This is a genomic window from Amycolatopsis sp. A133, from assembly GCF_031082405.1.
Lineage (GTDB): Bacteria > Actinomycetota > Actinomycetes > Mycobacteriales > Pseudonocardiaceae > Amycolatopsis.
The window spans coordinates 333,913-449,255 of sequence record NZ_JAVHJU010000025.1 but is presented as its reverse complement, the minus strand read 5'-3'; the positions used below and the strand labels follow the sequence as shown (position 1 = coordinate 449,255).

102 protein-coding genes and 1 riboswitch (2 of these 103 only partly in view) are annotated in these 115,343 nt (G+C 71.9%); of the genes, 60 read left to right on the top strand and 42 right to left on the bottom strand.

All coding sequences use genetic code 11. The features are described from left to right. On the bottom strand, positions 1-1,018 hold the 5' portion of the coding sequence (locus Q5425_RS20900; protein WP_308673923.1) for an amino acid permease. It extends 200 nt beyond the left edge of the window; only the first 1,018 of its 1,218 coding nucleotides appear in the window; its start codon is at positions 1,016-1,018; the stop codon falls past the left edge of the window. An 80-nt stretch (positions 1,019-1,098) separates the two neighbouring features. On the opposite strand from Q5425_RS20900, the gene Q5425_RS20895 reads away from it, so the two are divergent. From Q5425_RS20895 to Q5425_RS20880, 4 genes are all read left to right on the top strand, one after another. Further along, a complete protein-coding gene (locus Q5425_RS20895) occupies positions 1,099-1,875 on the top strand; it encodes a GntR family transcriptional regulator (protein WP_308673922.1) in 777 nt (258 codons plus the stop codon). A 47-nt stretch (positions 1,876-1,922) separates the two neighbouring features. Beyond that, positions 1,923-2,429: a hypothetical protein gene (locus tag Q5425_RS20890; protein ID WP_308673921.1), complete on the top strand. Its 507-nt coding sequence runs from the start codon at positions 1,923-1,925 to the stop codon at positions 2,427-2,429. A 117-nt stretch (positions 2,430-2,546) separates the two neighbouring features. Next, a complete protein-coding gene (locus Q5425_RS20885) occupies positions 2,547-3,038 on the top strand; it encodes a hypothetical protein (protein ID WP_396135203.1) in 492 nt (163 codons plus the stop codon). Between the two features lie 167 nt (positions 3,039-3,205). Next, complete coding sequence (locus tag Q5425_RS20880) at positions 3,206-3,865, top strand: hypothetical protein (RefSeq protein WP_308673918.1); 660 nt, start codon at positions 3,206-3,208, stop codon at positions 3,863-3,865. A 50-nt stretch (positions 3,866-3,915) separates the two neighbouring features. Here the strand turns inward: Q5425_RS20880 and Q5425_RS20875 are convergent, their stop codons facing one another. The 4 genes from Q5425_RS20875 to Q5425_RS20860 form a co-directional block, all read right to left on the bottom strand. Then, the gene (locus tag Q5425_RS20875; RefSeq protein ID WP_308673917.1) at positions 3,916-5,568 is read right to left on the bottom strand and encodes a fumarate hydratase; all 1,653 of its coding nucleotides are present in this window, start codon (positions 5,566-5,568) and stop codon (positions 3,916-3,918) included. An 804-nt stretch (positions 5,569-6,372) separates the two neighbouring features. Continuing rightward, the gene (locus Q5425_RS20870; RefSeq protein WP_308673916.1) at positions 6,373-7,404 is read right to left on the bottom strand and encodes a sigma-70 family RNA polymerase sigma factor; all 1,032 of its coding nucleotides are present in this window, start codon (positions 7,402-7,404) and stop codon (positions 6,373-6,375) included. Between the two features lie 287 nt (positions 7,405-7,691). Then, positions 7,692-8,117, bottom strand: a complete 426-nt coding sequence (dtd, locus tag Q5425_RS20865; protein ID WP_308673915.1) for a D-aminoacyl-tRNA deacylase — start codon at positions 8,115-8,117, stop codon at positions 7,692-7,694. Next, positions 8,114-9,616 carry a methyltransferase gene (locus Q5425_RS20860; protein ID WP_308673914.1) on the bottom strand — a complete coding sequence of 501 codons (1,503 nt, stop codon included), beginning with the start codon at positions 9,614-9,616 and terminating at the stop codon, positions 8,114-8,116. Before Q5425_RS20860 ends, dtd begins: the two co-directional genes overlap by 4 nt. Before the next feature lie 28 nt (positions 9,617-9,644). On the opposite strand from Q5425_RS20860, the gene Q5425_RS20855 reads away from it, so the two are divergent. Then, on the top strand, positions 9,645-10,919 hold the full coding sequence (locus tag Q5425_RS20855; protein ID WP_308673913.1) for an amidohydrolase: 1,275 nt from the start codon (positions 9,645-9,647) through the stop codon (positions 10,917-10,919). Positions 10,920-10,957: 38 nt separating this feature from the next. After that, positions 10,958-11,272, top strand: a complete 315-nt coding sequence (locus tag Q5425_RS20850; RefSeq protein ID WP_308673912.1) for a DUF3099 domain-containing protein — start codon at positions 10,958-10,960, stop codon at positions 11,270-11,272. Between the two features lie 64 nt (positions 11,273-11,336). Here Q5425_RS20850 and Q5425_RS20845 read toward each other — a convergent pair whose 3' ends face one another. The 4 genes from Q5425_RS20845 to Q5425_RS20830 are packed head-to-tail and all read right to left on the bottom strand — an operon-like array spanning position 11,337 to position 14,556. Next, positions 11,337-12,239, bottom strand: coding sequence for a carbohydrate kinase family protein (locus tag Q5425_RS20845; RefSeq protein ID WP_308673911.1), 903 nt, complete (start codon positions 12,237-12,239; stop codon positions 11,337-11,339). Then, positions 12,236-13,141, bottom strand: coding sequence for a pseudouridine-5'-phosphate glycosidase (locus Q5425_RS20840; protein ID WP_308673910.1), 906 nt, complete (start codon positions 13,139-13,141; stop codon positions 12,236-12,238). The genes Q5425_RS20845 and Q5425_RS20840 overlap by 4 nt, the downstream gene beginning before the upstream one ends. A 9-nt stretch (positions 13,142-13,150) precedes the next feature. After that, the gene (locus tag Q5425_RS20835; protein ID WP_308673909.1) at positions 13,151-13,768 is read right to left on the bottom strand and encodes a hypothetical protein; all 618 of its coding nucleotides are present in this window, start codon (positions 13,766-13,768) and stop codon (positions 13,151-13,153) included. A gap of 2 nt (positions 13,769-13,770) precedes the next feature. Further along, on the bottom strand, positions 13,771-14,556 hold the full coding sequence (locus Q5425_RS20830) for a sporulation protein (RefSeq protein WP_308673908.1): 786 nt from the start codon (positions 14,554-14,556) through the stop codon (positions 13,771-13,773). Between the two features lie 68 nt (positions 14,557-14,624). Between Q5425_RS20830 and Q5425_RS20825 the strand changes: the two genes are divergently transcribed. Next, on the top strand, positions 14,625-14,867 hold the full coding sequence (locus tag Q5425_RS20825) for a DUF3039 domain-containing protein (RefSeq protein WP_034284335.1): 243 nt from the start codon (positions 14,625-14,627) through the stop codon (positions 14,865-14,867). Between the two features lie 162 nt (positions 14,868-15,029). Further along, complete coding sequence (locus Q5425_RS20820; protein ID WP_308673907.1) at positions 15,030-15,866, top strand: hypothetical protein; 837 nt, start codon at positions 15,030-15,032, stop codon at positions 15,864-15,866. A gap of 91 nt (positions 15,867-15,957) precedes the next feature. Here Q5425_RS20820 and Q5425_RS20815 read toward each other — a convergent pair whose 3' ends face one another. Beyond that, the gene (locus tag Q5425_RS20815) at positions 15,958-19,095 is read right to left on the bottom strand and encodes an efflux RND transporter permease subunit (protein WP_308673906.1); all 3,138 of its coding nucleotides are present in this window, start codon (positions 19,093-19,095) and stop codon (positions 15,958-15,960) included. An 87-nt stretch (positions 19,096-19,182) separates the two neighbouring features. After that, positions 19,183-20,346 (bottom strand): YihY/virulence factor BrkB family protein, encoded by a 1,164-nt coding sequence (locus Q5425_RS20810; protein ID WP_308673905.1) that lies wholly within the window; start codon positions 20,344-20,346, stop codon positions 19,183-19,185. A 226-nt stretch (positions 20,347-20,572) separates the two neighbouring features. Here Q5425_RS20810 and Q5425_RS20805 point away from each other — a divergent pair, with 226 nt between their 5' ends. The 5 genes from Q5425_RS20805 to Q5425_RS20785 all read left to right on the top strand — a co-directional run bounded on the left by Q5425_RS20805 (position 20,573) and on the right by Q5425_RS20785 (position 27,550). After that, positions 20,573-22,306: a DEAD/DEAH box helicase gene (locus Q5425_RS20805; protein WP_308673904.1), complete on the top strand. Its 1,734-nt coding sequence runs from the start codon at positions 20,573-20,575 to the stop codon at positions 22,304-22,306. A 563-nt stretch (positions 22,307-22,869) separates the two neighbouring features. Continuing rightward, positions 22,870-24,009, top strand: a complete 1,140-nt coding sequence (locus Q5425_RS20800; RefSeq protein ID WP_308673903.1) for a substrate-binding domain-containing protein — start codon at positions 22,870-22,872, stop codon at positions 24,007-24,009. Positions 24,010-24,099: 90 nt separating this feature from the next. After that, positions 24,100-24,873: an ATP-binding cassette domain-containing protein gene (locus tag Q5425_RS20795; protein WP_308673902.1), complete on the top strand. Its 774-nt coding sequence runs from the start codon at positions 24,100-24,102 to the stop codon at positions 24,871-24,873. 20 nt (positions 24,874-24,893) lie between these two features. Continuing rightward, positions 24,894-26,357, top strand: a complete 1,464-nt coding sequence (locus tag Q5425_RS20790; protein WP_308673901.1) for an ABC transporter permease subunit — start codon at positions 24,894-24,896, stop codon at positions 26,355-26,357. An 11-nt stretch (positions 26,358-26,368) separates the two neighbouring features. Continuing rightward, positions 26,369-27,550 (top strand): ROK family protein, encoded by a 1,182-nt coding sequence (locus Q5425_RS20785; RefSeq protein WP_308673900.1) that lies wholly within the window; start codon positions 26,369-26,371, stop codon positions 27,548-27,550. Positions 27,551-27,679: 129 nt separating this feature from the next. On the opposite strand, the gene Q5425_RS20780 is transcribed toward Q5425_RS20785, so the two are convergent. Further along, entirely contained in the window at positions 27,680-27,856 is a 177-nt protein-coding gene (locus Q5425_RS20780) for a hypothetical protein (protein ID WP_284745229.1), read from the bottom strand. 341 nt (positions 27,857-28,197) lie between these two features. On the opposite strand from Q5425_RS20780, the gene Q5425_RS20775 reads away from it, so the two are divergent. From Q5425_RS20775 to Q5425_RS20765, 3 genes are all read left to right on the top strand, one after another. Continuing rightward, the gene (locus Q5425_RS20775) at positions 28,198-29,001 is read left to right on the top strand and encodes an EamA family transporter (protein WP_308673899.1); all 804 of its coding nucleotides are present in this window, start codon (positions 28,198-28,200) and stop codon (positions 28,999-29,001) included. Positions 29,002-29,827: 826 nt separating this feature from the next. Next, complete coding sequence (locus Q5425_RS20770) at positions 29,828-31,180, top strand: glutamine synthetase (protein WP_308673898.1); 1,353 nt, start codon at positions 29,828-29,830, stop codon at positions 31,178-31,180. An 8-nt stretch (positions 31,181-31,188) separates the two neighbouring features. Then, positions 31,189-31,971: a DUF6885 family protein gene (locus Q5425_RS20765; protein WP_308673897.1), complete on the top strand. Its 783-nt coding sequence runs from the start codon at positions 31,189-31,191 to the stop codon at positions 31,969-31,971. On the opposite strand, the gene Q5425_RS20760 is transcribed toward Q5425_RS20765, so the two are convergent. The 3 genes from Q5425_RS20760 to Q5425_RS20750 are packed head-to-tail and all read right to left on the bottom strand — an operon-like array spanning position 31,949 to position 35,319. Next, a complete protein-coding gene (locus Q5425_RS20760; RefSeq protein WP_308673896.1) occupies positions 31,949-33,406 on the bottom strand; it encodes an amino acid permease in 1,458 nt (485 codons plus the stop codon). The two genes, Q5425_RS20765 and Q5425_RS20760, sit on opposite strands and share 23 nt — an antisense overlap. Before the next feature lie 18 nt (positions 33,407-33,424). After that, positions 33,425-34,156 (bottom strand): response regulator transcription factor, encoded by a 732-nt coding sequence (locus Q5425_RS20755; protein ID WP_308673895.1) that lies wholly within the window; start codon positions 34,154-34,156, stop codon positions 33,425-33,427. After that, positions 34,153-35,319, bottom strand: coding sequence for a histidine kinase (locus Q5425_RS20750; protein ID WP_308673894.1), 1,167 nt, complete (start codon positions 35,317-35,319; stop codon positions 34,153-34,155). The genes Q5425_RS20755 and Q5425_RS20750 overlap by 4 nt, the downstream gene beginning before the upstream one ends. A 109-nt stretch (positions 35,320-35,428) precedes the next feature. Here Q5425_RS20750 and Q5425_RS20745 point away from each other — a divergent pair, with 109 nt between their 5' ends. From Q5425_RS20745 to Q5425_RS20690, 12 genes are all read left to right on the top strand, one after another. Further along, entirely contained in the window at positions 35,429-36,001 is a 573-nt protein-coding gene (locus tag Q5425_RS20745; RefSeq protein ID WP_308673893.1) for a hypothetical protein, read from the top strand. 25 nt (positions 36,002-36,026) lie between these two features. Continuing rightward, the gene (locus Q5425_RS20740) at positions 36,027-36,182 is read left to right on the top strand and encodes a hypothetical protein (RefSeq protein ID WP_308673892.1); all 156 of its coding nucleotides are present in this window, start codon (positions 36,027-36,029) and stop codon (positions 36,180-36,182) included. 39 nt (positions 36,183-36,221) lie between these two features. Next, positions 36,222-38,180 (top strand): 4-alpha-glucanotransferase, encoded by a 1,959-nt coding sequence (gene malQ / locus Q5425_RS20735; RefSeq protein ID WP_308673891.1) that lies wholly within the window; start codon positions 36,222-36,224, stop codon positions 38,178-38,180. 81 nt (positions 38,181-38,261) lie between these two features. Beyond that, positions 38,262-40,388, top strand: a complete 2,127-nt coding sequence (glgX, locus tag Q5425_RS20730) for a glycogen debranching protein GlgX (protein ID WP_308673890.1) — start codon at positions 38,262-38,264, stop codon at positions 40,386-40,388. After that, a complete protein-coding gene (gene treY, locus Q5425_RS20725; protein ID WP_308673889.1) occupies positions 40,385-42,661 on the top strand; it encodes a malto-oligosyltrehalose synthase in 2,277 nt (758 codons plus the stop codon). Before glgX (Q5425_RS20730) ends, treY begins: the two co-directional genes overlap by 4 nt. Next, positions 42,658-44,373 (top strand): malto-oligosyltrehalose trehalohydrolase, encoded by a 1,716-nt coding sequence (treZ, locus tag Q5425_RS20720; RefSeq protein ID WP_308673888.1) that lies wholly within the window; start codon positions 42,658-42,660, stop codon positions 44,371-44,373. The genes treY and treZ overlap by 4 nt, the downstream gene beginning before the upstream one ends. Before the next feature lie 71 nt (positions 44,374-44,444). Then, a complete protein-coding gene (gene glgX, locus Q5425_RS20715) occupies positions 44,445-46,592 on the top strand; it encodes a glycogen debranching protein GlgX (RefSeq protein WP_308673887.1) in 2,148 nt (715 codons plus the stop codon). A gap of 269 nt (positions 46,593-46,861) precedes the next feature. Beyond that, positions 46,862-48,844, top strand: coding sequence for an alpha-1,4-glucan--maltose-1-phosphate maltosyltransferase (locus Q5425_RS20710; protein ID WP_308673886.1), 1,983 nt, complete (start codon positions 46,862-46,864; stop codon positions 48,842-48,844). Positions 48,845-48,882: 38 nt separating this feature from the next. Further along, on the top strand, positions 48,883-50,691 hold the full coding sequence (gene treS, locus Q5425_RS20705; RefSeq protein WP_308673885.1) for a maltose alpha-D-glucosyltransferase: 1,809 nt from the start codon (positions 48,883-48,885) through the stop codon (positions 50,689-50,691). A gap of 5 nt (positions 50,692-50,696) precedes the next feature. Beyond that, positions 50,697-52,076 (top strand): maltokinase N-terminal cap-like domain-containing protein, encoded by a 1,380-nt coding sequence (locus Q5425_RS20700; protein WP_308673884.1) that lies wholly within the window; start codon positions 50,697-50,699, stop codon positions 52,074-52,076. Beyond that, positions 52,073-54,280 (top strand): 1,4-alpha-glucan branching protein GlgB, encoded by a 2,208-nt coding sequence (gene glgB, locus Q5425_RS20695; RefSeq protein WP_308673883.1) that lies wholly within the window; start codon positions 52,073-52,075, stop codon positions 54,278-54,280. Before Q5425_RS20700 ends, glgB begins: the two co-directional genes overlap by 4 nt. A gap of 167 nt (positions 54,281-54,447) precedes the next feature. Continuing rightward, positions 54,448-54,840, top strand: coding sequence for a hypothetical protein (locus tag Q5425_RS20690; RefSeq protein ID WP_308673882.1), 393 nt, complete (start codon positions 54,448-54,450; stop codon positions 54,838-54,840). A 134-nt stretch (positions 54,841-54,974) separates the two neighbouring features. Here Q5425_RS20690 and Q5425_RS20685 read toward each other — a convergent pair whose 3' ends face one another. After that, a complete protein-coding gene (locus tag Q5425_RS20685; RefSeq protein ID WP_308673881.1) occupies positions 54,975-56,375 on the bottom strand; it encodes an RNA polymerase sigma factor in 1,401 nt (466 codons plus the stop codon). A gap of 172 nt (positions 56,376-56,547) precedes the next feature. Next, positions 56,548-57,315, bottom strand: coding sequence for a polyphosphate--glucose phosphotransferase (ppgK, locus tag Q5425_RS20680; RefSeq protein ID WP_396135202.1), 768 nt, complete (start codon positions 57,313-57,315; stop codon positions 56,548-56,550). Positions 57,316-57,379: 64 nt separating this feature from the next. On the opposite strand from ppgK, the gene Q5425_RS20675 reads away from it, so the two are divergent. Continuing rightward, positions 57,380-58,198: an inositol monophosphatase family protein gene (locus tag Q5425_RS20675; RefSeq protein WP_308673880.1), complete on the top strand. Its 819-nt coding sequence runs from the start codon at positions 57,380-57,382 to the stop codon at positions 58,196-58,198. A 97-nt stretch (positions 58,199-58,295) separates the two neighbouring features. On the opposite strand, the gene cei is transcribed toward Q5425_RS20675, so the two are convergent. Beyond that, positions 58,296-58,979, bottom strand: a complete 684-nt coding sequence (gene cei / locus Q5425_RS20670) for an envelope integrity protein Cei (protein WP_308673879.1) — start codon at positions 58,977-58,979, stop codon at positions 58,296-58,298. A 479-nt stretch (positions 58,980-59,458) separates the two neighbouring features. Here cei and Q5425_RS20665 point away from each other — a divergent pair, with 479 nt between their 5' ends. Continuing rightward, complete coding sequence (locus tag Q5425_RS20665; protein ID WP_257922628.1) at positions 59,459-59,767, top strand: DUF4193 domain-containing protein; 309 nt, start codon at positions 59,459-59,461, stop codon at positions 59,765-59,767. Between the two features lie 131 nt (positions 59,768-59,898). On the opposite strand, the gene Q5425_RS20660 is transcribed toward Q5425_RS20665, so the two are convergent. Continuing rightward, entirely contained in the window at positions 59,899-60,381 is a 483-nt protein-coding gene (locus tag Q5425_RS20660; protein WP_308673878.1) for a DUF3093 domain-containing protein, read from the bottom strand. Positions 60,382-60,405: 24 nt separating this feature from the next. On the opposite strand from Q5425_RS20660, the gene dut reads away from it, so the two are divergent. Continuing rightward, positions 60,406-60,909 (top strand): dUTP diphosphatase, encoded by a 504-nt coding sequence (gene dut / locus Q5425_RS20655; RefSeq protein ID WP_308673877.1) that lies wholly within the window; start codon positions 60,406-60,408, stop codon positions 60,907-60,909. Beyond that, complete coding sequence (locus Q5425_RS20650) at positions 60,909-61,571, top strand: DUF3710 domain-containing protein (protein ID WP_308673876.1); 663 nt, start codon at positions 60,909-60,911, stop codon at positions 61,569-61,571. The genes dut and Q5425_RS20650 overlap by 1 nt, the downstream gene beginning before the upstream one ends. A 49-nt stretch (positions 61,572-61,620) precedes the next feature. On the opposite strand, the gene Q5425_RS20645 is transcribed toward Q5425_RS20650, so the two are convergent. Beyond that, positions 61,621-62,316 carry an alpha/beta hydrolase gene (locus tag Q5425_RS20645; RefSeq protein WP_308673974.1) on the bottom strand — a complete coding sequence of 232 codons (696 nt, stop codon included), beginning with the start codon at positions 62,314-62,316 and terminating at the stop codon, positions 61,621-61,623. 139 nt (positions 62,317-62,455) lie between these two features. Between Q5425_RS20645 and Q5425_RS20640 the strand changes: the two genes are divergently transcribed. Together Q5425_RS20640 and Q5425_RS20635 are read left to right on the top strand one after the other, a co-directional pair. Then, the gene (locus Q5425_RS20640) at positions 62,456-62,836 is read left to right on the top strand and encodes an OB-fold nucleic acid binding domain-containing protein (protein WP_003074944.1); all 381 of its coding nucleotides are present in this window, start codon (positions 62,456-62,458) and stop codon (positions 62,834-62,836) included. A 9-nt stretch (positions 62,837-62,845) separates the two neighbouring features. After that, entirely contained in the window at positions 62,846-63,565 is a 720-nt protein-coding gene (locus Q5425_RS20635) for a DUF3159 domain-containing protein (protein WP_308673875.1), read from the top strand. Between the two features lie 508 nt (positions 63,566-64,073). On the opposite strand, the gene Q5425_RS20630 is transcribed toward Q5425_RS20635, so the two are convergent. Together Q5425_RS20630 and Q5425_RS20625 are read right to left on the bottom strand one after the other, a co-directional pair. Continuing rightward, positions 64,074-64,730, bottom strand: a complete 657-nt coding sequence (locus Q5425_RS20630; RefSeq protein ID WP_308673874.1) for a TrkA family potassium uptake protein — start codon at positions 64,728-64,730, stop codon at positions 64,074-64,076. Beyond that, entirely contained in the window at positions 64,727-65,392 is a 666-nt protein-coding gene (locus tag Q5425_RS20625) for a potassium channel family protein (RefSeq protein WP_396135199.1), read from the bottom strand. The genes Q5425_RS20630 and Q5425_RS20625 overlap by 4 nt, the downstream gene beginning before the upstream one ends. Before the next feature lie 91 nt (positions 65,393-65,483). Between Q5425_RS20625 and Q5425_RS20620 the strand changes: the two genes are divergently transcribed. Then, a complete protein-coding gene (locus Q5425_RS20620; protein WP_308673873.1) occupies positions 65,484-67,517 on the top strand; it encodes an APC family permease in 2,034 nt (677 codons plus the stop codon). After that, on the top strand, positions 67,514-68,701 hold the full coding sequence (locus Q5425_RS20615; protein ID WP_308673872.1) for a TRAM domain-containing protein: 1,188 nt from the start codon (positions 67,514-67,516) through the stop codon (positions 68,699-68,701). The genes Q5425_RS20620 and Q5425_RS20615 overlap by 4 nt, the downstream gene beginning before the upstream one ends. A gap of 59 nt (positions 68,702-68,760) precedes the next feature. On the opposite strand, the gene Q5425_RS20610 is transcribed toward Q5425_RS20615, so the two are convergent. Continuing rightward, on the bottom strand, positions 68,761-70,230 hold the full coding sequence (locus tag Q5425_RS20610) for an aldehyde dehydrogenase family protein (RefSeq protein ID WP_308673871.1): 1,470 nt from the start codon (positions 70,228-70,230) through the stop codon (positions 68,761-68,763). A gap of 174 nt (positions 70,231-70,404) precedes the next feature. Between Q5425_RS20610 and dxs the strand changes: the two genes are divergently transcribed. Continuing rightward, entirely contained in the window at positions 70,405-72,312 is a 1,908-nt protein-coding gene (gene dxs, locus Q5425_RS20605) for a 1-deoxy-D-xylulose-5-phosphate synthase (protein ID WP_308673870.1), read from the top strand. A gap of 67 nt (positions 72,313-72,379) precedes the next feature. Here the strand turns inward: dxs and Q5425_RS20600 are convergent, their stop codons facing one another. The 4 genes from Q5425_RS20600 to Q5425_RS20585 are packed head-to-tail and all read right to left on the bottom strand — an operon-like array spanning position 72,380 to position 77,815. Next, positions 72,380-73,738 (bottom strand): aminobutyraldehyde dehydrogenase, encoded by a 1,359-nt coding sequence (locus Q5425_RS20600; protein ID WP_308673869.1) that lies wholly within the window; start codon positions 73,736-73,738, stop codon positions 72,380-72,382. After that, positions 73,735-75,378, bottom strand: a complete 1,644-nt coding sequence (locus tag Q5425_RS20595) for a thiamine pyrophosphate-binding protein (protein ID WP_308673868.1) — start codon at positions 75,376-75,378, stop codon at positions 73,735-73,737. The genes Q5425_RS20600 and Q5425_RS20595 overlap by 4 nt, the downstream gene beginning before the upstream one ends. Beyond that, positions 75,375-76,319 (bottom strand): agmatinase, encoded by a 945-nt coding sequence (speB, locus tag Q5425_RS20590; RefSeq protein ID WP_308673867.1) that lies wholly within the window; start codon positions 76,317-76,319, stop codon positions 75,375-75,377. The genes Q5425_RS20595 and speB overlap by 4 nt, the downstream gene beginning before the upstream one ends. 5 nt (positions 76,320-76,324) lie before the next feature. Next, the gene (locus Q5425_RS20585) at positions 76,325-77,815 is read right to left on the bottom strand and encodes a sodium:solute symporter (RefSeq protein WP_308673866.1); all 1,491 of its coding nucleotides are present in this window, start codon (positions 77,813-77,815) and stop codon (positions 76,325-76,327) included. A 97-nt stretch (positions 77,816-77,912) separates the two neighbouring features. Here Q5425_RS20585 and Q5425_RS20580 point away from each other — a divergent pair, with 97 nt between their 5' ends. From Q5425_RS20580 to Q5425_RS20570, 3 genes are read left to right on the top strand one after another with little or no spacing between them, the layout of a single operon-like run. Continuing rightward, positions 77,913-79,415 (top strand): PucR family transcriptional regulator, encoded by a 1,503-nt coding sequence (locus Q5425_RS20580; protein ID WP_308673865.1) that lies wholly within the window; start codon positions 77,913-77,915, stop codon positions 79,413-79,415. Between the two features lie 35 nt (positions 79,416-79,450). Continuing rightward, on the top strand, positions 79,451-80,128 hold the full coding sequence (locus Q5425_RS20575) for a response regulator transcription factor (RefSeq protein WP_033261892.1): 678 nt from the start codon (positions 79,451-79,453) through the stop codon (positions 80,126-80,128). Then, the gene (locus tag Q5425_RS20570; RefSeq protein WP_308673864.1) at positions 80,125-81,249 is read left to right on the top strand and encodes a HAMP domain-containing sensor histidine kinase; all 1,125 of its coding nucleotides are present in this window, start codon (positions 80,125-80,127) and stop codon (positions 81,247-81,249) included. The genes Q5425_RS20575 and Q5425_RS20570 overlap by 4 nt, the downstream gene beginning before the upstream one ends. A 56-nt stretch (positions 81,250-81,305) precedes the next feature. On the opposite strand, the gene Q5425_RS20565 is transcribed toward Q5425_RS20570, so the two are convergent. From Q5425_RS20565 to Q5425_RS20555, 3 genes are all read right to left on the bottom strand, one after another. Next, positions 81,306-82,319: an ABC transporter ATP-binding protein gene (locus Q5425_RS20565; protein WP_308673863.1), complete on the bottom strand. Its 1,014-nt coding sequence runs from the start codon at positions 82,317-82,319 to the stop codon at positions 81,306-81,308. After that, positions 82,319-83,875, bottom strand: coding sequence for an ABC transporter permease subunit (locus Q5425_RS20560; protein ID WP_308673973.1), 1,557 nt, complete (start codon positions 83,873-83,875; stop codon positions 82,319-82,321). The genes Q5425_RS20565 and Q5425_RS20560 overlap by 1 nt, the downstream gene beginning before the upstream one ends. Before the next feature lie 77 nt (positions 83,876-83,952). Beyond that, on the bottom strand, positions 83,953-85,002 hold the full coding sequence (locus Q5425_RS20555) for a thiamine ABC transporter substrate-binding protein (RefSeq protein WP_308673862.1): 1,050 nt from the start codon (positions 85,000-85,002) through the stop codon (positions 83,953-83,955). 22 nt (positions 85,003-85,024) lie between these two features. Continuing rightward, a riboswitch (TPP riboswitch) is annotated at positions 85,025-85,130 on the bottom strand. A 32-nt stretch (positions 85,131-85,162) separates the two neighbouring features. On the opposite strand from Q5425_RS20555, the gene Q5425_RS20550 reads away from it, so the two are divergent. After that, positions 85,163-85,447 (top strand): 4a-hydroxytetrahydrobiopterin dehydratase, encoded by a 285-nt coding sequence (locus Q5425_RS20550; RefSeq protein WP_308673861.1) that lies wholly within the window; start codon positions 85,163-85,165, stop codon positions 85,445-85,447. A gap of 368 nt (positions 85,448-85,815) precedes the next feature. Here the strand turns inward: Q5425_RS20550 and Q5425_RS20545 are convergent, their stop codons facing one another. The 3 genes from Q5425_RS20545 to ychF form a co-directional block, all read right to left on the bottom strand. Beyond that, a complete protein-coding gene (locus Q5425_RS20545) occupies positions 85,816-86,283 on the bottom strand; it encodes a hypothetical protein (protein WP_308673860.1) in 468 nt (155 codons plus the stop codon). Further along, the gene (locus tag Q5425_RS20540; RefSeq protein WP_308673859.1) at positions 86,280-86,870 is read right to left on the bottom strand and encodes an ArsR family transcriptional regulator; all 591 of its coding nucleotides are present in this window, start codon (positions 86,868-86,870) and stop codon (positions 86,280-86,282) included. The genes Q5425_RS20545 and Q5425_RS20540 overlap by 4 nt, the downstream gene beginning before the upstream one ends. A gap of 62 nt (positions 86,871-86,932) precedes the next feature. Beyond that, positions 86,933-88,015 carry a redox-regulated ATPase YchF gene (gene ychF / locus Q5425_RS20535; protein ID WP_308673858.1) on the bottom strand — a complete coding sequence of 361 codons (1,083 nt, stop codon included), beginning with the start codon at positions 88,013-88,015 and terminating at the stop codon, positions 86,933-86,935. Positions 88,016-88,117: 102 nt separating this feature from the next. Here ychF and Q5425_RS20530 point away from each other — a divergent pair, with 102 nt between their 5' ends. Then, the gene (locus Q5425_RS20530) at positions 88,118-89,503 is read left to right on the top strand and encodes an AlkA N-terminal domain-containing protein (protein ID WP_308673857.1); all 1,386 of its coding nucleotides are present in this window, start codon (positions 88,118-88,120) and stop codon (positions 89,501-89,503) included. Between the two features lie 12 nt (positions 89,504-89,515). Here Q5425_RS20530 and Q5425_RS20525 read toward each other — a convergent pair whose 3' ends face one another. From Q5425_RS20525 to Q5425_RS20515, 3 genes are read right to left on the bottom strand one after another with little or no spacing between them, the layout of a single operon-like run. Next, complete coding sequence (locus Q5425_RS20525) at positions 89,516-89,707, bottom strand: DUF1737 domain-containing protein (RefSeq protein WP_308673855.1); 192 nt, start codon at positions 89,705-89,707, stop codon at positions 89,516-89,518. A 21-nt stretch (positions 89,708-89,728) separates the two neighbouring features. Next, entirely contained in the window at positions 89,729-92,680 is a 2,952-nt protein-coding gene (locus Q5425_RS20520) for an SMC family ATPase (protein ID WP_308673854.1), read from the bottom strand. Next, positions 92,677-93,828, bottom strand: coding sequence for an exonuclease SbcCD subunit D (locus Q5425_RS20515; RefSeq protein ID WP_308673853.1), 1,152 nt, complete (start codon positions 93,826-93,828; stop codon positions 92,677-92,679). The genes Q5425_RS20520 and Q5425_RS20515 overlap by 4 nt, the downstream gene beginning before the upstream one ends. A 218-nt stretch (positions 93,829-94,046) precedes the next feature. Between Q5425_RS20515 and Q5425_RS20510 the strand changes: the two genes are divergently transcribed. Together Q5425_RS20510 and Q5425_RS20505 are read left to right on the top strand one after the other, a co-directional pair. Beyond that, entirely contained in the window at positions 94,047-94,961 is a 915-nt protein-coding gene (locus Q5425_RS20510) for a DNA recombination protein RmuC (protein ID WP_308673852.1), read from the top strand. A gap of 416 nt (positions 94,962-95,377) precedes the next feature. Further along, the gene (locus Q5425_RS20505) at positions 95,378-96,289 is read left to right on the top strand and encodes a DUF6542 domain-containing protein (protein ID WP_308673851.1); all 912 of its coding nucleotides are present in this window, start codon (positions 95,378-95,380) and stop codon (positions 96,287-96,289) included. A gap of 185 nt (positions 96,290-96,474) precedes the next feature. On the opposite strand, the gene Q5425_RS20500 is transcribed toward Q5425_RS20505, so the two are convergent. Further along, on the bottom strand, positions 96,475-97,470 hold the full coding sequence (locus Q5425_RS20500; RefSeq protein ID WP_308673850.1) for a 4-hydroxy-3-methylbut-2-enyl diphosphate reductase: 996 nt from the start codon (positions 97,468-97,470) through the stop codon (positions 96,475-96,477). A gap of 152 nt (positions 97,471-97,622) precedes the next feature. Between Q5425_RS20500 and Q5425_RS20495 the strand changes: the two genes are divergently transcribed. The 6 genes from Q5425_RS20495 (at position 97,623) to Q5425_RS20470 (ending at position 102,137) form a co-directional block, all read left to right on the top strand. After that, complete coding sequence (locus tag Q5425_RS20495; RefSeq protein WP_308673849.1) at positions 97,623-98,378, top strand: lipid droplet-associated protein; 756 nt, start codon at positions 97,623-97,625, stop codon at positions 98,376-98,378. Then, a complete protein-coding gene (gene xseA, locus Q5425_RS20490) occupies positions 98,375-99,622 on the top strand; it encodes an exodeoxyribonuclease VII large subunit (RefSeq protein WP_308673848.1) in 1,248 nt (415 codons plus the stop codon). The genes Q5425_RS20495 and xseA overlap by 4 nt, the downstream gene beginning before the upstream one ends. Beyond that, positions 99,619-100,023 carry a hypothetical protein gene (locus tag Q5425_RS20485; RefSeq protein ID WP_308673847.1) on the top strand — a complete coding sequence of 135 codons (405 nt, stop codon included), beginning with the start codon at positions 99,619-99,621 and terminating at the stop codon, positions 100,021-100,023. Before xseA ends, Q5425_RS20485 begins: the two co-directional genes overlap by 4 nt. Next, on the top strand, positions 100,020-100,241 hold the full coding sequence (locus tag Q5425_RS20480) for an exodeoxyribonuclease VII small subunit (RefSeq protein WP_308673846.1): 222 nt from the start codon (positions 100,020-100,022) through the stop codon (positions 100,239-100,241). Before Q5425_RS20485 ends, Q5425_RS20480 begins: the two co-directional genes overlap by 4 nt. Before the next feature lie 85 nt (positions 100,242-100,326). Continuing rightward, the gene (gene glpX / locus Q5425_RS20475) at positions 100,327-101,376 is read left to right on the top strand and encodes a class II fructose-bisphosphatase (protein ID WP_308673845.1); all 1,050 of its coding nucleotides are present in this window, start codon (positions 100,327-100,329) and stop codon (positions 101,374-101,376) included. Positions 101,377-101,384: 8 nt separating this feature from the next. Further along, a complete protein-coding gene (locus Q5425_RS20470) occupies positions 101,385-102,137 on the top strand; it encodes a S1 family peptidase (protein ID WP_396135197.1) in 753 nt (250 codons plus the stop codon). Between the two features lies 1 nt (position 102,138). Here the strand turns inward: Q5425_RS20470 and Q5425_RS20465 are convergent, their stop codons facing one another. Beyond that, entirely contained in the window at positions 102,139-103,128 is a 990-nt protein-coding gene (locus Q5425_RS20465) for an NAD(P)/FAD-dependent oxidoreductase (protein WP_308673844.1), read from the bottom strand. A 121-nt stretch (positions 103,129-103,249) separates the two neighbouring features. Between Q5425_RS20465 and Q5425_RS20460 the strand changes: the two genes are divergently transcribed. The 5 genes from Q5425_RS20460 to Q5425_RS20440 all read left to right on the top strand — a co-directional run bounded on the left by Q5425_RS20460 (position 103,250) and on the right by Q5425_RS20440 (position 108,359). Continuing rightward, the gene (locus tag Q5425_RS20460; protein ID WP_308673843.1) at positions 103,250-104,647 is read left to right on the top strand and encodes a class II fumarate hydratase; all 1,398 of its coding nucleotides are present in this window, start codon (positions 103,250-103,252) and stop codon (positions 104,645-104,647) included. Beyond that, positions 104,647-105,522 carry a helix-turn-helix transcriptional regulator gene (locus Q5425_RS20455; RefSeq protein WP_308673842.1) on the top strand — a complete coding sequence of 292 codons (876 nt, stop codon included), beginning with the start codon at positions 104,647-104,649 and terminating at the stop codon, positions 105,520-105,522. Before Q5425_RS20460 ends, Q5425_RS20455 begins: the two co-directional genes overlap by 1 nt. 7 nt (positions 105,523-105,529) lie before the next feature. Continuing rightward, positions 105,530-107,062 (top strand): ATP-dependent DNA ligase, encoded by a 1,533-nt coding sequence (locus Q5425_RS20450; RefSeq protein ID WP_308673841.1) that lies wholly within the window; start codon positions 105,530-105,532, stop codon positions 107,060-107,062. Between the two features lie 127 nt (positions 107,063-107,189). Beyond that, complete coding sequence (locus Q5425_RS20445; RefSeq protein ID WP_308673840.1) at positions 107,190-107,630, top strand: hypothetical protein; 441 nt, start codon at positions 107,190-107,192, stop codon at positions 107,628-107,630. Between the two features lie 93 nt (positions 107,631-107,723). Further along, positions 107,724-108,359 carry a Pr6Pr family membrane protein gene (locus Q5425_RS20440; RefSeq protein WP_308673839.1) on the top strand — a complete coding sequence of 212 codons (636 nt, stop codon included), beginning with the start codon at positions 107,724-107,726 and terminating at the stop codon, positions 108,357-108,359. 89 nt (positions 108,360-108,448) lie between these two features. Here the strand turns inward: Q5425_RS20440 and Q5425_RS20435 are convergent, their stop codons facing one another. Beyond that, positions 108,449-109,663, bottom strand: coding sequence for an NADH:flavin oxidoreductase/NADH oxidase family protein (locus tag Q5425_RS20435; protein WP_308673838.1), 1,215 nt, complete (start codon positions 109,661-109,663; stop codon positions 108,449-108,451). Between the two features lie 97 nt (positions 109,664-109,760). Here Q5425_RS20435 and Q5425_RS20430 point away from each other — a divergent pair, with 97 nt between their 5' ends. After that, positions 109,761-110,384, top strand: coding sequence for an MBL fold metallo-hydrolase (locus tag Q5425_RS20430; protein ID WP_308673837.1), 624 nt, complete (start codon positions 109,761-109,763; stop codon positions 110,382-110,384). 31 nt (positions 110,385-110,415) lie between these two features. Here the strand turns inward: Q5425_RS20430 and Q5425_RS20425 are convergent, their stop codons facing one another. Both Q5425_RS20425 and Q5425_RS20420 read right to left on the bottom strand, forming a co-directional pair. Beyond that, on the bottom strand, positions 110,416-110,931 hold the full coding sequence (locus Q5425_RS20425; protein ID WP_308673836.1) for a hypothetical protein: 516 nt from the start codon (positions 110,929-110,931) through the stop codon (positions 110,416-110,418). Next, a complete protein-coding gene (locus tag Q5425_RS20420) occupies positions 110,925-111,392 on the bottom strand; it encodes a DUF309 domain-containing protein (protein WP_308673835.1) in 468 nt (155 codons plus the stop codon). The genes Q5425_RS20425 and Q5425_RS20420 overlap by 7 nt, the downstream gene beginning before the upstream one ends. A gap of 44 nt (positions 111,393-111,436) precedes the next feature. Between Q5425_RS20420 and Q5425_RS20415 the strand changes: the two genes are divergently transcribed. The 3 genes from Q5425_RS20415 to Q5425_RS20405 all read left to right on the top strand — a co-directional run bounded on the left by Q5425_RS20415 (position 111,437) and on the right by Q5425_RS20405 (position 114,690). Beyond that, entirely contained in the window at positions 111,437-112,876 is a 1,440-nt protein-coding gene (locus Q5425_RS20415; RefSeq protein WP_308673834.1) for a GuaB1 family IMP dehydrogenase-related protein, read from the top strand. 78 nt (positions 112,877-112,954) lie between these two features. Next, a complete protein-coding gene (locus Q5425_RS20410; protein WP_308673833.1) occupies positions 112,955-113,356 on the top strand; it encodes a PaaI family thioesterase in 402 nt (133 codons plus the stop codon). A 71-nt stretch (positions 113,357-113,427) separates the two neighbouring features. Further along, positions 113,428-114,690: a peptidase C39 family protein gene (locus Q5425_RS20405; protein WP_308673832.1), complete on the top strand. Its 1,263-nt coding sequence runs from the start codon at positions 113,428-113,430 to the stop codon at positions 114,688-114,690. 40 nt (positions 114,691-114,730) lie between these two features. Here the strand turns inward: Q5425_RS20405 and Q5425_RS20400 are convergent, their stop codons facing one another. Continuing rightward, on the bottom strand, positions 114,731-115,180 hold the full coding sequence (locus Q5425_RS20400) for a carboxymuconolactone decarboxylase family protein (RefSeq protein ID WP_308673831.1): 450 nt from the start codon (positions 115,178-115,180) through the stop codon (positions 114,731-114,733). A 78-nt stretch (positions 115,181-115,258) separates the two neighbouring features. On the opposite strand from Q5425_RS20400, the gene Q5425_RS20395 reads away from it, so the two are divergent. Then, positions 115,259-115,343 carry the beginning of a sigma-70 family RNA polymerase sigma factor gene (locus tag Q5425_RS20395; RefSeq protein WP_308673830.1) on the top strand. Its footprint extends 776 nt past the window's final position, so 85 of the gene's 861 nt are visible here — the first part of the coding sequence; the start codon lies at positions 115,259-115,261; its stop codon lies beyond the right edge, outside the window.

Here is a 115,343-nt window from a genome sequence, read left to right as displayed (position 1 = left end):
ACGAGAAGCCGATCGCGGCCCGCAGGTCGATCGACGCGGCGAGCACGGCGACGACCAGCCCGACGGCGAGCTCGGCCCGGTGCGGCACGTTGTAGCGCGGGTGCACCGCGGCGAGGGACCGGGGGAGGTGGCCGTCGCGGCTCATTGCCAGTGTCGTGCGCGAGACGCCGAGGATGAGCGCGAGCAGCGAGCCGAGTGCCGCGATCGCCGCGCCCGCCCGCACGACCGGGGCGAGCCACGCCGGGACGGCCGCGGCGATCGGGTCGGGGCTCGCGGCGAGCGCGGCCGGGCCGAGCCGGACGAGCAGCAGCACCGCCAGCGCCGCGTAGACGACGAGGGTGATGCCGAGGGCGAGCGGGATGGCCCGGGGAATGGTGCGGGCCGGGTCGCGGACCTCCTCGCCGAGCGTCGCGAGCCGCGCGTACCCGGCGAAGGCGAAGAAGAGCAATCCGGCCGCTTCGAGGACGCCCCCGCCGCCGGGCCAGGCGACGAGCGGACCACCGGCGTGCGGGCCGGCGGCCATCGCGACGGCCGCGGCGGTGAGCACCAGCAGGGTGCACGACACGATCACCCGGGTCGCCAGCGCGGACCGGTGCACGCCGAAGTAGTTGACGGCGGTCAGCGCGGCCACCACCGCGACGGCGAACAGGCCGCGCCACGGCTGCCCGAGCCCGGGCGCGGCGTAGGCGACGACGGTCAGCGTCATCGCGGCGCAGCTGGCCGTCTTCCCGGTGACGAATCCCCAGCCGGCCAGGTATCCCCAGAATTCACCGAGCCTTTCCCGGCCGTAAACGTAGGTGCCGCCGGATTCGGGGTGAATCGCGGCCAATCGCGCCGAAGACATCGCATTGCAGTAAGCGATGACGGCCGCGAGGACCAGTGCGATGAGCAAGCCGGCCCCCGCGGCCCGCGCCGCCGGGGCGAACGCGGCGAACACGCCGGCCCCGATCATCGAGCCCAGGCCCAGGAAAACGGCGTCGGGCAGGCCCAGGCGCCGGGCCAGTGGTGCGGAGCGCATCCGGGTGATCCTCCAGGTAACGGCCGTGTTGCTGGCCACAGCGAACCACGGCGGACGGGGAACCGAATAGGGTCGATTCCGTGCCCGCCCCTTCACACCATTCCCGCCTGTCCGCCGACGGTCCCGTGCTCGACGGGATTCCCGAACACGGCCGCGTCCCGCGGTACTACGCCGTCAAAGTCGAACTGCTGGCGGTGATCGCGGAACTCGGCGAAGGCTCGGGGTTGCCCACGGAGCGGGAATTGTGCGAAAGGTTCGAAGTGTCGAGGGCGACCGTACGGCAAGCGGTCGGGGAGCTGGTGCTCGAGGGCAGGCTCGCCCGCCGCCAGGGGAGCGGCACGTACGTCGCCGCCCCGAAGCTCGTCCAGCCGCTGGCCCTGGTGAGTTACACGGAAGGGCTGCGGCGCCCGTGCATCCGGGCGGGCCGCACGGTGATCACCCTTGAGCGGCGCGTGGCCGGCAGCGCGCTCGCCGCCGACCTCCGGGTGACGTCGGACGCCGAGGTGTTCCACCTCGAGCGGGTCCTGCTGGCCGACGAGGAGCGCGTCGGCCTCGAGTCGACATATCTCCTGGCTTCGCGGTTCCCGAACCTGCTCGAGGTGTTCAACCCGGAGCAGTCGCTGCACGCGTGCCTGAGCGAGCGGCTGGGCGCGGTGTTCGACGGCGCCGAGGAGCGGGTCGAGACCGTGCTGGCCACCCCGCGTGAGGCGTTGCTGATCGGGACGAACCCGGCGTTGCCGATGCTGCTGACGCACCGCGTTTCGTGGGGCCCGGACGGGGCGCCGTTCGAACGCGTGCGGTCGCTGTACCGCGGCGACCGGCTGAGTTTCACCACTCGCCTGAGCCGCGCCGACTGAGCCGGGCTCCGATGCAACCCGGCGCGGGTCCGCTCCGTCTGGCAGGTATGCGTACCACGGTGAAACTGCTGGGCGCGGGCCTGCTGCTGCTCACGGCGACGGCCTGCGCCGCGAACTCCGGCGCCGGTGGCCCCGCGGGCGGCAGCCCAGGGCCCGAGACGCCCACGACCTCGGCGAGCGTGCCCGGGACCGTGACACCCACGCTCGGCCCGCCGCCGTCCCCGACGGTCGGGCGGCCGACGCAGGGCATCGCGCCGGGCGACGACGTCGTCGCCGAGACGCAGGTCGACGCCCGCGGGCTGCCCGAGGGCTACCCGCGCAGCCTCACCCGCAGCCTCGACGGCCAGACCCTGATCCTGCAGGCCGAGGAGGGTGGCTGCCGCCGCATCTCGGCGCGCGTCGGCGAGCAGGCCGCGCAGCAGGTGCTCGTGCTGGTCACCGTGCTGCCGGCACCCAAGGGTCAGCTGTGCCCGGATTACATCAGGGAGATCAAGATCCCCCTCGCCCTCGCCGAGCCGCTCGGGACGCGCACCGTCGTCCTCCGCCAGGGCTGACCACCACCGACGCTGGGAGGGCCGCCCCGGGATGCCCGGGGCGGCCCTTTCAGACCACTCCGGTGCAACCTCCCGGCGCCCCCGTTCCGTCCTGACAGCATGAGGTACTCAGCGAAGGTGGTCGGGACAGGCGCGCTCCTGCTGATGGTGGCGGCCTGTGCCGGCCCGACCGTGTCCACCGACCAGCCCGCGGCACCGACCGGCAGCGTGGCGACGCCGGCGTCGCCGTCGCCGAGCGGATCGGTGCTGCCGGCGCCGCCGGAGGCCAACCCGCCGGGCAAGCCCCGGCTGACCGTGCCCGAGGGCAGCATGCCGGTGCCCGCGGACAAGATCGACGCGACCGCGCTGCCCGCCGGGTTCCCGCGCGAGGTGTGGACGGCCAACGGCGGCACCGTGCTCAACATCCGTGCCCAGGAAGGCGGCTGCGGGCACGCGCTCGGCGAAGCGATCGAGCAGGCGGGCGACCACGTCGTCGTCAACCTGAGTGAGACCCAGGCCCAGACCAACCAGATGTGCACGATGGACATCCGGTACCCGGTGCTCTCGGTCGCCCTGACCGCGCCGCTGGACCAGCGCACGGTGGTGCTTAAGACCACGCCGCCGAAGTAGCCCGCGGGCTGTCCGCAGTGGACGGTCGCCGTCCGGTGGTCCGGACCACGGGGTGCCCGTGGTCCGCACCGCCGTCGAAGTTGTCGAAAATTGTCAGGGCTCCCGCTGAACCGCCGTCGTGACCGGGCCGTGTCCCGGGTGAGGTGGCGATCAGAGAGGAGGGGCCCATGCCCCGGTTGAGCAGTGGCCGGCACCGCAAGCAGGCGACCGTCGGACTGGCCGCGTTGCTGGGTGTTTCCGCCGTCACCGCGGCCGCCATCGCGCTGAGCAGTCCCGCGGGCAACGCGGCCGAAGCGCCGAAGGAGAACTGCGGCGGGCTCGACACCGCCCTGCAGAACAACCTGAACTTCATCGCGGGCCAGCAGGCGAGCCCGGACGCGCAGTCGGCCGCGCGGATCGCCAACCGGCAGGCGGTGGTGGACCTGATCCAGCAGCGGCGGCAGGTCGCGGGCTGCACGGCGAACGTGGCGGCGAACAACGGTCAGGCCGCGGCGGCGCCGGGGAATTCCGGCAACGCGCCGGGCCAGGCGCAGGCGCCCGGGCCGCAGAAGCAGCCGGAACAAGCGGGTGCCGCGGTGGGCGAGGTCGTGTGCCCCGGTTCGACCGTGACGCTCTCCGGTGAGGCCGGCGCGCCGGCCGCGTCCAGCAACCGGTTCCCGGCCGGGACGAAGCTGAAGGTGACCAACCTGGACAACTCGAAGTCCACCACGGTGACGGTGACGTCGGTGTCGGGCAGCTGCACGCTGCTCAACAACGCGGCCTTCGAAGAGGTCCGGGAGCCGGGGAAGTTCCTCATCCGGCGCGCGCGGATCGAGCGCGTCGGCTGACGGGAGCAGGGGACACCGGCGGCGGGCCGGTGTCCCCTTTCCCTTGTGTGCTACCGGAAGCTGATCTGCAGCACCGGCTCGCCGGTGCTGGCGAAGAAGTCGTTGCCCTTGTCGTCGATGACGATGAACGCCGGGAAGTCCTCGACCTCGATCTTCCAGACGGCTTCCATGCCGAGCTCGGCGTACTCGAGGACGTCGACCTTCTTGATGCAGTCCTGCGCGAGCCGGGCCGCCGGGCCGCCGATGGAGCCGAGGTAGAACCCGCCGTGCGCCTGGCACGCCGCGGTCACCTGCTTCGAGCGGTTTCCCTTGGCCAGCATGACGAGTGAGCCGCCGGCGGCCTGGAACTGCTCGACGTAGGAGTCCATCCGCCCGGCCGTGGTGGGCCCGAACGAACCGGACGCGTAGCCCTCCGGCGTCTTCGCCGGGCCGGCGTAGTAGACGGGGTGGTCCTTCAGGTAGCCCGGCATCTCCTCGCCGGCGTCGAGGCGCTCGGCGATCTTGGCGTGCGCGATGTCGCGGGCGACGACCAGCGGCCCGGTGAGCGAAAGCCGCGTCTTGACCGGCAGCTGCGAAAGCTGGGCGCGGACTTCGGCCATCGGCCGGTTGAGGTCGACGGCGACGACGTCGTCGGAGAGGTCCTCTTCGGTGACGTCGGGCAGGAAGCGGGCCGGATCGCGCTCGAGCTGCTCGATGAAGACGCCGTCGGCGGTGATCTTCGCCTTGGCCTGCCGGTCGGCGGAGCAGGAGACGGCGATGCCGACGGGGCAGCTCGCGCCGTGGCGGGGCAGCCGGATGACGCGGACGTCGTGGCAGAAGTACTTGCCGCCGAACTGCGCGCCGATGCCGAACTGCCGGGTCATTTCGAGGACCTGCTGCTCGAGGTCCGGGTCGCGGAAGGCGTGCCCGAGTGCGGAGCCCTCCTGCGGCAGGTTGTCGAGGTACCGCGCGGAGGCGAGCTTCGCGACCTTGAGGTTGAACTCCGCGGACATGCCGCCGACGACGATCGCGAGGTGGTAGGGCGGGCAGGCGGCGGTGCCGAGGCTGCGCAGCTTTTCGTCGAGGAACCGGGCGAGCCGCTTCGGGTTCAGGACGGCCTTGGTTTCCTGGTAGAGGAACGTCTTGTTGGCGCTGCCGCCGCCCTTGGCCATGAAGAGGAACTCGTAGGTCGGGTCCCCCTCTTTGTGGTAGAGCTCGATCTGGGCGGGCAGGTTGGTGCCGGTGTTGCGCTCCTCCCAGAAGTTCACCGGCGCCATCTGCGAGTAGCGCAGGTTCAGCTGCTGGTAGGCGTCGAAGATGCCCTGGGAGAGGGCGCGCTCGTCGTCCCCGCCGGTGAGGACGCCTTCGCCGCGCTTGCCGATGACGATGGCGGTGCCGGTGTCCTGGCACATGGGCAGCACACCGCCGGCCGAGATGGCGGCGTTGCGCAGCAGGTCCATGGCGACGAACCGGTCGTTCCCGGAGGCTTCGGGATCGTCGACGATGGCGCGCAGCTGCTGCAGGTGTGACGTGCGCAACAGGTGCTGGATGTCGGTGATGGCGGTGCGCGCGAGGGTGGTGAGCGCCTCGGGATCGACCTTCAGGAACGTCCGCCCGGCGGCTTCGACGGTCTCGACGCCTTCGGCGGTGACCAGCCGGTATTCGGTGGTGGTGTCCTTGCCCAGCGGGAGGACTTCGGTGTGCTGAAACGTGGTGGACGGCACTGCCAGGCTCCTTTGCCAGCTCCGGGATCCGCCCACCCTACGCAAGCTGGAGGAGCACCGGACAGAAGCACCCGGTCACTGTGGGCCACCCCACCCAGTCCATTCCACGCAGTCCACCTCGGTCGCCCTGGGCAAGCAGCGCCACTGCGCCTTGACCGACGAGCCGCTCGGTGAACCCACCACCCCGAAGCCGGATTGTGACGACGGACGGTAGCGCCGCGTCAAGGCGGGAAAGCGTGCCTTGACCCGGCGCCACCGTCCGCGTGCGGGCTTCGGATCGGGGTGGTGGGGGAGGGCTGGGTGAGTGCCGGCGATGCCGCCGCGGGCCGTTGCCGCCCGTTCGGCATCCAGGGACCCGAACCGACTGCCTGGTTACGTGAGCCGACCATGCGCGTGCGCGAGCCGACCGTTGGGTGCGTGAGCCGACCGTTGGGTGCGTGAGCCGGCCGTCTGGATGCGCGAGCCGACCGTCCAGGTACGTGACTTGGCCTGCGGGTGTGCTGCTGCGGAAGCTGGTCGGGAGGCCGGGTCCACCCCGACGGACCCGACCTCCCGGGGAAAGCTCCCGGGTGCGTGCACACCCGGTCGCGAGGCCTGCGCGAGCACTTCGAGGCTGTCGTGACGCAGGTCATAAGTCAACGCCGCCGAACGGGTGCTGGCGGAGGGTTGCTACCCAGGCCCCGAAAGAGTGAAACCCGGTTTTCGTGGAAGATTTTCGCGTCCGGCCGAATGCCTGGTCACCGGCGTGCGGAAATGACCGAGGGCGGGTTGCACGGTGTGCAACCCGCCCTCGGCCGAGAACGATCAGCTGGCGTAGGCGCGGAGCCGGTCCGCGCGCTCGCCCTGACGCAGCTTCGACATGACCTCACGCTCGATCTGGCGGACGCGCTCGCGGGACAGCCCGAAGTGCTTGCCGATCTGGTCGAGCGTGCGCGGCTGGCCGTCGTCGAGGCCGTAGCGCAGGCGGATCACGTGCTGCTCGCGGTCGTCCAGCGTCGCCAGCACGCGGCGCAGGTCGTCCTGGAGCAGGCCCGAGATGACGGCGCTCTCGGCGTCGGTCGCCTCGGAGTCCTCGATGAAGTCGCCCAACGGGGCGTCCTCCTCGGCGCCGACCGGCATGTCCAGGCTTACCGGGTCACGCGAGTGGTCGAGCAGGTCCGAGATCTTGTGGGCCGGGATGCCCGACTCGGCCGCCAGCTCCTCGTGCGTCGCGTCGCGGCCGAGCTGCTGGTGCAGGTCGCGCTTGATGCGGGCCAGCTTGTTGACCTGTTCCACTAGGTGGACGGGCAGCCGTATGGTGCGGCCCTGGTCGGCCATGCCCCGGGTGATGGCCTGCCGGATCCACCAGGTGGCGTAGGTCGAGAACTTGAACCCCTTGGAGTAGTCGAACTTCTCCACCGCGCGGATCAGACCCAGGTTCCCCTCCTGGATCAGGTCGAGCAGCGGCATCCCCCGGCCGGTGTAGCGCTTGGCGAGCGAGACCACCAGGCGGAGGTTGGCCTCCAGCAGGTGGTTCTTCGCCACGTGACCGTCGCGGATCAGCGCGGCCAGCTCGGTGCGGCGCTTGGTCGTGAGGTTCTCGGCGGTGTCGAGCATGTGCTGGGCGAACACGCCGGCTTCGATGCGCTTCGCCAGCTCGACCTCGTCGGCCGCGCTGAGCAGGGCCGTCTTGCCGATGCCGTTGAGGTAGACGCGGACGAGGTCGGCGGCGGGGCTCTGGGCGTCGAGGTCGGCGTCGGTGAGCGTCCCCACGCTCAGCGGCTGCTCCTCGGTCGTCTGAGCCGGGATGCGCTCGCGAATCCCGCGCGCCTCGCGTTCGAGAGTCTGGACTGACATTCTGCCTCCCCGGTCACGGGCTGAACGTGCTGCTGCGGTCGTCCACCGGGTGCGTACCCGCGGACCGGGGCCTGTGGAACCCGGTACGCCGGTCCGGCCGGCTTGGCTGGACATCTGGCACAACGCTCCGGGTATCCAAAACGTTCCCGGCTCGTCATGGAAGAAGACGGCTGCCGGCGCGATCCGGTTGCTCAACCATTGCTGAGCTTTTGCTGAGAACGTTCCGTGACGGGGAACCTGAGAATCTGATGTGAATCACGTCAAGAAGTGAACCGCCTCGATGTGGTCTAGACCTCTACGAGAATCGTGAACGGACCGTCGTTGACGCTCGAGACCGCCATCATGGCCCCGAAACGGCCCGTCGCGACGGTGGCGCCGCGGCCGCGCAGCTCGGCCACGACGGCGTCCACCAACGGTTCGGCGACCTCCGGGCGGGCCGCCTGCGTCCACGACGGCCGCCGCCCTTTCTTCGTGTCGCCGTAGAGCGTGAACTGGCTCACCACGAGCAGCGGCGCATTAGCCGTGGCGCATGATTCTTCGTCGCGCAGCACCCGCAGTTCGTGCAGTTTGCGCGCCATCGTGCCGGCCTTCGCGGCATCGTCGCCGACGTGGATTCCCAGCAGCACAAGCAAACCCGGCTCGTCGATCGCGCCGACGACCTCGCCGCCGACGGTGACGTCCGCCCGCGTGACGCGGGCCGCGACCGCCCTCACCGGTCCGCCGGGACGAGCATGCCGTGCCGGACGAGCTCGCGGACGACGGGCAGCGCGGCGGCCGCCAGTTCCTCCGACGACAGACCCTGCGCGGCCGCGAGGAGCTCGATCAGGTCTTCCAAGGGCAACGCGCCGCGACAGCCCGCCAGCAGCCGTGTGGCCAGCTCGTCGACCTCGTGCTGCCAGCCCGGCCCGTCGGTGCGGTGCAGCCGCCGGACGGTCGTCGCCCAGCCTTCGTCGCCCGGTTCTTCGACGCTTTCGAGCAGAACCGTCTCGGGCACCACAAATCGGACATCCAGCAAGGAATCACCCGATTCGCGCAGCCATTCCACGCGGTCCAGCCAGGCCGCCGCTTCCGGGCCCAGCGGGTCGTCGTAGGCCTGCCGGAGGTCCTCGCACACGACCGTGGGGGTCCGCCCGGCCGCGCGCCGCAGCGTGACAAACCCGAAGCCGATGCCCCGGACGTCGTTCGCCGCGAACCAGTCGAGCCACGCCGCCGCCTTCGCCCGGCCTTCGGGCGAACGCGGGTCGAGGCCCGCGTCCCGCAGCCACGTCCCGACGTAGAGCGCCGGATCGGCGACGTCGCGCTGCACGAACCAGGCGTCGGTCTCGGCGGGCAGCCAGCGGCTCACCCGGTCGGCCCAATCCTCTTTCCCCGTGTGCAGCCACGAAGCGAGCAAGTGGCCGACGCCGCCGTCGTTCAGGAACCCGGGCAGCTGCCGCACGACGAGCGCGCTCGCGTCGTCGCCGGCCAGCCCGGAGTCGCGGTAGGTGTAGTCGACCCGCGCCGGGCCGACCACGAACGGCGGATTGCAGACGACCTGGTCGAACTTCCGCCGCGCGACCGGCGCGAACCACTCGCCGCGGAGGAGTTCGACGTCCAGCTCGTTGAGCCGGAAGGTCGCCGCGGCCAGTGCGAGGGCCCGCGCGGAGACGTCGGTGGCCGTGACGCGCTCGGCGTGCCGGGTCGCGTGCAGCGCCTGCACGCCGTTGCCGGTGCCCAGGTCGAGCAGGGAACCCACCGGGCGGCGGCCGGTCGCGCGGATCAGCGACAGCGAAGCGTGGCCGACGCCGAGCACGTGGTCCTCCGGCACGGTGGTGCCGAGCACGTCGGCGTCGAGGTCGGAGACCACCCACCACGAGCCCTCTTCGTCGCCGTGCGGCCGGATGTCCAGCGCGGCCCGGTAGCCGTCGCCGGCCTCGCGCAGGACCCCGGCGGCCGCGGCTTCGGAAGGCGAGAGCGGCGCGAAGGCGGCCTTGACCGCGGTCTCCGGCTCGGTGCCGCCCAGCAGGAACAGCCGGATCAGCGTGCCGAGGTCGCCCGCGTCCCGGCTCGCGCGCTCGGCCGGCACCGGCTCACCGCGGCCCAGCGCCGCGTGCGCGGCCCCGCCGAGGGCGGCCACCACGCCGTCGGCGTCGTAGGAGGTGCGCCGGAAGGCTTCGCGCAGCCGCGCGCAGACGTCGTCGGACAGGTCGGGCAGTGCCGTTCGCGTGCTCACGGTGGGTAATGCTGCCACGATGACTCCCATGGCCTCCGCGACCCTCGAACACGTCCTCGCGCCGCTCGACGCGGCGCTGCCCGGACTCGAAGCGCTGTACATCGACCTCCACCGGCACCCGGAGCTGTCCTTCGCCGAGACGCGGACGGCGGCCGAGCTGGCCCGGCGGCTGGAGGACGACGGCTACGAGGTGCACACCGGCATCGCCGGCACCGGCGTGCTCGGCGTGCTGCGCAACGGCGAGGGACCGGTGGTGCAGCTGCGGGCCGACATCGACGCGCTGCCGGTCGAGGAGAAGACCGGGCTGTCGTACGCCAGCACCGCCCGCGGCACCGACGAGCACGGCACCGACGTCCCCGTCATGCACGCTTGCGGGCACGACATGCACGCCACCTGGCTCTCCGGGGCCGCCGCGCTGCTCGCGAAGGGCCGCGACAGCTGGTCCGGCACGCTGCTGGTGGTGTTCCAGCCGGGGGAGGAGGGCGCGGGCGGCGCCGCGGCAATGGTCCGCGACGGCCTGTTCGACATCGCCGGGCCGCCCGACGTCGTGTTCGGGCAGCACCTGGTGCCCGGCCCGGCGGGTTGGGTGCTCACCCGGCCCGGCGTGATCATGGCCGCCACCGACACGCTGCGCGTCACCCTGCACGGCCGCGGCGGCCACGGCTCGCGCCCGGAGACCACCGTCGACCCGGCCGTGCTGGCCGCGTCCGTGGTGCTCAAGCTGCAGACGATCGTGTCGCGGGAGATCGCCGCCACCGACTCCGCCGTGGTCACGGTCGGTTCGCTGCACGTGGGCACCGCGAGCAACGTGATCGCCGACGACGCCGTGCTCGAGGTCAACGTCCGGTCGTTCGACCAGGCCGTGCGCGAGCGGGTGCTGGCGGCGGTCGAGCGGATCGTGCACGGCGAGTCCGCCACGGCCGGCGCGCCGAAGCCGCCGGAGATCGAGCGGTCCGGCTCCTACCCGGTCACCGAGAACGACGAAGCCGCCAACGACGCGCTCACCGAGGTCTTCCGCGCCCGCTTCGGGACCGACGTCGTGCTGCCCGCGCCGCTGATCACCGGCAGCGAGGACTTCAGCGAGTTCGGCCGCGCGGCCGGCGCGCCGTCGGTGTTCTGGCTGGTCGGCGGCTTCGACCCGCAGACGGTCATCACCGCGATGACCGAGGGCCGGTTCGAACGCGACATCCCGTCCAACCACTCGCCGCGGTTCGCCCCGGTGCTGCACCCGACGCTGCGCACGGGCATCGAAACCCTCGTCGTCGCCGCGTTGAGCAAGATGCGTCACCCCGGTGTCGGATGAACCGCGCAAGTGGGACGATAGACGGTGGAGGTGGTGCAGTGACCATGCCCGCCAACGACTCGGACCCGGTGCTGATCACCGGGGCGGCCCCGTCGTACGAAGAGCAGTTCGCGGCACGCAAGCGCAAGTACGTCATCATGATGGCCTGCCGCATCCCGTGCCTGATCCTCGCCGGGCTGACCTACCACACGTGGTGGCTGGCCCTGGGGTTCCTGGCGATCTCCGTACCGCTGCCTTGGATCGCGGTGCTGATCGCCAACGACCGCCCGCCCCGCAAGTCCGAGAAGGTCTCGACCTACCAGCGCGAAGCCACGGCGATCGAGAGCACCAGCCACCGCGTCATCGACGGCTGAGAAAGCGGAGCTTTCACGTGAAAGCTCCGCCTGCAGGTCGCAGCTTTCACGTGAAAGCTCGGGCTCAGGCGGGCTGGGGGCCGACCTTGCCGACGGCCAGTGCGCCCAGGCGGGTTCCGTGGCGGAGGATGTCCACAGTGGACTCCCCGGCCAGCCAGCCGGTGAGGACGCCGGCGTCGAAGGCGTCGCCCGCGCCGGTGGAGTCGATGCACTCCGCCTCGACCGCGGGGACGCTCGTGACGCCGTTCGCGTCGACCCAGCTGGCGCCCTCGAGCCCGGCGGTGACGACCACCGCGCCGACCGCGCCGAGCAGCTCCTTCGCCGACGCCGGATCCGCCGAACCGGTCAGCGCGACCAGCTCTTCGGTGTTGGGCATCAGCAGGTCGACCCCGCGGACGTCGGCCAGGAACGCGGCCGGGTCGGTGATGTGCGCGGCGGCCTGGGGGTCGACCGACGTGGTCAACCCCGCCTCGCGAGCGGCCGCCAGCGCCGCGAGACCGGCCGCGCGCGACGGCGGGTCCAGCAGCACGTACCCGGACAGGTGCAGGTGGCTCGCCCCGGCCAGTGCCTCGGGCGTGACGTCCCCGGGGGCGAAGCGCTGGTTCGCGCCGCGGTCGGCCAGCATGCTGCGCTGCCCGGACCCGTCGACCATGACGACGACGCAGCAGGTCGGGGCCTCGGGGTCGACGGCGAACGCGCACCGCACGCCCGCCGCCTCCAGCTCGGCCCGGATGAGCCGGCCGCCCGGGTCGTCGCCGATCCGCGCGAGCAGCGTGGTCTCCGCGCCGAGGTGCCGCAGCCACAGCGCCGTGTTGGCGCCCGAGCCGCCGCCGGTGAACCGGATCTTCGCGCGCGCGTCGCCGCCGTGCGGCAGCGGCTTGTCGTGCCGGGCGATCACGTCGAGGGCCGCGTCGCCGACCACCACGATCCGCGCAGTGCCGGACGATTCACTCGCAAGCTCGCTCATGCCAGCGCCACCGCGACCTCGGTGGCCAGCTTGGCGTTGTTCAGCACCAGCGCTTCGTTCGCGTCGATGCTCACGCCTTCGCTGGCGGTGTGGAAGTGCTCCAGCAGCACCGGCGTGACGTCGGCGCCGTGCACGCCCCGCTCTTCGACGAGCGCGAGGCCCTCGGCGAGCAGCCGGTCGTGCAGCTCTCTGTCCATTTCGGACGCTTCGGGGATCGGGTTCGCCAGCAGGACACCCGAACCCGCGTACGCGCGGTGCGCGTCGATCACGGCGGCGGCCTGCTTCGGGTCCTCGACCCGCCAGCCGACCCGGTGGCCCGACTCGCGCAGGTAGAACGCCGGGAAGTCGTCGGTGCGGTAGCCCAGCACCGGCACCGAGTTCGTCTCCAGCACCTCGAGGGTGGCCGGGATGTCGAGCACCGACTTCACGCCGGAGCAGACGACCACGGTCGGCACCTTCGCCAGCACGCCGAGGTCCGCCGAGACGTCCCAGGTCTGCGCGGCGCCGACGTGCACCCCGCCGAGCCCGCCGGTGGCGAACACCCCGATCCCGGCCGCGGCGGCCAGCGCCGACGTGCTCGCCACGGTCGTCGCGCCGGAGCGGCCGAGCCCGACGGCCGGGCCGAGGTCGCGCAGCGACAGCTTGTCCAGGCCGGCGTCCGGCGCGCAGACGCGCTCGAGCTCGGCGGGGGAGAGGCCGACGACGACCCGCCCGTCGAGCACCGCGATCGTGGCCGGGACGGCGCCGCCGTCGCGGACCACGCCTTCGAGGCGGCGGGCGACGTCGAGGTTGCGGCCCGGGGGCAGGCCGTGGGACAGGATGGTGCTCTCCAGCGCGACGACGGGGTGCCCGTCACGCAGCGCCGAGGCGACCTCTTCGTGCAGCGAGAGTGCGGTAGTCACGAGGGACCATCATCGGTGATCGCCCCGGGCCCGGCGCCAGTGGGTCAGCTCGGCCGTCAGGTTCTTTTCCGCAGTGCTCGCCCAGCGTGTCCGCGCGGCTTCGCTGCGGTAGAGCGGCCGGGACAGCATGCGCTCGAGGACGGCGATGCGCCCATCGCGCCAGACGTCGTCGGGGTACTTCGCGTACTCCTCGCGCACTCCGCGGGCGTACGCCGTGTACTGCTCTTCGGGCGCCCCGAGGACGGCGAGGTCGGCGTCGAGAAGAGCGGTGGCCAGGAGATCGTCCGGCGGTGCGTCGTGCCCGACCGTGGCGAGGATCAGGCCTTCGACGCGTTCGACGTGCGCTTCGGCCACGCCTTCCAGGGCTTCGCGGGCCCAGGCGGCGCTGGCGCGTTCGTCTTCGCCGGGCTTCGCGTCGTACACGACGTCGTGCGCCCAGGCCGCTACGGCGACGACCGCGCGGTCGGTGGCGCTCAGGCCTTCGGCCAGCCACGCGGAATCGCGCGCGACGGCGGCCGCGTGAGCCAGCGTGTGATACCGGCGGTGTGGCTCGGCGTAGCGCGCTTCGAGCCGCGGCCAGGCGTCGGGTCGGCCACCGAGCTGGGTGATCGCTTCGGGCCACCGCATGTCTAGTCGAAGATCCCGCGCGGCCGCGCGACCTGGTCGAGCCAGTCCTCGAGCTGCTGTTCCCAATTCACGTCCGGCTTCATGGTGAACATCCCGAGGAAGTCCTGGCCGCGGCCGCCGAACCCGCCGGTCTTGCTCACGCGGACCCGCTTGGTGACCTCGAGCACGACGTCGGTGCGCTCGGACGACGTCAGAAAGGTGACCGCCACCTGCGAAAACACGCTCGCGAAGCGCGGCGAAGGCGTGAAACGGATCTCCTGGAAGAACGGCAGCTCCTGGCGGGCGCCGTCGACCCGGCCCGGTTCGAGGACCGCCTCGCGGAAGGTGAAGCCGAGCCGGCTCAGCGCGTCGAGGACCCGCTTCTGCGCCGGGAGCGGCTCGATCGCGACGGCGTCGGCGTCGAACGGGTCGCTGACCGCGGCGGCCAGGTCCAGCTCGGCCCGGACGCCGACCGCCACGCCGGGCAGCGGCTTGGCGTGGATGCTGGTCACCGGCGTTTCCCAGGGCAGCGGGACCTCGAACGGCACCCGGATCTGCTGCCCGGCCCGGATGACCTCGTTCCCCACCAGGTGCCGGCTGCCGAACGGGAGGTCTTCGGTCGTGCCGCCGGGCAGCCGGACGCGGGCGAGCAGCGTCACCGCGAGGCCCTTGATCTCCTGGTCGACCTCGCCGCCGAGCAGCAGGACCTCGCCGTGCAGCGGGCGGCCCGGGGCGGCGGTCCGGTCCAGCAGGCGGGCGTCGATCTTCGCCCCGCCCGACCCGAACGTCGCGAGCACCTTCTGGAACATGCCGGGGATCCTGCCAGGCGGAGGGGCCGATCGGCGGCGGTTCGGCGGGACCCGTGCACAATGGTCGGGTGAGCACCGAGACGCTGACGAAGCCGGAAACCACGCCCGAGGGCACGGACACCACCGACGACGACACCCCGAAGATGTTCCACTACGTGAAGAAGAACAAGATCGCCGAGAGCGCGGTCATGGGCACTCACGTGGTGGCGCTGTGCGGCGAGGTCTTCCCGGTGACGAAGTCGCCGAAGCCCGGGTCGCCGGTCTGCCCGGCCTGCAAGGAGATTTACGACAGTCTCCGTCCGGGCAAGTAACCCGGTTCGAACCCCGGCGGGTGTCCCCGCCGGGGCTTCGCGCTGTCCGGAATCGGACAGATCGGCGAACAAACGTGAAAAACCTTCATTCGGCGGGTGTGCCGGGTGCGGGAGTCCTGGTAGATCCTCCGTGCCAGGTTCCCTCACCCACCGGAGTCGCACATGCGCAGAACCGGGATCGTGCTCACCCTCGCCGCCCTGCTCGCCGTGGTCTCGCCCGCGCTGGCGCAGGCCGTCACGGGCTGGACGGAGATCGGGTCCGACAACGCCAGGGCCCTCGACGAAAGCCAGGGGCTCGCGACGATCGTGCGCCCGTCGGGCACCACGATCCGCTACACCGGGATCGGCACGATCCCGGCCGACCTGAACTCCCAGGGCTGGAACCACGTCGGCGACCCGGGTTCGGCCCAGGGCTGGTACGTCGAGCCCTACCAGCGTGACGACCGCGGCGCGAAGCTCTTCCGCGTCCAGGCCCCGGACGGCTCGTGGGCGAACTACAAGCACAACCTCGAGTCGTGGGAAGCGAACAACAACTCCTTCGCCGCGGTGTCGCCCGACGCGCGCTGGCTGGTGGCGGGGGAGTGGGGCACGATGGACCGGCTCCTGGTGCACCCGATGCCCGGCGTGGTGGCCACGAACCCGGCGCAGAACCTGCCTCTGGCCGGCACGATCCGCCTGGACCACGCGGTCCGCGACGTCCAGGGCTGCGACTTCCGGACGGCGACCCGCCTGCTCTGCGCGTCCGACGACCCGGACGGCAGCCTCTTCGGCACGACGAAGCCCCTGCTCCAGGTGGACCTGGCCGGCCCGCTGTCCGGTTCGGACGTCACCGGCCACGTCACCTCGCTGGGCCAGCTCCCGCTCCGCAGCGGCTGCGGCGGGAACTTCGAGGTCGAAGGCATCGACTTCGACGAACGGGACGCCACGCTCCGCGTGATCGTGATGTCCCCGAGCATCTGCATCCTGTTCGACAGCAAGACCTACCGCTTCCGCCAGTAGCCGCGACGCCGAACCCGGCACTTTCGTAGGGAAAGTGCCGGGTTCGGGGTCTCAAAGCGTCACTTTCCCTATGAAAGTGACGCCTTGGGGATCACGCGAGTTCCGGGTTCAGGGACTCCGATTCGGGGGCCTGGGCCGGGGTTCGGCGGGCTTCGCGGCGGGCGCGACGGCGTTCCTTGCGGGTCTCGACCATCGTGTAGAGGGTCGGGACCAGGACCAGGGTCAGCAGGGTCGAGCTGACCAGGCCGCCGATCACCACGATCGCCAGGGGCTGGCCGATGAACCCGCCCTGGCCGGTGATGCCCAGCGCCATCGGGACCAGCGCGAACACGGTCGCCGCCGCGGTCATCAGGATCGGCCGCAGCCGGCGACGGCCGCCTTCGGTGACGGCGTCGGCGACGCTCATCCCGTCGGCGCGGTACTGGTTGATCAGGTCGATCAGCACGATCGCGTTGGTCACCACGATGCCGACCAGCATCAGCATGCCGATCAGCGCCGGCAGGCCGAGCGCGGTGCCGGTGGCCAGCAGCAGCCCGATCGCGCCGGTCGCCGCGAACGGGATCGACACGAGCAGGATCAGCGGCTGGATCAAGCTCCGGAACGTCGCGACCATGATCAGGAACACGATCGCGATGGCCGCGAGCAGCGCCAGGAACAGGTTCGAGAACGCCTCCTGCTGGTCCTGGCTCACCCCGCCGAGCGAGTACGCCGCCCCGCCGGTGAACGTCAGACCGTCCAGTTTGGACTTGATGTCCGCGGTGGTCTTGCTCAGGTCGTCGCCGGTGTTCTTCGCGGTCACCGTGGTGCTCAGGTCCCCGCCGGTGCGGTGCACCGACGCCGGACCGTCCACAGTGGACACCTTGGCCACCTCGTCGAGCCGGACGACGCCGCCCGGTCCCGGGATCGGCAGCCCGCGAACCTGGTCGACCGTCACCGGAGCCGTGCCGGCGCGCAGGACGATGTCGGTGCGCTGCCCGTCGACCGGCAGCTGCGTCACCGTGCGCCCGGCGATCGCCTGGTTGGCGACCTGACCGATGGTGCTCGCCGACAGCCCGCGCGCGGCGGCCGCGGCGTCGTCCACCTCGACCTGCACCCGCGGCGAGCCGACGCTCAGGTCGCTCGAAACCTCGGTCAGCCCGGCCACCCCGCGCAGCGCCTGCACCACCTGGTCGGACGCCGGCTTCAGCGCGGCCCCCGACGGCGCGGTCACCGTCACCGACACCTGGTCGGAGTTGAACCCGGAGGCGTCCGCGCCGATCTTGACCTCGCCCAGCTCGGGCCGCGACGTCAGCTTCGCGCGCAGGCGGTCCGACAACGCGTCGAGATCGGTGTCCTTGGCGACGGTGACGGAGATGCTCGTGTTGGTCCCGCCGCCGAAGCCGAACGCGCCGCCCCCGCCGACGCTGACCTGGTACGTCCGCACCGCGGGCTCGGCGGCGAGGGCCTGCTCGACCGCCGTGGCCGCCTTCTCCTTCGCCTCGACGCTGCTGCCGGCGGGCAGCTTCTGCGTCATGTTCAGCGTGGTGCCGCCGGACTGGTCGAGGAAGTTCGTGTTCAGCCGCGTCGCGAGCCCGACCGTGCCGGCGAAGATCAGCAGCGCCAGCAGGACGACGGTCAGCCGCCGCCGGGTCGCGAACCGGATCACCGGCAGGTAGGCGCGCTGCAGGATGCTGCGGCGTTCCTTCTCGACGGCCGCTTCGCGCGCCCGCTCGGCCTCGATCGCGTCCGCCGGGACCGCGGGCCGCTTCAGGAACCAGTACGCCAGCACGGGAACCACGGTCAGCGACACGAGCAGCGACGCCAGCAGCGCCACCGTCACCGTGATCGCGAAGGGCGAGAACAGCTCGCCGACGAACCCGCCGACGAACGCGATCGGCAGGAACACCGCGACGGTCGTCAGCGTGGACGAAGTGACCGCGCCGGCCACCTCGCGGACGCCGTCGAGGACCGCGCGGTCCTTCTCCTCGCCGTACGCCAGATGTCGTTTGATGTTCTCCAGCACGACGATCGAGTCGTCGACCACCCGGCCGATCGCGATGGTCAGCGCGCCGAGGGTGAGCAGGTTGAGCGACAGGTCGCCGGTCCACAGCGCCAGCAGCGCGACGACGACCGACAGCGGGATCGACACCGCGGTCACCAGCGTCGAGCGCACGGACAGCAGGAAGAGCAGGATGACGACGACGGCGAACGCCAGCCCCAGCAGCCCCTCGGTGGTCAGGCCGCTGATCGCGTCCTTCACCGGGGTGCCCTGGTCGAACACGACGCTCATCTCGGCGCCGGTCTTCTTCGCCAGGTCCGGCAGCTTGTCGCGAACCGCGTCGGAGATGGCGACGGCGTTCCCGTTGTCCACCATGGTGACCGAGAGGCCGAGGCTGGGCTTGCCGTTGGTGCGCGTGATCGACGTCGGCGGCGCGAAGCCGGCCTGGACGTCGGCGACGTCACCCAGCTTCACCGGACCCCGCGCCGGGGCACCCGTCCGCGCCCCGGCGCCCGGCGTCAGGTACAGGTTGCGCAGACTGTCCACAGTGGTCTGTGCGCCGCCGACCTGCACCGACAGCGTCTTGCCGTTCTCGGTCAGCGTCCCGGCCGGCACCGCGGCGCCCGCCGTCTGCAGCGTGGTCGCGATCGACGCCGGGTCGACCCCGGCCGCCGCGAGCTTCGCGTAGTCGAGGGTGATCGTGACGCGCGGCTGCCGCACGCCGGTGACCGTCACCGTGCGGACGCCCTCGATCTTCCGCAGCTCCGGCGCGACCTGGTCGGTCAGCGCGGGCGCGAGCGCCTGCGGGTCCCCGGTGGTGCCCGCGGCGACCAGCACGACCGGCAGGTCGTCGGTGCTGCCGGCGGACACGGCGGGCTCGGTGTTCTGCGGCAGCCGCGGCCGGACCTGGTTGACCACCTGCTGGATCTGCGAGACGGCGGCGTCGATGTCCGTGCCGAACTCGAACTGCGCGACGAGCCGCGAGACGCCGTCCGACGACGTCGAAGTGATCTGCTCGAGGCCCTTCAGTCCCTGGAGGCCGCCTTCCAGCGGCTCGGCGACCTGCCGGTCGACCGCGTCCGGCGACGCACCCGGGTACGCGGTGACGATCTGCGCCTGCGGGAACTGCAGTGACGGGAACAGCTGCTGCTTGAGCTGCGGCAGCGCGAAGGCGCCGAAACCGACGACGACCAGCGCGAGCAGGCCGATCAGGCTCCGGTTGCGCAGGCTCAATCTGGCCAGCACGGACATGGTGTGGAAACCCCCTCGGAAACAACGCGGCGACCGGTGCCGCGTCGGTGACCGGCAGAGCCTTTCACGGCGTTGCTGAGGAGCGACTCAGCCTGGGGGTGGATTCCGGGTCGTCCCTTCGGTGGACCTTCGCCCCTGAGCTGCGCTGGGTGCCGGTTCCGGCGCGCTCGGTGACGAGGTGTCCTCTTCGGACGGCTCGGAAGGCCCGGACGGCTCGTCACCGTTGGGGGAGACGTCGTCGGCGCGCGGGCGCCGCAGCGGCGTGGTCGAGCGGTCCCACAGCTTGCGGCCTTCTTCCGAGCGCAGCCGCTCCGCGGCGCGTTCCATCTCCAGCCGCCGCCACTTGCGCCGCTGCCGCCGGGTCGCCTTCGCCGGCCACAGCTCCTGGATCGCGCTGTTGAAGTACGCGCCGCCGACCACGGCCAGCCCGATGAAGAACATCAGCAGCAGGAACGCGATCGGCGCGGCCAGCGCGCCGTAGGTGTAGCCGGTCTTGGTGATCCAGTTCAGGTAGACGCGCAGGCCGACCGAGGACAGCAGGAACACGACCATGGCGAGCACCGCGCCGGGCAGCCCGCGGTGCCACGGCAGCTTCCGCGGCAGCGCGAGCTTGTACAGCGTGGTCAGCGCGAGGGTGATCATCGCGCCGAGCGCGGGGAAGTACAGCGCGCTCACCCACGACGTCACGGTCGGGCGCCACTCGGCCGGGAAGAACTCCGGCAGCAGGTCCGGGCCGATCGCCAGCAGCGGCAGCCCGACCACCAGGATGACCAGGCCGCACAGGTACAGCAGGAGCGCGAAGATCCGCTGCCAGACGTCGTTGCGGACGCCGTACTGGTCGTGCGCGACGGTGATCGCGTCCACGAACGACGACATCGCCGACGAACCCGCCCACAGCGAGATGAGGAAGCCGATCGAGACGATCTCGCCCTTGCCGACGGTGAGGATGCTGTTCACGGTCGGTTCGATGATGTCCTGGACGGCGTTCGAGCTGAACACCGTCCGGCAGAAGCCGATGATGCGGTCGTGCACGGCCGTGACGACGCCGCTGCCGAACCACTCGCCGACGAAACCCAGCGAGCCCAGCAGGCCGAGCAGCAGCGGCGGCAGCGACAGCGTCTGCCAGAACGCCGCTTCGGCGGCCTCGGAGAAGATGTTGCCGCCCCACGCCTTGCCGAGCGTGCGCGTGAGCAGGCGCCACGGCCCCTTGCGGGCCACCTTCGTCGCTGCGGACGGCTGCACCTCACCCATGACGTGTCCAGCATGGTCCATCCGTGCTGATTTGGCTCGTCAAACCCCCTGCGGCCGGGCGTGTCGGGGGACATCACCCGTGCCGGTGCGGGGAACTGTCGGACCCGGCCGGTAGACTCGCTCCAGTGCCCTCACCGCAAGTCGCCGGCAGCTCAATGCAGCAGCAGCCGGTACCACAGTGAGGGTTTTCGCACGTCAAAGGCATGAGTGAGGGGGAGGACCGGCGATGACGGGGACGCAGCTCGGGGCACCTCCCGCGGAGAAGGACTCGACCGCGCGCCCGCTGCGGGCGTGGCAGCGCCGGGCGCTCACGAAGTACCTGACGACGAAGCCGAAGGACTTCCTCGCGGTGGCGACGCCGGGGGCCGGCAAGACGGTGTTCGGCCTGCGGATCGCCGCGGAGCTGCTGTCCGACCGCACGATCGAGGCGGTCACCATCGTCACCCCGACCGAGCACCTCAAGCACCAGTGGGCTGCGTCGGCGGCGGCGGCCGGGATCCAGATCGACTCGAACTTCCGCAACACCACCGGCGTCACGTCTTCGGACTACAACGGCGTCGCCCTGACGTACGCGCAGGTCGCGGCGCACCCGACGTTGCACCGGGTCCGCACCGAGAACCGCAAGACGCTGGTGATCCTCGACGAGATCCACCACGGCGGCGACGCGAAGTCCTGGGGTGACGCGATCCGCGAGGCCTTCACCCCGGCCGTGCGGCGCCTGTCGCTGACCGGGACGCCGTTCCGGTCCGACGACTCGGCCATCCCGTTCGTGACCTACGAGCCGGACGCCGGCGGCTTCCAGCGCAGCAAGGCCGACCACTCGTACGGCTACGCGGACGCGCTGGCCGACGGCGTGGTCCGGCCGGTCGTCTTCCTCGCCTATTCGGGCGAGGCCTCCTGGCGCACGAGCGCGGGCGAGGAGTTCACCGCGCGCCTCGGCGAGCCGCTGACCGCGGAGCAGAACGCCCGGGCGTGGCGCACGGCGCTCGACCCGGCGGGCGAGTGGATCCCGGCGGTGCTGCAGGCCGCCGACACGCGGCTGTCGCAGGTCCGCCAGAGCGTGCCGGACGCGGGCGGCCTGGTCATCGCCACCGACCAGGAGACGGCCCGGGCGTACGCGAAGATCCTGGAACGCCTCTCGGGCGAGATGCCGACGCTGGTGCTCTCGGACGACCCGAAGGCCTCGGGCCGGATCAAGGAGTTCTCCGAGACGAACGAGCGCTGGATCGTCGCGGTCCGGATGGTCTCGGAGGGCGTCGACGTCCCGCGCCTGGCGGTGGGCGTGTACGCGACGAGCGCGTCGACCCCGCTGTTCTTCGCCCAGGCGATCGGCCGCTACGTGCGGGCGCGCAAGAAGGGCGAGACGGCGAGCGTGTTCCTGCCGTCGGTGCCGGTGCTGCTGGAGCTGGCCAGCGAGCTGGAGGCGCAGCGCGACCACGTGCTCGGCAAGCCGCACCGGGAGAAGGAAGGCTGGGAGGACGAGCTCCTCGCCCAGGCCAACCGCACCGAGGACGAGCCGGGCGAGGAGGAGAAGGCGTTCACGTCGCTGGGCGCCTCGGCCGAGCTCGACCAGGTCATCTACGACGGCAACTCCTTCGGCACGGCGGTGTTCTCGGGGTCCGACGAGGAGCAGGAGTACCTGGGCCTGCCGGGGCTCCTGGAGCCCGACCAGGTCCGCGCGCTGCTGCGGAAGCGGCAGGAAGAGCAGGTCGCGGACGAGAAGCGCCGCAAGCCCGCGAAAGAGGCAGCGCCCCCGCCGGCGCGCCCGGCGTCGGTGAGTGAGCGCCTCGGTGCGCTGCGCAAGGAGCTGAACGCGCTGGTGGGGATGTACCACCACCGGACCAAGAAGCCGCACGGCGCGATCCACAACGAGCTGCGGCGGGTCTGCGGCGGGCCGCCGACCGCGATGGCGACCGTCGAACAGCTCGAAGAGCGGATCGTCACCCTGCGGTCCTGGTAGGCCGGGCGGTCTCCGCGCAGCCCGGTCCGAGGCGCCTCGGTGTCGCCCAGCAGGCTGAACTCGGCCATCACTGTCCGTTTCCGCCGGGCCGACCCCGACGTTCCACATCCTCGTGACGGTCCGTGCCGGACATGTAGCCCGCCGGCTGCCCCTCCGACCCCCGCCGAAGGGCCTTCCGGGCACGTCGGCCGCCGGACTTCGCCAGCCGGCGACCAATCGCGGGACCGGGCCGTGGGTTCGCCACGGGTTGCGCTGGGTGCACACGACCGGAGTAGTGTCACGGCCTCATGAAACCTGGATGTAACAGACCGTGAGTGCTGGCGATCACATCGTCAGCGGATCTACTCTTTCCGGGCGAGGTTCAGCCCGTGTTGCCGAACCGTGTCCAATTGGTGTCATTTAATCGATCCAGCTATCTTCCCCGCAGCCGCTCAGCGGCATATGTTGTCGCCCACAACATATGCGCGACGGTGCGCCGGGCCTCCCCGGATCGCCGCCGCGCTGGCCCGAGGCACACGCCGACGGCCGCTCGTCACCAATGCTTGGATCCGGAAGGAACGAGGATGCGCAGCAGAACCCTTACCCTCCTCGCCGCGACGGTGAGCGCCGGCCTGGCGCTGACCGCCTGTGGTACCAACAGTTCGAACAGCGGGGGCACGGGGAGCAACTCCGCTTCCTCGTCCGCCCCGGCCGCCGGTGGCGGCGCCAGCGGCAAGGTCGGCGTCATCCTGCCGGAGACCGCCAGCTCCGCCCGCTGGGAAGCCTTCGACAAGCCGATGCTGCAGGCCGCGCTCGCGGCCCAGGGCTTCGACGCCGACGTCCAGAACGCCCAGGGCGATGCCCAGAAGTTCTCCACGCTGGCCGACGGCTTCATCAGCTCCGGCGTCAAGGTCCTGATCATCGCCCCGTCCGACCCGGCCGTCGGTGCCGCGGTCGAGGCCAAGGCGAAGACCGCGGGCATCCCGGTCATCAACTACGACCGCCCGAGCCTCGGCGGCAGCGCCGAGTACTACGTCTCGTTCGACAACGAGAAGGTCGGCCAGCTTCAGGGCCAGGCCATGGCGGACGCGCTGAAGGACAAGCAGGGTGCCGGCTTCGTCCAGATCGAGGGCGCCCCGACCGACAACAACGCGACCCTGTTCACCAAGGGCCAGGACTCCGTGCTCGAGCCGCTGGTCACGGCGGGCACGCTGAAGCGGATCCAGAAGCAGCCGATCAACGACTGGGACAACCAGCTCGGCGGCACGACGTTCGAGCAGATCTTCCAGGCCAACGGCGGCAAGGTCGACGGCGTCGTCGCGGCGAACGACGGCCTGGCTGGCGCGGTCATCACCATCCTCAAGAAGAACGGCCTGAACGGCAAGATCCCGGTCACCGGCCAGGACGCCACCGCCGACGGCCTGATGGCGGTCATGCGCGGCGAGCAGTACATGACCGTCTTCAAGCCGATCAAGGAAGAGGCCGAGGCGAGCGCCAAGCTGGCGGCCGCGCTGGCCAAGGGTGACAAGGCCGCGGCCGACGCCATCGCGACCGGCAAGCTGCACGACCCGAAGAACAACCGCGACATCAAGTCGGTGCTGCTCACGCCGACGACGATCCTGGCGAAGGACATCAAGACCGTCGTGACCCAGGGCTACGTGAAGGCGGCCGAGATCTGCGGTGGCGACCTCGCCGCCAAGTGCACCTCGCTCGGCATCTCCTGAGCCCCCGCACCACCCCATGAACAGCCGGGCCGGGACGCGCACCCCGACGGCGCGTCCCGGCCCGGTCCCCACCCAGGAGAAATGTCAGCCATGAGTGAGCCCATCCTCGAGATCAAGGGCCTGAACAAGAGTTTCGGCCCCGTCCACGTCCTCCACGACGTGGACTTCGACGTGCGTGCGGGCGAAGTGACCGCGCTGGTCGGCGACAACGGCGCCGGCAAGTCGACGCTCGTCAAGTGCATCGCCGGCATTCACCCGTACGACTCGGGGGCCGTGCGGTTCAACGGGCAGGACGCCCACATCCGCGGCCCGAAGGACGCCGCCGAGCTCGGCATCGAGGTCGTCTACCAGGACCTCGCGCTCGCCGACAACCTCGACATCGTCCAGAACATGTTCCTCGGCCGCGAGCGCGGCAGTTCGTGGAAGCTGGACGAAGCCAGCATGGAAAAGGCCGCGCGCGAGACGCTGGCCTCCCTGTCGGTCCGGACCGTGAAGTCGGTCCGCACACCGGTCTCCTCGCTGTCCGGTGGCCAGCGGCAGACCGTCGCCATCGCGAAGTCGGTGCTGTGGAACAGCAAGGTCGTCGTGCTCGACGAGCCGACCGCGGCCCTCGGCGTCGCGCAGACCCGGCAGGTGCTCGACCTGGTCCGCCGGCTGGCCGAGCAGGGCCTCGGGGTCGTGCTGATCAGCCACAACATGGCCGACGTGTTCGAGGTCGCCGACCGCATCGCCGTGCTCTACCTCGGCCGGCTCGTCGCCGAAGTGCACACGAAGGACGTCTCCCACGGCCAGGTCGTGGAGCTGATCACCGCGGGTCGCTCCGGTGACCTCGGCCTGGCCCGGCCCGAAGCCGTGGTCCTGTGAGCGGGAAGAAAGAACCGGAAATGACTGAAACTCCTGCCAAGCACGAGGTCGGCACTCCCGCCGACGCGCTCGCGCAGACCCAGAACCCCACCGGGGCGATCTCCGACTTCGGCATCGACACGACATCGATGTCAACCGGCGAAGCGGTCCGCGACTACTTCGCCCGCCTGCGGGCCGGTGAACTCGGCGCGCTGCCGTCGCTGTTCGGCCTGCTCGTGCTGGTCATCCTGTTCAGCGCGCTGTCGGACAACTTCTTCACCCTCGCCAACATCGCCAACGTGTTTCCGCAGGGTGCGGGCGTCATCATCATCGCGATGGGCATCGTGTTCGTGCTGCTGCTCGGCGAGATCGACCTGGCGGCCGGCGTGGCCTCCGGTGTCGCCGCGTCCGTGATGGCACTGCACTACGTGCACGCCGGCAACTTGCTGGGCAGCCTGGGGACCGGCGTGTTCATCACGTTCATCGGCGTCCTCGCCGTGGCCATGCTGCTGTCGGCCTACCAGCGGATCTGGGCCGGCGCCGGGCTTTCGCTGGTCGGCCTGCTGATCGTCGCGGTCGGCGTGCCCGCCAACCCCTGGCTCGAGATCCTGCTGGCCATCTGCGTCGGCACCGCGATCGGCTGCATCACCGGCTTCCTCGTGTCGAAGATCGGCATGCCGTCCTTCGTCGTGACGCTGGCGCTGTTCATCGTGTGGCAGGGCGTCCTGCTGCAGTTCATCGGTGAGGGCGGCACGATCGGCATCAGCAACTCGGACGTCCTGTACAAGATCGCCAACGGCAACCTGAACATCCTGGGCAGCTGGATCTTCTTCCTCATCGCCGCCGGCGGGTTCGCGGTGATCACCCTGACCAGCCACTTCAAGCGGCTGCAGCGCGGCCTGGTCGTCCAGCCGACGGCGCTGGTGATGGTCAAGGTCGGTGTGCTCGTCGTGCTGTCGGCGGTGGGCACGTGGCTGCTGACGATCAACCGCTCGCCGAACAAGGCGGTCGTCACGATCGAGGGTATCCCGTACGTCATCCCGATCATGCTGGTGCTGCTCGTGGCCGGGACCTACGTGCTCAACCGCACCCGGTACGGCCGGTACGTCTACGCGGTCGGCGGCAACAAGGAAGCCGCCCGCCGCGCCGGTATCGACGTGCCGAAGATCCGGGCGAGCGTGTTCGTCATCGGCTCGGCGGTCGCGGCCATCGGCGGCATCGTCGCCGCGTCGAAGGTCGGCTCGGTCAGCCCGCAGTCCGGTGGCCTGAACACGCTGCTGTTCGCGGTGGGCTCGGCCGTCATCGGCGGCACGTCGCTGTTCGGCGGCAAGGGCCGGGTGTCCGACGCCGTGGTCGGCGGGCTCGTGATCGCCGTCGTGATCAACGGCCTCGGCCTGCTCAAGCAGCCGGCCGCGGTGGTCAACATCATCACCGGCCTGGTCCTGCTGCTCGCCGCCACGGTCGACGCGCTGTCCCGGCGCCGCGCGGCTGCGTCGTCGCGCTGAACCAGCATGGAATGATAAAGCCCGTGACCAGCACACCCGTTGCTCGACCGGACGAGGTGCGCCGGCACAACCGCACGACCCTGCTCCGCCTGCTGCACGTCGGCGGGCCGAGCACCCGGGCGACCCTGGCCGCCGAGCTGGGGCTCAACCGGAGCACGATCAAAACCCTCGTCGACGGGCTCGCCGAAGCCGGCGTCGTCGAGGAGAAGGTGCCGAGGCCGGGACGAGGGGCGGGCCGCCCCTCGCTCCTGGTCCTGCCCCAGCCCCACGCGGCGGTCGTGCTCGCGGTCGACCTGCAGGTCGAGCACGTCGCGATCGCCCTGGTCGGGCTCGGCGGGCAGATCCTGGGCCGCAACAGCTGGAACCTGCGCGGCCGGATGGGGCAGCCCGGCGAGGTCATCACCCACGTCATCGAGTCGACGGCCATCCTGGCCGGCGACCTCGGCGTGACCCCGGTGGCGGCCGGGGTGTCGGTGCCCGGCGTCGTCCGGCGGGCGGACGGGTACGTGCACGAGGCCCCCAACCTGCGCTGGACCGACGTCGCGCTCGGCGACCGGCTCGGCGGGGTGCTGCAGATCCCGATCCTGGTCGGCAACGACGCCGAGTTCGGCGCGGTCGCCGAGCACCTGCGCGGGGCGGCCCGCGGGGCGTCCGACGTGGTGTACATCTCGGCGGACGTCGGCGTCGGCGGCGGCGTCATCGCCGAAGGTTCGGCGCTGCGCGGCGGCTCCGGGTACGTCGGCGAGATCGGGCACATGGTGATCCGGCCGGACGGGCGGCCCTGCTACTGCGGCAGCAGCGGCTGCTGGGAGACCGAGGTCGGCGAGGCGGCGCTGTGCCGGGCGCTCGGGCTGGCCGAGGACACCCCGCGCGGGGCGATCCTGTTCGAGCTGCGCGAGCTGAGCCGGAACCCGGAGGCGGCGCTGACGCGGCTCGCGGAATTCGCCGAGTGGCTGACGCTGGGGCTGATCAACATCGTCAACCTGCTGGGCCCGCAGCTGGTGGTCCTCGGCGACCTGCTGACGGTGCTGCCGGAGGCGGTGCTGCGGCACGTCGGCACCGAGGTGCGCCGGCGCAGCCTGGTGAGCCGGGCGGTCGGCGGCACGCGGATCGTCAGCTCGGCGCTGGGCGTCGACGGCAGGCTGCTCGGTGCCGCCGAGGTGGCGTTCGAAGTCGTGCTGGATTCTGTCTGATTTCTTGTCCGGTTTTGTATCCGGAATCACGGCTTTTCGCGGCCGTAACGTGATTTACGGCACGCAATCTGCAAGATGCAGAAAGGCGGCCGGTGCCTGTGCGCACCGGCCGCCTTTCGTCGTCTGTGGTTACCGCTGGATGTCGGCGGACAGTTCCTTGAGCTTGGCCTCGTGCTCGCGGGCGTGGTGCCCGCAGAAGAGCAGTTCGCCACCCTTGAGGATGGCTCGTACCTGAGCTGCAGCTCCGCACCGGTCACAGCGGTCGGCGGCGGTCAGTTCGGGGCGGGTGAGCGTCGGCGTTGTCATGGGGGTCTCCCTCCGTCCCGGCACCGGTTGCCCGGTGCCATCGATCCAGCTACGCCCACTTCGGCACTGATGCCGGTGGCGGCGATCGCCTCGGCTCCGCGGTGTTCGTGCTTCCACTCTTCCAGACGTTTCGCGGCTCGCAAGTGTTCCCGCGCCGGTGGGACCTGAGTCACGCCGATTTACCCCGGATGCCGTAACGCCATCCCGCATTCCAGGAGACGATTACCCGGAGAGTTACGTTTTCCGTGGTCAGGCACCATGAGGTGGTGAGTTCGGTGACTTCCTCGCGACGGCTTTCCACGGTGCCCGCGCCGCTCTTGTTCGTTCTCAGCGGAATTTCGATGTACGCCGGAGCGGCGGTGGCGGTCGGCCTCTTCGGCCACGCATCCCCCGCGGGGGTGGCCTGGCTCCGCTGCCTCGGCGCGGCGGTGGTCCTGCTGGCCTGGCGCCGCCCGGGCCGCGCGGCGTGGCGGGGCAGGCGCCTGCTGCTGGCGATCGTGTTCGGCGTGGTGACGGCGGGCATGAACGTGCTGTTCTACGAGGCGATCGCCCGGCTGCCCCTGGGCACGGCGGTGGCGATGGAGTTCGCGGGCCCGGTGGTGGTGGCGGCCCTGGGGTCGCGGACGGTCCGCGACGTGCTGGCGTTGGTCCTGGTGGCGGCCGGCGTGGTGGCGATCGCCGACGTCCGGCTCGGCGGGAGCTTCTGGGGCGTGGTGTTCGCCCTGGGGGCCGCGGCGGCCTGGGCGGGGTACATCCTGCTGGGGAAGCGGGTCGCGGTGGGTGGGGACGGCCTTGACAGCCTGGCGATCGGCTTCCTGGCGGGGACGGTGGTGTTGTCCCCGTTGGCGGCCGGGACGGGTGCGGTGTGGTCTTCGCCACGGCTGCTGCTGCTGGGGATCGGGGTGGGGGTGCTGTCGACGGTGGTGCCGTACGGGCTGGACCAGGTCGTTTTGCGGCGGGTCGGGCAGGCGCGGTTCGCCACGCTGCTGGCGCTGCTGCCGGTGACGGCCGGGGTGATGGGGTTCGTGCTGCTGGGGCAGGTGCCGAGTGTGGTCGAGGCGGTGGGGACCTTGGCGGTGGTCGGTGGGGTGGCCTTGCGGGGACGGGATGAGGCCGGGGGTGGGGTGGGGGAGCTGCCGGGCTGAGGGTCGGTGGGTGTCGCCGGTGCTGGGTGGGGGCGGTGCTGAGGGTTGCTGCGGGTCTGGGGTGGGCGCCGGACGCTGCCGTGGGTGCCGGACCCTGCCTTGGGGGCCGGGTCCCGCTTTGGGCCATGGACCCCGCCTTGGTGCCGGACCCTGTCTTGGGTGGGTCCCGCTTGGGTGCGGGTCCTGCTTTTGGGTGCCGGACCCCCGCCGGGGGCCGGACCCTGCCCTTGGGCGCGTCGGATGCGCCCCAAGGTGGCCTTTGGTTGCGTTGAACGCACCGAAGGCCACTTTGGGTGCGCTCACAACGCACCGAACGCCACATTCGGTGCGCTCAACGCACCGAACGCCACTTTGGGTGCGTTGAGCGCACCGAACGCCACATTGGGGCGCTTGAGGTGGGTTGTCCACAGATCGTTCGTGATGTGGACAACTCATCCGCGGCGAGCGCTTTTCGGGAGTTTCCGTCGGCCCCCCTCGATACGCTGGAGCGGGACGGACCCCCAGGGAGGGTGGGCTCTGCGGTGGGGCCGGATGAGGCGGGCCAGCCGGGGGACCGGCCGGCGGCCGGCGCGGCCGGCCGGGGCCGGCCAGCGCGGCCGGTGGGTCCAGCCGGGGCGGCCGGTGGGTCCAGCCGGGGCGGGCCAGCCGGGGCGGACCGGCCGGCGGGGCCAGCCTGGGGAGCCGGGGCGGACCGGCCGGCCGGGACCAGCCTGGGGAGCCGGCGCCGGGCCGGCTGGGGCGGTCAGGCGGATCCCCACCGGTTCGTGATGGCCCCCGGAGCCCGCGCCCGGGATACTTACCCCGGTCGGCACGGAAGCGGGTGGCCATGACCAAAGCGGCGTCGGCCGCGGCGAAGGACTTCGCCGCCGCCGGAGTGGGTGGGGTTCACCTTGCCTGGGCGGACAACAACGGCATTCCGCGCTCGCGGATCGTGCCCGTTGCCGGGCTGGCCGATGCCGCCACCCGGGGTGTCGGGGCCACTTCGCTCTTCGCCGTCTTCGACAGCCACGATTCCATCACCTATCGGCACGCGGGCCTCGGAACCCCCTCCGGGGACGTGCGGCTCGTGCCCGTCGTCGAACGGCTGCGGCGGCTGGCCGGGCAGCCCGCGCTCGCCTGGGCTCCCGTGCGGCAGCTCACCCGGGACGGTGCTCCCTGGCCCTACTGCCAGCGCGCCGTCCTCGAAGCGCAGGTGGCCGAAGGGGCGAAGCGGGGGCTCGAATTCCGGGCCGGGTACGAACTGGAGTTCGCCGTCGCTCCCGCGGGCAGCCTCGACGTCCTCACCGTCCCCGGGCACCCCGGGCCCGCCTACAGCCCGCACGCCCTCGTCGGGCTCGACGGCTTCGTCGGGGCCCTCCTGCACGACTTCGAGGCCAACGGCCTGCGGATCGGGCAGCTGCACGCCGAGTACGGCGTCGCGCAGCTCGAACTCTCGCTGGCCCCCACCGATCCGGTCTCCGCCGCCGATGACCAGCTGCTCGCGCGGCAGACCATCCACGCCGCCGCGCGGGTGCACGGCCTCGCCGTCAGCTTTGCGCCCGTCATCGGCCTCGGTGCCGCCGGGAACGGCTGGCACCTGCACACCTCCGTCCGGCGCGAGGGGCGGCACCTGCTCGACGGGGACGGGCGGCCGGACGGGGACGGTGCGGGCTACCTCGCCGGGCTGCTGCGCGACCTGCCGGCCCTGACCGCGATCACCGCGCCGAGCGTCCCCTCGACGCTGCGGCTGCGGCCCGGCTACTTCGCCGGCGCGTACACCTTCTGGGGCGTCGAGAACCGGGAGGCGCCGCTGCGGTACGTCCCCGGCTCGGCGCTGCTGGGCGACGGCCACGCGAACGTCGAGCTCAAGACCTCCGACGCCTCCGCCAACCCGTACCTCGCGCTGGCCGTGGTGCTCGCCGCCGGGATGGCCGGCATCGAGGACGCGCCCGCGCTGCCCGAGCCGATCGGCGAAGACCCCGGCGGCTGGCCGGACGAGGACCGGGAAGCCCGCGGGGTGCGCCCGCTGCCGGCGAACCCCGCCGAACAGGACGCCGCGCTCGTGGCGTCGCCGCGGATCGCCGGGGTGCTCGGCGACGAGCTGCTGGGCGCCTTCCGCGCCGTCCGGGCCTCCGATGCGGCGTGGGCGGCCGAACGCACGGCCGACGAGATCATCGCCGCCCACCTTTGGCGCTACTGAGGGGACCGATGACTTCGGGGATCGACGGCGGGCAGCTCGACCTGTCCGGGGTGCGGTGGCTGCCGGGCGGGGCCCGGCTGGCCGCGGAGGCCCAGGCGGAACTGCCCCAGAAGGACGGCCTGGCCGCGGCGTTCTGCGGGCTCGCCGCGCTGCGGGCCGCCGGGCTCGACGTGCCCGACCAGGACGCCGTTGCGGCGGCCGCGGGCACCGTCCGCGGCCCGGCCGTGCGCCCGCCGGGCGAGGCCGGCCGCCGCGATTTCCGGCTGGCGCTGCCCGTCGTCGACGATCCGGCCGCCGCCGGCACCCGGGTTTCGGAGCTGGCCGGGGCCGTCGGGTCGCTCTCGCGCGGCGCCCTCGCGGCGGTGCCGGTGACCGGGGAGTGGACCACCGGGGCGCTGTTCGACCTGCTCGCCGGGCTGTGGGACGTCCCGCGCGTCGCGGTGCTCGCCCGCATCGACGGCGCCGAGCTCGGCGCCCACGACACCCCGGAACGCGCGCTGCTCGACTACCTCGACACCGGCGTCCCGCCACTGTGGACGTCCCGCTGGCGCCCGCCCGGCGGCCACTTCGTGCTCCTGGCGGGCATCCGCATCGGCGCCGAAGGCACGCTGCTGTCCGTTGTGGACACTTATCCTTCGCTGGGCGACAACGGCCGCCACGACCAGCCCGTCGAATGGGTGACGGCGGCGCTGGCCGGGCTCGGCGTGCTGGTGGTCGTCGACGCCGATCAGGCCGGTGTGGTGCGGGCGGCGGCCCGCACCGCCGGCCTCAGTCCGTCTTACTGGGACTGACCGGCGGCGCGAAGCGGGAGTGTCGCCGGCCGTAGGCGAAGTAGATGACCAGGCCGATCACCAGCCACACGGCGAACCGGATCCACGTGAGCACGTTGAGGTTCACCATCAGGTACAGGCACGCCAGCGCGGCCACGACCGGGACCACGGGCGAGAACGGCACCCGGAACGGCCGGTCCAGGTCGGGACGGCGGCGGCGCAGCACCGGGACCGCGACGGCCACGATGATCATCGCCGACAGCGCGCCGATGCTCACCATGTCGGCCAGCTCGGAAATCGGGATGAACGCGGCCAGCACGGCGATCAGCACCGCGCCGCCGACGGTCATCCGGTGCGGGGTGCCCCAGCGGGGGTGGGCGGTGCCGAGCGCCTTGGGCAGCAGTCCGTCGCGGCCCATCGCGAAGCCGATCCGGCCGATCGTGACCAGCTCGACCATCATCACCGACGTCAGCCCGGTCACCGCGCCCAGCGAAATCAGCGCGCCCACCCAGTGCTGGCCGACCCGGTCGAACGCGTCGGCCAGCGGCGCGCCCGTGTCGATGTCGGTGAACGGGATCATGCCGGTCAGCACGATCGAGACGCCGATGTAGAGCAGCGCGCACACGCCCAGCGCGCCGAGGATGCCGACGCGCAGGTCCTTGCGCGGGTTCAGCGTTTCCTCGCCGAGGTTCGCGAGCGCTTCGAAGCCGGTGTAGGCGAAGAAGACCACGGCGGCCGCGGTGATCATCCCGGCGATGCCGTAGACCGACTGCTCCAGGCCCAGTGCCGCCTGGACCACCGGCTGCTCCAGCACCGTCGACCCGGCTTCGGCCGCCTTCGCGGGCGGGATGAACGGCGTCAGGTTGGCGCTGCGGACGAAGAACAGGCCGACCGCGAGCACCAGCACGCAGACCGCGACCTTCACGCACACCAGCAGGTTGGTCAGCCAGGCCGACTCCTTGATGCCCAGGACGGCGACCACGGTCAGCACGGCGATGATCAGCACCGCGCCGATGTTGACCGTCGCGTCCTCGCCGAACCACTCCGGCGACAGGCCGAGCAGGGTCGCCAGGTACCCCGACCAGCCGCGCGACACCACGGCGGCGCCGAGCGCGAACTCCAGCAGCAGGTCCCAGCCGATGATCCAGGCGAACACCTCGCCGAGGGTGGCGAAGGCGTACGTGTAAGCGCTTCCGGCCGTCGGGATGCTGGACGCGAGCTCGGCGTAGCACAGCGCCGCGAGCCCGGCCACGACCGCGCCGAGCACGAACGACAGCGTCACCGCCGGCCCCGCGTGGGTCTTCGCCTCGACGCCGGCGAGGGTGAAGATGCCGGTGCCGATGATGATCCCGACGCCCATCCCGACCAGATCGCGCCCGCGCAGCCGGCGTTTGAGGTCACCGGACTCCTGGCGCTCGAGGACCTCGTCCACGTTCAGCGTTCGCCGCTCAGCCATGAGGAGAAAGTTAGAAGCTCACGAGCCTTTTCGCAGATCGGCCCCGGTGAGGCCGTTCTCCTGGGCGAGGATCGCGGCCTGCACGCGGGAGCGCAGGTCGAGCTTGGCCAGCACGCGCGAGACGTGCGTCTTCACCGTGGTCTCGCCGATGTGCAGCCGGGTGCCGATCTGGGCGTTGGACAGGCCCTCGCCGAGGCAGCCGAGCACCTCGCGTTCGCGCTCGGTGAGGTCGCCGAGGCCGCGCGGGGCGGGGGTCTCCTGCCGGGCCGCCGCGGCGAACGCGGTGAGCAGCCGCCGCGTGACTTGCGGGGCGAGCACGCCGTCGCCGGCCGCGACGAGCTTCACGGCTTCGATCAGCCGCGGGGCTTCGACCGACTTGAGCAGGAACCCGGCCGCCCCGGCCCGCAGCGCGCCGTGCACGTACTCGTCGAGGTCGAACGTGGTCAGCACGAGCACCTGCGTGAGCCCCGCGGACACCAGCTCCCGGGTGGCGGCGATGCCGTCGGTGCCCGGCATCCGGACGTCCATCAGGGTGACGTCCGGCCGCAGCGCCCGGGCCTGCCGGATAGCGGCGGCGCCGTCGGCGGCCTCGCCGACGACCTCGATGCCCTCGGCGTGGCCGAGGATGGTGGTGAGGCCGAACCGGATGGCGCTGTGGTCGTCGGCGACGAGGACGCGGACGGTCCCATCGGCTTCTCGGGGGTTCCGGGTGGCGGAGCCCCCGGCCTGGGGCGAAGGCCCGGTTGTCACCGCGGACCGCCGACCGGCAGCTCGGCGCGGACCACCCAATGACCGTCCGCCGGGCCGGCGGTGAGCTCGCCGCCGACCGCGTCCGCGCGTTCGCGCATGTTCAGCAGGCCCGTTCCGCCGCCGGCGGGGCGCGGGCCGCGGACGTCGTTGCGGACCTCCACCGCGAGGACGCCGTCGAGGCAGTGGACGGCGACGTCGACCCGGCCGCCCGGGGCGTGCTTGACGGCGTTGGTCAGCGCCTCCTGCGCGATCCGGTACGCCGTCAGGTCGACCGCCGCCGGCAGCGGCACGTCGCCGTCCACTGTGGACTCGACGTGCACCTCCAGCCCGCTGGCCCTGGCCGACTCCGCCAGCTTGGCCAGGTCCGCCAGCCGGGCGGGCGCGGTCGTCTCCGCGTCCCCGCCGTCGGCCTTGAGCAGCCCGATCATCGCACGCATCTCCTCCAGGGCGCTGACACTGTTCTCCCGCACCGACTCCAGCACCGCCTTCGCCAGTTTCGGGTCCGGCAGAGACAGCGCCGCCTCCGACTGGATGGCGATGGCCGAGAGGTGCCCGGCGATCACGTCGTGCAGGTCGCGGGCCATCCGCCCGCGCTCGGCGGCGACCGCCGCCCGCCGGTCCAGTTCCGCGATCTTCGCCAGCTGCCCGGCGTTGGCGCGCTCGGCCTCGGCGACGTCGCGTTGCTGGCGGATGTTGACCGCCCACCACACCGGCGTGATGACGAGCGGGAGCACCCCCACCGCGGTGAGCACCGCCGCCCGCCACTGGTGCGAGAGCGCCAGCACCGCGGTGAGCACACCCGCCACCGACAGCGCGGCGACGCCGATCATCACCCGGCTGGTGCGCCGGGAGCCGTACAGCGTCGCCGCGTACAGGAAGTCGGTGTAGATGATCATCAGCGGCAGCGACGGGCGGAGCAGGAAATCCGCCGCGAGCACCGCGGTGGCCAGGAGGAGCCCGAGCGGCACCCGGCGGCGGAGCAGCTCGAGCCCGCACAACGCGGTCAGCTCCAGCAGCCGCACCCCCAGCGGCACGTCGTCGGGCCCGCCCAGCAGCCGGTGGACGCCGGTCGTGTAGACGAGGGCCCCGATCAGCCAGGTGGCCAGCGCGATCAGGCCGTCCTGCTGCCACACCGGGAGCGCGCGCAGGCGGGGGAGGGGCACCCGGTCATCCCAGCACACCGCGTGCCGGGCCCGCGTCCTACGAACTGATGACGCGGGGTCGTGCCCTTCGCCGACGCGCCGGTGCCGGCGGGCGGGAGAGCGTGGGGGTGTGGAAGAGATCGGGAAGTTCTTCGCGGAGAACCCGATGGCCGTCGTCATCGCGGCGGGCGAGATCGGGTTCTGGGTGGTCCTCGCGGCCGGGCTCGCGGTGCGGTACGTGCTGCGTGCGCGGCGCGTGTCGGCGGTGCTGCTCGCCATGGTGCCGCTGGTCGACGTCGTGGTGCTGGTGGCGACGGTCATCGACCTCGCGGGCGGGGCGAAGGCGAACTTCACCCACGGGCTCGCGGCGGTCTACCTGGGCTTCAGCGTGGTGTTCGGCCCGAGCATGGTCCGGTGGGCCGACGAGCGGTTCGCGCACCGCTTCGCCTCCGGGCCGCCCCCGCGGAAGCGCCAAGGGCGGGAGAAGCTGCGCTACGAGTGGCGCGAGTGGGCCAAGTGCGTGCTGGCCTGCGGGCTCGCGGCGGCGGCTCTGCTGGCGGCGATCTTCGCGATCGGCGAGCCGGAGCAGGTCGCGCCGTTGTGGGGCTGGTTCCCGCGGCTGGGCAGCGTGACGGTGGTCTGGCTGTTCGCCGGGCCGGTTTGGGAAGCACTGTTCGGTGAGCGCGAGGAGGTGCGGCGGTGATCAGGCTGTCCGGGATCCTGCCGTCGTGCAGGGCGGCGGGGCGCTGCCTCACCGCCCGCTCGGGGCGCGCTCGCCGAGCCGGTTCGTCCAGCTGCCCGTGCTGCCGCCGTCGCTGCACGTCGTGGTGATGGTGCGGGCCGGGGCCGGGGTGCCGGCCGGTTCGCGGAAGCGCCGGGGGTGACGTCGGCCGCGCAGATGGCGGGAACGGCCCGGCACCGGAATGCTGGTCCCCGTGCCTCAAGAGATCCCCGCCCTGCACGAGCTCGCCGCCCACCACGGTGTCGCCACCCGGTACGAGAACGCCGACCGGGTCTGGGTCGACGTGGCCGACGACGTCGTCGTCGCCGTCCTCGGTCAGTTCGGCGTTGATGCCACCAGTGACGAAGCCATCGCCGCCGCATTGGCCACCGCCCGCGAAGCGCCCGCCGCGCTGCCGCCGACGATCGTCGTGCGGGAAGGCACCGGCCGCGTGCTCGGCGTCGACGCCGAAGTCGTCCTCGAAGACGGGACGCGGCGGCGGGCCGACGGGGAGCTGCCGGCGGACCTGCCGCTCGGCTGGCACCGGGTGGTCACCGCCGACCAGGACGTCGTGCTCGCGGTCGTGCCGGCGAAGCTGCCGCAGGTCCGGCCCGCCTGGGGGTGGATGCTGCAGCTCTACGCCCTGCACTCGGCCGGCTCCTGGGGCATCGGCGACTACGCCGACCTCGCCACCTTCGCCGCCCGGTCGGCCACGGAGCTGGACGCCGGGGTCCTGCTGGTCAACCCGGTCCAGGCGATCAGCCCCGCCCACCCGGTCGAACGCTCGCCGTACTCCCCGGCGAGCCGCCGGTTCGCCAACCCCGTCTACCTGCGCGTCACCGCGACCGAGACCTTCGAAACGGCCGATGCGGCGACCCGGGAGGCGGTCGAGTCCCTGGCCCCGGACCGCGAGGGCGAGCTGATCGACTACGACGCCGTCTGGACGGCCAAGCGCGCCGCGCTCGAGCTGCTGTGGCCGCACCGCGCCGAAGAGGTGCCCGAGGACGCCGACCTGCGGGACTTCGCGCTGTTCTGCGCCCTGGCCGAGCGGCACGGCGGGGACTGGCGGGACTGGCCGGAGGACCTGCGCGACCCGGCCGGGCCGGCGGTCGGGAAGGCGCGCGAAGAGCTCGAGGACCGGGTCGCCTTCCACGCGTGGCTCCAGCACCTGTGCCGGGTCCAGCTGGAAACGGCGCGGCAGGCCGCGCGCGAGGCCGGGATGACCGTCGGGATCGTGCACGACCTGCCGGTCGGGGTGCACCCCGGCGGGGCCGACACGTGGGCCGTCCGGGACGTCTTCGCCGCCGACGTGCGGGTCGGTGCGCCGCCGGACGCGTTCAACCAGCAGGGACAGGACTGGAACCTGCCGCCGTGGCGGCCGGACAAGCTGGCCGAGGCCGGGTACGGGCCGCTGCGGGACGTCGTCCGCGGTGTGCTGCGCTTCGCCGACGGCATCCGCGTCGACCACATCGCCGGGCTGTGGCGGCTGTGGTGGATCCCGCCGGGCGAGCCCGCGCACCGCGGCACGTACGTCCACTACGACGCCGAAGCGATGGTCGGCGTGCTCGCGCTCGAAGCGCACCGCGCCGGCGCGGTGGTCGTCGGGGAGGACCTCGGCACGGTCGAGGAGGTCGTCACCGACACGATGCACGAACGGGGGATGCTCAGCTCGGCCGTGCTGTGGTTCGAGCGCGACTGGGACGCGCCCGGTCAGCCGTTCACGCGGCCCGGCAGCTGGGACCCGGACGCCATGGCCAGCATCTCCACGCACGACCTGCCGACGGTCTCGGGCTGGCTGAAGGGCGAGCACGTCCGGGTCCGGGCCGAGCTGGGCCTGCTGGACCGCGGGGTCGAAGCGGAGGAAGAGGCGGCCGCCGAGGAGCGCACGGCGCTGATGGAACTCGTTGCGCGCGAAGGGATTCCGGACGACGACCCGGTGGTCGCGCTGCACACGCTGCTGGCGTCGGCCGCCTCCCGGCTGGTGCTGACCTCGCCGGCGGACGTGGCGGGCCAGGTGCGGCAGCCGAATCTGCCCGGAACGGTCGACCAGTACCCTAACTGGCGGATCCGCCTTCCCGTCAGCGTAGACGGCTTCTTCACCGCGAAGGGGGTCCGTTCGGCGGTCGCCCCGCTGGCGGCGGCCCGGCCGCTGCCCCGGTAACGACCCCCTCGCGGAGCACGACCCCCGGTGGCACGCGTCCGCGGACGCCACCGGCACGACCCAAGCTCGAGGAGAGACCCAGTGCGGCCCTGGCCCGGAACGCCCTACCCGCTCGGCGCCACCTACGACGGAGTCGGGACGAACTTCGCCCTGTTCTCCGAGGTGGCCGAGCGCGTCGAACTGTGCCTGTTCGACGCCGAGGGCCACGAGACGCGGTACGCGCTCGAAGAGGTGGACGGCTTCGTCCACCACGGTTACCTGCTCAACGTCGGGCCCGGTCAGCGGTACGGGTACCGGGTGCACGGCCCGTACGACCCGAAGCGCGGCCTGCGCTGCAACCCGAACAAGCTGCTCATCGACCCGTACGCGAAGGCCGTCTCGCACGGCGTGAAGTGGGACGAGTCCCTGTTCGGCTACCAGTTCGGCAACCCGGACGAGCGCAACGACGACGACTCCGCCGGCCGCGTGCCGTATTCGCTGGTGGCGAACCCGTTCTTCGACTGGGGCAACGACCGCCAGCCGAAGCGGCCGTACAACGAGACGGTCATCTACGAGGCCCACGTCAAGGGCATGACCGTGCATCACCCGTTCGTGCCCGAAGCGCTGCGGGGCACGTACGCCGGTCTCGCGCACCCCGCCGTCGTCGAGCACCTGCAGAAGCTCGGCGTGACCGCGGTGGAGCTGCTGCCGGTGCACCAGTTCGTCACCGACCACGGCCTCGACGAAAAGGGCCTGACGAACTACTGGGGCTACAACACGATCGGCTACTTCGCGCCGCACGACTCCTACTCGGCGGTGCTCGGCGAGGGCGGCCAGGTCCAGGAGTTCAAGGGCATGGTCAAGGCCTTCCACGAGGCCGGGATCGAAGTGATCCTCGACGTGGTTTACAACCACACGGCCGAGGGCAACCACCTCGGGCCGACGCTGTCGATGCGGGGCATCGACAACGAGGCCTACTACCGGCTGGTGGAGGGGGAGCCCGAGTACTACATGGACTACACCGGCACCGGGAACTCCCTCAACGTGCGCAACCCGCACACCTTGCAGCTCATCATGGACTCGCTGCGCTACTGGGTGACGGAGATGCACGTCGACGGGTTCCGCTTCGACCTCGCCTCGGCGCTGGCGCGCGAGTTCTACGACGTCGACCGGCTGTCGACGTTCTTCGACCTGGTGCAGCAGGACCCGATCGTCAGCCAGGTGAAGCTGATCGCCGAGCCGTGGGACGTCGGGCCCGGCGGCTACCAGGTGGGCAACTTCCCGCCGCTGTGGACGGAGTGGAACGGGCAGTTCCGCGACACCGTCCGCGACTTCTGGCGCGGCGAACCCTCGACGCTGGGCGAGTTCGCCTCCCGCATCACCGGCTCGTCGGACCTGTACCAGGACGACGGCCGCCGCCCGTTCGCGTCGATCAACTTCGTCACCGCGCACGACGGCTTCACGCTGCGGGACCTGGTGTCCTACAACGAAAAGCACAACGAGGCCAACGGCGAGGACGGCCGCGACGGCGCCGACGACAACCGGTCGTGGAACTGCGGCGTCGAGGGCGAGACCGACGATCCCGAGGTCCTCGCCCTGCGCGTCCGGCAGCAGCGGAACATGCTGGCCACCCTGATGCTGTCCCAGGGCGTGCCGATGATCCTGCACGGCGACGAGTTCGGCCGCACCCAGCAGGGCAACAACAACGTCTACTGCCAGGACTCGGAACTGTCCTGGGTGGACTGGGAGCTGGCGAAGGAGAACGCGGACCTGGTGAAGTTCACCGCCGGGCTGAGCGCGTTCCGGCACCGGCACCCGGTGTTCCGCCGCCGCCGCTTCTTCCAGGGCGGCCCGGTCGGCAAGGGCGAGAAGCTCGGCGACATCGCCTGGTTCACCCCGGCCGGCGAGGAGATGACCGAGCAGAACTGGGACGACGGCTTCGGCAAGGCCGTCGTCGTCTTCCTCAACGGCCAGGCGATCCCCGACCTCGACCAGCGCGGCATGAACGTGGCGGACGACTCGTTCCTGCTCGCCTTCAACGCCCACTACGAAGACATCGACACGACCCTCCCGGGCAACGGCTACGGGGACAGCTGGACCGTCGTGGTCGACACCGCGACCGGCGAGGTGGAACCCGCCGACGCGAAACCGGTCGACGGCGGCGGCCGGCTGACCCTGCCCGCCCGGTCCCTGATCGTGCTGCAACGAACGGAAACGGAAACCGAATGACGGTGCCGGAGTCGACCTACCGGGTGCAGCTGCGCCCGGAGTTCACCTTCGCCGACGCGGCCGGCATCGCCGGCTACCTGCGCGACCTCGGCATCGGCGCGCTGTACGCGTCGCCGGTGCTGGACGCGGCGCCGGGCTCGACGCACGGGTACGACGTCGTCGACCCGACGCGCGCGCGGCCCGCGCTCGGCGGCGAGGCGGCGCGCCAGGAGCTCGCCGCGCTGCTGAAGGAGCTCGGGCTGGGTCTGGTGGTCGACATCGTGCCGAACCACATGTCGGTCGAGGTGCCGAAGGCGAACCGCTGGTGGTGGGACGTGCTGCAGCACGGCCGCGACTCGGAATTCGCGTCCTTCTTCGACGTCGACTGGGACCGCGGCCCGATCCTGCTGCCGGTCCTCGGCGACGAAGACGCCGTCGGGGAGCTGTCGGTCGAGGACGACGAGCTGGTCTACTACGACCACCGCTTCCCGATCGCACCCGGCACGGGATCCGGTACGCCGCAGGAGGTCCACGAGCGCCAGCACTACCGCCTGGTGGGCTGGCGCCGCGGCAACGCCGAACTGACCTACCGCCGCTTCTTCGACATCACCACCCTGGCCGCGGTCCGCGTCGAAGACCCCCAGGTGTTCGCGCAGACGCACGGCGAGGTGCTGCGCTGGGTCGCCGACGGCGACGTCACCGGCCTGCGCATCGACCACCCGGACGGCCTCGCCGACCCCGGCGGCTACTTCCGGCGGCTGCGGGAGAACGCGCCGGACGCGTGGATCGTGGCCGAGAAGATCCTGCACCCGGGCGAACCGCTGCCGCAGAGCTGGCCGGTCGACGGCACCACCGGCTACGACGCGCTGCGCGAGATCGCCGGCGTCTTCGTCGACCCGGCGGGCGAGCCCGGCTTCACCGAGCTGGCGAACGAGCTGGGCGTGAAGACCGGCTACCACCGCGTCGAGGCCGAGGCCCGGCGCCTGGTCACCGACCGCATCCTGGTCGCCGAGGTGCGGCGGATCGCCGCGCTGCTGCGGGACGTCGACGCCGAGGCAGCGCGGGCGGCGGTGGCCGAGACCATGATCGCCTTCCCGGTCTACCGCTCGTACCTGCCCGAAGGGGCCGGCCACTGGGCGGCCGCGATCGCCGGGGCGAAGACCGCCCGCCCGGACCTCGCGGGCGCCTTGGACGCCCTCGACGCGCAGGTCCGCGCCGAGCCCGGCGGCGAGCTGGCCACCCGGCTCCAGCAGACGTCCGGCATGGTCGTGGCCAAGGGCACCGAGGACACGACGTTCTACCGCTACACCCGCTTCGCCGCGCTCAACGAGGTCGGCGGCAACCCGGACCGCTTCGGCCTGGACGTCGAGGAGTTCCACCGCTTGGCCGCCGAGCGCGAGGCCGGGTACCCCGCGGCGATGACGACGCTGACCACCCACGACACCAAGCGCTCGGAGGACACCCGCGCCCGGATGGCGGTCCTGTCCGAGGTGCCCGGCGAGTTCGCCGAGGCCGTCCGCCGGTGGAGCGCCCGGCGGGGGATCGACGAGCCGTCGCTGAACCTCCTGGCCTGGCAGACGCTGGTCTCGACCTGGCCCATCGAGCCGTCGCGGCTGCGGGACTACCTGGACAAGGCGGCCAAGGAGGCCAAGCTCCGGACCAGCTGGACCGACCACGACGAGGTTTTCGAGGCCGACGTGGCCGCCTGGCCCGAAGACGTCATGACCGACGCCGAGCTGGCGTCCGACATCGAGGTGTTCGTCCGGCGCATCGAGGGACCGGGGTACGCGAACTCGCTCGGGCAGAAGCTCGTCCAGCTGACCGCGCCCGGCATTCCGGACGTCTACCAGGGCACCGAGCTGTGGGACTTCTCGCTGGTCGACCCGGACAACCGCCGCCCGGTCGACTACGTCGCCCGCCGCGAGCTGCTGAGCCGGATCACCGACGGCGAGCTGCCGGAGATCGACGCCTCGGGCGCGGCGAAGCTGCTGGTCGTGCACAAGGCGCTGCGGCTGCGCCGTGAACACCCGGCGCTGTTCCGCGGCTACCGGCCGCTGCGGGCCGAAGGCGCGGCCGCCGGCCACGTGCTGGCCTACACCCGCAGCGCCGATCTCGCGGTGGCCGTGACGCGGCTGCCTGCCGGTCTCGAAGCCGGCGGCGGCTGGCGGGACACCGTGCTCCCGCTGCCCGCCGGTACCTGGACCGACGTCCTGACCGGCCGGGAGGCTTCGGCCGAGGCCGCCACCCTGTTCGACCGTTATCCCGTCGCGTTGCTGGTGCGAGGAGACGCATGAAGTTCCGTGTCTGGGCCCCGTCGGCCGGCCGAGTCCGGGTGAGTGTCGACGCTCGGGTGCACGAGATGACCGCGGGCGACGGCGGCTGGTGGTACGCCGAAGCGGAGGGCATCAACTACGCCTTCCTGCTCGACGACGCCGACGAGCCGCTGCCCGACCCGCGGTCGCGGTGGCAGCCCCATGGCGTCCACCGGGAATCGCGCGTCTACGACCACGGCGAGTTCGGCTGGACCGACGACGCCTGGACCGGGCGGCAGCTGCCCGGCGGGGTGGTCTACGAACTGCACGTCGGCACCTTCACCGAGGGCGGCACCTTCGACGCGGCGATCGAGCGGCTCGACCACCTCGTCGACCTCGGGATCACGCACGTCGAGCTGCTGCCGGTCAACGCCTTCGACGGCACCGCGGGTTGGGGCTACGACGGCGTCCTCTGGGGCGCGGTCCACGAGCCCTACGGCGGGCCGGACGGGCTCAAGCGGTTCGTCGACGCGGCCCACGCCCGCGGTCTCGCCGTCGTGCTCGACGTCGTCTACAACCACCTCGGGCCGTCGGGGGCCTACCTCGACCGGTTCGGGCCGTACTTCGCCGGCCAGAACGAGTGGGGCCCCGGCCTCAACCTCGACGGTCCCGGCTCCGACGAGGTCCGCCGGTACGTGCTCGACAACGCGCTCAGCTGGTTCCGCGACTTCCACCTCGACGCGCTGCGCCTGGACGCCGTGCACGCGCTGCTGGACCGGCGGGCCGTCCACCTGCTCGAACAGCTCGCCACCGAGGTCGACGCGCTGTCGGCGGCGCTGAACCGGCCGCTGACCCTGATCGCCGAGTCCGACCTCAACGACCCGCGGCTCGTCACGCCCCGTGAGCGCGGCGGCTTCGGCCTGCACGCCCAGTGGTCGGACGACCTGCACCACGCCCTGCACGTCAAGCTCACCGGCGAGGCCTCGGGGTACTACACGGACTTCGCGGCGCCGGACGCGCTCGAGCGGGTGCTGCGCGAGGTGTTCTTCCACGCGGGCACGTGGTCGTCGTTCCGGGAGCGGACCCACGGCCGTCCGGTCGACACGCGGACCGTGCCCGGCCACCGCTTCCTCGGCTACCTGCAGAACCACGACCAGATCGGCAACCGCGCGACCGGCGACCGGCTGTCCGCGACGGTGTCGCGGGACCGGCTCGCCTGCGGCGCGGCGATCCTGTTCTGCTCGCCGTACACGCCGATGGTGTTCATGGGGGAGGAGTGGGCGGCGGGCACGCCGTGGCAGTTCTTCGCGTCCTTCCCGGACCCGGAGCTGGCCGAGGCCGTCCGCACGGGCCGCCGTCGCGAGTTCTCCCGGCACGGCTGGGGCGAATCCGACGTGCCCGACCCGATGGACCCCGCCACCGTCGAACGTTCGCGGCTGGACTGGGCCGAGCCCGAGCGGCCCGGTCACCGGGAGGTGCTGGAGCTCTACCGCGCGTTGATCCGGCTGCGCCGCGAGCGGCCCGAGCTGGCCGATCCGCGGGTCGCCGAGCTGCGCGTCGACTCCGCCCCGGACGGGTCCTGGCTCGTGCTGCACCGCGGCGGGCTGCGGCTGGCCGTCAACTTCGGCCCCGGCCCGGTGACGCTGCCGCTCGGGGCGACGGCGTCGCTGCTCGCCTGGGGAGAGGCCACCGTGGACGGTGGGGCAGCGCACCTGCCCCCGGACACCTTCGTCGTGGCCGGGACGACACCCTGACGGCGGTTGCCTCCGGGTAACTGTCCTGTCATGGCGCGCACGGACCACCTCCGATCTGGGACGATTCAAGAATGGCCACACGACCCTCCGCCGACCACGTCCTCGCCGGCCGCCCCTTCCCGCTCGGAGCCCATCCCGAGGCCGGGGGAGTGCGGTTCGCGATCACGTCCGCCGTCGCGGACGCCGTCGACCTGTGCTTGATCGACGCCGACGGGTCGGAACGCCGGATCGCGCTGACCGAGCGGACTTTCGGCGTCTGGCACGGCCTGGTGCCCGGCGTGACGCCGGGGCAGCGCTACGGCTACCGGATCCACGGCCCGTACGACCCGGCCCGCGGCCTGCGGTGCAACCCGCACAAGCTGCTCGTCGACCCGTACGCCCGGCAGATCACCGGCGGGCTCACCGACCTGGGCGCGGCCCAGGGCTTCACCGGCGACCCGGAGCGCGGGCCCATGTCCACTGTGGACTCCCTGGGCAGCGTGCCGCTGTCGGTGGTCAGCTCGCCCGGCGGGCCGGACACCGGGATCAAGCCGGAGGTCCCGTTCGAGGAGGCGGTGATCTACGAGCTGCACGTCAAGGGCTTCACCCAGCGGCACCCCTTCATCCCGGAGGCGCTGCGGGGCACCTACCTCGGCCTGGCCCACCCGGTGTCGATCGAGTACCTGACCCGCCTCGGCGTCACGTCGGTCGAGCTGCTGCCGGTGCACGCGTTCCTCGACGAGCCCTCGCTGGTCCGGGCCGGCCGGCACAACTACTGGGGTTACTCGCCGCTCGGCTTCTTCGCCCCGCACGCCGCCTACGCCAGCGAACCGGGCCACGAGGTCGAGGAGTTCCGGCTGATGGTGGCCGCCCTGCACGCGGCGGGCATCGAGGTGATCCTCGACGTCGTGTTCAACCACACCTGCGAGGGCGGGCCGGACGGGCCGACGCTGAGCTTCCGCGGGCTGAACGCGCCGGTGTACTACCTGCACACCGACCGCGGCCACATGGCCGACATCACCGGCTGCGGCAACACCCTGGAGGCCGGCTCGCCGACCGTGGTGCGGCTGGTGACCGACTCGCTGCGGTACTGGACGCAGGAGATGGGGGTCGACGGCTTCCGGTTCGACCTCGCCAGCACGCTCGGGCGGCCGCGCGGCGGCGCGTTCGACCCGGCGTCGACGCTGCTCACCGCGATCACCACCGACCCGGTGCTCTCGCGCTGCAAGCTGATCGCCGAGCCGTGGGACGCGACCGGCGAGGGCTACCGCGTCGGCGGCTTCGGCGCCCAGTGGGCGGAGTGGAACGGCCGCTACCGCGACACGATCCGCGACTTCTGGCGCGGCGCGACCGGCGTGCGCGACCTCGCCTACCGGCTGTCCGGCTCGTCGGACCTCTACGACCACAACCTGCGGCGGCCGTGGCAGTCGATCAACTTCGTCACCGCCCACGACGGCTTCACGCTGCGGGACCTGGTGTCCTACAACGAAAAGCACAACGAAGGCAACGGCGAGGACAACCGCGACGGCACCAACGACAACCGCTCGTGGAACCACGGCGCCGAGGGCGCCACGGCCGACCCGGCGATCCGGCAGCTGCGGACCCGGCAGGCGCGCAACATGTTCGCCACGCTGCTGCTGTCCACCGGCACGCCGATGCTCACCGCGGGTGACGAGTTCTGGCGGACGCAGGGCGGCAACAACAACGCGTACTGCCTCGACGACGAGACGTCGTGGTTCGACTGGACGCCGGACGACCCCGACGCCGAGGCCATGCTGGCCTTCGCCCGCCGGGTCGTGCGGCTGCGCGCGAACAGCCCGGCGCTGCGGCAGCCGGAGTTCTTCGAAGGCCGGACCACCCCGACGGGCAAGCCGGACCTCGTCTGGTTCCGCCCGGACGGCGAGGAGTTCGGCGAAAGCGACTGGTTCGAGGACCGCCACACGCTCGGCATGTGGATCGACGGCTCGAACAGCCAGGCCCGCAACCGCGAGGGCGCACTGGTGCCCGACCACTCGTGGCTGCTGTGGATGCACGCCGGCGACGCCCCGGCCGAGGTCGTGCTGCCCGGGCGCGAGTACGGCGAGACGTTCAAGCCGACGCTGGACACGAGCACGGCCGACGGCAGCCCGGCCAACCCGGGCCCCCTGGAAGCCAAGAGCCGCCTGACGCTCCAGTCCCGTTCCCTGCTCCTGCTACGGGCCCCGCGCCTGGCCGCCGAACCCCACCCCGAGCCCTACTGACCCACCCCACCCCCACCCGAGCTTTCACGTGAAAGCTCGGGTCCCAGGTCGGAGCTTTCACGTGAAAGCTCGGGTCTCACACCCCCGCGGGGCCGTGGGGACGCCCGGTCGTAACCTGGCGGACACGTGGGTGGAACTCGTTGCGCGGGAAGCGTTTCACCTGATCCGTTTTGGGTACAGGGATAGAGAACCCTGCCTCGTGGGCGCTTGATCGAGTCAGGCAGACTGTCGCCGTCTGCGTCCAACCGACATATCGAAGGGCGTTGCCCATGACCGGCCGGCTCGGCATCGACGACGTCTCCCCCAGCGTGGGCTGTGGCCGCTATCCGGCCAAAGCCGTTGTGGGCGAACACATCCCGGTCTTCGCGACCGTCTGGCGCGAAGGGCACGACGCCGTCGCGGCGACCGTGGCGTGGCGTGGTCCGGACGACCGGCTGACCCGCCAGACGCGGATGGTGCCGCGCGGTCCCGACCACCCGGACGAATTCGCCGCGGTGATCGCCCCCGACACCACCGGGATGTGGACGTTCCGGATCGACGCGTGGGGCGACCCGTGGGCGACGTGGGAGCACGCCGTCGAGGTGAAGGTCGCCGCCGGGCAGGGTCCCGAAGACCTCGCGAACGACCTCGAGAACGGCGCCCGGCTGATCGAGCGCGTCTCCCGCCGCCCCGACCGCCGGGGCGAGAAGGCGCTGCTGATCGGCGCGGTGAAGGCGCTGCGCGACGAGGAGCGCAGCCTCGCCGAGCGCGTCGGGCCCGCCCTCTCGCCCGAGGTCCGCCAGGTCATGCACGAGTTCCCGGTGCGGGAGCTGATCACCAAGGGCAAGCCGCAGAAGGTGTGGGTCGACCGCCGCCGCGCCGCGTTCGGCTCCTGGTACGAGCTGTTCCCCCGCTCCACCGGCGGCCTCGACGCCGGAGGCAAGCCGGTGCACGGCACCTTCTCCACCGCCGCGGACGCCCTCGACCGGGTCGCAAAAATGGGCTTCGACGTCGTCTACCTCCCGCCGATTCACCCGATCGGCCGAGTGAACCGCAAGGGCCCGAACAACACGCTCGACGCCAAGCCGGAAGACGTCGGCTCGCCGTGGGCGATCGGCGCCGACGAGGGCGGGCACGACGCCATCCACCCGGACCTCGGCACCTTCGACGACTTCGACGCCTTCGTCGCGAGGGCCGGCGAGCTCGGCATGGAGGTGGCGCTCGACTTCGCGCTGCAGGCCGCGCCCGACCACCCGTGGGTGCTCAAGCACCCCGAGTTCTTCACGACCCGCCCGGACGGCTCGATCGCGTACGCGGAGAACCCGCCGAAGAAGTACCAGGACATCTACCCGATCAACTTCGACAACGACCCCAAGGCCGTCTACGAAGAGATGCTGCGGGTCATCACCGTCTGGATCGACCACGGGGTGAAGATCTTCCGGGTCGACAACCCGCACACCAAGCCGCCGGACTTCTGGGCCTGGCTGATCCAGTCGGTGAAGGACGCCCATCCCGACGTGCTGTTCCTGGCCGAGGCGTTCACCCGCCCGGCGCGCCTGTGGGGCCTGGCCCGGCTCGGCTTCACCCAGAGCTACACCTACTTCACGTGGCGGACCGGCAAGCAGGAGCTGATCGACTTCGCCATCGACCTGCGGGAACACTGGACCGAGGGCCGGCCGAACCTGTTCGTCAACACCCCGGACATCCTCCACGAGTCGCTGCAGCGCGGCGGCCCCGGCATGTTCGCGCTGCGGGCCGCGCTCGCGGCGACGATCTCGCCGACGTGGGGCGTCTACTCGGGGTACGAGCTGTTCGAGCACGTCGCGGTCCGCGAGGGCAGCGAGGAGTACCTCGACTCCGAGAAGTACCAGCTGCGCCCGCGCGACTTCGAGCGCGCGCTCGACGAAGGCCGCTCGCTGGAGCCGTGGATCGCGAAGCTGAACGCCGTCCGCCGCGCCCACCCGGCGCTGCAGCAGATGCGCACCCTGCACTTCCACCACGTCGAGAACGACGCGCTGCTGGCCTACTCCAAACAGGACCCGGCCACCGGCGACACCGTGGTCACGGTCGTCACCCTCGACCCGTACGGGACCCAAGAGGGCACGTTGTGGCTCGACACCGCGGCGCTCGGGTTCGAAGCGCACGAACGGCTGATCGCGCACGACGAGGTCACCGGCGACACCTGGGACTGGGGGCCGGCGAACTACGTCCGGCTCGAACCCTGGCGGGCGGTGGCGCACGTGGTCTCGGTGAGACGCCGGCTGGCCGGCTGAGGTGGAAGGACAGGGACTCGAGGGACGAGGTGGAACACATGGCGGATGAAGCCCGGCCCGACGCCGCGTTGGGGCTGGACGGTGTGCCGCACACCGGTGAGGCGATGACCGCCGACGGCATGCTGGTGGAACCGCAGGCCGGGGACTTCCGGTCGGCGCAGCAGGCGCCGAGCAACCCGGAGTGGTTCAAGGGCGCGGTGTTCTACGAAGTGCTGGTGCGCGCGTTCGCCGACTCCAACGGCGACGGCACCGGCGACCTGCGCGGCCTGGCCGGCCGGCTGGACTACCTGGCCTGGCTCGGCATCGACTGCCTGTGGCTGCCGCCGTTCTACGCCTCGCCGCTGCGCGACGGCGGGTACGACATCAGCGACTTCCGCGCGGTGCTGCCGGAGTTCGGCAGCGTCGAGGACTTCGTCTTCCTGCTCAACGAGGCGCACCGCCGCGGCATCCGCGTGATCACCGACCTCGTGCTCAACCACACCTCGGACGCCCACCCCTGGTTCCAGCAGTCCCGCAGCGACCCCGACGGCCCGTACGGCGACTACTACGTGTGGAGCGACGACGACTCCCGCTACGCCGACGCGCGGATCATCTTCGTCGACACCGAGACGTCGAACTGGACCTACGACCCGGTGCGCGGCCAGTTCTACTGGCACCGGTTCTTCTCCCACCAGCCCGACCTGAACTTCGAGAACGTCGACGTCCAGAACGCGATGATCGACACCCTGCGGTTCTGGCTGGACCTGGGCATCGACGGGTTCCGCCTCGACGCCGTGCCGTACCTGTTCGAGCAGGAGGGCACCAACTGCGAGAACCTGCCGCGCACGCACGAGTTCCTCAAGCGCTGCCGCAAGGTCGTCGACGACGAATACCCGGGCCGGATCCTGCTCGCCGAGGCCAACCAGTGGCCTTCGGACGTCGTCGAGTACTTCGGCGACCCGGAGGTCGGCGGCGACGAGTGCCACATGGCGTTCCACTTCCCGCTGATGCCGCGGATCTTCATGGCCGTGCGGCGCGAGTCGCGGTTCCCGATCTCGGAGATCCTCACCCAGACCCCGACCATCCCCAGCGGGGCCCAGTGGGGCATCTTCCTGCGCAACCACGACGAGCTGACCCTCGAGATGGTCACCGACGAAGAGCGCGACTACATGTACGCGGAGTACGCCAAGGACCCGCGCATGAAGGCCAACATCGGCATCCGCCGGAGGCTGGCGCCGCTGCTGGACAACGACCGCAACCAGCAGGAGCTGTTCACCGCGATGCTCCTGTCCCTCCCCGGTTCGCCCGTTCTGTACTACGGTGACGAGATCGGCATGGGAGACAACATCTGGCTCGGCGACCGCGACGCGGTGCGCACCCCCATGCAGTGGACCCCGGACCGCAACGCCGGGTTCTCCTCCTGCGACCCCGGCCGGATCTACCTGCCGGTGATCATGGACCCGGTGTACGGCTACCAGGGCCTGAACGTCGAGGCGCAGTCGAACAACGCTTCTTCGCTGCTCAACTGGACCCGCCGGATGATCGAGGTGCGCAAGCAGCACCACGCGTTCGCCGAGGGCGAATTCGTCGACCTCGGCGGGTCCAACCCGAGCGTGCTGGCCTACAAGCGCCAGTGGCGGCGCCCGGACGGCGGCGAAGACGTCGTGCTCTGCGTGAACAACCTCTCCCGGTTCCCGCAGCCGGTGGAGCTGGATCTGTCCGCGCACCGCGGGTGCACGCCGGTGGAGCTCACCGGCGGCGTGCGGTTCCCCAGTATCGGGGACCTCTCGTACCTGCTGACGCTGCCCGGGCACGGCTTCTACTGGTTCCAGCTGACGAGCCCGGGAGACGAAGGCGAAGCGAGGTGAGTCCCTTGTCCGACCCGCGCGAGCTGGTCGACGATCTGACCGAGGACCTGAAGTGCTGGCTGCCGGAGCAGCGCTGGTTCGCCGGCAAGGACCGGGCGGTGACCGGCGTCCGGACGCTCGGCGTGACCGAGCTGATGTCCGGCGATCCACAGCTGCTGCACGTCGTCGTCGAGGTCGCCCAGGACGACCGGCGCGAGCCCTACCAGCTGCTGGTGGGGCGGCGGACGCACCCGCCGGAGATCGCGTCGGCCAGCTGGATCGGGGCCGTCGGCGACCTCAACGCGTACGAGGCGTCCGGCGACCTGGACGTCACCGGTGTGCTGCTGGACCTGATGGCCCGCGAGGAGCGGGTCGGTCCGCTGGTCTTCGAGCACGAGCCCGGCGTGACGCTGGACACCGGGCTGCGGGCCCGGCCGATCACGTCGGAGCAGAGCAACACGTCCCTGGTCTACGGCGGCCAGTACATCCTCAAGCTGTTCCGGAAGCTGACGCCGGGCAAGAACAAGGACCTGCTGCTGCACCGCGCGCTGCAGGGCGTCGGCAGCAAGCACATCGCGCCGGTGCTCGGGTCGATCACCGGTGACCTGAACGGCGAGCCGACCACCGTCGGCATGCTCCAGCAGTTCCTGTCGGACGCGGTCGACGGCTGGGCGATGGCCACCACCAGCGTCCGCGACCTGATGGCCGCACCCGAACTGCATCCCGACGAGGTCGGCGGCGACTTCGCCGGCGAGGCCGAGCGGCTCGGGCGCGCCGTCGCGGAGGTGCACGCGGACCTCGCCGAGGCACTCGGCACCGAACCCGCCGACGCCGACGAGCTGGGGCGCTCGACGGACGCGATGCTCGACCGGCTCGACACGATGGCCGGCCGGGTACCCGAGCTGGCCCCGCACGCCCCGCAGCTGCGGGCGGCGTTCGAGAAGCTGCGCGCGCTGCCCGCCGGCTCGGTGACCATGCAGTACATCCACGGCGACCTGCACCTGGGCCAGGTGCTGCGGACGGTCGGCGGCTGGCTGCTGATCGACTTCGAGGGCGAGCCCGCGGCCCCGGTCGAGGAGCGCCACGCGCTCCGGTCGCCGTTGCGCGACGTCGCGGGCATGCTGAGGTCGTTCGACTACGCGGCCCAGCAGATGCTGGTCGGCCAGCCGGACGAACCGGCGCTGGCCGAGCGCGCCCACGAGTGGTCGGACCGCAACCGGGCGGCGTTCTGCGAGGGCTACGCCGCGATCGCGGCCGACCCGCGCGATCAGGGCGAGCTGCTGCGCGCCTTCGAACTGGACAAGGCGGTCTACGAGGTGGGCTACGAGCACGCGAACCGGCCCGACTGGCTGGGCGTGCCGCTCGCCTCGATCGCCCGGATCACTAGCGGAGGGACGACACCGTGAACGCGGCTCCCGAAGGCCTCCCGGCCGCGGCCCCGCCGGCCGCGGACATCGACCGGCTGCTCGCCGGCTCTCACCACGACCCGCACTCGGTGCTGGGCGTGCACGCGGTGGGCAAGGGCTTCGCGGCCCGGGCGCTGCTGCCCGGCGCGAAAGCCGTCACGCTGTGCGCGGGCGGGCAGAAGTACCCGATGGAGCCGGTCATCGACGCGCTGTTCGCCGTCGCCGTGCCCGAGCACCCCGGCGACTACCGCCTGGAAGTCGAGTACGACGGGCACACCGCGACCTCCGACGACCCGTACCGCTGGCTGCCCACGGTGGGCGAGCTGGACCGGCACCTGATCGGCGAGGGCAGGCACGAGCGGCTCTGGGAGGCGCTCGGCGCGCACGTCCGGTCGTACGAGACGTCGAACGGGGTCGTCGAGGGGACGTCGTTCGCGGTCTGGGCGCCGAACGCCCGCGGCATCCGCGTGATCGGCGACTTCAACGGCTGGGACGGGCGCGGGCACCCGATGCGCTCGCTCGGCTCGTCCGGCGTCTGGGAGCTGTTCGTGCCCGGCGTCGGTGTGGGCACCTGCTACAAGTTCCGGATCCTCGGCGCCGACGGCAACTGGCAGGAGAAGGCCGACCCGATGGCGTTCGCCACGGAGCACCCGCCCGCGACGGCGTCGGTCGTCACCAGTTCCGCGTACCTGTGGGAAGACGACGAGTGGGTCGCTCAGCGCGAAGCCACGCAGTGGGCCGCGGCCCCGATGAGCGTCTACGAGGTCCACCTCGGCTCGTGGCGGCCCGGTCTCGACTACCGGGAACTGGCCGACCAGCTGGGCGACTACGTCGTCGAAACCGGTTTCACGCACGTCGAGCTGCTGCCGGTTTCGGAGCACCCGTTCGGCGGCTCGTGGGGCTACCAGGTGACGTCGTACTACGCGCCGACGTCCCGCTTCGGTTCGCCGGACGACTTCCGCTACTTCGTCGACCGCTTGCACCAGCGGGGGATCGGCGTGCTCGTCGACTGGGTGCCCGCGCACTTCCCGCGTGATGCCTGGGCGCTGGCGAAGTTCGACGGGACCGCGCTGTACGAGCACGCGGACCCGCGCCGCGGCGAGCAGCCCGACTGGGGCACGCTCGTGTTCGACTTCGGCCGCAACGAGGTCCGCAACTTCCTGGTCGCCAACGCGCTGTTCTGGATCGAGGAGTTCCACCTCGACGGGCTGCGCGTCGACGCGGTGGCGTCGATGCTCTACCTCGACTACTCCCGCAAGGAAGGGGAGTGGCTGCCCAACCAGTACGGCGGCCGCGAGAACCTGGACGCGGTGCGGTTCCTGCAGGAGCTGAACGCGACCGTCTACAAGCGACACCCGGGGATCGTGATGGTGGCCGAGGAGTCGACGGCGTGGCCGGGCGTCACGCGCCCGACCCACCTCGGCGGCCTCGGGTTCGGCTTCAAGTGGAACATGGGCTGGATGCACGACACGCTCCGGTACTTCTCGCACGAGCCGATCCACCGCGCGTACCACCACAACGAGATGACGTTCTCGCTCGTGTACGCGTGGAGCGAGAACTTCGTCCTGCCGCTGTCGCACGACGAAGTGGTGCACGGCAAGGGATCCCTGTGGGGCCGGATGCCGGGCGACGCCTGGAACAAGGCGGCCGGGCTGCGGTCGCTGCTGGCGTTCATGTGGGCGCACCCCGGCAAGCAGCTGCTGTTCATGGGCGGCGAGTTCGGCCAGCCGGGGGAGTGGTCGGAGTCGAAGTCGCTGGACTGGCACCTGATGGACGATCCGCTGCACCTCGGGGTGTGGGAGCTGCTGCGGTCGCTGAACACGGTCTACCGGTCGTCGCCGGCGTTGTACAGCCAGGACACCTCCCCGGACGGCTTCCGCTGGATCGACGCGAACGACTCCAGCGGCAACGTGCTGAGCTTCCTCCGCATCGGCGTCGACGGCTCGCGGCTGGCCTGCGTGGCCAACTTCGCGGGCGTCCCGCACCACGACTACCGCGTCGGCCTCCCGGCGGCGGGCCGCTGGCGCGAAGTCGTCAACACCGACGCCGAGGCGTACGGCGGTTCCGGAGTCGGGAACATGGGCGTGGTGGAGGCCATCGAGGAGCCGTGGCACGGCCAGCCGGCCTCCGCAGTCCTCCAGCTCCCCCCGGCCGGAGTCCTCTGGCTGGCAGAAGAAACCCCACCGGACCCGGACCTCACGTGATCTGAGGGGCATCACGCGTGTCCCGAGGGGCATCACGCGTGATTGGGCGGGCATCAAGCGAGATGCCCCTCCAGTCACGCGAGATGCCCCTCCAATCACGGGTGATGCCCCTCTGATCACGGGAAAAGTCCTCGGCCGGGTGGGTGTCGGGGGCTTACCATCGGGGGATGGACGGCGCCGGTGGCGTCCTTGCGAACCTGATCCTCTTCGCCGTGGTGTGCCTCGCCCCCACGGTGCTGTTCTGGTGCGCGCTGCACGTCCCCAAGCTGGTCGGCTGGATCCGGGAGAAACGCGCGGAGCCGCAACCGGAGGGGCCGCCGATCGAACGCGTCGCCGCGGACCTGCGCCGCGTCCACCGGCTGCTGGCCGGCTACCCGTCCGGGACGCCGGCCGCGCGGCGGTTCGGCACCCGGCAGGCGTACGACGAGCTCCTCACCCAGGCCTGCCGCCAGGTCGGCGTGCCGCACCGGCTCGGGGAGCTGCCGGAGGGCATGGACCGCGAGATCGAACGCCTGCGCGTCGAGCAGTCGCTTCGGGAGCGCGGGCTGGCCGTGCCGTGAGCTGCCCGGGCCGTGTACGCGCGCGAGGCCCCGCCTCAGGGAGCAGGTGATCTTGACCCCAAGATCCCGGAAACGGAGAACCCCGCCACCACTTTCGCCGTGGTGGCGGGGTTCTCGTTGTCCCGTAAGGGAAATCAGTCCAGGTAGTCCCGCAGGACCTGGGACCGCGACGGGTGGCGCAGCTTCGACATCGTCTTCGACTCGATCTGCCGGATGCGCTCCCGGGTCACCCCGTACACCTGGCCGATCTCGTCGAGCGTGCGCGGCTGGCCGTCCGTGAGGCCGAAGCGCAGCCGGACCACGCCCGCCTCGCGCTCGGACAGCGTCTGCAGCACCGACTGGAGCTGGTCCTGCAGCAGCGTGAACGACACCGCGTCGACCGCGACGACCGCTTCGGAGTCTTCGATGAAGTCGCCGAGCTGGCTGTCGCCCTCGTCGCCGATCGTCTGGTCCAGCGAGATCGGCTCGCGGGCGTACTGCTGGATCTCCAGGACCTTCTCCGGGGAGATGTCCATTTCCTTCGCGAGCTCTTCCGGGGTCGGCTCGCGGCCGAGGTCCTGGAGCAGTTCGCGCTGGATGCGGCCCAGCTTGTTGATGACCTCGACCATGTGCACCGGGATGCGGATGGTGCGGGCCTGGTCGGCCATCGCGCGGGTGATCGCCTGGCGGATCCACCACGTGGCGTACGTCGAGAACTTGTAGCCCTTGGTGTAGTCGAACTTCTCCACCGCGCGGATCAGGCCGAGGTTGCCCTCCTGGATGAGGTCCAGGAACGCCATGCCGCGGCCGGTGTAGCGCTTGGCCAGCGACACCACGAGCCGGAGGTTCGCCTCGAGCAGGTGGTTCTTGGCGCGCTCGCCGTCACGCACGATCCACTTGAGATCGCGGCGCATCTGGGTGACGAGCTTCTCGCCCTCCTCCTCGGCGGTGCGCACGCGCTCGGCGGCGTAGAGCCCGGCCTCGATCCGCTTGGCCAGCTCCACCTCCTCCTCCGCGTTCAGCAGCGCGACCTTGCCGATCTGCTTGAGGTAGGCCCGCACGGAGTCGGCGGACGCGGTGAGCTCGGCGTCCTTGCGCGCCTGGCGCAGCGCCTCGGACTCCTCCTCGTCCCAGACGAAGTCCGGGTTGTCGCTCTTGGCCGCGGCCTTGTCGGCCGCCGCCCCGCGACGCCGCTGCGCCGGGGTCTCCTCGTCGGACTCGTCGTCGTCATCGTCGTCGTCGGCCGAGTCGGCGTCCGGCTCGTCGGCCACCGTTTCGTCGACGACGTCGACCTCGACCTCTTCCAGCTCCGACAGGTCGGGCGTGTCGAGTTCGACGTCCTCGAGGTCGGCGGGGCCGTCCGGCTCGCCGTCTTCGGTCTTCGCGCCCTTGGTCGCGGGCTTCTTCGCCGGTGCCTTCTTGGCCGGAGCCTTCTTGGCAGTGGTGGTCTTGCGCGCCGCTGGCTTCGCCGTCCCGGTGGCTGCCTCTTCGGCCGGCTCGCCGGCTGCGGTCGCTGTCTTCGTCCCGCCTCGGGTTGCGGTTCTTGCGGCTGCCACTTACGCCCTTTCGCAGCGGTCGATCATGACGAGCAACGGCCGGGGGCCACTGCTGCCTCACATTCGGGGATCACGCCTCGGCCTGCGGTTTTGCCCTCCGCAGCCGTGGGCCGTGTTCCATTGTAACGACGGTACGCGCATGCGGTGCGAAGCGATCACCCTCAGCGCCGAATCAGTGCTGGATGCCCTCGGCCGCGGCGGCCGCGGCGCCGACGATCCCGGCGTTGTTCTGCAGGCTCGCCACCAGCACCGGAGTGCGGATGTCCAGCAGCGGCACCCATTTTTCGGCCTTCTTGCTGACCCCGCCGCCGACGATGAACAAGTCGGGCCAGATGAGGTTCTCCAGCACGGTCAGATAACGGTGCACGCGCTTGGCCCATTCGGGGTAGGAGAGCCCCTCGTTGTCCTTCACCGAGGCGGCCGCGCGCTTCTCCGCGTCGTGGCCGTCGATCTCCAGGTGGCCGAACTCGGTGTTGGGGACGAGCTTGCCGTCCTGGAAGACCGCGCTGCCGATGCCGGTGCCGAAGGTGAGCAGCGCGGTCACGCCCTTGCGCGCGATCGGGTCGCCGAAGCGGATCTCCGCCATGCCCGCCGCGTCGGCGTCGTTGAGCATCGCGATCTGGTCGACGCCCCGGCCGAGCCGCTTGGCGAACAGCGCGTCCGCGTCGGTGCCGATCCACTGCTTGTCGATGTTCGCCGCGGTGTGCGCGACGCCCTTCTTGACGACCGCGGGGAGCGTCACGCCGACCGGGCCGTCCCAGGCCGCCTGCGTCACGATGTCGTGCACGACGTCCGCCACCGCCGACGGGGTGGACGGCTTCGGCGTTTCGATCCGGATCCGGTCGCCGATCAGCTGTCCGGAGTCCAGGTCGACCAAGGCGCCCTTGATCCCGCTGCCGCCGATGTCGATGCCGAAACCTCGGCGGGTCGCCTCCACCACGGACGTGGTCCCTTCTCGCACGATTCAGAAGCCTGCCTCGGAGACTTTAACCGGATGTGGTGACATGTCGGACGTGGGAGTTGACGAGTCGTTGCTGAAAAGCGTCGCGGTGCAGGTCGCGACGGAAGCCGCCGCCCTGGTCCGCGAGGCCTGGGCAGGCATGGCGGACGGCCGCGCGGTCGCCGTGGGCACCAAGTCCGGGGCCACCGATGTGGTGACCGCGGTGGACCACGAGTCGGAACGCCTGGTGCGCGACCGGCTGGCCGCACTGCGGCCGGGAGAGCCGGTGCTGGGTGAGGAAGGCGGCGGCGCGGCCGGCGACGGTGTGACGTGGGTGGTCGACCCGATCGACGGGACGGTCAACTTCCTCTACGGGCTGCCGTGGTTCGCGGTGTCGATCGCCGCGCAGGTCGGCGGCGTGTCGGTAGCCGGCGCGGTCGTGGAGCCGGCGAGCGGCCGAGTGTGGTCGGCGGCCCGCGGGCAGGGCGCGTTCCTGGACGGCCGCCGGCTGGCGGTGTCGGCGCCGCCGAGCCTGGAAGTGACGCTGGTCGGAACCGGTTTTGCGTACTCGCCGGAGCGGCGGGTGCGTCAGTCGCGCTTCGCGGCGGAGCTGCTGGGCCGGGTCCGGGACATCCGCCGCAACGGGGCGGCGTCGCTGGACCTGTGCGCGGTGGCGGCGGGCTGGCTGGACGCGTACGTGGAGCACGGGCTCAACCGCTGGGACTGGGCGGCGGGAGCGCTGATCGCGGCCGAGGCGGGCGCGGAGGTGGCGCTCCCGGGCGCGGCGGCGGATCTGGGCGCGGACGCGACGTACGCGGCGGCCCCGTCGATCGCGGACCCGCTGCGGAAGGCACTGGCGGACTGCGGCGCGGCAGAGGTCTGAGCCTGTCCCGCTGACCGGGATGGCCGGCTCTCCGGGTACGCCGATCGATCCGTCCGGGTGAGTTCGACCTTCGGCGATCAGGACTTACGGGGCGGGGTCAGCACTCGACGTCGCGGGCCGAGGCCAGCAGCGTCTGGTCGACGACCGGGGCCTTCGCGCCCGCGGACTGCTCGTTCGTGCCGCCGCCCTGGTGGGTCTTGGACCAGTCGGCGAGCTGGGTGACGATCTGGCGGGCCTCGGCGCGGGGCCGGAGGTCACCGAACAGGGTGCCCGTCACCACGTCGACGCTCGCGTCCTTGCGGTTGTCCTGGACCAGCTCGGCGCAGGGGACGACGAGGCTGAGCGTCCGGGCCGCGGTGCTGCCGTTCTCGCCGAAGCGGATCTGGCCGCGGCACTTGGCTTCGCGGTTCTCGTAGGCCGGGTCGTTGGCCGGTTCCGCGGCGCTGGTGAACCCGAGTTCCTTCAGGGCGGTCGTGGTGATGCCGCCCTGGCCGCGGCTGCCCGAGGCGTTGAGGACCCGGTAGGCGACCTTGTCCGGCGGGACGGGGCTGCGGTCGTCGAGCGCGCTGTGGGGGAGGGTGCTGAACGTGACACCCGGTGGCGGGCTCGGGGGCGGGTCGCACTTGACCGCCTCGTCGACGTCGCCCTTGCCGATCGCCGCATTCACCCAGACGATGATCGCGCCGAGGGCGAGCACGCCGATGACGATCAGCGCCGGCAGCGGCTTGTGCTTGCGATACGGCCGAGCCCTACGGTCCCCGATGCCGTTCCCCGACGCCACCTGCCCGTCCCTTCCCGAACACGAAACCGACCGTGCGTACCGGGCACCGTCGAGGCCGATCAGCCTAGGCGTTGCGGCCCGCGCGGGTGGTCCCGGGTCACCCCGCCGAAACATCCGATCCCCGTGCAGCGATCGCACCACGGCGGGGTCGGCGGGGGCAAGCGGACGCGGGTCGCGCGTGAAGTTCTCCACCCGGGCGCAACCCGAACGGACGACAACGCGTCTTACCTGCGGGTTCCCCCTGTCGGGTGACGATTGCCCGGCAATGTCTGACTCGTTGCAGAACCCGGACAGCGGTGAGCTACCCTTCCCGGGCTCCGGCCGCAGGAAGAGGCGCAAAAAGAAGAGACCTCGGTCACTTCGGCCGTCGGGCACAAACGAGGGCCCTGGAACGTTGACCAGCGGCACGGCGGACTCGCGGGCGCATCCGCGAATCCGGGAAAACGACTACACAAGCTGATCGCAGGGGTGAGGGACACATGGCTACCGACTACGACGCTCCGCGCCGCAGCGAAGCCGACGAGCTGGCCGAAGACTCGTTGGAGGAGCTCAAGGCCCGGCGCAACGAGAACCAGTCCGGCGTCGTCGACGTCGACGAGGACGCGACCGCCGAGAACTTCGAGCTGCCGGGTGCCGACCTTTCCGGGCTTTCCGGTGAGGACATGACCGTGAAGGTGGTGCCGAAGCAGGCGGACGAGTTCACCTGCTCCGTGTGCTTCCTGGTGCACCACCGCAGCCGGCTGGCCGAGGACAGCGGCGGACGCCTGATCTGCCGCGACTGCGCCTGACCGCGCAGAGGGGTTCTCGGAACAGGGGACGAACAGACGCGACGGAGAGCCTCGAGGACCGAGGGGGAGGCTCGAAGCGCGCTGGGGACAAGGGGGCCGGCCGGCAGGCCGGCCCCCTTCCACGTCCGGGGTCAGGCGCCTTTCAGCAGCTCGGCGACGCGCTCGGGGTGCCGGGTGCTGAACAGCCAGTACGGCGTCGGGTCGGCCGCGTCGGTGAGGCGGACCTTCACGACCGGGCCGACCCAGCCGCGGTGCAGCACGTACGCGGCGGGATCGCCGTCGCGCCCGAGGGCCTTGCGCTTGGCGTCCTTGTCGAAGATCTCCACCTCGCCCGCGTAGCGCAGCGGCAGGTGCGCGTCGCCGACCCACAGCTCCGGCTCGGCACCCCCGGTGATCCGGACCTTCGACCGGCCCAGCGACAGCAGCAGCGCCACGACGACCGGCAACGCGATCACGTACGGCAGCCACGCCCGGATCCCCGGGTACCCGAGGTCGATCTCCGCCGCGAGCAGCACCGCGCCCAGCACCGGCAGCGGCCAGCCCCACCACGGGACGTACAGCCGTTCGGAGTGCCGGACCGCGGCGTTCGCGGCCGTCTTCGCTGATTCACCCACGGGTAGAGAGTAATCTCGCCGCCCGTGTCCAGCGTTCAGGTACTCCTCTCCCGGCTCGATCCGGATGTCCCGCTGCCCGCCTACGCCCGACCGGGCGACGCGGGCGCCGATCTCGTCACCACCTCGGATATCGTGCTCGGGCCCGGGGAACGCGGTGTCGTCGGCACCGGCGTCGCGATCGCGCTCCCGCCCGGGTACGCGGGGTTCGTCCACCCGCGGTCCGGCCTGGCCGCCCGGGTCGGCCTCTCGGTGGTGAACACCCCGGGCACGATCGACGCCGGCTACCGCGGGGAGATCAAGATCTGCCTGATCAACCACGACCCGGTGCACCCGGTGGAGCTGACGCGCGGCGACCGCATCGCCCAGCTGGTCGTGCAGCGGGTCGAGCACGCGGAGTTCGTCGAGGTCGACCGGCTCGACGCGACCGAGCGGGGCGACGGAGGCTACGGCTCCACGGGTGGACACGCCACACTGGGAGCACCGGCGCTCGCCGCGAGCGCCGCCACGGGGGAAGGAACGGAGAAGTAGTGGGGATTTTCGGACGCAAGCGGCGGACCGAGGGCGGGTCCGCGGGACGGCACGCCGCGCCCGAGGCCGACGACACGATCGGGGACGAGGCGTACGACGAGGAAGCGGAGCTTTCGGACGTTTCCGACGGCCCGTACGACGTGGCCGACTTCGACGACGACGGCATCCCGCGGATCGACCTCGGCTCGGTGAAGGTGCCGGTGCCCGACGGTTCCCAGGTCCAGGTCGAGATGGACCCGGAGGCCGGGGGCGTGCGCGCCGTGCACGTCGTCACCGAGCAGGGCCAGATCACGGTCAGCGCGTACGCCGCGCCGCGCTCGGGCGGGCTGTGGGGGGAGGTCAGCGCCGAGCTGGCCGACCAGCTGCGGGCCGACGGCGCCAAGGTCACCATCGGCCGCGGCGTGTGGGGCCTGGAGATCTCGGCCATCATCGGCGACGTCGCCCTGCGCTTCGTCGGCGTCGACCGGCCCCGCTGGATGTTGCGCGGCGTCATCGCCGGGCCCCAGTCGGAGGCCGCCGGAGCCGTCGAGGTGCTGCGCGACATCGTGCGGCGGACCATCGTCGACCGCGGCGACGCCCCCATGCCGGTCCGGACCCCGCTGACCATCACGCTGCCCGAGGCGGTCGCCGAGCACATCGCGGCCCAGCAGCAGCAGGGCTGAAGCCCGTTCGGAGGCCGCCACCGGACGCCCGGTGGCGGCCTCCGGCTTTTCAGGACCGCAGCTTTCCGGGACGCAGCGTCTTCAGGAACGCCAGGACGGTCGCCCGGCCGAGGGACTCGCGGTCCGCGCCCAGCGCCGTGAGCGTCGTCTCGCCGAGGGCGGCGCGGGGGAGTGCGCTCGCCCACGCCGATGCGACTTTCGTCGGGTGCACCGGGTCGTCGGTGCACGTGCCGATGCCGGCCGGGACGTCCAGCGCCGCCAGCTCGCCGAGGGTGGGGGCGGGACGGCCCGCCGCGACGCGCAGGCTGCCGGCCAGCCCGGCGCCGTGCCGCCGCCACGCCCGGTCCAGTTCCGCCCGCAGCCAGCCCGGGCTGCCTTCGGTCTGGGCCAGTGCGGCACCGACCCCGGAACCGGCCACCAGATCCGCCGTCAGCGTCGCGGCCTGCGAAGCGGGTGCCGGGCCCGGGACGCCGTTCCAGGCCGGGAGCGCGGCCAGCAGGCCCCCGCAACGGGCCGCATTGCGCACCGCCCACTCCGCGGCGAGGTGGGCGCCGAACGAGATGCCGCCCACGAGCAGGGCGCCGTGTTCGTCCGCGAGCGCGTCGAGCGTGGCCAGGTAGCCGTCGGCGAGCGCCGCGCCCGGGGGCGGCGGTGGCGCGACGAGCGGGACACCGAGGGCGCGCAGCGGCCCGGCGAAGACGGCCCGGACGAACACCTCGTCCGAGCCGGTACCGGGCAGCAGCACCGCGGCGGGAACTCTGATTGCGGACGTCACGTTGCAATCCTTGCGCAAAGGCGTTTCCCTGGCGGGGACCGCAGCTACGCTGGAATCGCACGGGCCGCACGCACCACGTCGGGGGCGGCCCCGGAGCACAGGAGCACCTATGTCCGCCAAAGACGGCGGCTACTTCAGCCGGTTGGTTCGCAAGCTGACCAGCGACGTCGAGGATCTCGACGCCGACGAGATGTCGATGAGGTCGGGCGCCGAGGGCGCGCAGCGGGCTTGTGACTGCCGCTCGGGCGAAGAGGTCACCGTGATGGGACGGCTCCGCAGCGTCGAGCTCTGCCCGACCAACGAGGCCGCCACGCTGGAGGCCGAGCTGTTCGACGGAACACAGGGCGTGACGCTAATCTGGCTCGGCCGCCGCCGGATCCCGGGCATCGAGCCTGGCCGGACGATCAAGGTGCGCGGCCGGATGGCCGAGCGTGACGGCCAGAAGGTGCTGTACAACCCCTATTACGAGCTCCAGAGCCCAGTGAGTTGATCACCCATCGTGACTGAACCCGCCCCGAGCGAGAAGAAGACCGACGCGGACGAGCCGCAGCCCACTCTGCTCGAGCAGATGGGCGGCGTGTCCGGCCTGATCTACTCGTCGGTGCCGGTGATCGTCTTCGTGCTGGCGAACGCGATCTTCGGGCTGACCGCGGCCATCTGGACGTCGATCGGCAGCGCCGTGGCCATCACCGTGCTGCGGCTGGTCCGCAAGGAGCCCCTGCAGCCGGCGATCTCGGGGTTCTTCGGCGTCGCGATCGCGGCGTTCATCGCCTACCGCACGGGGTCGGCGAAGGGGTTCTTCCTGTTCGGGATCTACGCGAGCCTGATCTACTGCGGCATCTTCGTGCTGTCGGTGGTGGTGCGCCGGCCGATCGCGGGCGTGGTCTGGAACATGCTCAACGGAACCGGCCAGGCCTGGCGCAAGGACAAGCCGTCCCGCTACGGCTACGACGTCGCCACCCTGGCCATGGCGGCGATCTTCGCGGCCCGGTTCGTCGTGCAGCGGTGGCTCTACCAGGAGGACTACACCGGCTGGCTGGCCTTCGCGAAGATCGCGATGGGCTACCCGCTGTACGCACTGGGCCTGCTGGTGGTCGTATGGGCGGTCCGGCGCTCGGACAAGCGCCTGAAGGCACTGGCCGAAGCCGAGCCCGCCCCGGAGACCGACGCGGAGGTCGAGGCTCGCCTGCGCGAGAAGTACGCAGCTCCCGAAGCCTGACCCGCGCGGGGGCGCCCCCCGTTTTCGACTCTACCGGCAGGCACCGACAGTTTCGCCGCGTCCGCGGCCGATCTCGCGTGATGCCCCCCTGATCACGCGAGATGCCTCCCCAGTCACGCGAGATGCCCGCCCAATCACGCGAGTCGCGCGCTCAATCACGCGAGTCGCGCGCTCAATCAAGCGAGATACGGGTCCAATCACGCGAGATACGTGCTCAGTCACGCGAGATACGGGTTCAATCACGCGAGTTCCGGCCCGGATCACGCCGAGCGGCGTGGCGGAAGAGGCATCACTCGTGATTCCAGGGGCATCACGCGTGACTGCAGGGGCATGACTCGTGATTCGAGGGGCATCAGCCGGGCCCCGAAGCCAGGGCCGCGCGGGGCGCCCCCCGGTTTCCACACTACCGGCTGCCACCGACAGTTTCGGTGACCGAGGCAACGCCGCAACCCCTCCGAAGCCACGAGAAAGGCCCCCTGCAAACTCGCAGGGGGCCTTTCCGTCGGTCTCAGTACCCGAGCGCCGTCCGGATCTCAGGCTCGACGTCCGCGGTCGCCACGAACAGCAGCTCGTCGCCCGGCTCCAGGGGGTCCTCCGGTTGGGGCACGATCACCCGGTCCCCGCGCAGGATGGTCACCAGGGCGGCGTCCCGGGGGATCATCAGGTCGCTCACCGGCTTGCCCGCCAGGGGCGTCTCCGCCGGCAGGGTCAGCTCGACGAGGTTCGCGTTGCTCTGGCGGAACGTCATCAGGCGCACCAGGTCGCCGACGCTGACCGCCTCCTCGACCATCGCCGCGAGCATCCGGGGGGTCGACACCGCCACGTCGACGCCCCACGCGTCGGTGAACAGCCACTCGTTGGCCGGGTTGTTCACCCGGGCCACCACGCGCCGCACCGCGAACTCCGTCTTGGCCAGCAGCGACACCACCAGGTTGGCCTTGTCGTCGCCGGTCGCGGCGATCACCACGTCGCACTGCTCGATCCCGGACTCCTCCAGGATCGACACCTCGCAGGCGTCGCCGAGCACCCAGTCGGCCTGCTCGACGGCGTGCGGCTCGAACTGGTCGGCCTCGCGCTCGATGAGCATCACCTGGTGCCTGCCGTCGATCAGCTCGGCGGCGATGGAGCGGCCGACCGCCCCGGCGCCGGCAATCGCGACCCTCATGCCTCGTCCTCCGGTTCGCGGTTGGCCACACTCGTCACGTCGGTGATGGTGCCGGAGCGCGCGGCCACCCACACGACGTCGTCGGCCTGCAGCACGGTCTTGACGTCCGGCAGCACGGCGGTGCCCATCCGCATGATGAACGCCACCCGCGCGCCGCTCGCCTGCTGCAGGGACTTCACCGAGTGCCCGACCCAGCCCTCGTGCAGCGGCAGCTGCAGCAGCGCGACGTTGCCCGACGGGTCGCGCCACGCCGACGCGACGCCGTCCGGCAGGAGCGACCGCAGGAACCGGTCCGTCGTCCACGGCACGGTCGCCACCGTCGGGATGCCCAGCCGCTCGTACACGGCCGCGCGCTTGTGGTCGTAGATCCGCGCGACGACGTGCTCGATGCCGAAGTTCTCCCGGGCGACCCGGGCCGAAATGATGTTCGAATTGTCTCCGCTGGACACCGCGGCGAACGCGCCGGCCCGCTCGATGCCCGCTTCGATCAGCACCTTGCGGTCGAACCCGACGCCGACGACCTGCTGGCCGTGGAAGTCGCTGCCGAGCCGGCGGAACGCCTGCTGGTTCTTGTCGATGACGGCCACCTCGTGGCCGAGCCGCTCCAGCGCAGCGGCCAGGGACGCGCCGACCCGGCCGCACCCCATGATCACCACGTGCACGCCCTGCCTCCTCCTCGGCGGTTACCCGTCCGTACCTACCCGACATGCCAGCGCCGAACCTACCCTGCGCGCCGCCCGTTAGGCTTCCGTGGTGTCGAAGTTCCCGACCGTGCTGAAACGCCTGGTCCTCGGACGTCCGTTCCGCAGTGACCGGCTGGCCCACACGCTGCTGCCCAAGCGCATCGCGCTGCCGATCTTCGCGTCCGACGCGCTCTCGAGCGTGGCGTACGCGCCGGAGGAAATCTTCCTGACCTTGAGCGTGGCGGGCCTGTCCGCCTACGCGCTGGCGCCGTGGATCGGCATCATGGTCGCCCTCGTCATGCTGGTCGTCGTCGCGTCCTACCGGCAGAACGTGCACGCCTACCCGAGCGGCGGCGGCGACTACGAGGTCGCCAACACCAACCTGGGCGGGAAGTTCGGGCTGACCGTGGCGAGCGCGCTGCTCGTCGACTACGTGCTGACCGTCGCAGTGTCCACTTCGTCCGGTGTGGCCAACATCGGGTCCGCGGTGCCGTGGGTGGCGCAGCACAAGGTGCTGGCCTCGATCGTCATCGTCGTCGTGCTGACGTCGCTGAACCTGCGCGGCATCCGCGAGTCGGGCAAGGCCTTCGCGATCCCGACGTACGGGTTCATCGCCGGCATTCTGGTCATGGTCGTGTGGGGCCTGGTCCAGGCGGCCACCGGCACCGAGATGAAGGCCGAGAGCGCCGGGTTCACGCTGAACGCCGAGGGGACCTTCGCCGGCGTGGCCTACGCGTTCCTGGTGCTGCGGGCGTTCTCCTCCGGCGCGGCGGCGCTGACCGGGGTCGAGGCGATCAGCAACGGCGTCCCGGCGTTCCAGAAGCCCAAGTCGAAGAACGCGGCGACGACGCTGCTGATGATGGGCGTGCTCGCGGTCACCATGCTGGTCGGCATCATCACCCTCGCCACGATCACCGACGTCAAGTTCGCCGAGGACCCGGCCACGCAGCTCGCCGGCGCGCCCGCCGGCTACGAGCAGAAGACGATCGTCGCGCAGATCGCGCACGCGGTGTTCGCCGACTTCCCGCCGGCCTTCTACTACATCTCCTTCTCCACCGGCATCATCCTGCTGCTGGCCGCGAACACCGCGTTCAACGGCTTCCCGGTGCTGGGCTCGATCCTCGCGCAGGACCGCTACCTGCCGCGGCAGCTGCACACCCGCGGCGACCGGCTCGCGTTCTCCAACGGGATTCTGTTCCTGTCGGCGTTCGCGCTGGTCCTGATCATCGCCTTCGACGCCGAGGTCACCCGGCTCATCCAGCTGTACATCGTGGGCGTGTTCGTGTCGTTCACGGTGAGCCAGGCCGGCATGATCCGGCACTGGAACCGGTTGCTGGCCCGGGAAACCGACCCGGCCGCGCGGCGGCGGATGCGGCGCTCGCAGACGGTCAACGCCATCGGCCTCACCATGACCGCGACCGTCCTGGTGATCGTGCTGATCACCAAGTTCCTGCTCGGCGCGTGGATCGCGATCGCCGCGATGGTGGCCATCTTCGCGTTGATGACGGCGATCCGGCGGCACTACGACCGCGTCGCCGACGAGCTGAAGGACCTCGGCGACACCCCGACCGTGCTGCCTTCGCGCAACCACGCCATCGTCCTGGTGTCCAAACTGCACCGTCCGACGCTGCGCGCGCTGGCCTACGCCAAGGCGATGCGCCCGGACGTCCTCGAGGCCGTGACGGTCAACGTGGACGATGCGGACACGCGCCGGCTCACCGCCGAGTGGGACGCGCACAACTTCAAGGTGCCGCTGAAGGTCGTCGAGTCGCCCTACCGCGAGATCACGAAACCGGTCCTCGACTACGTGAAGCGCGTGCGCGGCGACAACCCGCGCAACGTGGTCACCGTGTTCATCCCGGAGTACGTGGTCGGGCACTGGTGGGAGCAGGTGCTGCACAACCAGAGCGCGCTGCGGCTCAAGGGCCGCCTGCTGTTCCAGTCCGGCGTCATCGTGGCGAGCGTGCCGTGGCAGCTGGAGTCGTCGGCCAAGGCGGCCGCGCGCGTCCGCAACGAACGGCCCGCGGCCGGCGACGTCCGCCGCGGCTTCTCGCCCAACGGCAAGCCGGTCACGGCGCCGAAGCCCAAGGAGCCCGCAGAATGACCAGCTGGCTGGGCCGGGTCCTCGAGGTGGAGGTCGGCGCGGTGGCGCACGGCGGCCACTGCGTGGCCCGCGCCGAAGGACGGGTCGTGTTCGTCCGGCACGCGCTGCCGGGCGAGCGCGTCCGCGTCCAGGTGACCGAGGACAACGGCGGGTCGTTCTGCCGCGGCGACGCGGTCGAGGTGCTCTCGGCCTCGGAGTTCCGGGTCGAGCCGCCGTGCCCGCTCGCGGTGCCCGGCGGCTGCGGCGGCTGCGACTGGCAGCACGCCGACCCGGGCTACCAGCGCTCGCTGAAGGCGGCGGTGGTCGCGGAGCAGCTGCAGCGGCTGGCCGGCATCGAGCGGGACGTCGTCGTGGAAGCCCTCGAGGGCGGGCCGCTGGACTGGCGCAGCCGCGTCCGGCTGGTCGCCGACGGGGAAGGACGTGCGGGGCTGCGGGCCCACCACAGCCACCGGGTGGTGGCCCTGGACGACTGCCCGATCGCGGTGCCCGGCGAGCTCGACGACGTCCTGGCGCGGCGCTGGCGGCCGGGCAGCGAGCTGGAGGTCACCCAGGACGGCGACGGCGGCGTCCACGTGCGGGAGCTGTCGACGGTGCGCGGCAAGGTGCGGGCGCGGCAGCTGAGCGGCGGGATCGCGGTCCAGCACGCGGCGGGCCGCGACTGGCGCCTGGACGCGCACGGTTTCTGGCAGGTCCACCCGGCGGCGGCGTCGACGCTGGCCGCGGTCGTGGCGGAGTGGGCGGAAGCGCCGGCGGGCGGGTCGGCCTGGGATCTCTACGCCGGGGTCGGGCTGTTCGCGTCGGTGCTGGCGACCCAGGTCGGCGCGGCGGGCCGGGTGCTGGCGGTGGAGTCCGGCCGGCGCGCGGTCGCCGACGGCGAGCGCAACCTCGCCGACCTGCCGCAGGTTTCGTGGCACGCCGGGCGCGTGGAGCACGTCCTGGCGACGGCGGACAAGCCGGTCGACGTGGTGGTGCTGGACCCGCCCCGCAAGGGCGCGGGCAAGGGGGTCGTGGAGTCGATCGTGGCGGGGGCACCCGACCGGATCGTGTACGTCGCCTGCGACCCGGCGGCGCTGGCCCGCGACGTGGCGACCTTCACCGCCCACGGGTATTCGCTGACGGACCTGCGGGCGTTCGACGCGTTCCCGATGACCCACCACGTGGAGTGCGTGGCGCTGCTGTCCTGAATCGCCGGTGGTGGTTCGGTGGCCCGCGCTGCAGACCGGCGCTCGGGCCGCCGAGCAGCTCAGCCCGCGAACCAGTGCTGCGGCGCCGGCCGCAGGTTCTGGTAGATGTGCTTGACCTCGGTGTACTCCGCCAGCCCCGTCGGACCCAGCTCGCGGCCGAAGCCGGACTGCTTGTAGCCGCCCCACTCCGCCTGGGGCAGGTACGGGTGGAAGTCGTTGATCCACACCGTCCCGTGGCGCAGCCGTCCCGCCACGCGCTGGGCGCGCCCGGCGTCCTGGGTGAACACCGCGCCGGCCAGGCCGTAGTGCGTGTCGTTGGCGATGCGGACCGCGTCGTCCTCGTCGGTGAACGTCTCGACCGTCAGCACCGGGCCGAACGACTCCTCCACCACCGCCGACGAACCCTGTTTCACCTGGTCGAGGATGGTCGGCAGGTAGTAGCAGCCGTCCTGCAGGGCCGGGTCGTCCGGGCGGCGGCCGCCCGTGCGCAGCACCGCGCCCTCGGCCAGCGCGGCCGCCACGTACGCCTCGACCTTCTCCCGGTGCGCCGCCGAGATCAGCGGGCCGGTTTCCGCCTGCGGGTCGAACGGGCCGCCCAGGCGGATCCGCTCGGCGCGGCGGACCAGCTCGTCGACGAACTCGTCGTGCCACTCCCGCTGGACGATCAGCCGCGCACCCGCCGAGCACACCTGGCCCGAATGCAGGAACACCGCCGTCAGCGCGTAGTCGACCGCGGTCTCGAAGTCGGCGTCGGCGAACACCACGTTCGGGTTCTTCCCGCCCAGCTCCAGCGCCACCTTCTTGACCGTGGCCGCGGCCGCCGCGGCGATCACCTTCCCGGTCGCGAGCCCGCCGGTGAACGACACGAGGTCGACGTCCGGGTGCGAAGCCAGCGGCGCGCCGGCCTCCGCGCCCGCGCCGAGCACCAGGTTGCCCACGCCCGGCGGCAGGCCGGCCTCGGTGAGCAGCTTGAGGAACAGGATCGCCGTGTGCGGGGTCAGCTCGCTCGGCTTGAGCACGAACGTGTTGCCCGCGGCCAGCGCCGGTGCGATCTTCCACACGGTCTGCAGCAGCGGGTAGTTCCAGGGCGTGATCAGACCGCAGACGCCGACCGGCTCGTGCACGATCCGGCTGACCGCGTCCGGGTTGCCGGTGTCGACGACGCGTCCGGCGTCCTGCGCCGCGAGCTTGCCGAAGTAGCGCAGGCAGGCGGCGATGTCGGCCATGTCGTAGCGGCTCTCGACCAGGCGCTTGCCGGTGTCGAGCGACTCGGCGCGGGCGAACGCCTCCGCGTCGCGGTCCAGCAGCTCGGCCGCACGCAGCAGCAGGTCACCGCGCTGGTGCGCGGGTGTGCCGGGCCACGGGCCGGTGTCGAACGCCCGGCGCGCCGCCGCGATGGCGGCCCCGGTGTCCTTGGCGGTGCCTTCGGCGACCGTCGCGACCAGCGAGCCGTCGGCCGGGCAGCGGATCTCCCGCCGGCCGCCGTCCACCGCGTCCACCCATTCGCCGCCGATGAAAAAATCCGCCATGCGGCCATTCTCGTGGCCACGCGGCGTGACCGCCACAGCGACGCGGGGAGACGAGGTTCACCCCGCGTGATGACCTGCGGTTGCGCTCCGGCTGTGACGCCCGACGCGGCCTGCGGCCCCGCTCTAGCGGGTCTCCGTAGACTGGCCGGAACCGAGCGAGTGAGGTGGAGACGAGTGACGATGCTGGAGTCCGTGAGCGGACCGGCGGACCTGAAGCGCATGAGTGTCGAGGACCTCGGCGAACTGGCCGCCGAGATCCGGGACTTCCTCGTCGACAAGGTCCGGCGGGCGGGCGGCCACCTGGGGCCGAACCTCGGCGTCGTCGAGCTGACCCTGGCGCTGCACCGCGTGTTCGACTCGCCCCGCGACGCGATCGTGTGGGACGTCGGTCACCAGGCGTACGTGCACAAGCTCGTCACCGGCCGCGCGGCCGGGTTCGACCTGCTCCGCCAGACCGGCGGGCTCACCGGTTACCCGTCGCGCGCGGAGAGTGAACACGACTGGGTGGAGAGCAGCCACGCCTCCTCCGGTCTGTCCTATGTGGACGGTTTGGCGAAGGCGTTCGAGCTGGCCGGCGGCGGGCGGCACGCGATCGCCGTCGTCGGCGACGGCGCGCTCACCGGCGGCATGTGCTGGGAGGCGCTCAACAACATCGCCGCGCACAAGGACCGCCCGGTCGTCATCGTGATCAACGACAACGGCCGCTCGTACTCGCCGACCATCGGCGGCCTGGCCGACCACCTCGCGGCGCTGCGCCTGCAGCCCGGCTACGAGCGGCTCCTCGACGGCGGCCGCGAGATCCTCAAGCACACCCCGGTCGTCGGCAAGCCGATCTACGCCGCGCTGCACGCCGCGAAGGCCGGCCTGAAGGACGCGCTGAGCCCGCAGGCGATGTTCTCCGACCTCGGCCTGAAGTACCTCGGCCCGGTCGACGGCCACGACCAGGTGGCGCTGGAAAAGGCCCTGCACAGCGCGAAGGCGTTCGGCGGCGCGGTGATCGTGCACGTGGTCACCGAGAAGGGCCACGGTTACGCGCCGGCGGTGAACAACGAGCACGACCAGATGCACCAGACCGACCCGATCGACCCGGAGACCGGCCTGCCGCCGGTGAAGGGCCCGAGCTGGACCGGCGTGTTCGGCGACGAGCTGGCGAAGATCGGCGCCGACCGCGAGGACGTCGTCGCCATCACCGCGGCGATGCTGCGTTCCACCGGGCTGGACAAGTTCGCCGAGGCGTTCCCGGACCGCTGGTACGACGTCGGCATCGCCGAGCAGCACGCGGTCACCTCGGCCGCCGGGCTCGCGATGGGCGGGCTGCACCCGGTGGTGGCGATCTACTCGACGTTCCTCAACCGCGCGTTCGACCAGGTGCTGATGGATGTCGCGCTGCACCGCCTGCCGGTGACGCTGGTGCTCGACCGGGCCGGCATCACCGGGCCGGACGGGCCGAGCCACCACGGCATGTGGGACCTCTCGCTGCTCGGCATGGTGCCGGGGATGCGGGTGGCGGCGCCGCGCGACCCGGGGACGCTGCGCGAGGAGCTGCGCGAAGCCGTCGAGGTGTCCGACGGGCCGACCGCGCTGCGGTTCTCGAAGGGCAAGGTCGGCACGGACGTGACGGCGGTGGAGCGGATCGGCACGGTGGACGTGCTGCGGCGCCCGTCCCACGGTGCGGACGTGCTGCTCGTGACGGTGGGCGCGTTCGCGACGCTCGGGCTGGCGGCCGCGGATCGGCTGGCCGATCAGGGCATCGGGGTCACCGTGGTGGACCCGCGCTGGGTGCTGCCGGTGCCGGCCGAGCTGGTGGCGCTGGCGGCGCAGCACAAGCTGGTGGTGACGGTCGAGGACAGCGGGCGGCATGGTGGGTTCGGGTCGGCGTTGGCTGCGTTGTTCCGGGATGCCGAGTGTGATGTGCCGTTGCGGGATCTGGCTGTGCCGCAGTCTTTTCACGATCACGGGAGCCGGGACGAGGTCTTGGGCCGGATCGGGTTGACGGCTCAGGACGTGGCTCGGCGGGTCACCGAGTGGGCTTCCGGGCGGCTGGGTTCTTCGGAGGCTCCGGAGAACGCTGATCGGCGCTGAGTCGCTTTGGCCGCGGTGGGGAAGGGTCACCAAGAGCCGTGCTGCTCGATCTCCGTCACGCGCGCGCTCATGCGAACCTCGTCATCACGTGCTTGACCCGCGTGTATTCGGCGAAGGAGTACGCCGAAAGGTCCTTGCCGTGGCCGGAGTGACCGAAGCCGCCGTGCGGCATCTCGGCGACCAGCGGCCCGTGCGTGTTGACCCACACGCAGCCGAAGTCCAGCTCGGCCGACACCCGCGCGGCGACGCCGAGGTCCTTCGTCCACACCGAGGACGCCAGCCCGTACGGCACGCCGTTGGCCAGGGAAACCGCCTCGGTCTCGTCCGCGAACGGCTGGACCGTGAGCACCGGGCCGAAGATCTCCTCCTGGACGATCTCGTCGTCCTGGCGGACCCCCGAAATCACCGTGGGGGCGAAGAAGAAGCCCCGTGAGCCGAACCGCGTGCCGCCGGTTTCGATCCGTGCGTGCGACGGCAGCCGCGAGATCAGCCCCTGGACGCGCGAGAACTGCGCCGCGCTGTTGAGCGGCCCGAAGTCGACGCCCGGCGTCTGCGCCGAAGCGGCCTTCGCCAGCGAAGCGACGAAGTCGTCGTGGATCGAGGCGTGCACCAGCACCCGGCTGCCCGCGGTGCAGTCCTGGCCGGCGTTGTAGAACGCCGCGTCCACGATGCCGTCGACCGTCGCGGCGAGGCCGGCGTCGGGGAAGACCAGCAGCGGTGCGTTGCCGCCCAGTTCCAGGTGGGTGCGCTTGAGGTCGGCGGCGGCCACGGTGGCGACGTCGATGCCCGCCCGTGTCGACCCGGTGATCGAGACGAGGTCGGTGACCGGGTGCTTGACCAGCGCGCGGCCGGTGTCGCGGTCGCCGGTCAGCACGGTGAAAGCCCCCGCAGGCAGGAACTCCGCGGCGACGCGGGCCAGCAGCACGGCGGTCGAGGGTGTCGTCTCGGCGGGCTTGAGCACGACCGTGTTGCCCGCGGCCAGCGCCGGCGCGATCTTCCAGACCGCCATCATCAGCGGGTAGTTCCACGGCGCGATCTGCGCGCAGACGCCCACCGGCTCGCGGCGGATCACCGAGGTGTGGCCCGGCGTGTACTCCCCGGCCGCGCTGCCTTCCAGCTGCCGGGCGGCCCCCGCGAAGAACCGCAGCGCGCTCACGCACTCCGGGATCTCCTCGTCGAGCACCACGGACCGGATCTTGCCGGTTTCGCGCACTTCGAGGTCGGCGAACTCGGCGGCCCGCGCCTCCAGGGCGTCGGCGATCTTCAGCAGCGCGAGCTGACGCTGCGCCGGCGTGCTGCGACGCCACACCGCGAACGCACGGGACGCGGCCGCCATCGCCTTGTCCACATCGGACTCACCGGCGACCGTGCTGGTGCCGAACACCTCGCCGGTCGCCGGGTCGGTCAGGTCGAGCGTGCGGGTCATGCCTTCTCCAGGTGGGTCGGCGCGAACAGCTTCAGCAGGGCGGGCAGGACGACGACGGACGGCCCGGGCGTGCGCAACGCCTTCGCCAGATCGGCGCCCAGCGTGTCTAAAGTGGACGTACCCGCGGGCACGCCGAAGGAGGCGGCCAGCGCCACAAAGTCGGGCCGGGCCAGCTCGGTGGCCGTCGTGTGGCCGAAGGCGTCGGTGAGGTACTCGCGCAGGACGCCGTACCCGCCGTCGTCGACGATCAGCCACGTGACGTCGAGGCCGTGCTGCACCGCCGTGGCCAGCTCGGCGACGCCGTACATCGCGCCGCCGTCCCCGGACACCGCCAGCGTGGGACCACCGGAGACGGCGCCGCCGAGCGCGCCCGGCAGCCCGTAACCGAGGCCGCCGGCGCCCTGGGCGGTGTGGATCGGCGCGCCCTCGGGGTTCCACGCCGACCAGGCCCAGTACGCGGCGATCGTCATGTCCCAGAACGTCTGCGTGCCCTCGGGCAGCGCCGCGCGGATGTCGTCGACCAGCTTCCGCTCGGCGGCCAGGTCCTGACCGTCCAATCGCGACTCGACGCGGGAAAGCAGTCCCGAGACGGCTTCTTCGGCGCGGCCGTCGGAGCGCCGCATCGGCACCCATTCCAGCAGCGCCTGCAGGGTGAGCCGGACGTCGGCGTGGATGCCGAGGCCGGGGTAGTTCGACTCCAGCTTCCCGAGGTCGGCCTCGACCTGGATCACCCGGCCGCGCGGGGCGAACTCGCGGTAGTTGCTGGACAGCTCGCCGAGGCCGGAGCCCAGCACGAGCAGCACGTCGGCGGCGGCGAGGAACTCCGTGGTGTGCCAGTCCTCCAGCCATGACCGGCCGGACAGCTCGTGGTCCCACGGGAAGACGCCCTTGCCGCCGAAGGTCGAGATCACCGGCGCGCGCAGGGCTTCGGCCAAGGCCAGGAGCTCGGCGTGCGCGCCCGACCGCAGCGCTCCACCGCCGGCGAGGAGCACCGGGTTCGCTGCCGCCGCCAGCAGGCCGGCTGCCTCCGTGACCAGCTCCGGCAGGGGTTCCAGCGGCGGCGGCGCGGCCGTCACCGACGTGATCGGCGGGAGCCCGGCCGGCCCGAGCAGCACGTCCTGAGGGATCTCGACCCACACCGGGCCGTAGGGCGCGGTCGCCGCCGACGTCCACGCCTCCCGCAACGCCGACGGGATCTGACTCGCGCGGCGCACGACGTGCACCGACTTGACGACGTCCCGGAAGCTGGCCTGCTGATCGGGCAGTTCGTGCAGGTAGCCGTGCCGCCCGCCGCCGAGCCCGGCCACCGGGACCTGGCTGGAGATTCCCAGCACCGGCACCGAAGCCGCGCGGGATTCCTGCAGCGAAGCCAACGTCAGCAGCGCGCCCGGGCCGGTCGACACGACCAGCGGCGTCACCGGCACCGGGCCGTCCGGGTTCGCCGCGAGCCGCGCGCGGGCGTGCCCGTCGGCGGCGAAGGCGAGGTTGTTCTCGACGCGCCCGCTGATCACCCGCAGGTCACCGGCCCGCCGCAGCGCCTCGAACAGGCCCAGCGCGTGCTGGCCCGGCAGGCCGAACACCGTGTCGGCGCCCAGGGCTCGCAGGGTTTCGACGACGACGTCACCGCCGATCCGGGTCATGCGCCCGTCCCCAGGGTCAGCAGGCTCACCAGGTCGTAGGCGACGTGCGAGGCCGCGATGGCGGTGATTTCGGCGTGGTCGTAGGCCGGGGCGAGCTCGACGACGTCCGCGCCGACCAGGTTCAGGTCGCGCAGCCCGCGCAGGATCTCCAGCAGTTCGCGGCTGGTGAGCCCGCCCGCCTCGGGCGTGCCGGTGCCGGGCGCGTGGGCCGGGTCGAGGACGTCGATGTCGACCGAGACGTACAGCGGCCGGTCGCCGATGCGCTGCCGCAGCGCGTCGACGGTTTCGGCGACGCCGCGGCGCATGACGTCGCCGGAGGTGACGATGCCGAAGCCGAGGCGGCGGTCCTCCTCGAGGTCGCGCTTGCCGTACAGCGGCCCGCGGGTGCCGACGTGCGACAACGCGCTCGTGTCGAGGATCCCTTCCTCCGACGCCCGCCGGAACGGCGTGCCGTGGGTGTACGGCTCGCCGAAGTAGGTGTCCCAGGTGTCGAGGTGGGCGTCGAAGTGCAGCAGCGCAACGGGTCCGTGCTTCTTGGCCGCGGCCCGCAGCAGCGGCAGCGCGATGGTGTGGTCGCCGCCGACGGTCACCAGCCGTGTCCCGTTCGCCTGCAGCGCTTCGGCTTCCTGCTGCAGCGTCTCGATCGCTTCGCCGATGTTGAACGGGTTGACCGCGATGTCCCCGGCGTCGACGACCTGCTTCTCGGCGAACGGCGAGACGTCCAGCTCCGGGTGGTACGGCCGCAGCAGCCGGCTCGCCTCGCGGACGGCGGCCGGGCCGAACCGCGCGCCGGGCCGGTAGGACACGCCGGAGTCGAAGGGCACCCCCACGACGGCGACGTCGGCGCGTTCGACCTGGTCGATCCGCGGCAGCCGCGCAAAGGTCGCGAAGCCGGCGAACCGGGGAACGCGCGACGAGTCGAGAGGTCCGATATTAGGCACTGCTGTCACTCCTGATTGTCGGAAAGCCGCACTTTCACGTGAAAGTGAGCTGGAGGTGCGGGCTCCGGATCACTTTCACGTGAAAGTGCGGGGTCGGGGCCGGTGAGGCGGTGGGTCCAGAGGGAAAGGATCGAGTCGGGGGTGCGGGGGGTGGCGAAGCTGACGGCCAGGTAGATCACCAGGCTGGCGCCGAGGCCCCAGTAGATCGGGGTGTTGGCGTCGACGCCGTCGATGATCATGAAGGCGATGACCGAGAGCGTGCCGGCCACCATCGACGCGTACGCGCCCTGCCGCGTGCCGCGCTTCCAGAACAGCGCGCCGACGATCGCCACCAGCAGCCCGCCGACCAGGATGTCGTAGGCGATGGTGAGCGCGTTGACGACGTCGTCGACGAGCATCGCGATGCCGATGGCCAGCAGTCCCAGCACGAGCGTGGCGAGCCGGTTGCGGCTGACCTCGTCGCCCTTCTTCAGGCCCAGCTTGGTCAGCAGGTCCGACGTCGTGGTGGTGGAACACGCGATCAGCGCGCCGCTCGCCGTCGACATCATCGCCGAGAGCGCGGCGGCCAGGACCAGGCCGCGGACGCCGGTCGGCAGCAGCCGCTCGACGATCGTCGCGAAGGCGTCCTGGGCGCTGGCGATGTCCGGGTACAGCGCGTGCGCCGCGGTACCGATCAAAGCGCCGGCCAGGCCGTAGACCAGGCAGTAGACGCCGGAGGTGATGCCGCCGGACGTCGCGATCGCGGGCGTGCGGGCGGTGAACACACGCTGCCAGATGTCCTGGCCGATCAGCAGGCCGAAGGTGTAGATCACGAAGTACGTGACGATCGTGTCCGTGCCGATCGAGCTGAAGCTGAAGAAGCTCGCGTCGAGCTTCTCGCTCATGCCGGAGAAGCCGCCGGCGGAGCTGATCGCGACGGGCAGCAGGATCGCCAGGATGCCGATGGTCTTGATGACGAACTGGGCGATGTCGGTGAGCGTGATCGACCACATGCCGCCGAGCACCGAGTAGAGCACCACGATCGAGCCGCCGATCGCGATCCCGGCCCAGTCCGGCAGGTCGAACAGCACCTTGAAGATCGTCGCGAACGCCAGCGTCGAGGTCACCGTGAGCATCAGGGTGTAGCCCCACATGACGACACCGGACACCGCGCTGGTGCGGCCGCCGTAGCGCAGGTCGAGCATCTCGCCGACGGTGTAGACCTGCAGCCGCACCAGCCGCCGCGCGAACAGCGCGTGCAGCACCAGGATGCCGACGCCGATGCTGACGACCAGCCACATGCCGGAGACGCCGTAGGTGTAGCCGAGCTTCACGCCGCCGACCGTGGACGCACCGCCGAGGACGACGGCCGACATCGTGCCGGAGTACATGAACCAGCCCAGCCGCCGCCCGGCGACGAGGTAGTCGGACTTCGTCTTCGCGAGCCGGAGGCCGTACCAGCCGACCCCGAGCATGCCCGCGATGTACAGCGCGATCACCGCGTAGTCGCCGGTCACGGTGTCCTCCTCACGTCGTTTCGGGCCACCGTAGATTCGCCCGCCACCCTTCTGGCATGGGATGATCTGTCCCTAAATCGACTTGGGCAGGGATGAAATGACCTCGACCACGGATCCGCTGTCCACGGAGGTGAATGTCCCGTTACGGGACGTGGTCGGCAACCGGGAGCTCGCGCTCGAGGTCGTCCCCGAGACGCTGCCGCCGGGCGCGCTGGACCGCCCCGTGCGCTGGGCCCACGTGAGCGAGCTGCAGGACCCCGCGCCCTACCTGGTGGGCGGCGAGCTGATCCTCACCGCGGGCGTCAACCTGCCGGAGCGGATCGACCGGTACGTGCGCGGGCTGCGCGACGCCGGCGTGACGGCGCTGGGGTTCGGCCTCACCCCGACGGTGCACGAGACCCTGCCGGAGCCCCTGCGCCGGGCGTGCGTGCGGCGCGGGCTGCCGCTGCTGGTGGTGCCGTCGCGCACCCCGTTCCTGGCGGTCAACCGGGCGGTCTCGGTCGCGCTGACCGAGGCGGGGCAGCGGGAACAGCGGCGGATCACGGCGGCGCGCGAGACGCTCACGCGCGCGGCGGGTGGCGGGCTCGGCGAGCTGACGTCCTCGCTGGCGGCGGTGCTGCGCTCCTGGGTCGCCCTGGTCGGCGCCGGGGACGTGCTGGCTTCGGCGCACGACGCGCCCACGCCGCTGCCGCTCCAGGTGCGGGAGCTGATGGCGACCGTGCGGGCGGGCAGCGGCATCCGGAGCGCGACCACCGAGCTCGACGGCGGGTTCGTCGTCGTCCAGCCGGTGTACCCGCAGGCCACCGCGTCGCACCTGGTGGTCGTCGGCCGGTCCCGGCGGCTCGACGGCGCCGACCGCGCGATCCTCGCCGTCGGCGCGGCCCTGCTCGGCCTGGTCGGCCGCGCGGGCTCGGACGCGGCCGAGCTGGGCGCGGCGGCCACCGGCCTGCTGCTCGGCCGGACGTCCCCCGGGGACGCGGCCCGGTCGCTGCTGGGGTCGGAGGTCGTCCGGCTGGTCGCCGGGACGGCCCACCGGCGGGGGCCGGACGAGGTCGCCCAGCGCCCGGACTGGCTGCGGGCGCGGCTGGACACGCCGCTGGTTTCGGTGCTCCCGGGCCCTTCGTTCGTGGCCGTCGCCGGATCGGTTTCGCGGCCGGTCCTGGAGGACCTGCGTGCGTCCGGCTGGCTCGCGGCGGCGGGATCGCCGGTGCCCGCTGCCCGCGCGGCTGCCGCGTCGGCCGAGGTGGAGCTGCTTCTTGCGCGGGCGTCCGCGCTCGGCCGCCCGGTCATCGCGGGAAGCGAGCCGCTGGACTTCGACGCGCTCCTGGACCCGGGCGTCTCCCGAGGCTTCGCCGAGAAGACCTTGGAACCGCTGGTGGCGCTGGACCGGGCCCAGGACCGGCAGCTGGTGCGGACGTTGCGGACGTGGCTGGCCCACCACGGCGGCTGGGAGCCGACGGCGGCGGAACTGGGCGTGCACCGCAACAGCGTCCGGCACCGGATCGCCCAGGTGGAGCGGGTCCTGGGCGTCGATCTGGCGGATCCGGAGGCCCGGATGCGGCTGTGGTTCGCGCTGCGCTGGATGGCACAGGGTCCTTAAAGGGCCCTCTCAGGAAAATATGGAATTGTGGGTTCGTGCGAGTTTTGGTAGTCGAGGACGAAGAACCCCTGGCCGACGCGATCGCCCGCGGGCTGCGCCGCGAGGGGATGGCGGTGGACGTCGCGCTCACCGGGGACGACGGGCACGAGAAGGCCGCCGTCACGCGGTACGACGTCGTGCTGCTGGACCGGGATCTGCCCGGGATGTCCGGGGACGAGCTGTGCCGGGAGATCGTCGCCTCCGGGGAGCTGACGCGGGTGCTGATGCTCACCGCGAGCAGCTCGGTCTCCGATCGCGTCGAGGGGCTTTCCCTCGGCGCCGACGACTACCTCGCGAAGCCGTTCGCCTTCCCGGAGCTGGTCGCGCGGGTGCGGGCGCTGGGCCGGCGGGCCACGCCGGCCGCGCCGCCGCTGCTCACCGCCGGTGACGTCGAGCTGGACCCGGCCAAGCGGACCGTCCGCCGGGCGAGCGGGCCGGTCGAGCTGACCCGCAAGGAGTTCGGCGTCCTCGAGGTGCTGCTGCAGGCCGCCGGCTCGGTCGTCAGCAGCGAGGAACTCCTCGAACGCGTCTGGGACGAGAACGCCGACCCGTTCACCACGACCGTCCGGGTCACCGTGATGACGCTGCGCAAGAAGCTCGGCGAACCGGGGATCATCGAGACCGTCGTCGGCTCCGGGTACCGGGTGCCGGAGCCCGGCGCGCCGCGCGCGTGAACCTGCCGGGCACCCGCACGCTCCGCGCCCGGATCACCCTCCTGGCGACCGTGCTGGTCGCCGCGGTCAGCCTGCTGCTGCTCTGGCTGGCCTGGACGCTGGTGCGGGACTCGCTCGACGCCGTCCCGCAGATGCCGCCGGGCAGCACGGTCGTCGTCGACGGCGTCGAGGTCGACGCCTCGACGCTCGCCGAGCACCTGCGCGTGCACGCCCGCGACCGGATGCTGCTGTTCGGGTCGCTGGCGTTCCTGCTGGTGGTGGCGGCCGCGGCGATCCTCGCCTGGACGTTCACCTCCCGCGTGCTGCTCCCGCTGCGCGAGATCACCGGGACCGCGCGGCGGCTGTCGGTCGAGTCGCTGGGGGAGCGGATCGGCGAGCTCCGCTCCCGCGACGAGCTGGCCGAGCTGGCGAGCACGTTCGACGACATGCTCGACCGGCTCCAGGCCGCGTTCGACGCGCAACGCCACTTCGTCGCCAACGCCAGCCACGAGCTGCGGACGCCGTTGTCGGTGATCCGCACGGAACTCGACGTCACCCTCGCCGACGACGACGCCGACGAAGCCGAGCTGCGCCGGATGGGCGGCGTGGTCCGCGACGCGACCGAGCGGGCCGGGCAGCTGGTCAACTCCCTGCTGCTGCTGGCCCGCACCGACGGCGCCGGCCTCGGCGTGCACGAGCCGGTGGACCTCGCGGTGGTCGTCGACCGGGCGTGGCGCGCGGTCGACCGCGAAGCCGGGCAACGCGGCATCCGGGCGTCGTTCACGACGCCGCCGGCGCCGGCGTTCGGCGACCCGGCGCTGCTGGAGCGGATCGCGGGCAACCTGCTGGAGAACGCGGTCCGCCACAACGTCGACGGCGGCTGGCTGGAGGTCGTGACGCAGCCCGGTCCGCGGTGGTCGATGCTGCGCGTCCGCTCCTCGGGTGGCCTGGTCGACCCGGCGGCGGTGCCGGAGCTGTTCGAGCCGTTCCGCCGGGCCGGGGTGGCCCGCACGGCCCGCTCGGGCGCGGGTCTGGGCCTCTCGATCGTCCGCGCGGCGGTCCAGGCCCACGGCGGGAGCGTCACGGCCGAACCGATCGTGGGCGGCGGTCTCGGCGTGACGGTCCACCTCCCGGTCCGCTGAGCAGTCTGCCGCGGCTTGTCGTGAGTGGTAAGGCGGGTTAGAACCCGCCTTACCACTCACGACGACCCGACCACCGCCACGCCGTCGGGATCCAGCGTGAGGTGCACCGCGTCGCCGGCGCGCAGGTCCGACGCCGCGCGCGCGACGGCGTCCACAGTGGACTCGGCGAGGTTCACCACGAGCCGCACGTGTTCGCGCCGGTGGACCGCCGCGACGACTTCGCCGGGCACTCCTTCGGCCGACACCTTCAGCGCGTGCGGGCGCAGGCCGAGCCGCACCGGGCCGTCGCCGACGTCCGGGAGGGCCAGCTCCCCCAGGTCCGTGCGCACGTGCCCACCCGCCGCCACGCCGTCGACGAAGGTCGTCACCCCGAGGAACCGGGCCACGCCCTCGTCCGCCGGGTTGCGCCACACCCTGCGGACCGCACCCTCCTGGCGCACCTCGCCCGCGTCGAGCACCGCGACCCGGTCGGCCAGCGTGAACGCCTCCTCCTGGTCGTGCGTCACCAGCAGGGCGGTGATCTTGCTGCGCCGCAACAACTCCGCCAGGTCGATCGCCAGCTGTTCGCGCAACCCGGCGTCCAAACCGGACAGCGGCTCGTCGAGCAGCAGCAACCGCGGTTTCGGCGCCAGCGCACGGGCCAGCGCCACCCGTTGCGCCTGACCGCCGGACAACTCCGTCACCCGCCGCTTCTCGAAGCCGGAAAGGCCGACCAGTTCCAGCAGCTCGGCGACGCGCGGCGCCCACTGCGCGCGGGGCACCCCGTGCATCCGCAGGCCGAACGCGATGTTCGCGGCGACGTCGCGGTGGGCGAACAGCTGGCCGTCCTGGAAGACCAGGCCGAAACCGCGCCGGTGCACCGGGACCGGACCGAGGTCCTCGCCGTCCCAGCTCACCGCGCCGCGCGCCGACGGCTCCAGCCCGGTGATCGCGCGCAGCAGCGTCGACTTGCCCGAGCCCGACGGGCCGAGCAGGGCCAGCACCTCGCCGTCGGCGATGTCCAGCCGGGCGTCGCGCACCGCCGCGAATGATCCGTAGTGGACCGTCAGGTCCCGCACCGACAACGCCATCAGAACTCTCCCACCCGGCCGCGCCCGAGCCGGTCGATCAGCGCGACCGCCAGCACCGTCACGAGCATCAGCAACGCGCACGCCGCGTACGCCATCTGGTTGTTCAGCTCGCCCGGGCGCGCCATCAGCGTCGCGACCGCGACCGGCAGCGTCGGCGCCGCCGGCCGGGCGAGGAAGCTGGTCGCGCCGAACTCGCCGAGGGCGACGACGAAACCGAACCCCGCGGCCGCGACCAGCGGCCGCAGCGTCAGCGGCAGGTCGATCTCCCGCCACACCCGCAGCGGGCTCGCCCCGAGCGTCGACGCGGCCTGCCGCAGCCGCACGTCGACCGAGCGCAGCACCGGCAGGACCATCCGCACGATCAGCGGGATGATGACCAGCGCCTGGGCCAGCGGCACCAGGTACGGCGACGTCCGCAGGTCACCCGGCAGCGCGTCGAGCGTCACCAGGTAGCCGAACCCGACGGTCACCGCGGACACCCCGAGCGGCAGCATCAGGACGGCGTCCATCGTCTCGCCCAGCCCGCGCGCGGCTTTTGCCGGCGACCGGCGCAGCGCCACCAGCACCACGGCCGCGAGCACACCGACGACCAGCGCCAGCAGCGTCGCGTCGATGGCCACCTTCAGCGAGTTCAGCGCGGCGTCCCAGCCGGACACCTGCAGCGCGCCCTTCTCGCCGGTGCTCGTGAGGGCCCGGTACCCGGCGAGGCTCCAGCCGTCCTCAGTGGACAGTGACTCCGTGAGCAGCGCGAGGATCGGCGTCAGCAGCAGGGCCAGCACGGCACCCGCGGCGCCGACGACCCACCACTCGCCGCCGCGCGGACGTCGCGTCCGGACCGCGCCGAGGCGCGCGCTCTCCTTGCGCCGCCGCGCCAGCCCGCCGAGGACCAGCGCGGCGACCACGGCCGTGAACTGGATCAGCGAAAGCGCCGCGGCCCCCGAGAGGTCGAGGAGGTCGACCGTGCGCAGGTAGATCTCGGTTTCCAGGGTCCGGTAGCGGGCGCCGCCGAGGATCAGCACAACGCCGAAACTGGTGGCGCAGAACAGGAACACCACGGCCGCGGCGGACGCGATCGCCGGCGCCAGCGCGGGCAGCGTCACCGACCGGAAGGCCCGCCACGGCGACGCGCCCAGCGCGCGGGCGGCGTCGGTCGTCCGCGAATCCAGCCGCGCCCACAGCCCGGCGACGGTCCGCGCGACGACGGCGACGTTGAAGAAGGCGTTGGCCAGCACGATCGGCAGCACACCGCCGTCCGGCCACAGCGCGCGGAACGCCAGCCCGACCACCACGGTCGGCAGCACGAACGGCACGAGCACCAGCGTCCGCGCGAGGCCGACGCCGGGCAGCCGCACCCGCGCCAGCAGGAACGCCACCGGCAGGCCGGCCAGCACCGCGACCACCGTCGAGGCGGCCGCGCTCGCGACGGTGAACCCGGCCAGCTGCCAGGTCCGCACGTCGCCGAGCACGACGTCGAGGCCGCCCGCGGCGAACCCGCGGCCGACGATCGCCAGCACCGGCCAGGCGAAGAACACCACCAGGAACCCGATGGGAGCCACGCCCAGCAGCGCCAGGCCGAGCCCGCGCGCGGTCCGGGGCGGGGCGGTGGCTTTTCGGGGGCTCCGCGGGGGCGCCGTCACTGCAGGAGCGTGCGCCATTCGCCGATCCACTTCTCGCGTCCGGCCTGCACCTGGTCCGCGGGCAGCGTCTGCGGCTTCTGCGGCAGCGGTGCGACCTGCGCCCAGCCCGCGGGCAGGTCGACGCCCTGGCGCGCCGGGTAGACGTACATGTTGGCGGCGACGGTGGCCTGGAACTGCTGGGAGAGCAGGAAGTCGACGACCTTGCGGGCGTTCTCGACCTGCTTGCCGTTCGCCAGCACGCCGGCGTACTCGACCTGCCGGTAGCAGGTGTCGAGCAGCGCCTTGGTCCGCGGCTTCCCGTCGTCCCCGATTTCGGCGGCCGGCGAAGACGCGTACGAGACGACGATCGGCCGCGGCCCCTTGCCGGACGAGCCCGAGAACTGCTTGGTGTAGGCCTCTTCCCAGCCGCTGACCACCTTGACGCCGTTGGCCTTCAGCTTCGTCCAGTAGTCCTTCCAGCCCGCCTCGCCGTACTTGGCGATGGTGCCGAGGAGGAACGCCAGGCCGGGCGACGCCGTCGCCGGGTCCTCGGCGACCAGCAGGTCCTTGTACTTCGGGTCGGCCAGGTCGTCGTAGCTCGACGGCGCCGGGATCCCCTTGGCGGTGAAGTAGTTCGTGTCGACGTTGACGCAGACGTCGCCGACGTCGACCGCGGACAGCCGGTGCTCGGGGTCGACGGCGTAGCGCTGCGGCCCGCGGTCGGCCTCCGGGCTCGTGTACGGCTCGAAGACGCCCTCGCTGAGCGCGCGCGAGGCGAAGGTGGAGTCGACGCCGTACGCGACATCGCCGATCGGGTTGGCCTTGGTCAGCACCAGCTTGTTGGTCAGCGATCCGGCGTCGCCCTGCGTGAGCACGGAGATCTTGATGCCCGACTGCTTCTGGAAGGCGTCGAGCACCTCCTGCGGCGCCAGGAAGGAGCTGTGCGTCACGAGGGTGACGGTGGGCGTCTGCTGCGTGTCACCGGCCCCGTCCGACAGCGAGCACGCCGTGGCGACGGCACTGACGGCGGCGATGGCCGTCGCGGCGCGAACAGCCCTGCGTTTCATCTACCCTCCTGCACTTCGCCGGACGAGGAGGGAAAGCCCTCCCCTCGCCGGCATGATCCGGTCAGGTGCGAACGGTCGCGGGTGACCCGCCTCTCAGCCCGGCTCACCGGACTCCCGTGGCAACCGTGCAGCGTAGTCCAGGACGGACGACCATGGAGACATGACGGAAATCTTGAGCGACTCCGAGGCCGACGCACGGCTGGGCGCCGGCTGGACGCGTTCCGGCGCAGAGATCTCCCGCGAGGTGGAGCTGGCGAGCTTCCCGCAGGCGATCGAGGTGGTGAACCGGGTGGCGGAGCGCGCCGAAGCCGCCGACCACCACCCGGACATCGACATCCGCTGGCGCACGCTGACGTTCCGCCTCAGCACGCATTCGGCGGGCGGCCTGACGGAGAAGGACTTCGACCTGGCGTCGCAGATCGACGCGGTGCTCGCCGCGGTGTGATCTCGGCTACGCTGAGTGCACCTCGGCCCGGGTTCGGCGTCTCTCGGTTACCGGAACCTTCGGGAGGGAGACGAGATGACTCAGGCAATCGTGGTCGGTACGGCAGCGTTCGCGACGATGGTGGCGGCAGCCGGAGGCGTGCTCTGGTTCACCGCCCGCCACCGCCGTCACCTGGACGGCTGAGAGTTCGATCACACTGGTTAACGCCGGGCATGATCAGCGCGCTGTTCGGAGCGGAAGCATCGGTTCGCCCGTAGGGAACGCCCATGAACAGCACCCTCTCCGCCGCTCAGCGCGCCTGGATCAACACCCTCGTCCCCGCGGTGGTGCTCATCGCCATCGCGGTGCTGGGCCTGCTCGGCTGACGATCAGTAGCGGGGCATGTTCGGGATCGCCTTCTCGGCGACCCCGATCAGGTCCTCGACCTTCGCCACATCGGCCGTCACGTCGTCGGCGGTCACCGAAGGCGCCTCGGAAGAGCGGTAGGCGACTTCGTTGCGCCGCATCCGCATGCGGTTGAACGGCCGCAGAAGCGGCCCCAGTGGCGGGTCGAGCTGCGCGAGAACCGCTTCGTAGACGGCGATGTGGCCGCCGCGGCTGGTCGCGCGCAGGCCCTGGTTCTGCAGAACGGCCGCCAACGCACGGCGTGCCCCGTCGTACGCCAGCGTGTAAGCGCCTTCCGGGTCCGACTCCAGCAGCTGCCGCGCCGAAGCGACGTGCGTGCGGGCCCTGGCGAGCTCGGCCTCCGCCGCCTCCCGCGAGGCCGGCACGTGCTCGAGGGAGCCCCGCGCGATGAGCGCGTCGATCGTGGCGCGGCCCTGGTTCCACCGGGTCATCGGGTCTCCTGGTCGAGCGGCAGCGGGACCAGCGGACGTTCACGCACGCTGGTGAGGAACGGATCCACGCTGTCCGACGCCCACGACGCCGGTGTGATCCGGTGGACGTTGACCTCGCGCCCCAGCCGCCGCGACACGCGCTCGGCCAGGTCGAAAAGCGCATCCGGATCGGGCGAGCCGACAACGAGGACGTCAACGTCCCCGGGCGGCGGCCCCGGCTCACCGCCGTAGCGCGCGGCCCACGACCCGTAGATGTAGGCCTCCTGCACGCCCGCGAGCCCGGACAGAGCCTCGGCGAGCAGCGGCAGCGGCCCGAAGGTGGCCGCGATGAGCTCGCTCAAGGGCCGGTAGAGCGGGGTGTCCGTGCGGGCCTTGACGAGACGGCTGCGGCCCACCCGCCGGTCTTCCAGGATGCCGCCGCCGACGAGCCGCTCGACTTCGCGCAGCACGGCCGTGGGTGTGACACCGGAGGCTTCGGCGAGCTCAGTGATGCTGTACTCGCGCTCGGGTTGGAGCAGGACCAGCGCGAGCAGCTCACCCTGCATGCGTGACCGCAGGAGGGGAAGCAAGCTCGGCGAAGCTTTCATTGGACGCAGTATATCCTGCGTCCAATGAAAGCAACAGTCAGTAGTCGAACTTGTGAAGCGCGTCAGACGTTGAAGCGGAACTCGACCACGTCGCCGTCGGCCATGATGTAGTCCTTGCCCTCCATGCGGACCTTGCCCGCCGCCCGCGCCGCCGCCATCGAGCCCGCCTCCATCAGGTCGTTGTACGAGACGATCTCCGCCTTGATGAAGCCGCGCTCGAAGTCCGTGTGGATGACGCCCGCCGCCTGGGGGGCCGTTGCGCCCTGGGGGATCGTCCACGCGCGGGCCTCCTTGGGGCCCGCCGTCAGGTACGTCTGCAGGCCGAGGGTGTGGAACCCCGCGCGGGCCAGGGAATACAGGCCCGGCTCCGGCTGGCCGACGGACTCGAGCAGCTCGCGCACCGACTCCTCGTCGTCCAGCTCCAGCAGTTCCGCCTCGACCTTCGCGTCGAGGAACACCGCGTCCGCGGGCGCGACCAGCTTCGTCAGCTCCGCTCGGCGGGCTTCGTCGGTGAGCACCGGCTCGTCGGCGTTGAAGACGTACAGGAACGGCTTCGTCGTGAGCAGGCTCAGTTCACGCAGCGCCTCGAAGTCGACTTCCTTCTGCGCCTGGAAGAGCGTGCGTCCGGCGTCGAGGATCTCCTTCGCCTTCTGGGCGTTGTCCAGCGCGGGCTTGTTCTCCTTCTTCGTCCGCGCTTCCTTCTCCAGCCGCGGCAGCGCCTTGTCGAGCGTCTGCAGGTCGGCGAGGATCAGCTCGGTGTTGATCGTCTCGATGTCGCTCGACGGGTCGATCCGGCCGTCGACGTGCACCACGTCGGGGTCGTCGAACACGCGGATGACCTGGCAGATCGCGTTGGCCTCGCGGATGTTCGCCAGGAACTTGTTGCCCAGCCCGGCACCCTCGGACGCGCCCTTCACGATGCCCGCGATGTCCACAAAGGACACCACGGCCGGCACGATCTTCTCCGACTTGTGCAGCTCCGCCAGCTTGTCCAGCCGGGGGTCCGGCAGCGGCACGACCCCGACGTTCGGCTCGATCGTCGCGAACGGGTAGTTCGCCGCGAGCACGTTGTTGCGGGTCAGCGCGTTGAACAGGGTGGACTTGCCGACGTTGGGCAGGCCGACGATACCGAGGGTGAGGCTCACGACCCCGCAGTCTACGTGGCTGCCGCGCCCGCGCCCCACGCACCCAACGCCGTGGCGGATTTCCGCCAGCGACCGCGCTGACCTGCTGGCATGCTCGGATCCATGGCCACCGAGACGCTCTCACTCTGGCGCGACGCCGAACGCTGCTACCGCGTGGTCACCGCCCGCGACCCGCGCTTCGACGGCCAGTTCATCATGGCGGTCCGCACCACCGGGATCTACTGCCGCCCGTCGTGCCCGGCGTCGACGCCGAAGGTGCAGAACGTCCGCTTCTTCCCGACGTCGGCGGCCGCGCAGGCCAACGGTTTCCGCGCCTGCCGCCGCTGCCTGCCGGACGCCGTGCCCGGCTCGCCGGACTGGAACGTGCGCGCCGACCTCGCCGCGCGGGCGATGCGCCTGATCTCGGACGGGACCGTGGAGCGCGAAGGCGTCCCGGGCCTCGCCCGGCGGCTCGGCTACTCGGAACGCCAGCTCGGCCGGGTGCTCACCGCCGAGCTGGGCGCGGGCCCGCTCGCGCTCGCCCGGGCGCACCGCGCGCATTCGGCGCGGCTGCTGATCGAGATGTCCGAGCTGCCGCTGACGGACGTCGCGTTCGCGGCCGGCTTCTCCAGCGTCCGGCAGTTCAACGAGACGATCCGCGAAGTGTTCGCGACGACGCCTTCGCAGCTTCGCGCCTTCGCTGCTTCACGGCGTGGACGGCAAAGCGATGTGACGGGCACCCGGCTCAGCCTGCGGCTGCCGTTCAGGCCGCCTTTCGACGCTTCGGGCCTGCTTCGCTTCTTCGCAGCTCACGCGGTGCCGGGCGTCGAGGAAGTCACTTCGGAGACCTACGCGCGCACCCTGCGGCTCGCCCACGGCACCGGCGTCGTGCGGCTGACGCCGCAACGGGACCACGTGCGCTGCGAGCTGATGCTCACCGACCTGCGCGACCTCGGCAGCGCGGTCAGCCGGGTGCGCCGGCTGCTCGACCTCGACGCCGACCCCGCGGCGGTCACCCGCGTCCTCGGCGCCGACCCGGCGCTGGCCCCGGTGGTCGCGGCCGTGCCGGGGATCCGGGTGCCGGGCGCGGTGAACGGCGAGGAATTGCTGCTCCGCGCCCTCCTCAGCGAGGTGCCGCTCGGCGAGGAGGTGCCGGGCGAGTGGGGTGTGACGCGGCTGTTCCCGGCCGCGGCCCAGATCGCGACCGCCGGCCACCCCGTCGCCGCCGCGCTGGCCGAGGGACGGCTGGACGTGCACGTCGGCCGGGACGCGGCCGAGCTGCGGGCGGAGCTGCTGGCGTGCGTCGACCCGTCGACGGCGGACTACGTGGTGATGCGGGTCCTCGGCGCCCCGGACGTCCTGCTCGCCGACGACGCGGAAGTCCGCCGCGGCGCCGAGGCGCTGGGGATCTCACCGGACTCGCTCGGCGAACGGGCCCGCGCGTGGACGCCGTGGTGTTCCTACGCCGGGAGGTACCTCCGACGCGCGGCGACGGGTCCGCTCGGCTGAGCCGGGCCGGCGTCAGCCCTGCTCGCCCTGCCACAGCACGGCTTGGGCGACGATGACCTGCTCACCGTCGTAGGTCGCGGCCGGCGAGCCGTACAGGCGGTAACCGAGCTCCAGCGCCTCGCTGACCCGGTGGCAGAACTTCGCGTCGTCCGGGCCGGTGAGCATGCGGTAGCGGGGCAGGCCGTTCGGCGGCTGGTCGGTCATGGCTTCATCTTGGCCGAGTGCTCAACCCGCGCGCACCTGCAAGGTGGAACCCGTGCGGGACTTGCGGACGCGCAGCCGGGTCGGGATGCGCTGCCGCAGTTCCTCGACGTGCGACACGAGCCCGACCACCCGGCCGCCGGCGCGGAGTTCGTCGAGGGTGTTCATCACGACGTCGAGCGTTTCGGCGTCCAGCGTGCCGAAACCCTCGTCGACGAACAGCGTGTCCAGCAGCGCGCCACCGGTCTCCCCCGCGACGACGTCGGCCAGCCCCAGCGCCAGGGCCAGCGACGCGAGGAACGACTCGCCGCCGGAGAGGGTCTTCGCCGGGCGGATGGTGCCCGAGTAGTCGTCCAGCACGTCGATGCCGAGCCCGCCGCGAGTGCCGCGCGCTCCGGCCGCGTCCGAGTGCACGAACGAATATCGGCCCTGGCTCATCGTGCGCAGCCGGTGCGTGGCGGCGACCGCCACCTCTTCCAGCCGCGCCGCCAGGACGTACGACCGCAGCGACATCTTGCGGCTGTTCTGCCCGCGCCCGTTGACGACGTCGGCGAGCGCCCGCAGCTCGGCGTACTCCGCTTCGGCCGGTGCCAGACCGGCCAGCGCCTTGCGCAGCAGGACGGCCAGCCGGGTCAGCTCCTGGTGCTGCGCGGTGGCCACCCGCAACGCCGCGTACGCGGAATCGGCGCGCGCCCGGGCCAGCTGGGCCGCGTCGGCCGCGCGGCCGACGTCGGCGACGTCGTCCGGCGAGATCCCGAACAGGTCCGGCTCGGCCAGCAGCGCCCGTGCTCCCGCCGCGGCCGCCTCGGCCTCGGCGATGCCCTGCTCCAGCTTTTCGATCTGCTCGTCCGGCAGCATCGCGGCCCGGGCCTTCTTCAGCGACGTGAACCCCTTCGCCGTGACCGCGGCTTCGACCAGCGCTTTCTGCTGGGTGACCCGCTCACGGGCGCCCGCGACCGCCGTCCGGGCCTCGGCAACCGCTTCCAGCGCCTCGGCCAGGCCGAGGAGGTGCTGCCGCCGCGCGCCGACGTCCGCGAACTCGCCCCGCCCGGCGACCAGACGGCGTTCGCGCTCGGCGAGCCGCTCGTCCAAGGCGCGGACGTCGGTCGTGGCTTCGATCGCCGCCTGTTCGGCCCGGCGAAGACGTTCGGCGCGGGCCTCGGCGTCCCGCTCCAGCAGGACGACCTGCCGGCTCAGCTTCGTCTTCGCGCCGGCCTTCTCGGTGAGCGCGGCGACGGTTGCGCGGGCTTCCGCCAGCTCGGCGGTGATCGACTCGGCCGTGCGGCCGGCCAGCCGCTCGATCAGCCCGGCCAGCCGGGCCTTCGCCTCTTCCAGCGCGACGACGACCCGTTGCCGCACCGCGTCCGCCGCCTGCTCGGCTTCCTCGGCCGCGCGTTCCTCGGCCGGGTCGACCAGCTCGACGTCCCGGGTCGCCTTCGCCGGGTGCTCGGCCGACCCGCACACCGGGCAGGGCGCACCGTCGGCCAGTGCGGCGGCCAGCTCGGCCGCCATTCCGTCGAGCCGTCGCTCGCGCAGGTCGAGCCGCCGCTGCCGGGCCGCCTGGTGCGCGTCGACGACCTCGCGCAGCTTCGCCTCGCCCCGGTGGACCTTGGCCTGCGCCTCGGGCAGTTCGGCCGCGTCGCGGGCGACGGCGCGCAGCTCGTCGACCTTCGCCTTGGCGCCGTCGAGTTTCGCCTCGGCCTCGGCCGCTTCGAGGGCGTCCGCCCGGAGTTTGGCCAGCTGGCCGGGAATCGCGGCCAGCTCGGCGGTGAGCTCCTCGACCTGCTGCTTCGCTGTGACCGCGGCGAGCTTCCGGTCGTCCCGGCGCATGACGTCGAGCTCCTGTTGCTCGGCTTCGGCGACCAGCTCCGCGACCGCTCCCGCCTCCTCGCGCGCGGTGGCCGCCCGCGCCTTCAGATCGCCGGTCGCGCGGGTGCCGAACTCCCGCAGCCGGGCGCCGCGGGCCTTCTCCGCCTGCTCGGCTTCCGCCAGTTCGGCGGCCCGGCGGTCCAGCAGGTCGGCCTCCACGGCGACGCCGGCCGCCCGCCGCGCGGCCGCGACCTCCTGCGCCCATTCGGCGCGCTGCGGCGCCTGCTCGGTGATTTCGAGGAGCCGCAGGTGCGCCGTGCGGACCCGGCGGATCTTTTCCGCGCTCGAGCGTTCTTCCTGCAGGTAGGCGTCGGCCCGCTGCGCGGCCGAGCGCGCCCGCTCCTGCTCGGCCGTCACCTGCCCGACGCGGGCTTCCGACTCGGCGAGCACGGCGCCGGCCCACTCGGCCACGTCCGTCTCGGGCGGGTCCTGCTGGGCCTCCTGCGCGTACCGGGCCAGCAGCTCCCGCACGTCCCGCTGCCGCGCTTCCAGCTCGCGGCCGCGCTCGGCACGCAGGTCGGCGAACCAGCGTTCGACGTCGGCGAAGCGTTCGGTGCCGAACAGCCGTTCCAGCAGCTTCTCGCGTTCGGCGGTGTCCGACCGCAGGAAGCGGGCGAACTCGCCCTGCGGCAGCAGCACCACCTGGAAGAACTGGGCCGCGGTCATGCCGAGCAGCCGCTCGACGGTGCGCGCGACCTCTTCGATCCGGATCAGGCCCTCCGGCGGCAGCCCGGCGGGCGCGGTGCCGATCCAGCTCAGCGACACCCTCGCCTGCTGGGTGGTCGTGCCCTCGCCGCGTCGCTTCGGCCGTTGGTACTCCGGGTTGCGCACGATCTTCAGCCGGTGGCGCTGCACGGTGAGCTCCAGCGCGACCTCGGTGACCTGGTCGGGCTCGGCGAGGTCGCAGCGCAGCCGTTTGGCCTCGTTGCGGGCGCCGGGGACCACGCCGAACAGCGCGAACGCGATCGCGTCGAGCAGCGTGGTCTTGCCCGCGCCGGTTTCGCCGTGCAGGAGGAAGAGGCCGTCGGCGCCGAGCACGTCGAAGTCGACGACCTCGCGTGCGCAGTACGGCCCGAAGGCTTCGACCTCCAGCCTGTGCAGCCTCATTTCGCGAGGGCCCCCCGGTCGGCCGCTTCCAGGGCCTGGAACAACAGCTGCTCTTCGCTTTCGGTCGGCGGGGCGCCGCGGCAGTCGTCGAGGAAGCTGCGCGAGACCTCGATGTCGGACCGGCCGCGGACGGCGTCGGAGTAGCGCAGCGGCGCGCCGGCGCGCCCGCCCGCGGGCTCCCACTCCAGGTGGACCGCGTACGGGAACCGCTCGCGCAGCCGCCGCATCGCGTCGACCGGGCGCACCCGGTCGGTGACGGTGACCGACAGGAAGTGGTCGAGGTAGGCGTCGTGCGCCGGGTCCAGCAGGAGATCTTCGATGTTGCCGGTGAGTGTGGCGAGCTTTCTCGGGACAGGCAGTTCGTGGCGCCGGACCTCCGCGAGACCGTTCTGGTCGACGTCGACCAGCCAGACCGATTTGTGGTGGCGCGCCTCGGAAAACGAGTACGCCAGCGGGCTGCCGGAGTAGCGCAGGTGCTCGGCGAGGGTCTGCGGGCCGTGGAGGTGGCCGAGCGCCACGTAGTCGACGCCGTCGAAGACCGAGCCCGGCACCTGCTCGACCCCGCCGACCGCGATCGTGCGTTCGGAGTCGGTCGGTTCGCCGCCGGTGACGAACGCGTGCGCGAGCACGACCGACCGGGCCCCGGGCCGGGTCTCGAGGTCGGCGCGGATCCGGCGCATGGCCTCGGTGAGCACGCCGGTGTGGCCGCGCGCGTCCGGCACACCCAGCGCGTGGCGCGCCGGTTCCGGCTCCAGGTAAGGGATCCCGTACACGGCGACGGGTCCGTGGTCGTCGTCGAGCAGCACCGGTTCGGCCAGCCCGCCGACGGTGGTGCGCAGGTGCAGGCCGCCCGCCGCGGCGAACTCCGCGAAGGCGCCGAGGCGGGGCGCCGAGTCGTGGTTCCCGGGGGTGACGATCAGCTGCGCGCCGGCCGCGCGGATCCGGGCGACGGCTTTCGCCGCGACCCGCACGGCCTCCGCCGAGGGGACCGCGCGGTCGTAGATGTCGCCTGCCACCAGGACGGCGTCGATCGCCTCGCCGGCCACGAGGTCGGCGAGGTGCCCGAGCACCGCTTCCTGTTCCGCGAGCAGATCGGCGCCGTGGAACGTGCGGCCGACGTGCCAGTCGGAGGTGTGCAGGAATCTCACGGGGGCCAAGGTACGACCCGGCTCCGACGAAATCGCGCAGGCACGCCGCCGCCTCACTCGAACGTGTGTACTAACACGAGCGGGCAAGATCGGACACGCCCTGCGCGGAATCGAAGTGTTTGCAGGTCAGCTACCCAGAGCGACGGACCGGGTGCGGTTTTTGTCGGTGCGGTCCGCCATGATGTCTGCGAGCCCGGAGCTCGGACGGAGGGGACGAAGTGGCGACAGTGCTGACCACCGCGGCGATCGTGCTCGCGGTCCTGCTGCTGATCGCCGTCGCGCTGCTGTGGCGGCTGTACCAGGACGGGATGCGCCGGGCGGACGCGGCGGCCCGGCTGGTGGCGGCGGAGCGGGCCAAGGCGGACCAGCAACAGCTGGCGCTGCGGCGGTACGAGGTCGCGTTCGCGTCGATCAGCGGCCGCGGCGAGCTGGGCGAGCAGGTGCTGGTCGAGACGGCGCGCGCCCTCGGGCTGCGCGAGGACCTGCACTTCACGCTGCAGACGGACCTGGGCGGCGGCGGCTCGGCGAAGCCGGACATGGTGCTGCGGGTGGGCGGCGACCGCACGGTGCCGGTGGACGCGAAGGCGAGCATGGCGACGTGGTCCGAGGCGGTGGAGACGGACGACCCGGACGAGCGGCTGGACGCGTTGCGCGCGCACGTCCGCCAGATCCGTTCCCGCGCGGCCGATCTGGCGGGCAAGGGCTACCAGCGCTGGGCGGACGCGATCTACGGAACGATCATGTTCGTCCCGTCCGACGCGGCGGTGGTCGCGGCGCTGGACACGGACCCGGAGCTGTTGCGCTGGCTGATCGACCGCCGCGTGTTCCTGTGCGGCCCGACCGGCTTCGGGGTACTGGCCTCGGCGGCCCTGTTCGCGGCCAGCGACCGCACGCTGGAGGCGGACGTCGAGCAGGTGCGGGCCGGAGCGGCGGCGGCCCACCGGGCAGCGGGCGGCGCGGTGGAGGCGTTGAACCTGTCGAGCACGCACCTGCAGCGGTTCTTGTCGGCGCGGAGGCGGGAGCTGGAGGCCCTGGAGACGTTCCGGGCGACGGTGGCCCCGCTGACCGACGCGGCCGGAAGCCCGGCAGCCGTGCCGACGGTGCGAAAAGGAGACGAACTGGCAGCCAGCTGAGAGCCGGCTTGCGCCCCGCTGGGCTGCTCCCGGAGTTCGCCCAAGACGTCACTTTCGTAGGGAAAGTGTTCCGGAGGGTGCGTCTCCAGAACACTTTCGTCACGAAAGTGACGAGGGCGCCGGCGCCGGGCAGGGGAGGTCGGCTGGGCGCCTGGCGGACGCGCAAGCCTCACCGGGGTCGCGTGACCAGCGGTGACTTCGGCTGACGCGGTGCCCACACCCGAACCTTCCTCGCGACGAGCCCCCACGCGGGTTGCCGCTCACCTCTCGTACGGAGGACCCTGGCCACAAGGGGCCGCAACCCCGGTCACCGGCCGTCACCCGGCGCCACCGGATCATGCCCCCGGGTGGCTGTCGGCCCACGTCGGCGGCGGTGCTGGCAAGATCTTCACAACCACGAGATACGGTGTTGCCCTGTGACCGCGATTCGCGATCGCCAGAGCGATCCAGATGCCGACGACGTCCCCGTGCCGTGGGATGAGCGTCCTGTCGTCGGTTCGAGGCGCGGACTGCCGTGGTGGGCGGCGGTCCTGGTCGGCCTCGGTCTGGCGATCGTAGGTGCCCTCCTGGGCAAGCCCAGCCAGGGCGGTATCCCCGTGATCTTCACCGTCTGCTACATCGGCGGGGCCGTGCTCGCGGTCTGCGCGGTGCGGCGCCGCGGCCTGTTCGGGCCGATGGTGATGCCGCCGCTGGTGCTGGCCGTGACCGTGCCCGGCGTGATCCTGCTGACGTCCGGTTCCCAGGGCGACGACATGCTGTCGAAGGCCCTGAACATCGGCACCCCGCTGATCAACGGCTTCCCCACGATGGCGATCACCACCGGCATCACGCTGCTGATCGGCTTCGTCCGCATCTTCCGCGAGCGCGACCCGGACGCCCCGAAGAAGGCCAAAAAGGCCGACCTCCGGGCGGACGAAGACGACGAGAAGCCCCGCGCCGCGTCGACCGCTGCCCGTCCGCGGCCGGCGGGTTCGAGCCGCACCGGTCAGACGCCGCTGCCCCCGGGCGGCCGGCGCGGCCGGGAGGGCGAACCGGCCCGCCGCCCGCGTCCTCCGGCGGACGGCGAACGCCGTGCACCCCGCGCCGGCGCTCCCGCCGAACGCGACCCCGGCACCCGCGGCACGCGCAAGCCGCCGCCGGCGACCCGGCGCACGCCCCGTCCGGAAGAAGGCGACCCGCGCCGGCGCGAGCCGCGCGGTGACGCGCCGCGACGGCGTCCCCGCCCGCCCGCCGAGGACGGCCGCGACACCCCGCCGCCCCGGCGTCCGTCCGGTGGACGGAGTGCCCCGCCGCGCCGGAACCGTCCCTGGGACGACGAAGAACGCTGACGAACACGGCGGTCACCTCCGCGGGAGGTGACCGCCGTTTTTGTGCACCGAAAGGCATCTCACGTGATCAGAGAGGCATCTCACGTGATTGGGCGGGCATCACGCGTGACTGGAAGGGCATCACGCGTGACTGGAAGGGCATCACGGCGGCGGGCCGGAACGGCCCGCCGGCCGGACCTCAAGACTTAGACCTTCCGAAGTTCCTTCGGCGGCGCGAAGGTGATCTTCTCGTTGGCCGTGGTGACCTCGTTGACGTCGCCGTAGCCGCGCTTCGCCAGCCAGTCCAGCAGCTCCATGACCAGCACGTCCGGTACCGACGCACCCGAGGTGACGCCGACCGTCGTCACACCGGAAAGCCACGCCTCGTCGACCTCGTGCGCGAAGTCGACCAGGTACGACGCCCGGGCTCCGGCCTTCAGCGCGACCTCGACCAGGCGCTTCGAGTTGGACGAGTTCGTCGACCCGACCACCAGCACCAGGTCGCATTCGGCGGCCATGGCCTTGACCGCGACCTGGCGGTTCGTCGTCGCGTAGCAGATGTCGTCGCTCGGCGGGTCCGCCAGATCCGGGAACCGCTCGCGGAGCTGGTCGACGCGCTCCATCGTCTCGTCGACCGACAGCGTCGTCTGGGACAGCCAGATCACCTTCGACGGATCGCGCACCTCGACCTTGCCGACGTCCTCGGCCTTGTCGACCAGCTGCACCTTGTCCGGCGCCTCGCCGGCGGTGCCCTCGACCTCTTCGTGGCCTTCGTGGCCGATCAGCAGGATGTCGTAGTCGTCGTTCGCGAAGCGGTTGACCTCCTTGTGCACCTTCGTCACCAGGGGGCAGGTTGCGTCGATCGTGCGCAGGTTCCGCTCGGCCGCCTCCGCGTGCACCATCGGCGAGACGCCGTGCGCGGAGAAGACCACGAGCGCGCCCTCGGGCACCTCGGACGTCTCGTCGACGAAGATCGCGCCGCGCTCGCGCAGCGTGTCGACCACGTGGCGGTTGTGGACGATCTCCTTGCGGACGTACACCGGCGCGCCGTAGACGTCGAGGGCCTTCTCGACGGCGATCACCGCGCGGTCGACGCCGGCGCAGTAACCGCGGGGCTTGGCCAGCAGCACCCGCTTGCCGGAAGCGGTTCCGGTGATCGTGGGGGTACCCGCGGGCTCGATTCCGGGACTCGCTTCACTCATGCCACCCAGGGTACGGGCAGCCCCGAGCCGGACTCGAAGTCCCTTTCGGGTGAGCTTCGTCCCCCTACCGCGCTGTGCCGGGCGTCACGCAATGCGCCCGAACCCACCCTTTCGGTTGGGCAGGACGGGCGGTCATACGGCAGGCTGGACACATGAAGCCTTTCCCGCTCCCCCTCCGGGTCGCCGCGGGCCTCGCCGTCTCCACCGCCGAGCGGGTTCGCGAACTTCCCCGGCAGCTCGCCGGGCTCCCGGTGACCGTGGTCAGTCAGGTGCTGCAGGCCTCCATGCGGGTCCAGCAGCACGTCACCGAGCTGGCGATCAAGGGCGACAGTGCCCTGTCGAGCCTGCGCCCGGTCGAAGACGCGCCGAGCTGGGCGACGTTCGACGAGGACGTCGAGCCCGACGTCCCGCCCGCCCGGCCGAAGTTCGCCCCCGTCGCCGACGTGCCCGAACCCCGTTCGGAAATCAACGGTCACGTTCCGTCAGCAGCCGAGCTCGAAGCGGAGCTGGGCGATCCGTGGGCCGAAGAGGAACGCGCGCTCGCCGAGGACCACGCCGACGGCGAGCACGACAGCGAGGCCGCAACCGCCGAGGAAACACCGCCGCGCACGCCCAAGCCCGGCACGCCCAAGATCGACAAGAAGACCAAGAGCGAGACCCCCCGGACCAGCGCCGCGGGGTACGAGGGTCCGGCCGGGCTGACCGGCTACGACCAGCTCACCCTCCCGCAGCTGCGGGCCCGGCTGCGCCAGTTCTCGATCGACCAGCTCGAGACCATCCTCGAGTACGAACGCGCGAACGCCGACCGCTCCTCCTTCACCGGGATGCTGTCCCGCCGGATCGCCAACGCCCGCAAGGCCGAACGGGACAAGGCCGAGGACGGCGGCGACGGCACGGAAGGCCCGTGAGCACCGAATCCACCCAAGCTCCAGCGAGCACCGCGGAATCGCCGTGGCCGGTCCGGACCGTCGCGCGCAAGATCGGCGACTGGATCCACCGGCTCGGCGCGGTCTGGGTGGAGGGCCAGGTCACCCAGGTCAGCTCCCGGCCCAACACCCAGACCGCGTTCCTGACGCTGCGCGACCCTTCGGCGGACGTCTCGATGTCCGTCACCTGCCCGAACTGGCTGATCCGCGAGATGGAGCCGCCGCTGCGGGAAGGCGCGAGCGTCGTCGTGCACGCCAAGCCGTCGTACTTCTTCGGCCGCGGCACGATCAGCCTCCGCGCCGACCAGATCCGCGCGGTCGGCATCGGTGAGCTGCTGGCCCGGATCGAACGCCTGAAGAAGCTGCTGACCGCCGAAGGCCTCTTCTCGGCGCAGCGCAAGCGGCCGATCCCGTTCCTGCCGAAGGGCGTCGGGCTGATCACCGGCCGCGCGTCGGCGGCCGAGCGGGACGTCCTGGCCAACGCGCAGGGGCGGTGGCCGCACGTCCGGATCAAGGTGCTCAACACGGCCGTGCAGGGCTCGCAGGCGGTGCCGCAGGTCATGCGCGCGCTGCGGATCTTCGACGCCGACCCCGAGATCGACGTCATCGTCATCGCCCGCGGCGGCGGTAGCGTCGAGGACCTGCTGCCGTTCTCCGACGAAGCGCTCTGCCGCGCGGTGTCGGCCACGGGCACGCCGGTCGTCAGTGCCATCGGGCACGAACCGGACACCCCGCTGCTCGACTACGTCGCCGACCTGCGCTGCTCGACGCCGACCGACGCCGGCAAGCGGATCGTCCCGGACCTGCGCGAGGAGACCGAACGCGTCCGGCAGATGCGTGACCGCGGCCGCCGCGCGCTGCACGGCTGGGTCGACACGCAGGCGCGGCTGCTCAACCAGATCCGCAGCCGCCCGGCCCTGGCCGACCCGCTGGGCCCGGTCCAGCGACGGCAGGACGACGTCGACGTCCACCGCGAACGCGCCCGCCGCGCCATGCTGAGCCTGCTCGCCAAGGACCAGGCCGAGGTCGCGAACGCGCGGGCCCGGCTCACCGCGCTCGGCCCGGCGGCGACGCTGGCCCGCGGGTACGCGGTCGTGCAGTTCATCGACGCCGAAGGCAACCTCCAGGTACTCCGCTCCGTCTCCGAAGTCGAGGCCGGTGCCCAGCTGCGCGTGCGCGTGGGCGACGGCGCGATCAAGGCGGTGGCGGAAGGAGAGCAGGGGTGAAGGTGACGTTCCTCCCGCTCACCGTGGACGCGGCCAGGAGGCTCGGCGCGCGCCCGCTGCTGGACCAGGCGGTGCGCACCGACCGGGCCGCCGCCGAGTGCTGGACGGCCCTGCTCGCCGGCTGCGGCACCGCCGCCCGCCGCGACCTGGGACCGCAGCTGCGGCGGCTGTCCGAAGCGACGTCGATGCAGGTCGGCTCGCGCTGGTGGTTCGCCGACGGCGCCGGGCACCGGAAGCGGGTGGCGGGCGCGCAGGAGAACCTCGAAGAGGCGATCGCGGACGGTGACGGGCAGGAGTTCGCGCTGGCGTTCGTCGGGTACGACCACGCGATGGCCAGCGCGGTAGTGTGCGCGAACAGCGCCCACCCGTCAGCCCGGAAGGTCGGAGAACACCGAGCGTGAGTGAAACAGCCAGCGAGGAACTCGGCTACGAGCAGGCGCGCGACCGCCTCGTCGAGGTCGTCCGCGAGCTCGAGGCCGGGGGTCTGTCCCTCGAGCAGTCACTCGCGTTGTGGGAGAAGGGTGAGAAGCTCGCGAAGGTCTGTGAGCGCCATCTCGAAGGCGCGCGCGAGCGCATCGAAGCCGCCCTCGCGTCCGTGGAGGACGACTCCGAGCAGTGAGGTAGGCCATGCCGACGGTATCTGGAATCACGGCGGGTATCTGACAGACTGAACGCCCGCCAGTTCCACGATCCGGGAGGCACAGATGCCCGCCGCAGACAGTCGTCGTGAAGCGCCCGACCGCAACCTCGCGATGGAGCTGGTCCGGGTCACCGAAGCCGCCGCGATGGCGGCCGGCCGCTGGGTCGGCCGCGGCGACAAGATCGGCGGGGACGGCGCGGCCGTCGACGCGATGCGCCAGCTCGTCTCGACGGTGTCGATGCGCGGGGTCGTGGTGATCGGCGAGGGCGAGAAGGACGAAGCCCCGATGCTGTTCAACGGCGAAGAGGTCGGCAACGGCGACGGGCCGGACTGCGACGTCGCGGTCGACCCGGTCGACGGCACCACGCTGATGGCCAAGGGCATGCCGAACGCGCTCGCCGTGCTGGCGGTGGCCGAGCGCGGGGCGATGTTCGACCCGTCCGCGGTGTTCTACATGGAGAAGCTGGCCGTCGGGCCGGACGCGGCCGGCAAGGTGGAGCTCGGCGCGCCGATCGCGGAGAACATCCGCCGCGTCGCCAAGGCCAAGCACAGCAGCGTCAGCGACGTCACCGTGTGCGTCCTGGACCGCCCGCGGCACGAGCAGATCATCAAGGAGATCCGGGACGCCGGTGCGCGGATCCGGTTCATCTCCGACGGCGACGTCGCGGGCGCGATCGCCGCGGCCCGCCCGACCACCGGCGTCGACATGCTGATCGGCATCGGCGGCACCCCCGAGGGCATCATCGCGGCCTGCGCGATGAAGTGCCTCGGCGGCGAGCTGCAGGGCCGGCTGTGGCCGAAGGACGACGCCGAGCGCGAGAAGGCCCTCGCCGCCGGGCACGACCTCGACCGGATCCTGCTCAACGACGACCTCGTGCGCGGCGACAACGTCTTCTTCTGCGCCACCGGCGTCACCGACGGCGACCTGCTGCGCGGTGTCCACTACCGCGAGGGCGGCGCGACGACGCAGTCCATCGTGATGCGGTCCAAGTCCGGGACCGTCAGAATGATCGACGGCTACCACCGGCTGAACAAGCTGCGGGCGTACTCCTCGGTCAACTTCGACGGCCACCTGGACGCGCCCGACGACGACATCGTGCCCCCGCTGCCGTAAGGAGATCCGTGCCCAGGCGACTGCCGGCCCTGTTGACCGCGTGCGCGATCGCCCTGGTCCCCGGCACCGCCGCGGCCGCCCCCGCCATCGTCGGGGGTGCGAACGCCGACCAGCCGTACCCGTTCACGGTTTCGCTGCACACTTCGTCGGGCAAGCTGTTCTGCGCCGGTGCGCTGATCGCGCCCACCTGGGTCGTCACGGCCGCGCACTGCGCGTTCGGCAAGGTCCCGGCCGCCATTTCGCTCCGGACGGGGTCGAACGACTCGGGCCAGGGTGGCGAAGTCGCGCAGCCCGCCGAGATCATCGTCAACCCGGCGTTCAACACCCAGAGCCCGGCGGGCGACATCGCGCTGCTGCGGCTGGCGGCACCGGCCGCGGCGGCACCGATCGGGCTCGCGACGGCCGCGTCGCCGGGCACCGCGACCCGGATCCTCGGCTGGGGCCAGACCTGCCCGAAGGTCAACTGCGGCGAGATCCCCACGGTGCTGCAGCAGCTCGACACGCGGATCGTCGAAGGCACGAAGTGCACGTCGGTGTTCGACGGCACGTCCGAGCTGTGCACGGACAACCCGGGCGGCAAGTCCGGAGCGTGCTTCGGCGACTCCGGTGGCCCGGAGATCGTCCGCGAAGGCGACCACTGGCTGCTGGCCGGCGTCACCAGCCGCCCGGGCAACAACGACCCGCAGTGCGCGACGGCGCCGTCGATCTACACCTCCGTCGTCGCCTACGCGCCGTGGATCGCGGAGAAGACGAAGGCCTGACTTATTCGGCGTTGCTCGAGTGGCCCGGGAACAGGTGGGCGTCCGGGTCGAGCGCGACGGCGATGTTGTTGACGGCCGTCGCGGCCTCGCCGAAGCCGGTCGCGATCAGCTTCACCTTCCCCGGGTACGCGGCGACGTCGCCCGCGGCGTAGACGCGCTCGCGCGCGGTCGCCATCGTCGAGTCGACGGCGATGGCGCGGTGGTGGATCTCCAGGCCCCAGCTCTCGATCGGGCCCAGGTCGGCGGTGAACCCGAGGGCCGCGACGACGGCGTTGGCCGGCAGCCGCTCGTCGCCGGCGCCCTTGATCGAGACGTCGACGGCTTCGAGAGAGCCGTCCGGCGCTTCGACGAACCGCGTGACCTCGGCGTCGGTGATGATCCGGGTGCCGAGTTCGCGCGCCTGCCGGACGATCGACTCGGCGGCGCGGAACTTCGCGCGCCGGTGCACGAGCGTCACGCTCGCCGCGACCGGGTGCAGCGCGAGGATCCAGTCGAACGCCGAGTCGCCGCCGCCGACGACCACGACGTGCTGCCCCGCGTGCGCCTGCAGCGCGGGGACGAAGTGGACCATGCCGCGGCCGAGCCAGCCGTCGCCGGCCGGCAGCGGGCGCGGGGTGAACTCGCCGATGCCCGCGGTGATCAGCACCGCACGGGCCTGGACGGTTTCGCCGCCGTCGAGGGTCAGCTCGACGCCGTTCCCGGCGGTTTCCAGCTTCTCCGCCTTGCGCCCCAGCAGGTACTTCGGCTTCCACGGCGCCGCCTGCTGCACCAGCCCGTCGACCAGATCGCGGCCGCGGACCTCGGCGAACCCGCCGACGTCGTAGATCATCTTCTCCGGGTACATCGCGGTCACCTGGCCGCCGGGCTCGGGCAGCGAGTCGACCACCGCCATCGAAAGGCCGCGGAACCCGGCGTAGTAGGCGGCGAACAGGCCCGTCGGGCCCGCGCCGATGATCACGAGGTCGTAGGGGTCCCCAGCAACGTCAGTCATGCTCGCTCCAGCCAGTGGTGGATGGCGGTGATCGAGAACACACCCGATCCTAGCGTCGCGGGCCGCCGAGGGTGGGCGACGCCACCACGCGGGGCGGGGAGAACAGGGCCAGAATCGTGTCATGGCTGATCAGGAATACCGGATCGAACACGACACGATGGGCGAGGTCCGCGTGCCTGCCGACGCGCTCTACCGCGCGCAAACCCAGCGGGCCGTGGAGAACTTCCCCATCTCCGGCCGGGGCCTGGAGCGCGCCCAGATCCGCGCGCTCGGACTGCTCAAGGCGGCCGCCGCGCGGGTCAACCTCAAGCTGGGCGTGCTCGACGCCGACGTCGCGAACGCCATCGCGGCCGCCGCCGACGAGGTCGCCGCCGGGGCCCACGACGCGCACTTCCCGATCGACGTCTTCCAGACCGGGTCCGGGACGTCGTCGAACATGAACGCCAACGAGGTCATCGCGACGCTGGCTTCGCGTGCCCTCGGCCGCGACGTGCACCCGAACGACCACGTCAACGCGTCGCAGTCGTCGAACGACACCTTCCCGACGACCATCCACGTCGCCGCGACCGAGGCCGTGCTCAAGGACGTCATCCCGGCGCTGGAGTACCTCGCCGGCGCGATCGAGGTCCGGGCCGCCGAATGGGCCGATGTCGTGAAGTCCGGGCGCACGCACCTGATGGACGCGGTGCCGATCACGCTCGGCCAGGAGGCGGGCGCGTGGGCGTCGCAGATCCGCTACGGCGTCGAACGGCTGAAGTCGGGCCTGCCGCGGCTGGGCGAGCTGCCGATCGGCGGCACGGCCGTCGGGTCGGGCCTCAACGCGCCGGAGGGCTTCGGTGCCAGTGTCGCCGTCGAACTCGCCACGGTGACCGGGCTGCCGCTGACCGAGGCCCGCGACCACTTCGAGGCGCAGGCGACGCAGGACAGCGTCGTCGAGACGTCCGGGCACCTGCGCACGATCGCCGTGTCGCTCAACAAGATCGCCAACGACCTGCGCTGGCTGGGCTCCGGCCCGCGCACCGGGCTGGCCGAGCTGGCGCTGCCGGACCTGCAGCCGGGTTCGTCGATCATGCCGGGCAAGGTGAACCCGGTCATCCCGGAGGCGACGCTGCAGGTGGTCGCGCAGGTGATCGGCAACGACGCGGCGGTCGCCTTCGCCGGCGCGGCGGGCAACTTCCAGCTGAACGTCAACCTGCCGGTGATCGCCCGGAACGTCCTCGAATCGGCACGCCTGCTCGCGGCCGTTTCGCGGCTGCTGGCGGACAAGGTGTTCGCGGGCATCACCGCGAACACCGAACGCGCGCGCACCTACGCCGAGGGCTCGCCGTCGATCGTGACGCCGCTGAACTCCTACATCGGCTACGAAGAAGCGGCTGCGGTCGCGAAGCAGGCGTTGAAGGAGCTGAAGACGATCCGCGAGGTCGTCATCGAACGCGGGTACGTCAAGGACGGCAAGCTCACCGAAGCGCAGCTCGACGAGGCCCTCGACGTGCTGCGCATGGCCCGCGGCGGCAGATGATGAGTGACGCCGCCGGGCTGGGCGCCTTCCTGAAGGCGCGCCGCGCCGCGCTCGACCCCGCCGACCTCGGTCTGCCGCCCGGGGTCACCCGGCGGCGGGTCAAGGGCCTGCGCCGCGAGGAGCTGGCACAGCTGGCCGGCATCAGCGTCGACTACTACACGCGGCTGGAGCAGGGCCGGGCGAAGAACGTTTCGGACGCGATCCTCGGCGCGCTGGCCCGCGCGCTGCGCCTCGACGCCGGCGAGGAGTCCTACCTGCGCAACCTCGCCGCGCCGAAGCGCCGGGAGAAGAGCGCGCCGCAGCGGGTCCGGCCCGAGCTGCAGCAGCTGCTGGACGCCATCCAGGCACCCGCGTTCGTCTTCGGCCGCTACCTCGACGTGCTGGCGTGGAACGCCCTCGGCGGCGCGGTCGCCTTCGACTTCGCCCGGCTCGGCGAACGCAACATCGCCAAGCTGACCTTCACCGGCGGCCAAGCGAAGGAGCTGTACCCGGAATGGGACGCCGTCGCCCGCGAAGTCGTCGCGAACCTGCGGGCGGAAGGCGGCCGGCACCCGGGCGACCCGGAATTCGCCCGGCTCGTCGACGAGCTTTCGGCGGCCAGTGCCGAATTCCGCGCGCTGTGGGCCGAGCACGCGGTGCGGGAGAAGGCGCAGGGGTGGAAGGTGCTCCTGAACCCCGTGGTCGGCGAGCTGCGGCTGCGGTACGAGACGCTGCGCCTGCCCGACGACCCGGACCAGGGCCTGGTGATCTACCACGCGGAACCGGGATCGGAGAGCGAGCGAGCGCTCGGTCTGCTGGCCAGCTGGGTCGCCGAAGCCCCGCTGACCAGGGCAAACATCCGGTCATCAGGAAATTGTCGGTGGTCCGGGTCATGATGTCCGGGTGCTGCTGAGCGAGTTGGTCCACGCGTCCGCCGAACTGGCGGCGACGAGGTCCAGGAAGGCGAAGATCGCCCTCCTGGCCGGAGTGCTGCGCGCCGCGGAGATCGCCGAGCTGCCCACGGTGATCGCGTACCTGACGGGGCAGACGGCGCAGGACAGGCTGGGGGCGGGCTGGCGCACCCTGGCCGGGCTGGGTGCCGGTGCCGCCGCCGAACCGGTGGCCCCGGTGCTGGAGGTGGACGCGGCGCTGACCGCGGCGGCCGGGGTCGCGGCGGGCACGGGCTCGGCGGCGCGCCGGCAGGAGGTCCTGCGCGCGCTGTTCGAGCGGCTGACGAAGGACGAGCAGCAGTTCCTCTTCCGGCTGGTCACCGGCGAGCTGCGGCAGGGCGCGCTGGAGGGCGTGATGGTCGACGCCATCGCGGCCGCGGCCGACGTGCCCGCCGAGGACGTGCGGCGGGCCTTCATGCTGTCCGGGAAGCTGGGCGTCACCGGGGTCGCGGCGATGACCGGCGGGCAGGCCGCGCTGGCGGAGTTCCGGCTCACCCTCGGCACGCCGGTCAAGCCGATGCTGGCGTCCCCGGCCGAGTCGCTGGACGAATCCGTCGCCGAGCACGCCGAGGCGATCGTCGAGTACAAAATGGACGGTGCGCGGATCCAGGTGCACCGCCAGGGCGACGAGGTGCACGTCTGGACGCGGACGCTGCGAGAGATCACCGGCAGCGTGCAGGAACTGGTGGAGCTCGTGCGGGGGCTGCCGTGCGAGTCGGTGGTGCTCGACGGCGAGACGCTGGCCCTGACCGACGCCGGGCGGCCGCGGCCGTTCCAGGACACGATGAGCCGGTTCGGCAGCACCCGCGAGGAACAGGTCAAGGCCCTGCTGCTGCGGCCGTACTTCTTCGACTGCCTGCACCTCGACGGCGTCGACCTGCTGGACGCGCCGCTGTCCGAGCGCAACGCGGCGCTGCGCAAGGTCGCCGGGGCGCATGTGATCCCCGGTGAGGTCGGCACTTCCGGGGCGGCCGCCGTGCTGGAGGCGGCGATGGAAGCGGGCCACGAAGGGGTGATGGTCAAGGACCTGGCGTCGCCATACGCGGCGGGGCGGCGCGGGCGGGCGTGGCTGAAGGTCAAACCGGTGCACACGATCGACCTCGTGGTGCTGGCGGCGGAGTGGGGCCACGGCCGCCGCACGGGCACGCTGTCGAACCTGCACCTGGGCGCCCGCGACCCGGACGGCGGCCCGCCGATCATGGTGGGCAAGACGTTCAAGGGCATGACCGACGAGCTGCTGGCGTGGCAGACGAGGACGTTCCAGGAGATCGAGACCCACCGCGACGACTGGACGGTGTACGTGCGGCCGGAGGTCGTGGTGGAGATCGAGCTGGACAGCGCCCAGGTGAGCACGCGCTACCCCGGCGGCCTGGCGCTGCGGTTCGCCCGGGTGGTCCGCTACCGCCCGGACAAGGACCCGGCCGAAGCGGACACGATCGACACGGTCCGCGGCCTGCTGCACGGCGATCGCTCGGAAGGGAGCTGACGGCCGGACGCCGGCCCCGGGGGATTTGGCGAGAATTTTCCCGCCACGGCCGGCGGCGAGGATCCCTAAAGTGCGCTCCTTCACAAGGATCCCGCTCACTTCCCGAGCGGTAATGGAGGAGCCAGCAGTGGTCAGCAAGGAACAGATGAAGACGGCGATCCACGCCGCCTTCGACGGAGCCGTCGCCGGCGGGGCGAGCTACACCAAGGTGTACGCCGCGGAAATCAGGCAGAAGAACTACCTGGTCTTCCGCACCACCTCGGTCGCCAACTTCGCGCTCGGCTTCAAGCCCGGGCAGACCGATCTTGTCCTCGTCCCGCTCGAGGAGAAGAACGGTACCGTCACGGCGGGCCCGCCGGTGACGATCACCGACGCCAACCGCGCGTCGGTGAAGAAGCGCGACCTGCAGGGCCGGTTCGTCATCAAGACGACCGAGGGCCGGACGTTCCGGCTCAGCATCATCCCCTCCGTGACGAAGCTCCTGGCCGCCACCTACCAGCTGCCCGTCGAGCAGAAGGCGGAATACGTGGCGTTCACCGAGCTCCGGGACACGCTCACCGCGGCGTAGCACCGGTTCGGGGCCGTCCACGCGCCGGGCAGCCCCCGGACTCCACACGTTCGAGGGGTCCACTGTGGAGTTACCGGCGGGTATTCTCCGTGGATGCACGGTCCGAAGCTCACCCGCACCTGGTTCGCGGTCACCGCGCTGGTCGCGCTGACCGGCCTCGTCGTCCAGGTGGTCGCCACCGCGAGCGACACCGGCGGCCGCTTCACGACGGTCGCCGGCCGGGTGGCGAACCTGTTCTGCTTCTTCACGATCGACTCGAACCTGCTCGTGATCGCGACCGCGGCACTGGTGGCCTTCGGCGCGGCGCGGGGCACGCTGTTCCGCGTGCTCTGGCTCGACGCGCTGGCCGGCATCATCGTGACGGGCATCGTCTACCAGGTCGCCCTCGCGGGTCTGTACGAGCTGCACGGCCTCGCGTTCCTCGCCGACACGCTGCTGCACAAGGTGACGCCGATCCTGTTCGTGCTCGGCTGGCTCCTCGCCGGCCCGCGCGGGGCGTTCACGTGGCGCGCGGTCCGGTGGTCGCTGGTCTACCCACTGGCCTGGCTGGCGTTCACGTTGCCGCGCGGCGCGCTCACCGGCTTCTACCCGTACCCGTTCGTCGACGCGGACACCCTCGGCTACGGCCAGGTGGCGCTGAACTGCGTTTTCATCGGGCTCTTCTTCACCGCGCTCACCGCGGGCGCGTTCCTGTACGACCGCCGCCTCGCGCGGCTCGAGCCCGCTTAGCCGCGGCGCCTTCATGGCGAATCCCGTGCTCCCGGGCCGCCAGGTGTCCGCAGCTCCGCAACGGCCCGGTGCCCGCCGGCACCGGCTCGCTAGCCGCGGACGCGGCGGAACGCGTTGAGCCCGTCGGTCAGCGCGGCCTGCACCAGCGTCGGGAGCGCGCCGCGGCGGTCGACCGGCTTGCCCGCGGCGATCCGGTGCATCTGCCGGGTGTGCCACTGGATCTCCAGGAGGCTGTCGGCCGGCCGGATCCCGGTCTTCGGGCCCACCCGCTCCGCCCGGACGTCCTCGCCGGCCAGCAGCCGGGCCGGCAGCCCGGGGTCGACGACCAGCGGCCGGCCGAGCCCGATCACGTCCACTTCGCCCGAGCGCAGCGCTTCGGCCATTCCGTCCGGCGTCGCGAACCCGCCGGTGACCATCAGCGCCACGTCGGAGACTTCGCGCGCTTTCGCGGCGTAGTCCAGGAAGTAGGCCTCCCGCGCCTGGGTACTCGCGCGCCCGGCGCCCATCATCGCGGCCTTCTCGTACGTGCCGCCGGAGACCTCCAGCAGGTCCACGCCGGCCTCGCCGAGCTCGCGCACGACTTCGAGGGACTCCTCCTCGGTGAACCCGCCGCGCTGGAAGTCCGCGCTGTTGAGCTTCACCGCCACCGGGACGTCGTCGCCTGCCGCCTCGCGCACGCGCCGGACCACCTCCAGCAGGAACCGGCGGCGGCGGACGGCGTCACCGCCCCACTCGTCGGTGCGCAGGTTCGTCAGCGGCGACAGGAACTGCGACACCAGGTAGCCGTGGGCACCGTGGATCTGCACGCCCGCGAAGCCCGCTTCGACGAACGTGCGCGCCGCGACGGCAAACCGTTCGATGATCGCTTCGATCTCGTCGCCGGCCAGGGCCCGTGGGACGGCGAAGGCCGTACGGACGCCCCGGTTGCCGAACGGCACCTCGGACGGCGCGACGGGCCGGCGAGACAAGTACCGCGGGCTTTGCCGTCCGGGGTGGTTCAGCTGCACCCACAGCCGCGCGTCCGTGCCCTCGACCGCGCCGGCCCAGGGGCGGTAGACGGCCGGATCCGGTGTCGCGGCGACGTTGCGGGGCTCGCCGAGCGCGGCCGGGTCGACCATGACGTTCCCGGTGATCAGCGCGCCCGCGCCGCCGCGGGCCCAGGCCCGGTACAGCTCGAAGAGCTCGCGGGTGGGCGCGTTCCGCCGGTCGCCGAGCTGCTCGCTCAGCGCCGACTTGACCAGGCGGTTCGATAGGACGGCGCCGCACCGCAGCTTCAGCGGCTCCGCCAGGAGGTCCCGGGCCATCGCGTCACCTCTCGAACTTACTCACAGTAAGATAACTCGACGGTAGCATACCGCCGGTATGTCATCTACCCGTCGAATGACCGTTAGGGTCGGGCGCATGACGGCGATCGTGCAGAACCTGGTGACCTCCGGCGTCTTCCGGCTCGACGGGGGCAGCTGGGACGTCGACAACAACGTGTGGGTCGTGGGCGACGACGCGGAAGTGGTCGTGATCGACGCGGCGCACGACGCGAAGGCGATTGCAAACGTCGTGGGCGAGCGGAAACTGACCGCGATCGTCTGCACCCATGCGCACAACGACCACGTCAACGCCGCCCCGGAGCTGGCCGCCGCGACCGGCGCGCCGATCCTGCTGCACCCGGACGACCGGGTCGTCTGGGACCTCACCCACCCCGACCGCGCCCCGGACGGCGAACTGGCCGACGGCCAGGTGCTCACGGTCGCGGGCACGGCGCTGCAGGTCATCCACACGCCGGGGCACGCACCCGGCGCGGTCTGTCTGTACGCGGCCGAACTGGGCGTGGTGTTCACCGGCGACACCCTGTTCCACGGCGGGCCCGGGGCCACCGGAAGGTCCTATTCGGACTACCCGACGATCGTGCGGTCCATCCGGGCCAAGCTGTTCACGCTCCCGGAGGCGACGAAGGTCCACACCGGACACGGCGAGGGCACGACGATCGGCGCCGAGAAGACCGCCTCGGACGGCTGGAACCAACCTTGAGCAGGCGGAGCTTTCACGTGAAAGCTCCGCCTCAGGAGGTGTGCTTCCGGGCGACGAGGGCGAACTCCTCGATCGCCCGGTCGAACGCGGCGGCGGCTTCCCGGACCGGCGTGGGCAGGAACCGCCGGTCGAACTTCCGGTCGTCGTCGAGCTCCCACCGGGTGTGGTGGAGTTCCATCTCCTTGCTGCGGAGCAGGTTCGCCTGCTCGACCAGCTCGTCCGGCCCGCTCATCACGAGCAGCCCGAAGAACGCGCGCATGTCGGTGCGAGCCGTGTAGTACGCGTCTTCGAACTCGATCTCACGCTGCGCGTCGGTTTCGGCCGCTTCGTGCAGCTTCCGGCGGCGGTGGATCACGTTGATGTCGACGATGTGCTTGCGCGCCCGGGTCGCGGCCTCGATCAGCCCGGCGCAGCGGTCGGCCCGGTCCTGCCGCAGCTTCGCCCGCCGCGCCGCGTTGAGCTTCAGCGGCTCGACCAGCGCGCCCAGCGTCACCCCGGCCAGCGACGCCACCGCCGCGACGACCGCGGCACCAAGCGCCGTCAGCACGTCAGCCGCGGCGCGCTCGGTGACACCCGGACGCGCTGCTTCGCCTCTTCCGCCAGCGCGAGCGCCCACTGCTGCAACCCCGCGACGTCGATCCCGTGCGGCGGCTCGCTCCGGAACGGCTCGATGTTCGCCGCACCCCGCTCCAGCAGGGACACCGCGCCCACGTTGTTGCCGCGGGCCGCGTGCGTCAGGCCGACGGCGAGCTGCGCCAACCCCCGCCACAGCTCGCGGTCGGGTCCGTCGGTCGTCTTCCAGGCGTCCTCGAAGACCTCGTGCGCGTGGAACGGCTTGCCGTCGTCGAGCAGCCGCTGGGCCTCCGCAAGCGTTTGCGCCGGCGGGCGCGCAATGCCCTCCGGCTGGCGCTCGACCCCGTCCGAGCCGTACGGCAGCGGCCGGCCCAGGCCGTCGCGCGGTCGTGCGTTGCGGGCCCGTCCCTCGTTGTCGCGGTCACGGCGGCTCATACCCTGAGATCCTGCCACGGGCCCGGCAGGTAGTCTGGTGACTCGTGCGTTTCCTCGATGGCCACCGGCCCGCCCACGACCTGACCTACGACGACGTGTTCCTGCTGCCGAACCGTTCGGACGTGGAGTCCCGCTTCGACGTCGACCTCTCCACCGCGGACGGCACCGGCGCCACCATCCCGATCGTGGTCGCGAACATGACCGCGGTCGCCGGCCGGCGGATGGCCGAGACGGTCGCCCGCCGCGGCGGGCTGGTCGTGCTGCCGCAGGACGTCGACAGCGCCGCCGTCGCCGAGATCGTCGGCTGGGTGAAGAGCCGGCACACCGTCTGGGACACGCCGCTGGTGCTCACCGGCGGTGCCGCGGTCGCCGACGCGCTCAACCTGGTCCACAAGCGCGCCCACGGCGCTGTTGTCGTCGTGGACGGCGAAGGCCGCCCGGTCGGCGTCGTCGACGAAGCGGCCTGCGCGGGCGTCGACCGCTTCGCGCGGCTCGCCGACGTCGCGCAGCCGCCGAGCGTCGCGGTCCCGCTGACCACGCCGCCGCGGGAGGTCTTCGAACGGCTCCACAGCAGCGGCGCCCACCTGGCGCTCGGCCTCGACGCCGACGGACGGCTCGGGGGCGTCCTGACCGCCGTCGGGGCGCTGCGCGCGGAGATCTACACCCCGGCCGTCGACGACGCGGGCAAGCTGCGCGTCGCGGCCGCGGTCGGCGTCAACGGCGACGTCGCGGCGAAGGCCGAAGCCGTCCTGACGGCCGGTGTCGACGTGCTGGTCGTCGACACCGCGCACGGCCACCAGGACAAGATGATCGCCGCGCTGAAGGCCGTCCGGTCGGTGTCGCCGCAGGTCCCGGTGGTTGCCGGGAACGTGGTCACCGCCGAGGGCACGCGCGACCTGATCCAGGCCGGCGCCGACGTCGTCAAGGTCGGCGTCGGGCCGGGCGCGATGTGCACGACCCGGATGATGACCGGCGTGGGCCGCCCGCAGTTCTCCGCGGTCGCCGACTGCGCGGCCGCCGCCCGCGAGCTGGGCAAGCACGTCTGGGCCGACGGCGGGGTCCGCCACCCGCGCGACGTCGCGCTGGCGCTGGCCGCCGGCGCGTCCGCGGCGATGGTCGGCTCGTGGTTCGCCGGCACCTACGAATCCCCCGGTGACCTGCGGTTCGACGAGCAGGGCCGGCCCTACAAGGAGTCGTTCGGCATGGCGTCGAAGCGCGCTGTGGGCGCGCGGACGCGCACGGACAACTCGTTCGACCGCGCGCGCAAGGCGCTGTTCGAGGAGGGCATCTCGTCGTCGCGGATGGCCCTCGACCCGCAGCGGCCGGGCGTCGAGGACCTGCTGGACTCGATCGGCTCCGGCGTGCGCTCGTCCTGCACTTACGCGGGCGCGCGCACCCTCGAGGAGTTCCACGAGCGCGCGCTGCTGGGCGTCCAGTCGGCGGCCGGCTTCGCCGAGGGCCGCCCCCTCCCCGCAGGCTGGTGACCGCGGTCGTGAGTGGTAAGGCGGGTTCTAACCCGCCTTACCACTCACGACCGGCGGGAGGTGCGGCACAGTGGTCGCATGACCGATCCCGAGGGCACGCAGCTCTTCCACCGCTCCATGCCGTTCTCCGAACGTCTTGGCATCGAGGTGCTGGAACACGGGCGCGAGCTCGTCCGCAGCCGGCTGAAGTGGGACGAGAGCCTCTGCACGCTCGGCGGCGCGCTGCACGGGGGCGCGCTCATGGCGCTGGCCGACTCGACCGGCGCCGTGTGCGCGTTCCTCAACCTGCCCGAGGGCGGGCAGGGCACGACGACCGTCGAGTCGAAGACGAACTTCCTGCGTGCGGTGCGTTCGGGCTACGCCGTTGCGTCGTCCAGACCACTGCACGCGGGCCGCAAGTTCGTCGTGGTCGAGACCGAGGTCCACGACGACGACGGCAAGTTGGTCGCGAAAGTGACACAGACGCAAGCCGTCCTGTAGGTACCTGTTTACAGACCCGTCCGGAGCGGCGAAAATCCCTGCCTACTGGGTGGGCCGATCAGGGAGCCGGGATGCGCGTACGCAAGTTGTTCACCTTATTGTCAGTGGTTGTGCTGTCTGCCGTAACCGCGCAAGCCGCCGAAGCCGGGCCGGTCCGGCCCCGCGACGACGAGGCGATCGACTACCACGAGTGGACCGGCGGCCGCTTCCACGAAGGCGGCTTCGCCGGGCTCGCGCTCACCCACGACGGCCTGCGCATCACGCACCCGGCCGGCACGGTCGAGCACACCGAGCCGGAACTCGGCACGACGAGAACGTACGAGTACGGCCAGTGGACGTCACCGGAGTACCGGCCGGGCTTCGGCGCGACGCAGCTGGTCGCGTCCTGGAACGCGAAGACGCCCGCGAAGACCTGGCTGCAGGTCGAGGCGCAGGCCCGGACGTCGGCCGGCGCCGAAACCGCGTGGTACGTGATGGGCCGGTGGGCCAGCGGGGACGCCGACATCCTGCGCACCAGCGTCGACGGCCAGGACGACGCGAACGCGATGGTGGACGTCGACACGCTGGTCATGAAGGCCGGCGTCACGCTGAAGTCGTACCACCTGAAGGTGAGTCTTTACCGCGAAGCCGGCTCGGGGGCGACGCCGTCGGTGAGCCTGCTGGGCGCGATGACTTCGGCCGTCCCGGACCGCTTCGAGGTGCAGCCGACGAAGCCCGGGCGCGCCACCGGCATCGAGCTGAAGGTGCCCGCGTACGCGCAGAACCTCCACAAGGGACAGTTCCCGCAGTACGGCGGGGGCGGCGAGGCCTGGTGCAGCCCGACCTCGACCGAGATGGTGGCCGAGTACTGGGGCAAGAAGCCGTCCGCCGAAGAGATGTCCTGGATCCCGGCGGACTACGTCGACCCGTCGGTGGCCTTCGCGGCGCGCTACACCTACGACCACGCCTACGACGGCACCGGCAACTGGCCGTTCAACACCGCGTACGCGGCGTCGCGCGGGCTGCGCGGCCACATCACGCGGCTGCACTCGCTGAACGAGCTGGAGAACTACATCGCCCGCGGCATCCCGGTGATCACGTCGCAGTCGTTCCTGTCGTCGGAGCTCGACGGCGCCGGCTACGGGACGGCGGGCCACATCATGGTGGTCATCGGCTTCACGAAGGACGGCGACGTGATCGCGAACGACCCGGCGTCGAGCAGCAACGACCGGGTGCGCAACGTCTACCAGCGCGACCAGTTCGAGAAGATCTGGCAGCGGACGAAGCGGTACCGCGCGGACGGCACCGTGGCGGGCGGCCCGGGCGGCATCGCGTACATCATCACCCCGGCCTGACCCGGGATCGGCGGGGCGCCTCGCCGGCGCCCCGCCGGGCTCACCAGGTCTTGCCGGCCTGCTCCCGGATCGCGCGGTTGATGCGGTTGAAGAAGCCGCTGAGCGCGATGTGCGTGACGAGCGCCGACAGCTGCTGCTCGTCGAAGTGCTCGGCGGCGGCCGCCCAGATCTCGTCGGTCACGCCCGGCTGGCCGTCCTGGATCCGCGTGGCGGCTTCGGTCAGCGCGAGCGCCGCCCGCTCCGGCTCGGTGAAGAACGGCGTTTCCCGCCAGGTGACGACGCTGTGCAGCCGGTCGTCGGTCTCGCCCCGCTTCTTCGCCGACTGGACACCCGCGTAGGTGCACGGGGCGCAGCCGTTGATCTGGCTGGCGCGCAGGTGGACCAGCTCCAGCAGCAGCGGATCGACGCCGGCGCTGAGCACCACCTTGAACAGCTGCTGGACCGCGCCGGTCACCTCGGGATCGCTCTGGGTCTTCAGCCGTGGTTCCATCGGTTCCTCCATCGGTTACCTGTGCCCCTCCGGGCCCGTCATGTCCACGACGGAGCAGGACCGAGGAAGGTAACGACCATGGCCGACAGGCTGACCGGGACGTTCGAAGCGCAGCGCGACCGGCTGCGAGCGGTGGCCCACCGCGTGCTCGGCTCGCACGCCG

Coding starts and splice junctions, on each gene's coding strand:
- Q5425_RS20800 (WP_308673903.1), top strand. CDS start 22,870: ATGCGCAGCAGAACCCTTACCCTCCTCGCCGCGACGGTGAGCGCCGGC.
- Q5425_RS20775 (WP_308673899.1), top strand. CDS start 28,198: ATGTACGCCGGAGCGGCGGTGGCGGTCGGCCTCTTCGGCCACGCATCC.
- Q5425_RS20760 (WP_308673896.1), bottom strand. CDS start 33,406: ATGGCTGAGCGGCGAACGCTGAACGTGGACGAGGTCCTCGAGCGCCAG.
- Q5425_RS20690 (WP_308673882.1), top strand. CDS start 54,448: ATGGACGGCGCCGGTGGCGTCCTTGCGAACCTGATCCTCTTCGCCGTG.
- treS (WP_308673885.1), top strand. CDS start 48,883: ATGGCGGATGAAGCCCGGCCCGACGCCGCGTTGGGGCTGGACGGTGTG.
- Q5425_RS20665 (WP_257922628.1), top strand. CDS start 59,459: ATGGCTACCGACTACGACGCTCCGCGCCGCAGCGAAGCCGACGAGCTG.
- Q5425_RS20815 (WP_308673906.1), bottom strand. CDS start 19,095: ATGTCCGTGCTGGCCAGATTGAGCCTGCGCAACCGGAGCCTGATCGGC.
- Q5425_RS20525 (WP_308673855.1), bottom strand. CDS start 89,707: ATGACCGACCAGCCGCCGAACGGCCTGCCCCGCTACCGCATGCTCACC.
- Q5425_RS20465 (WP_308673844.1), bottom strand. CDS start 103,128: ATGACTGACGTTGCTGGGGACCCCTACGACCTCGTGATCATCGGCGCG.
- Q5425_RS20410 (WP_308673833.1), top strand. CDS start 112,955: ATGACCGATCCCGAGGGCACGCAGCTCTTCCACCGCTCCATGCCGTTC.
- Q5425_RS20545 (WP_308673860.1), bottom strand. CDS start 86,283: ATGACCCGGTGGAACCAGGGCCGCGCCACGATCGACGCGCTCATCGCG.
- Q5425_RS20795 (WP_308673902.1), top strand. CDS start 24,100: ATGAGTGAGCCCATCCTCGAGATCAAGGGCCTGAACAAGAGTTTCGGC.
- Q5425_RS20565 (WP_308673863.1), bottom strand. CDS start 82,319: ATGGCGTTGTCGGTGCGGGACCTGACGGTCCACTACGGATCATTCGCG.
- Q5425_RS20790 (WP_308673901.1), top strand. CDS start 24,894: ATGACTGAAACTCCTGCCAAGCACGAGGTCGGCACTCCCGCCGACGCG.
- Q5425_RS20500 (WP_308673850.1), bottom strand. CDS start 97,470: ATGAGTGAAGCGAGTCCCGGAATCGAGCCCGCGGGTACCCCCACGATC.
- Q5425_RS20890 (WP_308673921.1), top strand. CDS start 1,923: ATGCGTACCACGGTGAAACTGCTGGGCGCGGGCCTGCTGCTGCTCACG.
- treY (WP_308673889.1), top strand. CDS start 40,385: ATGACGGTGCCGGAGTCGACCTACCGGGTGCAGCTGCGCCCGGAGTTC.
- Q5425_RS20710 (WP_308673886.1), top strand. CDS start 46,862: ATGACCGGCCGGCTCGGCATCGACGACGTCTCCCCCAGCGTGGGCTGT.
- Q5425_RS20880 (WP_308673918.1), top strand. CDS start 3,206: ATGCCCCGGTTGAGCAGTGGCCGGCACCGCAAGCAGGCGACCGTCGGA.
- Q5425_RS20830 (WP_308673908.1), bottom strand. CDS start 14,556: ATGTTCCAGAAGGTGCTCGCGACGTTCGGGTCGGGCGGGGCGAAGATC.
- Q5425_RS20520 (WP_308673854.1), bottom strand. CDS start 92,680: ATGAGGCTGCACAGGCTGGAGGTCGAAGCCTTCGGGCCGTACTGCGCA.
- treZ (WP_308673888.1), top strand. CDS start 42,658: ATGAAGTTCCGTGTCTGGGCCCCGTCGGCCGGCCGAGTCCGGGTGAGT.
- Q5425_RS20530 (WP_308673857.1), top strand. CDS start 88,118: ATGGCCACCGAGACGCTCTCACTCTGGCGCGACGCCGAACGCTGCTAC.
- Q5425_RS20495 (WP_308673849.1), top strand. CDS start 97,623: ATGAAGCCTTTCCCGCTCCCCCTCCGGGTCGCCGCGGGCCTCGCCGTC.
- Q5425_RS20540 (WP_308673859.1), bottom strand. CDS start 86,870: ATGAAAGCTTCGCCGAGCTTGCTTCCCCTCCTGCGGTCACGCATGCAG.
- Q5425_RS20400 (WP_308673831.1), bottom strand. CDS start 115,180: ATGGAACCACGGCTGAAGACCCAGAGCGATCCCGAGGTGACCGGCGCG.
- Q5425_RS20805 (WP_308673904.1), top strand. CDS start 20,573: ATGACGGGGACGCAGCTCGGGGCACCTCCCGCGGAGAAGGACTCGACC.
- Q5425_RS20430 (WP_308673837.1), top strand. CDS start 109,761: ATGACGGCGATCGTGCAGAACCTGGTGACCTCCGGCGTCTTCCGGCTC.
- Q5425_RS20555 (WP_308673862.1), bottom strand. CDS start 85,002: ATGAAACGCAGGGCTGTTCGCGCCGCGACGGCCATCGCCGCCGTCAGT.
- Q5425_RS20455 (WP_308673842.1), top strand. CDS start 104,647: ATGAGTGACGCCGCCGGGCTGGGCGCCTTCCTGAAGGCGCGCCGCGCC.
- Q5425_RS20630 (WP_308673874.1), bottom strand. CDS start 64,730: ATGAGGGTCGCGATTGCCGGCGCCGGGGCGGTCGGCCGCTCCATCGCC.
- glpX (WP_308673845.1), top strand. CDS start 100,327: ATGCCCGCCGCAGACAGTCGTCGTGAAGCGCCCGACCGCAACCTCGCG.
- Q5425_RS20595 (WP_308673868.1), bottom strand. CDS start 75,378: ATGACCCGGATCGGCGGTGACGTCGTCGTCGAAACCCTGCGAGCCCTG.
- Q5425_RS20640 (WP_003074944.1), top strand. CDS start 62,456: ATGTCCGCCAAAGACGGCGGCTACTTCAGCCGGTTGGTTCGCAAGCTG.
- Q5425_RS20835 (WP_308673909.1), bottom strand. CDS start 13,768: ATGCGGTGGCCCGAAGCGATCACCCAGCTCGGTGGCCGACCCGACGCC.
- Q5425_RS20615 (WP_308673872.1), top strand. CDS start 67,514: ATGACCAGCTGGCTGGGCCGGGTCCTCGAGGTGGAGGTCGGCGCGGTG.
- Q5425_RS20420 (WP_308673835.1), bottom strand. CDS start 111,392: ATGAGCCGCCGTGACCGCGACAACGAGGGACGGGCCCGCAACGCACGA.
- Q5425_RS20435 (WP_308673838.1), bottom strand. CDS start 109,663: ATGGCCCGGGACCTCCTGGCGGAGCCGCTGAAGCTGCGGTGCGGCGCC.
- Q5425_RS20610 (WP_308673871.1), bottom strand. CDS start 70,230: ATGGCGGATTTTTTCATCGGCGGCGAATGGGTGGACGCGGTGGACGGC.
- Q5425_RS20855 (WP_308673913.1), top strand. CDS start 9,645: ATGGCCTCCGCGACCCTCGAACACGTCCTCGCGCCGCTCGACGCGGCG.
- Q5425_RS20820 (WP_308673907.1), top strand. CDS start 15,030: ATGCGCAGAACCGGGATCGTGCTCACCCTCGCCGCCCTGCTCGCCGTG.
- Q5425_RS20440 (WP_308673839.1), top strand. CDS start 107,724: ATGCACGGTCCGAAGCTCACCCGCACCTGGTTCGCGGTCACCGCGCTG.
- Q5425_RS20780 (WP_284745229.1), bottom strand. CDS start 27,856: ATGACAACGCCGACGCTCACCCGCCCCGAACTGACCGCCGCCGACCGC.
- Q5425_RS20770 (WP_308673898.1), top strand. CDS start 29,828: ATGACCAAAGCGGCGTCGGCCGCGGCGAAGGACTTCGCCGCCGCCGGA.
- Q5425_RS20550 (WP_308673861.1), top strand. CDS start 85,163: ATGACGGAAATCTTGAGCGACTCCGAGGCCGACGCACGGCTGGGCGCC.
- Q5425_RS20765 (WP_308673897.1), top strand. CDS start 31,189: ATGACTTCGGGGATCGACGGCGGGCAGCTCGACCTGTCCGGGGTGCGG.
- Q5425_RS20460 (WP_308673843.1), top strand. CDS start 103,250: ATGGCTGATCAGGAATACCGGATCGAACACGACACGATGGGCGAGGTC.
- Q5425_RS20600 (WP_308673869.1), bottom strand. CDS start 73,738: ATGACCCGCACGCTCGACCTGACCGACCCGGCGACCGGCGAGGTGTTC.
- Q5425_RS20405 (WP_308673832.1), top strand. CDS start 113,428: ATGCGCGTACGCAAGTTGTTCACCTTATTGTCAGTGGTTGTGCTGTCT.
- Q5425_RS20845 (WP_308673911.1), bottom strand. CDS start 12,239: ATGAGCGAGCTTGCGAGTGAATCGTCCGGCACTGCGCGGATCGTGGTG.
- glgX (WP_308673887.1), top strand. CDS start 44,445: ATGGCCACACGACCCTCCGCCGACCACGTCCTCGCCGGCCGCCCCTTC.
- Q5425_RS20785 (WP_308673900.1), top strand. CDS start 26,369: ATGATAAAGCCCGTGACCAGCACACCCGTTGCTCGACCGGACGAGGTG.
- Q5425_RS20810 (WP_308673905.1), bottom strand. CDS start 20,346: ATGGGTGAGGTGCAGCCGTCCGCAGCGACGAAGGTGGCCCGCAAGGGG.
- malQ (WP_308673891.1), top strand. CDS start 36,222: ATGCTGGTCCCCGTGCCTCAAGAGATCCCCGCCCTGCACGAGCTCGCC.
- Q5425_RS20675 (WP_308673880.1), top strand. CDS start 57,380: ATGTCGGACGTGGGAGTTGACGAGTCGTTGCTGAAAAGCGTCGCGGTG.
- Q5425_RS20580 (WP_308673865.1), top strand. CDS start 77,913: ATGACCTCGACCACGGATCCGCTGTCCACGGAGGTGAATGTCCCGTTA.
- Q5425_RS20870 (WP_308673916.1), bottom strand. CDS start 7,404: ATGTCAGTCCAGACTCTCGAACGCGAGGCGCGCGGGATTCGCGAGCGC.